Origin of the sequence: Lysinibacillus sp. NPDC094177 (assembly GCF_050279145.1) — a bacterium.
Lineage (GTDB): Bacteria > Bacillota > Bacilli > Bacillales_A > Planococcaceae > Lysinibacillus.
Window position 1 is genome coordinate 115,343 of record NZ_JBNNTW010000005.1, and the last position, 115,343, is coordinate 230,685.

The window sequence follows — 115,343 nt, forward strand, 5'->3', positions numbered from 1 at the left end:
TTTGGTAGCTGTATTAGGATTGATCTTTGAAAAAGAATTGATGCTATTATTTGGTGCGAGCAGTGAGTCTCTTCCTTATGCGATAGAATACAGCCGCCTATTATGGATTTCACTGCCATTAACGATATTAGCTGTTGTACTTAGTATTCTAACTACTATCGATGAAAAACCTATATTATCCATGAACAGTTGGTTAGTGGCTGCTGTTGTTGCCGTAGTTGTAGAATGGGTAATGGTTACGAAACTTGACATGGGAATGATGGGGTCATCGTGGGGCAACACAATTGCTCAATCAATTCCCGCCCTACTAATACTATATTTTTGGTTTGGTAAAACAAAACTAAAGCCAAAAATGAAAGATATTAAGATTCAACTCAAAAAAATCGGTGAAGTGGCTTGGACGGGATTTGCCTCTTTCTCGGGTCTAGTTATGATGTTTTTTGCCATAATATTCATGAATAATTTACTTCAAGAACACGGTGGTGGGTTGCACGTAGCCGCTTTCACTATTCAAAACGGCTATATTACAAACCTGCTTTCCTTAGCAGCACTCGGTGGAATGACAGGACTTCAACCAATCATTAGTTATAATTACGGTGCTGGTAATTATGATCGTGTTAAAGAAGCCATCAAGTTCGGTCTCATTTTTATGACAATATTCTTTGTAATTTCTACTACTATGCTTATCATTTTTGCGGATCCAATAGTGGCGTTTTTCGCCAGCGGAGATCCAGAATTACATCAACTAGGTGTTTGGACAACTATCGTCTTTAATTTATTGTTTACATTTAATGCGATTAATACGCTTATTTCTGGCTATTACGAAGCACAGGAGCGAAACTGGACGGCAACATTTATTGTAGCAAGTAAAATGATAGTGTTTATGATCCCGTTAATGTTTATACTTCCGAAATTCTGGGGCGTTGAAGGTGTTTGGTACTCAGCCCCTGTTGCAGAAATACCTGGTGTACTCATCGCCCTTTATTTTATAAGAAAAGAATTTAAATATTTAAATGGATTGAGTGCGAATAAAGAATTCAAATATTTAAATGAAATGAATACGAATAAGCTAAGTTTATAGAACTCTGCTAATCTATCTAACGAAAGAGGGATGTTAAAAATGTTTTTTGCGAAAGAAGTAACAGAGGAAGAAGCTAAACAACTACGTGTTGATACGTGGGAACCATGGGTAGGTGAAACGGATAAAGGAATGTGGCACTTAGAAGAACAAGAGGTTTTCTATGTAACAGATGGAGAAGTGTTCATTACCGTTGACGAAAAAAAATATCATCTTACAAAGGGATGGGTAGCTTCTTTAGCTAAAGATCTTGTCTGTGAATGGGATTGTCCTGTCCTTGTAAAAAAGAATTTTATATTAAACCAAGAAATTGATTTGAAATAAATATTGTAGGTGTACTATGGGAGTAACAAAAGTGGAAGCTGAAGTTGTATTTATTAATGGAGAAGTAATCACAGTAGATCAAAAGAATACAGTAACAGAGGCTGTAGCTGTTAAAGGTAATCGCATTATCTTTGTAGGTTTAAATAGTGAGGTTAATAGTTTTATGGGTGAAAAAACGAGTGTCATCGATTTGCAAGGAAAAACACTTCTTCCTGGATTTATAGATTCTCATATTCACTTAACGTATTATGGATTGAATCAGTTGGCGATAAATTGTAAAGCTGAGCATATCGATTCCATTGAGGTTTTATTAGATGATTTGAAAAAGAAATCCTTAGAGACGCCAAAGGGTGAATGGATACGGGCTTTTGGATTCAATGAAATCGCTGTAAAGGAAATGAGGTATCCAACAATCGATGAACTGAATGCGATTTCAGTAGAACATCCAATTATGATATCGCGTACTTGTAACCATATCAGTGTTTTAAATAGTAAAGCACTTGAACTAGCGCAAATAAACGAAAATACAACAGATCCTGACGGGGGAGTTATCGAAAGAGATCTTGATGGGAAATTGACAGGAAAATTAATTGAAGCAGCAAATATGGGAATGAGCGATGTTGCAAGACATACAGAAGATGAACAAAGACAGGCTGTAAAAATTGCATCAGATCATTTCATTGCTTCGGGCTTAACAAGTGTACATGATGCTGGAGGACAAGGACCTGATAGTTTCCGCATACTGCAACAGGCTGTGAAAAGCAGGGATATTCGCGTCAGAGTATACGCAATGATATGTCAGATAAATAACTCCCAAGAATTTGTCCGTAAAATGATGGAATCTAGTGTAGTAACTGGTACAGGAGATGAAAGATTTAAAGTAGGACCGGCAAAAATGTTTACAGATGGAAGTAGCACTGGGCCTACCATTGCGACCCGTAAGCCATACGACAGTGACCCAAACAATTATGGCATTCTATATCAAAGTGAGGAAGAAATTTACGAAGTTTTAGGAGAAGCACATAAAAAAGGATATCAACTCACTGTACATGCACAAGGTGATAAAGCCATTGAAATGTATTTAAATTGTGTGGAAAAGGCGATTGAGGAATCACCAAGAACAAACCATCGCCATCGAATTGAGCATGCGGGAATCTCATCGCCAGATTTACAAGAAAGAATGAAAAAACTTGAAATTATACCGATTCCAAATCCTCCATTTCCGTATGAATTCGGAGAGATTTATGTAAGGCATTACGGTGATCGCGTTCAACATATGTACGCTGCCCGTGATTATATTGATCAGGGGATCATAGCAGCAGGTGGATCAGATGCGCCAGTTACTGATATTAACCCTTTATTAGGAATTCATGTTGCTGTTAATAGAAAAAGCCAGTCGGGTATGGATATTGGTTCCAGTCAATGCATAAGTGTTATAGAGGCTATAAAACTATATACTTGGAATGGTGCTTATGCGAGTTTTGAAGAAGATATAAAAGGGAGCATCGAGGTTGGTAAGTTAGCCGATTTAGTAGTCCTTAATGACAGCATTTTAAATGTCAGCCCAGATCAAATTAAAGATTTAAAAGTAGAAAAAACTATGATCGATGGTGAAATTATCTATTCTAAAGAAAATTTTGTGGAACTAAATCGAGTATAGATTATTAAATGATAGTATGCTGAATACTCCTATACGCAAGTTTGTATGTATAAAAATCACGTGATTTATACCTATTAAATTATCACGGTGAACCTTACTATGAACGAATCCCCGAATAGTGGACCTATTCGGGGATTTTTGTGTTATTAAAAGGCAAAATCCCATTATACTTTCATTTGAGAATTTGTGGTTTGCGTCCTGATTTAGACCTTGTTTTTTTGATCTCCCATAGTTTTCAGTGACATTTTATTAAGGAGTGAAGATATATTTGATTCAGAAGGGCAAATGAAAAGTGGCATGACGTGAATCTTGTCATGCCACTTTTTTATTGGGTGGAATTGTATTTTACAAAGGTTTACATTTTATTAGTGGAAATTGAAGCCCATTTGATTCAGAATGTAGATTTATAAAAAAGTTTGATCATTTATAATAAAGATTGATAATTTGTAATAAAGTTTGATAAAAAAATCTCACCTCATTTAATTTTTTATCGTTGAATTCTGCAAAATCCATATCACCTAAAATTGTTTGGTATAGATCTAGTAATGCAATATCATTTTTGTCTAGTTTATAAATGTAATTGATGATATTCTCGTGTATTTTTGTAAATGTGTATCAACTAGTTGTCCTTGTACTTAGAAGCAACAAAGCAAACATTTTCACTAAATAATATGAAAACGATACCTAATTTACTATCAGAACAACATAAAGTTCGATAATAAAAACAGCCTGTATAGAAATCACAATGAAAAGCAGCAAGAGTTAAAAATAATTTTGCTGCTTTTCATTGTGATGTAGCAATTTAAAGACCTAAAGTTCTTGTAATGAATTCGAGATGTTTAGTACAAAAATAGGGTGACCCGAGGTTCATGTAATAATAGATCCGAAGTTCTCGTAAGTGTACAATATACATTATACATTATTTGGGTAGTTGACGAATCCAAGCCCTCCTTCACGCCAAATAATTTTAGTTTACATAATATAAATTATAGGAAGTTATGTTTCAATGAAAAGTATACTAATAATACTGAGACGAAACAGCTATTACTTGTAAAAAGTCAGATAGTTTTGGACTTCTTAAATTTTTAAAAATTTTAGGGACAATTAGTTTTAGACTACTTTTACTTATATAATTAAACTTTACTGTACAGCACTCTATATTATTTTGAAAGTAATAAAAGAAAAGCATGCTTTAAAACATGCTTTTCTTTTATTCTTATAATGCAGCCCCGATATCACTTAAAACTGCTAGCCATAGCGTAAGCCATCCAAGGAAAAACAACACTAAAGCAATAACCTTAAAGATAATGTTTAGTTTAATTAATAATCATTAAAGCTTAATTCGCATTTTACTACCTCAGGATACTGATATTACACGCTTTTTATTTATCCTACACTCTCATTTGCTAGTACTACTATTTTTTATTACCAAATTAGCCGTTTCACTCGGATGGTTAAGAGGAAAATGATGACCATATGGAACAAAATCAACCTTACCCAGATGCGAAGGAGCAGAATAGCCTCTGTCATAATCCCCCCAAATAATGTGAAGATTATACTTTGTTACTTCATTGAAATCACCTTGAACGTTTTTCAATAGTAAACTGTTAAGCTGAACCGTAGTATTTAAAATTCTAGGAGAAGTAAAACTGTTACTTATTTTTTCAATATAATGTTCAGGGATACTCTCCGTACTTTCAAATAAACCATTACTTAATAAATAACGCTCTATCAAATTAGTAGTTGCCAATTTCAATGTCCATTTGTTCATAAATTGAGGAACATTTATCGATTTAGCATTTTTTTTAGCAACAGGTGGCTGAAGTAAAGTAATTGTATACTTCTTATCTATGTACTTTTGTACTAATGCTTCCAAAAGAATATACGCACCAAATGAATGGCCAATTAGATGGGCACCGTTTGTAGCTTTCTCCAATAACTTTTTCAATACATTCAAATAGATATTTAAAAGATTTTTCTCTCGTTTAAAAGGAGAACGTCCCAAACCTGGAAGGTCCATGATCCATACAGGTCGACCCGTTTTTTCATGAAGCTCTTTTCCTAAAGGAAATAAATCCTCTCCATCACTTAATAAACCATGTAATAAAATAAACGGTTTACCCTCTCCTTGTGATTGGTAAATGGTAGTATTATTACATAATGTTCGTTTAAATAAATGACTGTGCTGGCCATTTTGATACATCATGCGATAATCCAGATCAGCTATTACGGCTGGGAAAAATTTCATTACATTTGTCTCCTTAAACCAATCTTCTCCCATAATCTTTTTCGCTGACCCATTTGAAAATGTTCGATTTGTAATAAAGTTCAGCCCATCAGCAGGAATTTGGGTTATTTTGCTTACGCCACTATTCATAAGTGCTTTCATAAATGGCAATGGGGCAGAAATTTTAGGTGCAGTCATATTCATACTTTCTGACATAGCATCTAATAATTCTGAAATATTCTGATCATGTTGTTTATCTTCAACAAGTGTATATGTTTGTATAGTTGGTTGCTCCAATCTGAAAACCTGCACAATAAACTTTGCTAGTTCATCGTTTGCAATAAGTGGTAATCTATATTTCTTACCTCCAGGGATCACTGGCAAGAGCCCTTTTCGCATACTCATCACAAGCAAGCCTAAGCCTCCTGTTTGCTCCGTACTCCCTGTTTTGCTACTACCAACTACAGTTGGTGGATTAATTACTGAAAGCGGATAACCTACTGTTGATGCCTGCTGACGGATATAAAGATCTGCTAAAAACTTTGTTCTCTCATATGGATTTTTTATTTTCAAAAAATTGTTTCCTTCTTTAAACACATCTATCGCAATCTTGCTATTTTTATCATCAAAGGGACTCATATAGCCTACAACATGAATAAATTGTTGCAATCCCTTCAATTGATGAATATTTTTAGCGAATTCACTAATATGTTGGGCACCATTCAAAAATACGGAAGCTGCCTCTTTGCTTGTCGCTTGAATATCCATGGGGCCACCTGCGTGAATAATCACATCCGTTTTCAATACCAACTCCTTATCTTCAGCACTTAGACCTAAGTCTATTTTCGTCAAATCACCTTCAATAAAGTGCATAATTGCCTCTTTTAAGATGCCTCTTTCTTGATAAATGCGTGTTGCTTTACTTTTCGATCTCACTAATAGAAGAATTGTAACATGCTCTTTGGCTAATTCCTTCACTAATTGCTTTCCAATAAAACCTGTTCCACCAGTTAAAAATACTGTTCTCATATAAATCCTCCTTTTAGTACTATACAGTACTAATTTGATGTAAAAAAAATGCTTCTTTTATCGAAGCAAGTTAAAAAAATGATCTGCTGTTTTCATGATAACAGTTGCATCCTTCAGTGTTTCTGAAATAAATAGCGCTCCTTCAAGATTTGTAATAAAAAGAGATGCAACCTCGTCAATATTAATTGTCTTTCTAAATTCACCATTCTCTACCCCTTGTTTAAGTAATAGAGAAACTTTCGTTTGTAATCCTACAAAAAAAAGACCTATTTTTTCTTTTACTTTTGTGGCATTTGTAGGGCTTTGAATATAAAGCGTAATAAATGGACAGCTCCCCTTATATTCTCTCGTCTGAACTCCTTGTGATAATTGCTTTAAAAACAGTTGGATACGATCTTCAACTAATAATTGGTTTTGAGATAGTAAGCCATCAATTGCAGATTGATACATTTCAATCCAATAATCAACGACTCCTTCCAACAATTCTTCTTTATTAGAGAAGTGATAATACACATTAGACTTTGAAACTTTGCTTACACGAACTAATTCATCCATACTTGTATAAGCAAAACCTTTTTCTAAAAATAATGTTGCAGCTACTTCAATCACACGTTTTTGATTCATTAGTTTTACCCTTGTCATAATTAGTACTGTACAGTACTATAATAGATGTTGCAAGTATTTTTGTTAATTTAATAAAAAAATTAATCAAAAAAGCTATACTTTAATTGATTTAAACCATTTTTTATTGTGAACGGACTACATTCACGTTTAAAACATTGGATAAATCGTTTTAAAGGCGTTGATTCTAAATACTTCGATAATTACTTAGCGTGGTTATTATTTGTAAATAGTCATAGCAATGAAAGCACAAAACATAATATTAAAGAATTTTTATTAACTTCATTTACTTTTGAAATGACAGAAACATATCGTAGTTTACGTCTGTCGAAGTTTTATTATTTAGTAGTTCAATGACTATTGAAGATACTTTTAATAAAAATTAGAGCCACAGTTTAGTGACTCTAATTTTTATGTCTATTCTTTACAAAAATCTACAAATTTTTTTGCCTGTATTAAGGACATATCTGTTTGTTCTCTCACAAACTTCACCGCTTTAATTTCACCAACGGACTTTATTTTCTCTTTTACTAAGGCAATCAGTTCCTCATTATAGATTTTAGTATAATCCATTTTTCCGACCTCCTCTAATCTATAATACCTTATACGACTACTTTAACCATTTAGTTTCAAATATATATTAATACCACAAAAAGACCTTTGTAAAAATAAGGAAAAATCGATTGTGAGGGTTCATATTATTAGAACCCTCCCACCTTCGCTTTTTAATTGATTCAATTTTAACATGATTTATTCCGTTAAATGGCCCGATTGTTGAACACAAGTTAAACAACACTCTTAAACTATCCTGCTCCATTAGTTAATATAAAAAAAAGAGCTGCATATGCAACTCTTTGATCTTCAAGTAAAGCCCTCGTTTAGTTAAGTAAGAGAGAGTTGCTTTTTCAATAATCGCGCCCTTTACTTGAATAAGAACTAAATTATAAGTCGTAATTTTTAATTAAGATTTGATTGTGTATATGGTGTTCCATATGCTCAAGATAATCTTGTATAAGCCACTCTAGTGTTTTATGTTGATTATTTCCAATGTCACAAAGGTTGGATAGCTTTTCGTTAGGAATATTCTTAACAATATTAACAATTTGCTTATTTAATGTCTGAAAAAGGTTTACTATTTCATCAAGTGGTCTATCTTGATAATTATGAACCATTACCCATTGGTCTTGATTATATGATTGAATAACATAAACGGGTTCTTCATATTGTATTTTTATAAACCTTTCAATATTATTTATAGCAGAGTCACATAGATGTCCTAAAATCTCTTTTTTAGACCATTTATTTGGTAATGGACGATTAGAACTTTCTTTTTCAGACATAGAGTTGTACTCTTCTGGTAATCTTTTTATCCAATGATTAATTCCCTCAATTACCTTTTGCATATTTCTACTCCCCCTAAATTACTTTATAAAACTAATATTCAGTTACAATTAGGAAATCCTCTCGTACGAAAACACAGTCTAGGTTGACTGGACGGTGTTTATTGTAACGGATCATTTATTCCACTAGTCTACTCGATTTATTTTTTCTTAAGAGACTAGATGAAAAAATGATTTTTATCGCACTTATCATTCCATGTACGATAAATACGATACAAAGAAAGAAGTAAGTAAATTGAAGTGTGTTTTTCCAATTAATATCTCTATAATTTGTTATCCTCAAAAAAAAGACACACTACTATAAGTTTAATCATTTTCTCAATTATGTTTTTGTATTTAAGAACCAGCAACGTACTTTTTGATTAATATCACAAGTTCTTCTTAGTTTGATATTGACCGTACAATTGGCCACAAGCAGCATCAATTTCAATACCAAATTGACTTCTAATTGTGACATGAATGCCTGCCGATTGAAGTTCTTTATAAAACATTTGAACTTTTTCTTCATCCGTTTCCCTATAGTGCTCAGGAGCATCAACGGTTGGATTGTACCGTATTAGGTTTACATGATACAAGTGTCCCCATTGACCTCGATTTTGAAGTAATTTAGCTACCGCCTTAGCATGTTCGATAGAATCATTTACTCCGCGTAACATAATATAAGCAATGTACACTTTTCTCCCCGTTACTTGAATATGCTCATCTAGCGTTGTCATTACTTCATCAAGAGGAAACTTATCGTTTATAGGCATCAATTTACTTCTTTGCTCATTAAATGGCGAATGTAAAGAGAAAGTGAGATTGACTTTTGGAAAATCGCTCGTCATTTTTTTGATATTAGGTATAATACCGACTGTAGAGACTGTGAGTTTTCGTGGACTTAAGCCAAACAAGCTAGAGTCAGTGAGTATTTTTAATGCACCGAATACCTGTGGATTTGCAAGTGCTTCACCCATCCCCATAAAAGCAACACTATCAAGTGAATGACCATTCAAGTAAAAATATAAAAGTTGATCTGTTATCTCGTCAGCAGTAAGGTTTCTTTTTAGCCCAATTGCCCCTGTTGCACAAAACTGACAGCCAAGTCCACACCCACATTGCGAGGAAATACAAAATGATTCCCATCCAGCTCGATATTTCAGTCCTACTGCCTCCACCTGATTATTACCAGATATTTTAAACAGAACTTTTCTAACTTGTTCAGATGATTGTTCAAATACCGGCTCAATACTGAGGACATTTTCTCCAAATTCCTTTATCAATTCGTTTCGTACTGTTTTTGGTAATACAGTCATTCGATCATATTCATTAATTCTTTGCTTAAATATGGCATCTGTAATTTGTTTGAACCTATAGTTTGGTTGTCCTAGATCTATTAAAAATTGTTGGATCCTCTCATATTTTGTCTTTGTATTCTTATACGTCATTTTATTATCCTCCAATTATTAGGCTAATAAGACCGATGATTTCTAATATAATTAGCCTTGACTTCAATAATGTTCTACTTCAGAGAGCCGCCTTATATAAACCGATTTAAAGTAATGAAAAAAGCAAACTCTAAAGCATATTCACCTCAATTTTCTTCCTTTAAAAAAACAAAAAGGCACCGAATAAAACCGGTGCCTAGTACTTACTGAGTATTTGATTAATATCCCAAAAAGGAGGATCCTCAAAGCTTCCGGTAGCTATTTTTGATATGAAATTTGCTTAAAAAAGGGCAGACTGGTCCCTTTACAAGCAATCTTCCAATTAGAAAATATGATTTTGTATCTTTTTCTAACTCTATGTTTACGAAAATAGCTGCCATCATCTTATCCTCCTTTCTTATTTGTTGTCTTATTTCATTCATAACTTTCTACAAACTATTCACTGCTTTTCTATTTTTGGTGATCTTTCCTCAATATAGTTATTATAGTTTTCTTTATTATCCATAGATTCCGATATATACCATTACCCTGGAATCCACAAAAAGATTTTCATCTCAACATTCTCCTTTAAAACACAAAAAGACACCGATTTTATCGGCGTCTAAAAATTTCTTAGATTATACTGTACATTTTGTAAAAATACACAAAAAGACGCCGAACAAAGCCGGCGCCTAGTAATTACATGTTTTTTGATCAAAATTTACAAAATCATCTCAGTATACTTTGCTAAAAAAGGATGCAAAAAGCTTCCGGTCACTGTTTTCCATATGAAGTTTGCTTAAAAAAGGACAGACTAGTCCCGTTACAAGCAATCCCCCAATTAGAAAATATGATTTCACTTCTATAGTTAACAATACATTTGTGAATACAGCTTCCATTACTTTTCGCCTCCTTCCATACTTAAGATAATTAATAATAAACACCTTACTATATGTTTATAAAAAAAGCAAACCTATTTCGGAGAATTGTAAAAAAATAAGCTGTCATAAAACTTCACAATATCCCCAATACTTTTTCCCTTTTTAAAAAAAATCTTATTTTGATTGAAAAATATCAAATTAAGATTTTATTCTATTTTCAAAAATTATTAAGATCAATTTAGCTCTATGCATCACATCGCTTTTTCCGTGCCTTAAAGTTAAAAATATATGGTATTAATCCGAAATCGTTCGTTGTTCCTCCCCCACTAGTATTAATTAATCCATCACTCAAAAAAGCAAAATGTTTCTTAGAAAACTCCTTTAAACATCCTTGAACAAATTTAACGGATTGCACTTCAGGAAAATCCTGTAATTACTTTTATTACTTTAATAAACTCACCTATTTCACCGTCAACCTGAAATTCCATCAACGTACGCCGCTCTATCCCCTTGTAACTTGGTTCCACCCACATCAGCTGGTGAGCGTTTAACTTCATCATTTATTAATCGCTTCTTTTTCTTTTCATCTTCAAATTCACGCTTTTTACAAGGTGCTACCCCATTGCTTTGCATAAAGCATGAAAAATAGTATAAGGATTCAACTCTCTTATATTGCACATAAATACTTTTATAATTTCTTTTTTTAGTGTCACACTTCCTCATGATTATTTGTCTTAGCTTTTAGAGATAATAATCTTGTATTTATGATAATTTGGAGGTTTATTTTATGAAGGTCTTACTTGCTGGTTCTACTGGTGTAATTGGAAAAATGGTGATTCCGATATTAATAGAAGAAGGGCATGAGGTAATCGGGATGATTCGATCAGAAAAACATGTTAAAACAATGCAAGGGATGGGAGTAAAACCAGTAGTTGCAGATGCTTTTAATAGAGATAGTGTTTATGCAGCCTTAATTGAAACTCAGCCTGATGTTGTAATGCATCAACTTACTGCACTAAATAGTGGCGATATAAACGATAATGCAAAAATAAGAATAGAAGGAACAAAAAACCTTGTTGATGCAGCTAATCACGTTGGTGTAAAAAAAATAGTTGCACAAAGTATTTCATGGGCTTATGAGCCTGGGAATACGCTAGCTACTGAAGAAACACCATTAGATATTTATGCCTCATTACCTCGCAAAACAACTATTGATGGCGTTATTTCATTAGAGGAAAAAGTAAAAGAAATGCCTGAGTTCATTATCCTTCGCTATGGTACATTGTATGGTCCAGGAACTTGGTATTCAGGTAATGGTAAAGTTGCTAAACAATTAAAGAATCAGGAACTATACGCAACGAATGGGATAACATCTTTTATCCATGTAAAAGACGCAGCAAAAGCAGCTGTATTAGCTTTAAATTGGCCGTCAGGTTCTGTAAACATTGTAGATGATGAACCTGCAAAAAGCTCTATTTGGATTCCCCGTTTTGCTGAAGTTATTGGGGCTCCCCTCCCTCCTATAAATGATATATATAATTCTTGGGAACGAGGAGCATCAAATGAAAAAGCAAAAAAACAATACGGCTGGGAACCTATTTATTCTTCTTGGTCAAAGGGATTTAAATTGTTGTAGAAAATATTGAACAATAATATAAGAAGTTAAATTTATGAAAATAAATAAAATTTATAAGTCTTTTATTTACACTGTTCTTACAGGACTTTTTACTTCTTGTTTCATATCATTTATCCTTGTTTCAATAAACTTAGGATATAGCCAGTCATTTTTAATTTATTGGCTACAAATGTGGGGAGAAGCATTTGTTTGTGGTATACTTTGTGCTTACATTTTTCCACAGATAATAAATAAACTTATGACAATTATTACTTTTGTAGAAAAATGATAAATAAAATATGAAATAAAAAAATATAGTAGAATATTCACGGTTTACGATATGCATAAAATTAGAGATGGAAGGGTTTATCATGTTAATCAATCATTTGAATATAGAAGACTTTTATAAAGAATATAAGAATTATTGTTTATCCATAGCATACTATTTACTTGGTTCAATTACAGATGCTGAAGATATTGTTCAAGATACTTTTTTGAAATTGAAAGAACATGAAAAGATTGAGAAAGAAATTACTAATTTTAAAGCTTATATAAATAAAATGATCGTTAACCGCTGTATGAATGAACTAAAATCAAGTAGAAAAAAGAAAGAAACTTATATAGGAACGTGGTTACCCGAACCTATACTACAGGCATTCAATAGTGAGCCTCTTGAGAATCTAATCCAGTCAGAACAATTAAGCTATTCATATATGGTTCTTATGGAAAACCTTTTACCTAAAGAGAGGGTAGCTTACGTATTAAGAAATGCTCTAGGGCTAAAGCATAGTGAGATTGCTGATATTCTTAAAACAACGACTGTTAATAGTCGTAAGATATTGAGTAGAGCACAAATTAAAATGGGAAGAAAAAGTGAAAAAGAATTGACTGTTAATCTTCAAAAAAAATATATAGAACAATTTATATTGGCATTATCCAACGGGGATATTCAAGGAGTGACCCACTTGTTATCTAATGATGTTCTATTTGCTGCTGATGGAGGAGGTAAGGTAAGAACGGCAATAAACATCATTGAAGGTAAAGAGCGAGTATTAGCACTTATTTCAGGAATTTCAAAAAAGTTTTTCTTTGGAAAAAGTGCTACTGCAGCTATAATAAATAATCAATATGGTGTAGTAATCACCGAAAATGAAAAAGTAACAGGCGTTTTTTGTTTTGACTGGAATTCTTCATCCCGAACAATTAACAAAATTTTCTATGTAGTAGATCCAAATAAGTTAAAAAATAATCCTAATTAGGGATGCGTTTGAATATGGAAAGTTCTTTTTAAAGGACTTACCATATTCATTTTCTTATTGAACTAATCTAACCCGTTAGCTATCTATGTCGTGTAAAATTAACACTACACCACAGAAAATGAAAGATTATTACGTTCTTTCATGGGAGTTTAAGTGAGAAATTTACAGTCTTAAACTTAATTAATCAGAGGAAACAAAGCGTGCTTAATGAAAAAAATCAAAGGAAAATTAATTATCTTTACTACTCTACACTTATCGGATAATATGGCAAAAAAGGAGTATCTCAAAGTCTAAATTTGAACTTTAAGATACTCCTATTTCACATTATAAATTGCTTTTTTGCAAAATCTCTAGCTCTTGTTTTAAACGAAGATTTCCCTCCTGGTGGCCGCTTCTGCAGCAGTTCCCCCCATTTCTTTCAATTAACTAATTATATTTATAATTTTCTGTTGCGCATCTTCCGCTTCAGGGATTGGCATAACAACAAACACATGATTCATTTTAGGATAAACAAAGGTTTTAATTTCAATTCCCTGTTCTGTTAGTTGTTCATCAAGTCTTATTGCATCTGGATATAAACATTCATGTGTTCCAATAAAATGAGTAATCTTCGCAAGTTCTTTAAAATCACCGTACAATGGACTAATCAATGAGTCTTTTAAATCTTTATCAGCTGCCCAAATCTTTGTAATGACTTCCATTCCTTCACTAGCTAACATCGGATCATTTTCTTCATATTCAGATATAAGAGGATTTTCAAAACTCATATCAACACATGCAGACAATAAAATAATATCTTTCGGTTGAGGTAAATGGTTCATTTTTAATAGATGAGCCAGCCCAAGTGCTATATTGCCGCCCGCAGAATCTCCCATGATGGTCAATTGATCATAACTTTCAACAGTTTCAAGAATTTCTTTATAAAGGTTTAGGATTTTTGGATAAGTATCTTTATAGTTAAAATGAGGCACTTTAGGATAAATGGGAGCAATTATTTTCGCATTCAAGGATTGCGCCATTTTATCCATGAACAACCAGTGAAAATCTAAAGGTTGATTCGTCCAAGCACCTCCATGTATATAAAGAATTACTTTTTGCTTCAAGAATTTTTGGTCATTTAATGTGAAAACCTGTATGCCTTCAAATGCCTCTTCCTTAACATCACTTGAAAATTGCACATTATCTTCAATAACATAGGGTTTAATGTTTTCAGTTCCCCTTAGCTCCAAAAACTGTTTGGTGTTTTCAATACTTCTAAATCTCTCTTTATTACTTTGGTAAGCTAACAATTTTTCAAATTGAATACTTTTTTCAGAACGTTCTCCGTTATAAATTTCTAGACTCATTTTTTATTTTCTCTCCTTTAAACATTTTTATTGTTCTTCTTGTTGTTTCATAACACAGTATGATTTGAAATAGCCATGTATCTCATTATCAAAAGTCTTTAACAAGTTGGATAGAAGGTCTTAATTGAACGGAGGCGTTTAATAAAAATACCCCATCAAATTAATATATTTTTAGTATAAAGGTTGAACTATTCGTCAAAATCAAAAATTTCACTTCACTTTTCCATCCTATAAAAAAGTGAACATGGGCCTCCATTTCAACCATTATATCAAGTGTATTCTCCAAATATTTCTGTTCAACACCTGATAGCCATGTTTCTTTTAATGATAGTTGCTCGCAATCTCTTTACGTTCCTATATGTAATCGATTTATTTCACCTTTTGCTAAAATTTGCACCAAACCAAACAAAGAACATTCGTTCCCATCCCGTAAAATTAGCATATTACTACATTTTTCTTGTTAAGCATTCATGTTTAGACAGCTTTTCGCATTGAAAGTATAATGCACACTCACCCAATCATACCTAGTCTTCAATGAGTGTGTTCCTAGGCCTATGCTTTGCCTCCAGCTTCCTTCTGATTCACGCCACCATAGACACCCTTGCTATTAGCAAACCACTACTTCTACCTTCCCGCTTCCGAACCATCCACACTATAGTTCCTACGTAAGCCGAGTGTACAATGAAAAAGAGACGAATTTCTTCACCTCTAACCATCCCCCCAAAAGCTGACTATCCTTTTTTAAAAGTAGCCCTCGATTTGTTGATTCTATTGTGGCCTAGCGTCTTTTCTTTCGCAATAAAACAAACTGAAAGATTCGTTTTAACTTTTAGAAGACATAATAAGATTATTTTATTTAAAAGTTGAATGATGAGTTATGAAGAACAGTGCTTAATTATGATCACTATTGATTTCTTTGCATTTTGAACTATGAGTATATATTTTTCAGTTAAATAATTTCGCCGTATTCATTCTGTATCGGTGATTTCTTTTATTTTACATAAGCATAGAAAAAGACACTTAAGCAAAATGCTTACAGTGTCCTTTGACTATTTTATGCGAATTGGTAATTGAATATTCGATTTTTCTTTCATCTTGTTGCCAAAAAAATAACTCAGAAGTCATTCCAACCACTGAGTTATTACATATTATTTAGATAACGCCTTCACATCTGCCACAATCGTCTCAACTGGTACATCTGTTGTAGCGGCATAATCCTTCACAACAATACCATCAGCATTGACTAAGTAATACCTTCCCATATGTATAACTTGGTCAGAATTTGGATCATTCTTAACTACTGAGTTAAATGATTTCAACGCAAACTGTTCAATATACTTTTGATCATAGCCAGTTAATAGCTGCCATTTGCTTGCATCAGGCACTGAATACGTTTTTAAATAGTTCGTTAAAACTTCTGGCTTATCAACCTCAGGATCGACACTAAAAGCTACAATTTGATAATTTTCAACACCTTCATCCTGAAGTGCCTTTTGCACCTCTGTCATGTTATACGTCATTGGCGGACAAATGGAATTACAATTAGTAAAGACGAACATCGCTAACCATGGTTTACCTTTAAGATCGTTAAGGCTAACCTTTTCATTTTTTTGATTTGTCACCGAAAAATCCTGTACTTCTATGTTCATTTCTGGTTCAAATTTATAACTTCCACAAGCCGCTAGTATGCTACTTAATGTTAGTATCAAAACGAGCACGACACTTTTCTTTTTCATATATTTGCTCACTTCCCTTCAATTTACCATCGTTATTTATTGTATAAATTATAGTTACTTAATACAAGATTATGAGCTTATCCAATCATTTTTTTATGTCAAATCAATGTATATTGTATGATTTTAGTATATTAATATCCTTTATATTCCAGATAATTCACACTTTTTCAAAAAAAATTTCTAAGCTGTTTTTTACTATTTCGGTTATTTCCCAAGACATCATACAATTGTTATATAACAAACTTTTTTCGTTTTTCAGGTTTCTCCATCATATGATGAGATAATAATAAATTCATAAAAATTCTCTCTCACGTCCGAATTTTCTGTCACATTCGAAATTATTATCATTAAACTATTTAAAGAATATTATTCTTATAGAAAAAACCATTCTCTTTCAAACGGATTATTTCTATAAAACCCTTAATATTTCTATGTTATTTCCACATTCTGAAAATGATTTAAAATTATAAAAACTCAAAATTTAGTATTGCATTATAAGAATCTTCCCCATAAAATAAGTGAATATAACGACGGTAGAAAAAGAAATATGTCGTTTAAAACAGAAATATATAACTTTAGGGGGAATAATAATGGCTAACATTTCTGGGAACAAAAATATAGAATCAATTGACTATAATGCAATTGAAGCTATGGAATCGTTCAACAAATTCGTAAAAAAGAAGAATACCTTCCTTTTCTCGATCACTGCAGTATTTTTAACACTCTATATTTTGCTACCAATCCTTGCTTTCCAACCTGTACTACAACAAAAATTCTTCGGAAATATTACAGGTGTTTGGGTTTATTCAGCAGGATTATTCATTATGACAGTCGTTCTTTGTACAGTATATGTGAAAAAAGCTGCTTCATTCGATAAAGCTGCGGCAGCAGTAATGGCAGAGTATCATGCGAAAGGTGGAAAATAAATGAACTTAGTATCCGTTGGTTTCTTTTTAGCAATCGTTAGTTTAACACTTGTAGTAACATATATCGCTGCGAAACGTACGTCTTCTGCGGCTGATTTCTATACAGCTGGTGGAGGTCTGAAAGGTTGGCAAAATGGCTTTGCAATCGCTGGTGACTATCTATCTGCTGCCGCATTTCTTGGGGTGTCCGGTGCGATTGCTTTAACTGGTTTTGATGGTTTCTTCTTCTCGGTAGGCTATGTAGTGGCTAACTTAGTTCTTCTATATGTAATAGCAGAGCCTATGCGTAACTTAGGTCGTTATACTTTAGCAGATATGCTTACTGCCCGTTTTAATGAAAAACGTATTCGTGGAGTTGCTGCGTCCGGAACAATTATCATCGTAATCCTTTATATGATTGCACAATTAGTAGGTGCGGGTGCTCTTATTAAACTATTATTTGGTATTGACTACTGGATTGCGGTTTTAATCGTAGGTGTTATGATGACTACTTATGTATTATTCGGTGGAATGACAGCTACTTCTTGGGTGCAAATTATTAAAGCAAGTCTGCTATTATTCGGGACAGGCGTTTTAGCTACATTAGTATTAATTAAATTCGATTTCTCACTAATGAAAATGTTTGATACGATTGCCACGGATCATGGCGAAAAATTCCTTGTGCCAGGGATGAAATATACAAGTTCAATTGATTCTGTTTCAATGATGATGGCGCTTGTTTTAGGTACATCCGGTTTACCTCATATTTTAATGCGCTTCTTTACAGTGAAAGATGCCAAAACTGCTCGTTCTTCTATTTCATGGACGACTTGGATTACTGCTATTTTCTTCTCATTAACTATTTTCTTAGGTTTTGGGGCATTAAATTTTGTAGGTATCGATAAAATTATTGCTGAAAGTAAAGCTGGTAACACTGCAGCTCCACTTCTTGCTAATTATTTGGGCGGAGATGTGTTAATGGCATTTATCGGTGCAGTAGCATTCGCAACAATTTTAGCTGTTGTTTCTGGCTTAGTTTTAACTGGTGCTTCTGCTATTTCACATGATATTTATGGTGAAATTATTAAAGGTGGTAAATTAACTGAAAAGCAACAAGTTGTAGCGGCTCGTACTGGCTCTATTTCTATTGCCATTGTTTCCATTATCCTAGCCTTATTTGCGCAAAACTTGAATGTATCGTTTTTAGTATCCTTTGCATTTTGTATTGGTGCTTCAGCAAACTTACCAGTTATTCTGTACACAATTTACTGGAAGAAATTCAATTCAACAGGTGCTATTACAGCGATGGTTACTGGTTTAGTATCATGCTTAGTTTTAGGTGCAATGGGGCCAAATGTATGGAGTCCTGTTGAAGGTGCAGCCATCTTTGTTGGTAATCCAATCGTACCTCTAGCAGTACCAGCAGTTATTACGATTCCACTTGGTTTTATCGCAGGTTACTTAGGTTCTGTTCTATCTTCTAGCAAAGTACCACAGGAAGAAGCAGATCGCATTTATAAGGAGATTCGCGTTAAAGCAAACACAGGTGTATCAGTTTCTGATGTTTCTCATTAATAGTTTTTATAATCCAAATTATTGAAAAAACATCTATCAATCATCCTATTCATCTTAATAAAAATATTAAGTTAAAAAACTCGATTTTTCATCGAGTTTTTTAGCTTTTTTTAATGAAACATTTACCATTTTACTTATTGAACAATACTATTCCCTTTCAAAAAAAGCAGAAAAAAAATGATTATCACTGAGTAAATAGTGTTTATTTTTTATAAAAAAACATTTCTTTTTTGAAATTTTAGCCTTATTTTTCGCTTAGAAATCTAGAATTGACCTAACTCCATTTACTTATCGGAATTTTCTAAAACCCTTTAATTTCTTGGCTTTGTTATGTATATTCTCTTTTAAGACTATTTTTCCGAAAATTATTTTTTCATAATTTTTCTGAAATGTATTGCAATTTTGTGAACTGTCTCATAAAATGAAGATGTGAATTCACTAAACTAGCAAAATTAAGTATTTAAGCAGTAAAAATAAACACAAAATGGGGAATGTTAATGGGGAACAATCAAACAAACAAGGGCGTCGTGATTGACTATGATGCTATAGCAAATCAAGAATCCTTTAAAGCTCTTGTGCGAAGAAAGAATTCATTTCTTTGGTCAATGACTGCGATCTTCTTAGCAGCTTACATGTTGCTACCAATTCTTACTTCGTTCACGAAAATACTACACCAAAAGGCAATTGGGGAAATTACTTGGGTGTGGGTATATTCAGCAGGATTATTCATCATGACTTGGTGCTTATGTCACTTATATGTAGCAAAAGCGAATAGTTTTGATAAAGAGGCAAAGGCGATTATCGCTGAATACGAAAATGGAGGTGGCCGCCGATGAGTTATACAGCCATATTCTTCTTCGTAGCCATTGTTGGTTTAACATTAGTTATTACTTGGTGGGCATCAAAACGAACTTCTTCTGCAAGCGATTTCTATACTGCAGGTGGTGGTTTAACAGGCTGGCAAAATGGACTAGCCATTGCTGGTGACTACTTATCAGCTGCATCTTTCTTAGGGATCGCCGGAGCAGTTGCATTATTTGGATTTGATGGATTCTTCTTCTCTATCGGTTATTTAGTAGCTTACTTAGTGGTTCTTTACATCGTTGCTGAGCCATTACGTAATCTTGGTAAATTTACATTAGCCGATATGATCACAGCGCGTTTTGACAGCGCTAAAGTTCGTGGTACTGCAGCTTTAAGCACTATTACAATTGTATTATTCTACATGATTGCACAACTAGTTGGTGCAGGAGCACTTATTCAATTACTTTTAGGAATCGATTATTGGGTTGCGGTTTTAATCGTAGGTTTTATGATGACAACTTACGTACTATTTGGTGGTATGACTGCAACATCTTGGGTACAAATTGTTAAAGCTTGTCTTTTAATGTTAGGTACAGTCATTATTTCATTCTTAGTATTAAAAGAATTCGGCTTTAGTATTGCAAATATGTTCAAAGAAATGGAAACTGCAACGGATAGCGGTGCAGCTTACTTGAATCCAGGTCTTAAATATTCAAATGGTATTGATACTATTTCAATGTTAATCGCTCTAGTATTAGGTACAGCTGGTCTTCCACATATCCTAATGCGCTTCTTTACAGTTAAAGATGCGAAAACTGCTCGTTCTTCAGTAATTTGGGCTACTTGGATTGTAGGTATCTTCTACATTCTAACAATCTTCTTAGGCTTCGGTGCAGCTAAATTCGTTGGTAAAGAAGCAATTATTAATGCAAACGCTGCTGGTAATATGGCTGCTCCACTTCTTGCGAAAGCACTTGGTGGTGACATTTTATTCTCATTCGTATGTGCGGTAGCTTTCGCAACAATCTTAGCGGTGGTAGCTGGTCTTGTGCTTTCTGGCGCATCTGCCCTATCACATGATATTTACGGTCAAATTATTAAAAAGGGTAAAGTTACAGAGAAAGAGCAAGTACTTGCAGCTCGTATCGGTTCCATTACAATCGCTGTTATTTCAATCCTTTTAGCACTAGGTGCTCAAACATTAAACGTAGCGTTCTTAGTATCACTTGCATTCTGTATTGCAGGTTCAGCTAACCTACCTGTAATCATTTATACAATCTACTGGAAACGCTTTAATACAGCTGGTGCTATTACAGCAATGTTAACAGGTTTAATCTCTGCTTTAATTCTTGTTGCAGTTTCACCAAACCTTTGGAATCCAGTTGAAGGAAAAGCAATTTTCGTTGGGAATCCGTTAATTTCGTTAACGAACCCGGCAATAATTTCTGTACCACTTGGCTTCCTTGGAGGTTTCATCGGAACATTGCTTTCTAAGGAATCAGATGCTAAGAAATATCGTGAAGTGGATGTTAAAGCAAACACAGGTATTTCTGTACAAGATGTATCTCACTAATAATATGACAACCACCTCGTAAGTTAATAATACTTACGAGGTTTTACTTTTTCTTCCGTATTCGGTACTATATTTACAAATGACAATTGGGGGTAAGATAACATGACACACTCAAAAGCAAAAAAGAAGCGTATGCATGTAAAGCGAACTAAAGGGAAAGACGTTGAAAAAAATCGTCAGTTCTCCCCTTTCAGTACACATGAACGTCTAACGAAAACTAAAAAAGAAAGCCTTGAACAAAATTTTACAAAGTATAGAAAACACAACCACTCTGACGATGATTAGTGGTTGTGTTTTGCTTTTAATGAGACATTATAGTGATTCTGATATTTTTATCAGCGATGTTTGATGCTTTATCAGCGATTCTAGCACTTTTATCAGCGATGTTTGAGCTTTATCAGCGATTCTAGTACTTTTAACAAAAAACACAGTTGCTCTTTAAAAGAACAGCTGTGTTTTTTGCTATAAATTATAAAATATTGTCGTATTCCTTGTGATGATGCGCGCCGCTTCCTGTGTTGTAAGCCCCTTTATCGAAGCAATAACCTCTATGGAATGATCCATCATCCAAGGAGATGTTCGTTTATTGTCAAATTGCCCTTCAAAAGGCCATGGTCCATCTGTTTCTACCATCATCAGCTCGATTGGATATTGTTTAATAAGCTGTTGAATCTCCGCTTCATACGTACAATCAGGCGTGACTGAAATGAAATACCCATTATGAATCATTCGTTCTATCACTTCCTCATCGCCTTTAAACCAATGAAAATGTGCTTTCGTTACATGATGTTTTTCTAGCAAATCACAAACAATCGCCGCATCCTCATAAACCGCATGTAACACAATTGGTTTATTTAATTCCTTTGCCAGTACTATAAACCGTTCTAACAATGACACATACGGACGAACCTCAATTGCCTTCTCCTGACTCAAATAATAAGGTAAACCTACCTCGCCAATTGCTACCATTTCATGAGCATGTTGGCGTATCCAATCGAATAAAGCGTCTTCCTCCGAATCATTAGATAACGGTTGTTCAGGATGATAGCCAAACGCTGCCTTCACCTTTACATAGGCTTGTGACAGCTTCAACGTCTTCTCGCACGAAGGAAGATTCATACTAACGGCAATGACATATTCTACTTCCTCTAGCAAAGTTGGTACTTCATTTTCCATATACTGATCTAAATGAATATGCGCATCAATCAACATTCGCGTCATCCTTTTCTTCTTTTAAATACGTGAACAACTGTTGCTTCAGGGCCGTAAATGTAGCGGAATGTCGAATTTCTTCTTGTCGTGGCCTCGCAAAAGGTACGATAATTTCCTTTTTCATCGTCGCTGGCCGTTTCGTGAGTACGATGATACGATCGGCTAAAAAGAGAGCTTCTTCGATACTATGTGTAACGAACAATATAGATTTTCGATATTCCTCCCATATTGATAAAAGCCACGCCTGCATTTCAAGCCTTGTAAACTCATCAAGTGCAGAGAACGGCTCATCTAAGCATAAAATGGGCTTGTCACTAATAATTGCACGAATAAATGACACTCGCTGTTGCATACCGCCAGACAACTCATTTGGATACGCATTTTCAAACGCTGCAAGCCCTACTTTGTCTAACCATTCCAAGGCGCGTTCAATATTTGGTTTTTGCTGAAGCTCCTCAACGATCGTCACATTTTCTACTATCGTACGCCAAGGCAGTAAACATGGTTGCTGAGGCATATAGCCAATCGTACCTCTTTTTTGCTGGATATCTGTACCGTTTAATAAGATAGCTCCCTTATCAATAGAAGTCACACCACCAATTAATTGAAAGAGTGTGCTTTTTCCACTTCCTGAAGGGCCTATAATCGCCACAAATTCCCCGTCCTTCACTTCAAAAGATAAATTACGAATGACTGGAAGGGAATCAAATGATTTATCAATGTTTTGAATGCTGAGCATGTAAGCCTCTTCCCTTCACAACAAGCTTTTCTAATAATCGAATAGCACTAAATAATAGTAAACTTAAAAATACAATAGCAAAAATCGCTACAAACACACGATCCGTTCGAAATGATGATTGTGCCAATGTCATATAGACACCAATCCCCTTTTTCGCACCTAGCCATTCCGCAATGACAGCCCCCATTACGCTATACGTTGCCGCAATCTTAATGCCTGAAAAAATCGCAGGGTACGCATAGGGCCATTCAAGCTTCCAAAAGGTTTGTGCTTTCGTTGCCCCAATCATTTCAAAATAATGCTTGAGTTCAGGCGAGGTTTGACGAAAGCCATCCATTGCCGAAATAACGATAGGGAAAAAGCACACAAGACAAATAATAATAAGCTTTGGCAATAAACCAAAGCCAAACCAAATAACTAATAACGGTGCTAGGACGAGCACAGGGACATTCTGCGACATAATGAGAATAGGATAAAATAGCTCCCGTACAAACGCAAAACGATGTAATAATACGGCAACTGTTAGCCCACATAATATCCCGATGGCAAGACCTAGAAGTGCTAATTGAACAGTTGCAAACGCATGCGGCAAGAACGTATCATACGATTGAAAGCCTTCTTTCAAAATGGCACTCGGTGCAGGCAATAGCCATTGTGGAACATCTGCAAATCGGACAATTAGTTCCCATATGAATAAGAGGAAGACGATAAAAATTATCGTCCTCCCTTGTTTGAAAGCCTGTTTCATCACTGGTATTTCTCCGTTAGCGTATCCATTGTAATACCTGATGGCTGATATAAAATTTTCACTTGCGTAATGACATTGATAGCGCCAATCTCAATCATCTTGTCATTCATTTTTTCAATGATTTGTAGCAAAGTTGATAACTCACCCTCCATTGTAGTTTCTAGTGGATGAACTTCGTATTTAACCCCTGAAGCGTCTATAACCGCAATCGCTGCATCAACAAATGGGATCACATCTTCATATTTTTCAGTTTTCGGGATAATTTGTACACTTATTAATGAGTTTGCCATACTACTTTGTCTCCTTTTTCGGTAAAAAGTCGTTTGTAAATGCTTGTTTTGCGTTAAATTCGCCTTCTAATACTTTGTTGTCTGTCATCCATTTCGCGTAGTTTTCCCAGACAGTTAATTTTTGCTCGCCCCATTGTGAAGCGTCATCTTGATACTTATCTGCTAGCCATTCCTGACTTTTATGCACAAGGTTTTTATCTAAATCAGGTACCGCTTCTAATAAAATATCAGCCGCTTCTTTTGGATGATTTATCGCGTATTCATAGCCCTTTGCTGCAGCAGCGACAAATGCTTTTACTGTCTCTGGGTCATTCTTAATCATTTTTTCGTTTGTAGCTAGTACAGGTGTGTAATAATCTAACTGATCACTATAATCTGTTAAATATAGCATGTTTAGTTTTTCGCCACGTAGTTCTGCTTCGATCCCTGTCCACGCATAATAAATCCACGCAAAATCAATATCTTTTTTCATCATTGTGAAGAAATCCATATCACCTGCATTGACAATATCTAACTTATTAATATCTGCATTATCTTTTTGCATAAGTGATTGTAACACTGCCTTTTCAACTGGTGCACCCCAACCACCGTATGTTTTACCTTCAAAATCCTTCGGAGACTTAATGCCTTTTGATGCAATAGATGCGAAGCCAGAAGTATTATGTTGAATAATCGCTGCAACGGATACTAAAGGTACGCCCTGCACACGTGCCTGTGTAATCCCTTCCTGGTAGCTTACACCAAACTGAGCCTTACCAGACGCCACTAGTTGATCTGCACCCGTTTCGCCAGGTAATAAAATATCAACATCTAGGCCCTGTTCTTTAAAGTAGCCAAGTTTTTTAGCTACATATAAACCTGTGTGATTTGTATTCGGCGTCCAATCTAGCACGACCGATACCTTTTTTAATGCATTCGCATCGTTTTTATCCTTTGTTTCCTGTTTTTCGCTACAGCCCACTAACGTTAAAAGTGTAGCCAACAGGATAAATAACCATTTTTTCATATTTAATCCTCCCAGAAAGTAATGTGAAAGTGTACATGAATGAATGTTTTCACCAGAAGAAAGCGTAATCACAATTAGTATGTACCCAAGGTTTGCACATACTACAAAAACATAAAAAAAACGCCTAGGATTCCACCCAGACGTTTTACAATCAGTATCAAAAACTTTCTTTTTTTGAATAGATGTTCCCTACGCTGGTACGAGCCAAATCAGGTTCAAAGGGTCAGCATCTATCGGACACAATCTCAGCTGGCAACACCAGCCCCCCTACATTCTTTCCATATGAACTTTTCGTGATTATTATACCCATATCAATCCGGAATTGACAAGGGGCTGTTTATCGTTAGCGCTGAATTATTATTTCACAGCCTCATTTGTAAATCGTTCCTTAAAGAAAGCAAGGTAAAAAATCACCACTGTAATTGAGGAGGACACTGAAAAACTCTAAAATAGGATGTTTTTACAGTATTTTTTTGCATGAGGATTATTTTACTTTGCAAGGATTTAGCGCGGCGGCGTGAGACTCCTGCGGGAAAGCGAGACAGACGAGAGCCCGCACGAAGCAAAGCGTAGGAGGAGGCTCGTCGCTCGCCCGCGGAAAGCGAACGCCAGAGCGCTAAATCCTAATGATAGATTTTTATTAGAGTTTTATTGAAAAAACCACTTTTTCAGTGGCCTCGTAATTGAGGCCTCATGCTTTTAACGTAATTAATAACTAAATATACAAAAAATTCTTTCGTTATATTGACAATGGTAACAAATTACAATAAAATTTGATTGATTAATCAATCATTTGTTATGAAAGGAATGTTTAAATGAAAACTATACTTACTAATGATGAAAAAAAGAAGAGAAAAAGATCTACTATCCTAAACGCCGCCATTAAATTATATAGTGTGAATGGATTTGCCGAGACAAAAGTTGCTGACATAGCAAAAGAAGCTGGTGTTAGCTTTGGTACCGTATTTACATATTTTGATTCAAAAGAAGTACTTTATGAAGTAGCTATTTTGGAGCCATTGGAAGAAATCAAACCTTATTTTATGGAGTTAGAAGAACATTTTAAAGGTGAGCCTCTTGAAGTTGTGAAGGAAATGATAGATTGCCATATACAACTTTTTTCAACGAGAAGTGAATACTTACGTCTTATTCAGCAGATTCTTGCAAGACCTGATCGTTTCCCAAAGCTTTTTAAGGAACTAGATGATTTCGTAAAAGTATTTATACACAGTATTTATTCGGTTATTAAAGAAGGTCAAAGGCTTGGGTACTTTTATGAAGAAACACCTTCATTAATTGCTGAGTCATACTTATCCATCTTAAACGGAATGCGTTTAACATTTATTGATGAATATACAAACGTCATGCAGAAGAATATCTCGAGACAAGCTCTGAGATTATTTGGGCCAATCTCAAATAAATAAGCCACCTCCCCCTTTGCCTGACCAACACCAGTAGACAATATATTATTAAATAGGAGTGATTATATGAAATTGAGAGATATCCATCCTAACATCAAACTTCGCCTAGCCATGCAATTTCTAGGCGGCCTTATTTCTATGGCTGTTACCCCTTTTCTGGCAATTTATTTTACTCAAAATATCGGAGCTACTAAAACGGCTATTATTCTTATAGTAATAGTGATTAGTGGTGTCATTGGAGGATTTATCGGAGGGCATATTTCAGATAAAATTGGGCGAAAAAAAATAATGATTTATGCTGAAATTGGAATTTTGCTTTCGTATCTGTTAATAGCACTTTGTAATTCACCTTGGTTTAACCTTCCTTATATTTCTGCAGCATTCTTCATCATCAATATGTTTTGTGGAGGAATGTTTCAGCCTGCCGCCCAAGCTATGATGATTGATGTTACTAATTCCGAATCGAGAAAGCTTGTATTTACAATTAGCTACTGGTTGGGGAATTTATCAACTGCAATTGGAGGAATTATTGGAGCATTTCTTTTTAAAAATTACTTATTTGAGCTATTTATCGGGATTTCACTAATTTCTTTGCTATCTGTATTCATGACCATATTCTTTATCACAGAAACCTACTTACCTGTACCTTCACCTAAGACTTCTTCTACTCATAAGAAAGAATTTTCACTAATAGAGATGTTTCAAACTTATTCAACCGTTTTAAAAGATATGCTGTTTATGTTTTATATTTTAGGAGCAATCTTGATCTTTACCTTGGAACAGTCTTTATCGAACTATATTGGGATTCGTCTTGATAAAGATATACCCCAGCAGTCAGCTTCATTGTTTGGCATTGATTTCATCGTAGACGGCACAAAAATGCTTGGTTTTCTCCGAACAGAGAATACTATTCTTGTAGTTCTCTTATCAACTGTTGTATTATTCATATTTAAAAAATGCAGTGAGCGATGGACTCTTGTTACAGGAATGATGATTTTTTCTATATGTTTTAGTGTTTTTGCTTCATCAAATAGCGTGTTGGTTCTTTTTATTGCCATGTTTATTGGAACAATTGGTGAGCTGATGTTTATTCCTATTAAACAGGCAATGATTGGAGAACTTGCCCCACCTAACGCTCGTAGCACCTATATGGCTTTTAATAGCTTGACTACCTACGGAGCAATGATTATATCCTCGTTATTAATCATAATTGGAGAGTGGATTCGCCCCATATATATGAGCGGACTACTCCTTATTCTCGGATTAACTGGTACATTTTTGTACTACATAATAACAAAATCGCTAGACGCTAAAGTTAGTGAACAGAATGAAAGAAAAGTACCTGTTTCTTCTTAAAGGTTGTTTGGAAAAAATCTAATTAGAAAACGCTTTTTCGCATTTGGTCGCTATTATGAAAAAAACCTAGATTATTAAACGACTTTATTTCTTTGGCTGTTTTCGAAAAGATTGTTGCTATTCAACTCCCATGAAAGAACTTAATCATCTTTCATTTTCTGTGATGAAGTACTAATTTTTGTGCTTCATGGATGGCTAACGGGGCAGTTTAGTTGAATAGTGGTGTTTACCTTGTTGTTCAACAATCGGGCCATATTATTGAATAACTTGTATTTAAATTATTTAGTTATTTATGTTATAAATAGATAAATATACAAGAAAAGTAGTTGAACAATTTCGCTAAATTTCTTAGTGTATACGAAGGATGAGGTTTATAATGAAATATTTTACTAAAGAATGGTTCGAGTTGAGTCAAAAAACAAGTTTCCACCTTAATTTAGTGGAAGATCAAAAGGCTGAATTATTTTCAGAAGAATACTTTCAACAGCTTTACAATAGCGAATTAATGGATTGGCTTACTTTACGAGAAGAAATGTATACAATTGATTTTAATAAAGAAGAGGCAACAGAAGAATTTCATAACGCCTTCATCGTAAATCAGATGATTTTAAAAAGGCAATTACCACAAATGATTTTAGAACAGATAGCTGATTTAAGAGTTTTCGCTTTATATACAGCATCCCATAAGGTCATAAATGCTGTAACTAAATTTTGTGAGGAAAATGAAAGGTCAGTAAATGCCATTGGTGAGAATTACAGAAGCTATTATAAAGAAGCCTCCACTTCATTTGATAAAGAAATTGTAGAGGATTTTCGATTCCACGATTGTAAGGTAATAAATTTAATTCAAAATGACACAAATTTAACATTAACCTTAGATAATTCAGGTGGTTTTACAGATGTAGATGAAGTAACCTTTGAAAATTTTCATCTAATAAAACAAGATGGTTTATTAGAAAATACATGGTGGTTGTATGAGGAAGTGTATAAAGTTAATAATCAATACGAATTTCATGCATTATTAGAAAATGGAGAGAACGAGTTAATTGACTTTATTATTTCAGCTGAACGAGTTTCCTTTACACGTAAGGACTTTTAGTCGAACAAAGTTCTTCAACAATCGGGCGCGATTGTTGAAGAAGCGTCGCTGTCCTTATTAAACTAACAGGGGCTTTAGTTGAAGAAGATAGCCAAACTAGAAGCAACAATCTTTGAGAAAACAGCCATTTCTTTAAACCGATGTTTTCGTAAACTTTGTTGCTTTTAGAGAAGGATTTATTCATAACATTTTTTCTCATAGGCACATGAAGCACTTTTTCTAACATATTCAATTTCATCAAGTAGAAATTGGTTAATAAGAGTTTGTATTTCTTGGTTATCCTCATCTATCACTCCAAGTCCATAAGCTATTTGCCACCTTGCATCGTGGTCTGGAAAGGAAACCGAGTATTTAGCAATTGATAATAGTTGTTTTGGATTGTCTATCAAATTCCCAATGATGATTTCACATTCATTGTCTCTGGCTAAAATATACAAAAATTCATTTAGAAGGTTTGAACTCCATTGTTCTAAAGGTATACCTTCTATTAGCTTGTTAGCATAGTGATATATTCTGTCCCAATGGAGATATTCAGTCTCCCATTCACCAAAAGATAAATCTGTTGTTTTAGTCCAATTTCTAAACATGTCTATCTCTAAAAGCAATTCACGCACATTGTCGCCCCCTTATTAGGCTATTCTAAGCATTTGAACGATTGTATTATTTGATTTTCGGTAAGTGGAAAGCAAAAATAAGCATTTGCTCTATTTGTATTTCATATGGTAAATGCTTATTTATTTTCTAAATAATTAAGGTATTTTGTAGCTACACCTTAGAATTTTCTTTTCCATATGAAAACAGCGTTTTAAAAAAGCCCAGCTCGTAAAGGAGCATGGGCTAGTATTGTTATTTCTCTTCTTTTTTGACCGTAAGTACGTGTGAAATGGCACCATCTGTCGCGATATCTACTTTAAAGGAGCCGTTTGAATGGCGATCTGCTCGAGTTAATGCTTGTACATCTAAGATCTCTTGCACACCTTTTTCGGTTTCGATGATTAACTGTTCCTCATCTGTAACCTTTACTACAGCAACGATACGATGTGGGTTCGCCTTTAATTCTGTCAACACTTTTAAGCCGCGTTTCGCACGACTCGTCATCTCTACCTCAGCAACATTCATTTTCTTCACTGCACCGCGTTGCGTCACAATCGCAACATATGCTGTGTCATTTGGCGGTAAAACATTGACGCCGACTAATGCTTCTCCGTCCTTCAGTGTAATCCCTTTGACGCCGCCTGTTTTTACACCCGTTACCGGTAATTCCTCCATTGGGAAACGAATAGCATAGGCAGTATCTGTCGTTAACATTAGTTCTGCCTCGTCCGTCACGATATCTGCAAAAATCATTTCATCGCCTGACTTGACATTCATCGTTTTGATTGGCTTAGAATAGCGTGTAACAGCGTAATCTGCTACAGGTGAGCGTTTAATTTGTCCATCTTTCGTAGCCGTTAAGATATACGTATTTGCCTGTTCAAATGTCTCAAAACCGTACACTGCAATAATAGATTCATCTTCTCCGGTCGGCACAATACTTGAAACATGCTGACCAAGATCCTTCCACCTAATATCAGGTAGTTCATGGACAGGTTGATAAATATAATTACCTCGATTTGTGAACAGCAGAAGATGATGCTGTGTATTTAAAGTTGCTTCATATAATAAATAATCGGAATCTTTCATAGCAAAATCCTGACCATTCGAAGCTGAATGTGAACGTGTAGATGTACGCTTAATATAGCCATCCTTTGTGACAGTCACTACGACCTCTTCACTTGGGACAAGGACATCTAACGTAATTTTGATTTCTTCAATTTCTTGTTCAATTTTAGAACGGCGTGGTTCTGTAAAGCGTTTTTTAATATCAAGCAATTCTTGTTTTATAACTCGTACAAGTTTTGTTTCACTATTAAGAATACCTTCAAGCTTGTCGATAAGTTTATTTAATTCATCTTGTTCATTGCGAAGCTCAGTAATATCCGTATTTGTTAAACGGTATAATTGCAAGCTAACGATTGCCTCTGATTGTACTTCTGTAAAGTCAAACTTCACTTGTAAATTTGTTTTCGCATCTCGTTTATCATTTGAGGAACGAATTGTTGCAATGACTTCATCTAAAATGGACAGTGCCTTGATTAAACCGTCAACAATATGCGAACGATCTTTAGCCTTTTGCAAATCATAAATGGAGCGGTTCGTCACAACTTCCTTTTGATGGGCAATATAAGAATCTAGTAACAATGGTAATGTCATCATTGTCGGACGACGATTATGGATTGCAATCATATTAAAATTATAAGCTACTTGTAAATCCGTTGTTTTGAACAAGTAATTTAAAATCCCTTGTCCAGGAACATCTTTTTTCAGTTCAATGACAACACGTAAGCCTGTACGATCCGATTCATCACGAATTTCCGCAATTCCTTCAAGTCGTTTATCCACGCGTTGCTCATCAATTTTCTTCACAAGATTTGCTTTATTGACATCATACGGTAATTCCGTAATAATGATTTGCTCTTTTCCACCTTTAATTGGCTCAACGACTGCTTGAGCACGGACCATGATTTTACCTCGTCCTGTTTCATACGCTTTTTTAATACCATCGACACCTTGAATGATACCACCCGTTGGGAAATCAGGCCCTTTAATAACGGTCATTAATTCATCTACAGTAGTGTTTGGGTTATCTAAGCGCATCAGAACACCGTCTAGTACCTCATCAAGTGCGTGAGGAGGGATGTCTGTGGCATAACCGGCCGAAATACCTGTTGAGCCGTTAACTAGTAGATTCGGGAAACGAGATGGTAAAACAGTTGGCTCCATATCCTGATCATCAAAGTTTGGCACAAATTCAACGGTTTTCTTGCCAATATCACGTAGCATCTCCGCTGCAATAGCAGAAAGTCTTGCCTCTGTATAACGCATCGCTGCCGGTGGGTCTCCATCAACAGAACCGTTATTCCCATGCATTTCAATAAGCATATGACGCGCCTTCCAATCCTGACTCATGCGCACCATTGCTTCATATACTGAGCTGTCACCGTGTGGGTGATAATTACCTATAACATTACCGACTGTTTTTGCAGATTTACGGAATGGTTTTTCGTTCGTATTCCCCTCTGTAAACATCGCATATAAAATACGTCGTTGAACAGGCTTAAGACCGTCACGTGCATCAGGCAACGCGCGGTCTTGAATAATATATTTACTATAGCGACCAAAACGGTCACCCATTACTTCTTCTAAAGGTAAATCTTGAAACTTTTCCGTACTACTCATGTTGGTCCTCCTCTTGTTGGATGAATTCATTTTCTAAAATATTTGAATCATCCTCCATACCGAAGTTTACATTGGCTTCGATCCATTTACGGCGTGGCTCTACTTTATCGCCCATTAATGTTGTTACACGTCTTTCAGCACGTGCACCATCCTCAATTGTTACACGAATTAATGTACGCGTTTCAGGGTTCATCGTCGTATCCCACAGCTGGTCTGCATTCATCTCACCAAGACCTTTATAGCGCTGTAAAATGTAACCCTTTCCAACTTTTTTAATGGCCTTTTGTAAATCATTTTCGGTCCAAGCATATTCAATCACTTCTTTTTTACCAGTACCTCTTGATATTTTATAAAGTGGTGGTAATGCGATAAATATCTTTCCAGCTTCGATCAATGGACGCATATATCGATAGAAGAACGTTAACAGTAGCACTTGAATATGCGCTCCGTCAGTATCAGCATCAGTCATAATAACGACTTTGTCATATGCTGAATCTTCGACAGAGAAATCTGTACCGACGCCAGCACCAATGGCATGGATAATCGTAGAAATCTCCTCATTTTTCATAATATCCTGAAGCTTTGCTTTTTCCGTATTAATAACTTTACCACGCAATGGTAAAATTGCTTGGAATGTACGATCTCGTCCTTGTTTGGCAGATCCTCCTGCAGAATCACCTTCGACTAAATACAGCTCGTTTTTCGCCGCATTTCGAGATTGTGCAGGTGTTAACTTTCCAGAAAGAATCGTACTGCCTTTTTTGCTTTTCTTGCCGTTTCGTGCATCTTCACGTGCTTTACGAGCCGCTTCACGTACTTGTTGAGCACGGATGGCTTTACGCACAAGAGATGCAGACAATTCAGCGTTTTCCTCAAGTACATACAAAATTTGCTCTGAGACAACGCTATCCACTGCCGAGCGTGCCTCACTCGTCCCAAGCTTACCCTTCGTTTGACCTTCGAACTGTAGTAAATGTTCTGGTATACGAACAGAAACAATCGCCGCTAAGCCCTCACGAATGTCAGTTCCTTCGAGATTTTTATCTTTATCTTTTAACAAACCAATTTTTCGTGCATATTCATTGAACACACGAGTTAACGCTGCCTTAGCACCCGTTTCATGTGTCCCACCATCTCGTGTACGTACATTGTTAACAAATGAAAGGATTGTTTCAGAGTAACCATCATTATATTGGAAGGCGAATTCTACTTCAATTTCGTCTTGAATCCCTTCAACATATTTTACAGGATGAAGTACATCTTTCTCTTCATTCAAATACGCAACGAAAGCTTCAATGCCGTTCTCATAAAAGAAAACATCACCCTTGCCTTCCTCGCGTTCATCGATTAATTCAATTTTTAAGCCTTTTAATAAAAATGCTGACTCACGTAAACGTTCTGCAAGCGTATCATAATTGTATTTTGTTACAGAGAAAATCGAATCATCCGGTAAAAAATGGACAAGTGTTCCTGTCTGTTTTGTTTGTCCAATTTCTTCTAATGTCGTCACAGGATGGCCACCGTTTTCAAAACGTTGACGATACTTTTTACCATCGCGGTGAATCGTTACTTCTAAATAAGTGGATAAAGCATTAACAACAGAAGAACCTACACCATGTAAACCACCACTTGTTTTATAGCCACCCTGTCCGAATTTACCACCAGCATGTAAAACAGTGAAAATAATCTCTGGAGTTGGTTTCCCCATTTTATGCATACCTGTTGGCATTCCACGGCCGAAGTCTCGAACGCTGATACTTTGATCTTTATGAATTTTGACAATGATATGAGAACCAAAGCCAGCCAGTGCTTCATCCACCGCATTATCGACGATTTCATATACAAGGTGATGAAGTCCACGGCCATCTGTAGAACCGATATACATGCCAGGTCGTTTTCGTACCGCTTCTAATCCTTCTAATACTTGAATGGCGTCATCATTATAGACGCTTGGTGACTGTTTATTCGCCAAAAATATTCCCCTCCAAAAAACAAACGCATGTTCTATTTATATTCTCTTCCTAATAATAATAGCATTTCCTATCAATATCTAGTGACAGGCCCAAAAAAATTTTAAAATTTCCTCACAGCTTCGTCGTTTTGATCTGTTTTACCTGAAGTAAAATTTGCAATAGCTGCTTTAATATGTATGACAAACTATCCTATTCCCTTGACGCAGGACAATAAACATTAGTTGCATAAATAAAACAACATATGGCTAACTTCTGGTCATTCAAAATGGTAACAATTGCTAAAGGCTTGAATCTTTCCATTCAGAAGCATTTGAATAATCTCTGAAAAATATACAGGTACAATAATAAATATAAAAATGGGTCTCTTCTGTCTAAAGAAGATTCATACTTGCTTACTCTAGAAATTAAAGATAGACTTCTATTCTACCAAAGGAAAGGGAGATTGACAAAATTGCCATTTTACCTATATTTTTAGAGAAGCATTCATGCAGGCTACGTGAATCGTGTCAAAAAGCCTAACCTAAATTCAATATACATATAGAAATCCCTGAAAAATAGTTATCTTTTGTAATGAATTCAAGATACACTAAGAAATCTCCTTCATGACATTGTAGATTATAGAGAAAAAGTGTAGAATATTTGTTACATATTATTAGTACCAAGTGATAATCAATGAATGAAAGGAGTCCAGCTATGCTAAATGGACTTATTATTTTATGTGCTTATCTAATCGGCTCTATACCTTCTGGGTTATGGATAGGCAAAATTTTTTATAAAACTGATATTCGTCAACATGGAAGTGGCAATTTAGGTGCGACAAATACTTTTCGTATTTTAGGAAAAAAAGCAGGAATAGTCGTAACGATTATGGATGTCTTAAAAGGTACAGCAGCAGTATTACTCTTAGCTCTTCCTGTATTCTCTGAAGTCTCCATTCACTCGCTAATTCTCGGAATAGTAGCGGTTATTGGTCATATGTTCCCGATCTTTGCAGGTTTCCGTGGAGGGAAAGCAGTGGCAACATCAGCAGGGGTTCTCTTAGGATATTCTTGGCCTCTATTTGTCTTACTATTTATAGCTTTTTTTGTAACATTAAAAATAACGAAGATTGTAAGTTTAACTTCCATGATTGCCGCTTTAGTAGCACTTATTTATTCAATCGTTTATTATTTTGTTACAGGTGATTTTGCATTAGGTATTTTAGTGGCATGTTTATTTACCTTTATCATTTATCGTCACCGAGCGAATATTGCCCGCATTAAAAATGGTACCGAGCCAAAGGTGAAATGGCTGTAACGAAGAGAGGAGCATTCCAGTGAATATCACACTAACAGATGAAGCCCTACAATGGTTTAAACAAGAGATGGAAGTAGAATCCGGATATACTATTCGTTTTTATGCTAGATATGGTGGTTCCAGTCCTTTTCACGAAGGCTTTTCTCTTGGTATGACACGTGAAGAACCTATCAACATTGGTGTAAAGACAGTTATTGACGATGTTACCTACTATATTGATGAAAAAGATTTATGGTTTTTCAATGATCACAATTTATATGTAGATGTGGATGCTACAAATGACGAATTAATATACGAGTATAAAAAATAAAGCAGTGTTTCCTTTCGTTTATACGAAGGGAACACTGCTTTTTTATATGAATACAATTTCAATCTTAGTTTATCTTCTCTCAAAATTGTACATTCTATAATTATGCATATCTTGAGGAGGAAAGAAAAATGTCTATTTCTAAAATTACTGATACCTCCCAAAACAATGACCAACTGTATAGTTCACTTTCTCAAAATTTGAAGATACTTAAAAACACTCTTGGGAATAGTAATGACCTTATCATACGAGAAATTACCATTGGAAAAGCTGAAAAATATGCGTTAGCGATTATCTATATAGATGGCTTATCCGATAAAGTAACCATATCAGATACTGTGATTGATAAACTAATGCTTGATATTGATGCAAATCAAGATACAGATACAGAAAAGATTATTCGATATTTAAGAGATTCTTGTTTAACAGCCGGCGATGTTAATGATATTTTCAACTTTTCAGTACTGTACAACTCTATTTTGAATGGTGATACGGTCATTTTATTAGATGAATCTTCAACCGGTATCGTGACAAACACAAAAGGTGCAAAAGATAGAGCCGTTATGGAGCCATCAACAGAGTCGGTCATTAGAGGTCCAAGGGAATCATTTACGGAGACATTACGAACAAACACTGCCCTTATCCGCCGAAAAATTAAAAGTCCGAATCTCTGGATCAAGTCCCGTATTGTCGGTGAAGTAACAAAAACGGATGTTGCTGTTATGTACTTAAATGACATTGCAAACGACAAAATAGTAGCAGAGGTTCTTGCTCGATTAGATCGTATTAATATTGATGGTATTTTGGAAGGTGGTTACATTGAAGATTTTATTCAAGATTCAAAATACTCGATATTCCCTACTGTTTATAATTCTGAACGACCTGATGTTATTGCTGGTGAAATATTAGACGGAAAAATTGCAATTCTAGTGGACGGTTCACCATTTGTCCTAGTTGTACCGGCTCTCTTTACATCCTTTTTACAATCTGCTGAAGATTATTATCAGCATTGGATGATTAGTTCTCTTGTACGCATACTGAGGTTTTTCGGAATTAGCCTAGCTTTGGTGGCACCATCGCTATATGTAGCTATCACCACCTTCCATCAAGAAATGCTACCAACCGCTATGCTGATAAGTATTGCATCTCAACGAGAAGGAGTCCCCTTCCCCGCTGTTGTAGAGGCTCTCATTATGGAGGTTGCATTCGAGGTGTTACGAGAAGCGGGTCTTCGAATGCCTAGAACGATTGGACCAGCGGTATCCATTGTTGGAACATTAGTGATTGGTCAAGCTGCCGTAGAAGCTGGAATTGTATCAGCCGTAATGGTTATTATTGTAGCATTAACAGCCATTTGTAGCTTTTTATTCCCCGCTTATGGCTTATCAAATACCGTTCGCGCTCTTCGTTTTCCATTAATGATTTTAGCAGCAATTGTTGGATTGTTTGGTGTAATGTTAGGCCTTATGATCATCGTCCTACACATGTGCAGCATACGAACTTTCGGTGTTCCATATTTAAGTCCATTCGGCCCATTAATTCTAAAAGATCAAAAAGACGCACTATTCTTGTTCCCGCGTAGAGCTTTATTGACTCGACCACGCTTAATTAGTCAAAAAAATACTGTCAGGGGTCATAAATATTTTGATACGAAAAAAAGGAATTAAACGAGGAATGAACTATGTCAAAATTTAAAACAATCTGTTTACTAATGATTGTTACTTTGCTTTTAGGTGGTTGCTGGAGTAAGCGTGAACTCAATGAATTAGCGATTGTCGCAGCATTAGGAATAGATAAAGTAGATAATGAATTTAAAATAACTGTTCAAGTTGTGGTTCCTGGTGAAATTTCCTCAAAACAGCCTTCTTCAGGACGATCACCCATTATTACCTATCATTCAACAGGGGCAACGGTCTTTGAGGCCATTAGAAAAATGACAACAGTAACAGCTCGAAAACTTTATTTTTCTCATCTTCAAATAGTTGTGCTTGGTGACGAATTAGCAAAAGAAGGAATTAACGAATCATTAGATTTGATTTCAAGAGATCATGAATTCAGAAATGATTTTGATGTCATAGTTGCTCAAGACGCAACTGCCGATGAAGTTTTAAATGTATTAACACCTATCGAAAAAGTACCAGCTAATAAAATACTAAATTCTCTTAAAACGTCAGAAAAAACTTGGGGTACTACCCAATCCATTAAAATTGATGATTTAATCAATACTTTAAATACTAAAGATACAAGTGTAGTCATGTCTGCTATTGAAGTACAGGGGGATAAAAATATTGGCAAAGAGCAAACGAATGTTAAAAGATCGAAATCTCCTGTGCTATTGAAGTATGCGGGCTTAGCTGTTTTTAAAGAGGGTAAACTCATTGGGCTTTTAACGGAAGATGAGAGTAGAAGCCTAGGTTTTTTAAGGGACAAAATAGACAGTACCATTGAAATTCTTGCTTGTCCTAAGGGAGGTACGTTAGCAACAGAGATTACGCACTCAAAGACGAAAATAAAAGGTAAATTTGAAAATGGAGCTCCCAAAATCAATGTTTCTATAGATGTTAATCAAAATGTTGGAGAAGTTCTATGTAATATAGACCTTACGAAAGAAAAATCAATTCACTCCATAAATAAAAAAACAGAAGAACTTATTAAAAAACGAATCGAGGAAACAATCCGTTCAGTTCAGCACAATTACCGGGTCGATATTTTTGGTTTTGGTGAAGAACTTCATCGCACAAACCCTAAAGAGTGGAAAAAAATTAAAAAAGACTGGCTAACAATATTTCAAGAGATACCAGTGAAAGTTAAAGTACATGTCAACACACAAGGAGTAGGAACGATGGAAAACTCATTAGTGAATAAGTCGAAGGGAGAATAAGCCATGATTATGACGATATTCATACTAATCATTTCTACTGTTATAGCCTTTGCCTTCATTCCAAAATTAATAAAAAATAAAGAAACGAAAACGATCGTTATTTTTTCGATTTTTTTATTAATCGGCGCTGCATTAAATATTGGCGTCTCATTAAGGATCAATATTCCAAGTCCACTTGATTGGATTACCTTTATTTTTTCACCTATTAAAGATTTAATCGTCTCCCTGACAAAATAATAAGGAACTTCATGTTAAGAGAAAGGGAGATCGTTCATATGGAAAAAGAAATAATTAGTTCAAGACAATTTATGATCATTACCTTTCTCTTTTCAGTTGGGACAGCCATTTTAATTATCCCTGCTAGTATAACAAGTGTAGCAAAACAAGATGCCTGGATTGCAGCGACCATTAGTGTCGTTTTAAATTTAGCCTTAGTAAAGCTTCTCGTTACTTTAGGAAATCGGACATCTACCCTTACATTTGTAGAGGCTAATGAAAAGATATTAGGTCGTTTTTTCGGAAAATTTACTTCGATTGGCTTTATTTTTCTATCCTTTCTTTCTGCAAGTGAATTATTATTTATGATTGGCATTTTCATGAAAACAGAAGTTATGCCAGAAACACCAACGATGGCCTTTGATTTTCTATTCAGTACTATCATTATTTATGCAGCGTTTCTAGGAATTGAAGTTTTTGCCCGTTCTGCAGAAATACTATTACCTATGTTTATTTTAATTTTTATTTTTTTTGTAGTTTGTATTTCACCATCCGTCCAAATAGAAAATTTACAGCCAATAATGGAAGCTCCAGCAAAATCATTATTCTTTAGTATTATTCGATTTATGAGTATTTTTTCATTCCCGCTCGTCATACTATTAATGATTTTCCCTTCTATTATTAATGTCCATCAATCAGCACAAAAAGCTTTTTACATTGGCACAATTTTTGGAGGGATTGTCTTAATTACAATCATTACACTGTGTATCCTTGTCCTAGGTCCGGCAAATACAGCTTCTAGGACATTTCCCAGCTACTCATTAGCTCAAAGAATTTCAATCGGGAATTTTTTGCAGCGTATTGAAGTAATTATGGCAACTATGTGGATAATATCAATTTATATAAAAACTTTTATGTATTTTTACGCCGGGGTCATAGGCACCGCACAAATATGTAAAATTAGCAATCATCGACCCCTTATTTTTCCATTTGGAATGATTATCCTTGGACTTTCACAAATTGTTCATCCTAGTATCATTCATTTGAATATATACGATAAAGATATATGGCCAATTTTTTCATTCATTTTCGGGGTTTTATTACCATTAGTTTTACTACTTGTCGCGAAGATTCGCAAAATTAACGGTAATCAAGGAAATAATACAAATAGTAATTGTAGTACACAGAATGAAAGTGGTAGTAATAACGGAAATGCTACACAAGGTGCCGGTAGCAATAATAACGGGAATTCTTCACAGAGTAATAGTAGTTGCAATGGTGGAAATGCTACACAAAGTGAAAGTAGCAGTAATAACGTTAATTCTACTCAAAGTGATAGCAGTAGCACTAGCAGTATTAATATAGAAAATGAAAGTAATAGCAATTACGAAGACAATTCTACTCAAAATGAAAGTAGCAACATTGCCGTAAATGCTGCACAAGGTGAAAGTAGCGGTAATAACGTTAATTCTATTCAAAGTGATAGTAGCAGCAATAGCGATAATTCTTCACCCAGCAAGAGTGATAACGCTTCAAGCAATACTACACAGAATAATAGCGATACCGGCAATACTCCAAACAGTGATAAAAATAAAGATTCTCCAGAAAGTTAACAGCATAGTGGCATAAAAAAATAATGACCCTGATCATTCATGGTCATCATTTTTTCTTTACATTTGCTATTGAAAATTAATCAATTATTCCTCGGCATAATTGCGTCCGGAAGAATTTATCTGAGATCCATTCCAACCTTGGTTTATCTTCTCTCAAAGTTGTACATTCTATAGTTATGTCAATCTTGAGGAGGAATGAACATGTCTATTTCTAAAATTGCTGATACCTCCCAAAACAACGACCAACTGTATATTTCTCAATCTCAAAATTTGAAGATAATTAAAAACACACTCGGGAATAGCAATGACCTTTTCATACAAGAATTGTCGTTGGAAAAGCTGAAATATATGCTTTCGTGAGCATCTATGTAGATGGCTTAACCGAAAAAATAAGCATTTCTGAATCTGTGATTAATAAACTAATGCTTGATATTGAGGCAAGTCATGAGACAGAAACAGATAAGATTATTCGCTATTTAAGAGATTATTGTTTAACAGTCGGCGATGTTAATTTTTGAATGGCGATACGGTCATTTTTTTAGATGTTTGTCCTAGTTGTACCGGCACTGCTAATAAGTGTTGCATTTCAACGAGAAGGAGTCCCCTTCCCTGCCATAGTTGAGGCTCCCAACATGGAGTTAGCCTTTTAGGTGTTGAAGGAAGCAGGTCTTCGAATGCCAAGAACCATTGGACTAGCCGTATCCATCGTTGGAACATTAGTAATCGGTCAAGCTGCCGTAGAGTATGATTTTAGCTTCAATACTTGGATTGTTTGTTTTAATGTTTGGCCTTATGATCATCGTTCTACACTTATGCAGCTTACTAACTTTTGATGTTCCATATATAATTCCATTCGGCCCATTAATTCTAAGGATCAAAAAGACTCACTAGTGTTGTTCCCTCGTAGAGCTTTATTAACTCGACTACGATTAATCAGTTAAAAAATACTGTCAGGGGTTATAAATATTTAATTCAAAAAAAAGAATCATACGAATGATTCCAAAATTTTACAAAGAAAAGAAAACGATTTTTATTTTTTCAATTTTTTTATTGATCGGCGTTGCATTATAAGAATCAAAATTCCGAGCCCTCTAGACTTGATTACCTTTATTTTTTCACCAATTAAAGATTTAATTGTCTCCCTGACAAAATAATATGGAACTTTATGTCTAGAAAGAAGGGGTATCGTTCATATGGAAAAAGAAATAATTAGTTCAAGACAATTTATGATCATTACCTTCCTCTTTTCAATTGGTACAACCATTTTAATTATCCCAGCAAGTTTAACAAGCGAAGCAAAGCAAGATGCATGGATTGCAGCGATCATTGGTGTCGTCTTAAGTTTGCCCGTAATAAAGCTTTTCGTTGCTTTTGGAAAAAGAACATCTACCCTTACTTTTGTAGAGGCTAATGAAAAGATATTAGGTCGTTTTTTCGGAAAATTAACTGCGATTGGCTTTATTATTATCTGCTTACTTTCTTCTGGTGAATTATTATACATCATTGGAATTTTCATGAAAACATCAATTATGCCTGAAACACCTACGATGGCCTTTGCTTTTCTGTTCAGTATTATCATTATTTATGCTGCATATCTAGGAATTGAAATTTTTGCCCGTTCTGCAGAAATACTATGTCCAATATTTATTTTAATTTTTATTTTCTTTGTAGCTTGTATTTCACCATCCATCCATATTGAAAATTTACAGCCAATAATGGAAACATCAAAAAAATCATTATTCTTTGGTATGATTCGATTTATAAGTCTTTTTTCATTCCCGCTTGCCGTATTATTAACGATTTTCCCTTCCGCAGTTAACGTCCAAAAATCTGCGCAAAAGGGTTTTTATATTGGCACAATTTTTGGAGGGATTGTCTTAATTACAATCATTACACTGTGTATCCTTGTCCTAGGTCCGGCAAATACTGCTTCTAGGACATTTCCAAGCTATTCATTAGCTCAAAGAATTTCAATCGGGAATTTTTTGCAGCGTATTGAAGTTATAATGGCAGCCATGTGGATTATATCAATTTATATTAGAACTTTTATGTATTTTTATGCTGCGGTTATCGGTATCGGACAAGTATTCAAAATTAAAAATCATCGACCGCTCATTTTTCCACTCGGCATGATTAGCCTTGGACTTTCACAAATTGTTCATCCTAATATCATTCATTCAGATATTTACAATAGAGAAACTTGGCCTATGTATTCCTTCGTTTTCATGATTTTATTACCATTAGTTTTATTACTTGTCGCGAAGATTCGCAAAATCAATGGGAGTCAAGGAAATGCTTCACAGAATGCAAGTAATAGTAATAACGATAATTCTTCACAGAATGCAAACAGCAGTAATAGTGAAAATGCTTCACAAAGTGCAAGTAACAGTAATAGCGAAAATGCTTCTCAGAATGCAAGTAATGGTAATAACGAAAATGCTTCACAAAGTGCAAGTAATGGTAATAATGAAAATGCTTTACAGAATGCCAGCAGCAATAATAGCGAAAATACCTCACAATGTGCAAGTAATAACAATAACGAAAATTCTACACAAAATGCAAGCAGCAGTAATAACGAAATTGCTTCACAGAATGTAAGTAATAGTAATAACGAAAATGCTTCTCAGAATGCAAGTAGCAGTAATAACGAAATTGCTTCACAAAGTCCAAGCAGAAACAATAACGAAAATGCTTCACAGAATGCTAGCAGCAATAATAGCGAAAATGCTTCACAGAATACAAACAGCAATAATGACGAAAATACTTCACAGTGTGCAAGTAGTAGTAATAACGCAAATATTTCACAGAATGCAAGTAGCAGTAATAACGAAAATATTTCACAGAATGCAAGTAGCAGTAATAGCGAAAATGCTTCACAGAATACAAACAGCAATAATAGCGAAAATGCCTCACAAAGTGCAAGTAATAACAATAACGAAAATACCTCACAGAGTGCAAGTAGTAGCAATAGCGAAAATACCACACAAAGTGAAGGTAACAGTTATAGTGAAAATACTTCACAGAATGATAGCGATACCGGCAATATTCCAAACAGTGATAAAAATAAAGATTCTCCAGAAAGTTAACAGCATAGCGAAAAAAAAATCAAACGAATGATTCTAAAATTTTTAATAATAAAGAAACGAAAACGATTGTTATTTTTTGGACTTTTTTATTGAGCGGCGTTGGATTATAAGAATCAACATTCCGATCCCTCTAGACTTGCTTACATTTATTTTTTCAACTATTAAAGACTTAATTGTCTCCCTGACAAAATAATAAGGAACTTTTAAGAAAAAGGGGTAGTGTTCATTTGGAGAAAGAAATAATTAGCTCAAGACAATTTATGATCATTACCCTTCTCTCTTCAATTGGGACAGCTATTTTAATTAGCCCTGCTAGTGTAACAAGTGAAGCAAAACAAGATGCCTGGATTGCAGCGATTATTAGTGTCGTTATAAGTTTACTCTTAATAAAGCTTTTCGTTACTCTAGGAAAACGGACACCTACCCTTACATTTGTAGAGGCTAATGAAAAGATATTAGGTCGCTTTTTTGGAAAAATAACTTCGATTGGCTTTATTATTCTATCCTTTATTTCTGCTGGTGAATTATTATATTTCATTGGCATTTTCATGAAAACAGCAATTATGCCAGAAACACCTATGATGGCCTTTGCTTTTCTATTCAGTATTATCATTATTTATGCAGCATTTCTAGGGATTGAAGTTTTTGCCCGTTCTGCAGAAATACTATTCGCAATGTTTATTTTAATTTTTATTTTATTTGTAGTTTGTATCTCACCATCCGTCCATATTGAAAATCTACAGCCAATAATGGAAGCACCAGTAAAATCTTTATTCTTTAGTATTATTCGATTAATAAGTATTTTTTCATTCCCACTTGTCATATTATTAATGATTTTTCCTTCTAATGTTAACATCCATGAATCAGCACAAAAAGGTTTTTACATTGGCACAATTCTTGGAGGGATTGTCTTAATTGCTATCATTACACTGGCAATCCTTGTCCTAGGTCCGGCAAATACTGCTTCTAGGACATTTCCCAGCTATTCATTAGCTCAAAGAATTTCAATCGGGAATTTTTTGCAGCGTATTGAAGTTATTATGGCAGCAATGTGGATAATATCAATTTATATTAAAACCTTTATGTTTTTTTACGCTGGGGTCATCGGCATCGCACAAATATGTAAAATTAACAATCATCGACCCCTTATTTTCCCATTTGGAATGATTATCCTTGGACTTTCACAAATTGTTCATCCTAGTATCATTCATTCAGATATTTACAATAGAGAAACCTGGCCTATTTTTTCCTTTATTTTCGCGATTTTATTACCATTAGTTTTACTACTCGTCGCGAAAATTCGCAAAATTAACGGTAATCAAGGAAATAACACACAAAGTAATTGTAGTACACAGAATGAAAATGGAAGTAATAACGGGAATTCTTCGCAGAGTGATAACAGTAGCAATGCCGGAAATGCTACACAAAGTGAAAATAATAACGGTGATTCTACACAGAGTGCTAATAGCAGTAATGCCGGAAGTGCCACTCAAAATGAAAGTACTAGTAATAACGATAATTCTACTCAAAGTGATAGTAATAGCAATCCCGGGAATGCTACACAAAAAAGTAATAGTAATACTGATAATTGTGCTCAAAATGAAAATAGTAGCAATGCCGGAAGTGCCACTCAAAATGAAAGTACTAGTAATAACGATAATTCTACTCAAAGTGATAGTAGCAACAATGACGGGAATACTACACAAAAAAGTAATAGTAATACCGATAATTGTGCTCAAAATGAAAGTAGTAGCAATGCCGGAAGTGCCACTCAAAATGAAAGTACTAGTAATTACGATAATTGTGCTCAAAATGAAAATAGCAGCAATGACGAAAATTCTATGCAGAATAATAGTAATAACAATGCTGGAAACACTACTCAAATTGCAAGTAGTAACAATATCGAAAATCTTCCGCAAAGTGATAGTAGCAGCAATACAACACAGAATTATAGCGATACTGGTAATACTCCAAGCAGTGATAGAAATAAAAATTCATCTGAAAATTAAACAGCATAATGTTAAAAATGATGACCCTGAAATATCAAGGTCATCATTTTTTTAATTGCTACAGTGTTAAATATGATATTCAATCTCATCAACGAAATCCCATTCGTATGGTGTTTCTTGGTATACATAGTAGTTCAACCAATTCGAGAATAATAAATGTGTATGGGCACGCCACGAATTAATCGGTTCATTTGCTGGATTATCATGTGGGAAGTAATTCACTGGTACTTCAATATCTAATCCTTTCGCAACGTCACGACTATATTCATCTGCTAAAGTTGTCGCATCGTATTCAAGATGGCCGGTAATCATAATGTTTTTATTGTCCTTAGATTGCACAATGAAAACACCAGCATCTTCTGAATAAGATAGTAATCGTAAATCAGGGTGGTTGCGTACTTCGTCGATTGATACAGATGTGTAACGTGAATGTGGGGCTGTAAATAAATCACTAAAGCCACGTACTAAATCCACTGTTAAATCCGTAATAACATGAGAATATACACCTGAGCATTTAGCAGAAAGCTCAATTTTCCCAATGCCGTAATGATGGTATAATGCTGCCTGTGCACCCCAACATATATGTAGAACCGATGTTACGTTTTGCTTAGACCAATCCATTATTTCTGAAATTTCCTGCCAGTAGTTCACATCTTCGAACGCCATTTTTTCAACTGGTGCACCTGTAATAATCATGCCATCATAGCGGCGATGACGGATTTGATTGAAGGTCGTGTAAAATAACTGTAAATGTGATTTACTGACATTTTTCGATTCATGCGTAGCTGTATTTAAAAACGTAATATTAACTTGTAACGGTGTGTTACCTAATAAACGAAGTAATTGTAGCTCTGTTTTTTCTTTTTCAGGCATCAAATTTAAAATTAATATATTTAACGGACGAATTTGTTGGGTTTTTGCTCTATCCTCTTCCATTACGAAGATTTTTTCCTCACGTAAATGTTCTCCAGCTGGTAAGTTTTTCGGAATATTAATTGGCATCTTGCATTCCCCTCTCAATAATTTTTCTCTGTTAGAATCAATTAGTGCCTTAAGATCAATGCACGGGCCCTGCGCAAAGCTCAAATATCAAACGATAAAATTAAAAAATCCCCCTCATTCCATATGAGATAGAATGAGAAGGATTTTTCCACGTTCACTCTTATCTCTCAAAGGACAAATCCTTTGCTGGAATTAGCACCTTTCTAACTTTTGTTAGAGGTTGCTGAAGCGTCATCGGGCCAAATCCCTCAACTTCTCATGATAAGATTATTTAATTAAATAGAATTGTAACATGAACAATTAAGAATATCAATAATACATAGAATATTTCGTTATTAATCATGCATGTCATTATGTTTTAAGAGGAATTACAGTTTAGTTATTTATCTTTACGCTTCTTATTAAGTCTATGTAATTTTCATTGTAACTCATACTTCTGAAAAAAAGAAGTGTATAGCATTTACAAATAAAAAAGAAGGCAAGTAGCCCTCTCTAGACACTTTTTAAGTGTCTATTTTTAAAATCTTTTATTTGCTTTAAGCATTAGAATTACTGTTAAACTTTATAGGAATAGCCCTTGCAATAATCGTAATGATGTAGGTGATAATCGTCCCTCCAAAATAAGCTATGACTGGGGACCCCACAATAACTAGTAATAATAAAATGTTTCCAATAAAACCGAAGTCGTATTCGGCTTGGTCAGGAATCATATATAAGAGAGCAGCAATCAAATAAATAACAAAGATTGGAGCAACTATAAAGTTAAGAAAGTAAGATAACTTGGTTGCTTCGTTGGATTTTTGAATTAGCTGTTGAATAAAATATAAAATAGAAGTAGCTATGAATACAATGCAAATTACACCACCATAGTCTTTGTAAATGGAATCTAAAAAGTGCGATATCAAAGCCCCCAAAACAAGAACAACAGCGCCCACACCCAAAATACCACCAATAAATGCTGAACCACCACGAATTAAATTAAACCCGCCTAGTCCGTTTGGAATAAGTTGCCAACCCCACATAAATTAAAATCTCCTTTTCATAGGTAATTATACACATTTTTATTATACAGAAAGTTATAATTTATGGAAGCTTTTACTGGGATAAATTTTCTAGTGATTTGTTCAAGTTGTCACTCTTGATTGTCTTTATTTTATAGTGATTCGTTTGAACACTACTTTTTTAATAAAAATACGCTACCCGATGTGAGTAGCGCTTACTGAACAATATGGAACCATTACACTATTAAAATTTATTTTTATTAAGTATCCACAAACTCCCCATTGAAAAAAGCATTACACATAAACTTCCGATTAGTGACTGATGCCACCAATTAGAATTAACTACCTCTGTATTTACTGTATATGGATAACCTACAGTTGTATTTCCGTTAGATAATGACTTTGTCACCATTGGAACCCATTCAAAAACAGAACCCCCTAAGTTCCGAAAGGAAATAATAAAAACAAGTAATGCAACAACTAGGACTATCAACAATACATAGTTAATTGTTTTTCTGATGTCAGGATATCGAGCATTTATATTCATTCTATAATCACCCCCTTTACTTTTCAGTTTCGGATTTAACAATATGGAACTATCACTCATTAGTCCTCATATGTTGTAAAATTGAAGAAAGATCAAAAATATCTGGAGCAACTTTATTTATATTGTTTAAATCTCCTTCGTCTAATTTAAACTCATTAAGATATGCATCTAAAAATAACTCAATATCTTGTTTACTCAACTCATGTTTTTCTACTAGATCAACTACTTTTAAATTTCGTTCATGTTCTATATCCAGCAAAATTCTATTCATATCCCAATATGTCATATTTTCAGTAAACATTTCTTTTCCTCCTAAAATAAAATTACCTTTACATACGCTTTGAGAGAATAAAAGTTTCACGAAAATAAAATATAATTAGATTTTGTAGGTGGATCATAATCTCCAGCTAAAAACTTTACACCACTGTAAGTCAAATACCCCTACACTCGAGGTTACAATGTACTTGTTTCAATATGGAACGATTATTTAATAAATACTCTTACTATATTACTAGCAACACGTTCCATAACACGCATATTTGTAGGCTCTTCTGATAAAGTTAACTCACCATCTAATTTGCCTACTTTAGCGAAGTTGTTAGAGAATAGTGTACCATCGTCACGTACTAACAATTGTCCTGTTATACCAACTGGTGACCACTCAGGACGTTCTTCACGTGGTTTATACGTTTCATCAGGATTATAGTTAGGATTGATTAACGGTACATAACAGTCTTTTATTTCCATTGTTGCACTATCTTCATCATCTACTGCAGGTATTTCTAATTTAACCCAGTCATATTTAATACGTCCCCACTCATCAGTGATATACTTACCTGCCCATTCATCTTGATGCGAGTTACCAATGATTGAAGGATTAGCAGAGACAATGCCTAGAAAATAGTTATCTTTTGCTGTGGCTTTACGTATTCCGCCCTTATCAAGAGTTACAACGTACCCTACTCTATCATGGTTACGTGGGTTACCATCTTTCCATTCAAAGTATTCTGCATAGTCCGCACCTGTTGAGTTAAATGCAGATAACCCATAAGCAGCACCATTAAACTTTACACGAAAAGCATTACTTCTACTAGTTGGGCTTGTACCATTACCAATAACAAAAGCATCATCTGCAGCATTTATTAAGTTTGGTGAACCTGTCATAACTTTGTTATACCTACCAATAGCTGTAGATGACATAACATCTGCAGTAGTAGAATCACCACTGGAATGAGAATATTCACCAATAGCCTTTGTTCTAGTACCCTCTGCATGTGAATAGTTACCAGTTGCTTCCGTAAAATAACCTTCTGCATGAGCTGAATTCCCTGATGCCTTACTATTTTGACCTTCTGCATGGGAATAGTGACCTTCTGCTACAGTAGTATATCCTTCTGCATGAGAAGCTTCACCAATAGTCTTTGTGGCTTGACCCTCTACATGTGAGTAGTTGCCATTTGCAACAGATATGTTACCTTCTGCATGTGATGCTTGACCTATAGCTTGCGTAGTATTACCTTCTGCATGAGATGATGACCCATTTGCTCTAGTGTCAACACCTTCTGCATGTGAGTAATTACCGTTTGCTTCTGTTCTTAATCCTTCTGCATGAGCTACTGATCCGATAGCTTTAGTACTTTGACCTTCTGCATGGGAGTTGTTCGATTCAGCAAGCGTACCTGCTCCTTCTGCGTGTGATGCATTACCTTTTGCTGTAGTGCCACTGCCCTCAGCATGTGCGTTAGTACCTAATAAATAGAGCGTGTCACAGCCGTAATTGAATGTTGAGAGTCAGCTACCGCAAATAGCTAACTCTCTTTTTTATTGCTTAAAAATCGAAATTGTTTAATGGATTGTACTTATCATTTTCTTGTTTTAAGTGACTTCCCCACAAATTTACATAACGTTGAGTTGTAACAATATTTTCATGTCGCATTAACTTCATTATCGTAAAACTGTTTACATTTGATTGGACAAGATTTCTGCAGAAAGTGTGCCTAAACGTATGGGGACTAACTCGCACATCTTTAAAGTTCATCTTTTGCTTCAGCTCTCTAAACACATAATCAATTGTATTGATTGTAAAAGGTTCATTTTTATTAGTAATAAAGACATCTCACATTCAGTTTTACAACTGCTTCTTGAAAACGCTCTAAATGCTAATATCTCTTTTGTTAATTTATCCGTTAAGAATACCGTTTTACATTTCCTACTCTTTCCGTGTACTTGTAACGTTTGATTTTTAAAATCTACATCATCCCATTTCAAAATTATCAGTTCCTTCCTACGAATGCCTGTCCCTAGCAGTACCAATACGATCAAAAGATTACGATAACTACTATAAGATTGATGCCGTTTCCTCTGTACACGATAAAACGCTAACATTTGATTAATTTGATTGTCTGTAAACGTATCAATTTTAATATCCACTTTTTGAACTTTAATCTTCTTTGCAATGTTTTCCTTTACGATACCCTCATCAACTAAATAGTTAAAAAAGGCTTTAGCACGTAAAATAATCGTATTTATCGTGTTAGGCTTTTTGTTTTGTTGTTGACACATCACAAGATAGTTTTTTAAGTGATTGCGATTTACATCTTCCACATTGATTGCGCCCTCATCAATGCAATACTCAATGAACGGCTTAATCATGTATTTGTAACTATTGATATTTGCTTGAGTCGTATTGTTGAATTTTCTGTCAGCAATAAAATCATCATAAGCAAACTTTAACAGCATAAAAAAATACACCTCTCCTCATCTAAATTAATAGACAATAAGAAGTGTATTATTGGTAACAAATAAACTGTAAACTACTCAACATCTTATCATGTGCTTCAAACCCTTGGTACGACTGGGTTTCTAAAACAAATCCCTCAACTTCTCATGATAAGATTATTTAATTAAATAGAATTGTAACATGAACAATTAAGAATATCAATAATACATAGAATATTTTGTTATTAATCATGCATGTCATTATGTAATTTGTTTAACACTAATGTTAAAGTTATGTCTACATATTTTATGGTAAACAAGCTGTAATTATGTTAACATATACCTTTAGTAACAGAGAGGAACGTGAATAGTTTGATTAAAATTGAATTTCCAAAACCAGATTTAGTTATTCGCCAACGCGAGCAAGATTTAAAACCAGGTGATGTGCCAATCACACCGTACTTTGGTTTTATTGATTTCCATAAAATCACACGTGAAAAAGGCGGCATTTTCTTATTCTACAATGAAGAGAATGAACTATTATTTGTCGGTAAAGCGCGTAAAATTCGTCAACGTATTAAAAAGCATTTTGAGGACAATGTGTCACCGGTGAAAAATCATCGTGATGAAATTTTCAAAATTGAAGTGTATGAAGTAGAAGATCCAATGGAACGTGAAATTTACGAAACGTACGCGATCAATTCATTCCGCTCTAAATACAATGTTGATAAAGTTTTTTATTAATATGAAAGTTATTGGTTAACAAAAAATAAGAATCAGCTCGCCGTCTGTAATGTACATGATGGCAAGCTGATTCTTTTTTATATTTTTACTCTATGAAAAAGGCTTTACGTTCTTTAGTAATCCATTCCTCAAGCGCTTTATCATCACGCTTTAATAGTCGATTAACAAGCACGTCATGCCATATATAATCCTCTAATAAATAGATATGAACTGGATCATTTGTAATAAAAGACATTTCTTGATTTGACGGTGAGTGACCATAAATCATCTCTTGACCATCTACAGACAGGATAAACCAATGTGGTGTTGAAGTTTTCCTAGTATATTGTGTAATGCGATGCTGGTCAATGGATGCAATATTTTCTTCTACATATAATGTAATGCCATGAACCGGTATATTTTGCGCAACCTCATGTAGATCTTCTCGCAATTCATCGTACATATCTTCCCACATCGATAATATGACTTTTTTCTCCGCTTTTTTTAATAACGACTGACAGTAATTGACGATTGCCTGCTTTCCTTTAAGCATTAGCACCTTATGCTCCGCTTCCTGCTCTTTTACCTCTAATTTTTCTAATTGATCACTAATCGACGTGAAATTCGATTGCCAGCGTTGCTGAATTTGTTGTAACAACACAGCGACAGGAATGGAAGAGTAAGTCGTTTGATCTGTAGTTTCTTCTTTTAGTACTAACCCTTTTTCAACAAGTACATCTAGTATGTCATATATTCTTGCACGTGGGATACCGGAGTTTTTACTTACTTGATAGGCACTTACATGACTATTTTGTACAAGCGCAGTATAAGCCTTTGCTTCATATTCTGTGAATCCTAGTTCTTTTAATTGGGCGATTAATAAATCCATCGAATCCCTCCATTTCCTCTATTATAAGTTAAGGCAATGAAGATAAGCCAATGAAAAAAATTAGTCTTTACAGCTACGTAAAAATTAGTTACTATTTCAGTAGTAACTATCCAAAGAGGTGCAAACATGCTATTTGAAGTAGATTTAAATGTAGTAATATTATTAATTTCTTTTGGTTTTTTAGCTGCGTTTGTGGATGCGGTTGTCGGTGGCGGTGGCTTAATTGCCTTACCTGCTTTAATGTTTGCAGGTTTAAATCCAGCTGCAGCTGTAGCTACCAACAAGCTTGCTGGTACCATGGGTTCTTTGACATCAACCATTTCCTTTTATCGTTCCGGTCAGCTAGAAATTCGTTCGGTTATCAAGTACCTTCCCCTAGCCTTTGTGGGATCACTCTTTGGTGCATGGACAGTGCATTTAATCAATCCTGAATTACTAAAACCACTTATGCTCATAATGCTTGCAGCTGTTGCAGTCTATACAATCTTAAAAAAAGACTGGGGTTCAGTAGCTACAGTCAAAAATTTAAAGTTTACACACTTAGTTTTATTCATGCTGTTGTTATTTAGCATCGGGTTTTATGACGGATTTCTTGGTCCAGGAACCGGCTCATTTTTAATTTTTAGCTTTTTATTAATCGGCTTCGATTTTTTAAAGGCAGCAGGAAATGCCAAATTTTTAAATTTAGCAAGTAATTTTGCTGGTCTTTTAATGTTCACTTACTTAGGTCAGATTCATTATGTATATGGTTTACTAATGGGTATAGCTCAAATTGCCGGTGCACTTGTCGGCTCACGTATGGCAATTAAAAAAGGTAGCGGCTTTGTTCGAATATTGTTTATTATTGTAACGATTACATTGTTAACTAAAAATGCATATGATTACATAAAAAACGCCGTAGATATCTAGCTCTACGGCGTTTTAGCTTTTCGACAAACTTTGGCTTACTATTCCTTTAATTCGGAGGGGCAATCTGTCGCTTCGGAGGGGCTATCCACGACTTTGATGAATCTTTCCATCATTTCAGAGGTTCTTTCCACGACTTTGGACGTTCTATCCGTCGCTTCGAGGGTTCTTTCCGTCGTTTCAGTGCTTCTATCCGTCACTTCAAGTTGGTTCTATCCGTCACTCTAATTGTCTACAATAGAGTTTTCTTAGTTAAATAAATAACTTTTCATCTTTAAATTTATGACTTGTTAATAAACTAACAATAACAAATATCAACAATGAAGCGGCAATCGGAATTGTCACGGTATGCATGCCAAAGACAGAAGGATAAAAACGATCAATGATAATATATAAGGTCATACCTGAAATCATTGACGCAATCGCACCATATTTGTTGGCCTTTTTCCAATAAAGTCCTAATACGACGGTCCAAATAAAGACTGCCTCAAGTCCACCAAATGCAAATAAATTAAGCCATACTAATAAATCGGGTGGATTTAGTGCAAAAATGATAACGACTAAACCAATCACAGTTGTAACAATAAAGCTTGCACGCTTAATTTCCGTATCATTAGCTGTTGGTTTTATATAATTTAAGTAAATATCTTTCACTACAGTGGAGCTTACAAGCATAAGTAGTGCATTAACTGTAGACATCGTTGCTGCCATTGGTGCTGCTAAGACAATACCAGCTAAAAATGGCGGCAAAACCTTTAATGTCAGCAACGGCATGACTTTATCACCAATCTCAATACCTGGGATCACTGGCCGTGCAAAAACACCAATTAGATGCATCCCAAACATAATTGTCCCGATGGCAATAGTGCCAATGATAATGGCTAAATGCATGCTTCTTGAATCTTTATAACTCATGGCACGAACTGCGATTTGTGGAAGTCCCACAACCCCAACACCTATCAAAATCCAAAATGTAGAAACGTATAATGGCGTTAATTCACCTTCTGCTCCGAATGGAGACACAAGATTCGGATTCTCAGCGACTAGTGAGGCCATAATATTATCGATTCCTCCACCAGCGATGATTGTCCCAATTAATAAAATAATTGTTCCAATGACCATAATCGACCCTTGCACCGTATCTGTCAATGCAACAGCACGGAAGCCCCCAATAATAACGTACACTAAGACGGAAATCGCAAAAATAAAGAGTGCGGTTGTGTAGTTTAAGCCAGTTAATGATTCTATTAATCGTGCACCACCTACCCATTGTGCCATCATTGCAGAAAATAAAAAGACAATGATACTAATGGCTGATAGGATGACAATGGCATGACTTTTATAGCGTTCTCGTAAAAAGTCAATTAACGTGATGGCTTGATAACGTCTTGCGATAATAGCAAATTTCTTCCCTAAAATCATTAAAACAAAATAACCTGCTGGAAGCTGAGCCATTGCCAGTAACACCCAGCCAAGCCCTTTCGTGTAAGCAACACCTGGACCACCAATAAAGCTACTTGCACTACCGTACGTAGCAATCATTGTCATCGCAAGGATGAAGCCTCCCATTTCACGACCACCGAGGAAGTATTCCTGTAAAAATGAATTGGAAGAGCGTATATGCTTATTTGACCAGACACCAATACCAAAGATGATGACTAAAAATAATAGCAGTGGAAAAATAACTTGCCAGTGCATTATTGATCCACCTCCTCATCGTCAAATGGTACCTCTTTGAAAAAGAGCTTCATGACGACCCATATTAAAATAATCATAAAGCCTGTCCCTGCAATACAGCTATAGAAAAACCATGCAGGGAAACCGAATACATACGTATAGCTTGTTGGATCACCTGAGCCTAGTCCATAGGCAAAGCCGAACCAAATCGCAAAGTTAACGATAACAAGCCCGATACCGATAAGCGCTTCTCGATGCGCAATTTTAAAACGTTGATCTTTCAAAATATAGTCCCCCTAACCTACTCTATTTTACTGATATGTTCGTATTATGGGAACCTTTGTGAAAAAAATAAATGTTTGATTGAAATAAGAATTAATTCGTTCCTTTTCTCTCGGGACATTATTTAGATTTTTTCGAATCGCCGTTACAAAAAAAATGAAGACAACATGAAAAGACATGAGTCCGATACAACAGAACTCATGCCCAAAGCGCTACTTAATTTCACAACGCCGGTAGATTTATAGTTATAGCTGATTAAACCTCATCTTCAATTAGTAAATTCGCAGTTTTCTATTTTACTTTTATAAACACACTTCCGATATCAGGCTTAGATAGAAATTGTCAAGATGAGTTTGCTTTGTCATTTTAAAAATCGATTAAATTCTTATTGGTTTTTTACTAAAAAGTGGACACGAAAAGAAGAGTATCATCAAATGGCACAATAATTATAGTTATCTACATATTTCTCATCTCATGGATTTTTTGCAAGGTATTAAGGTGCATTGATTTATCTTCCGGAGACGAAGCGAATTTATACCACTCCACAAGCCTGTATCCGAACATAGCAAGGATTAGTTCATAGATACAATGTTCGGATACATGGGACACATCCGCATATTCCGAAAAACCCTTGTAATATGCCGGAATGCATTTTTGGTAGTATTCAATCATGTGACAGACGTCCGCTTCATCAGTTATTAAACTCGCGATATCCTCGCCCATGTACCCCCATCCGGCGGTATCCCAATCGATAAGTACGATTTTACTGTCCGAATAGAATATGTTTGCCACCCAAAAATCTCTGTGGCACAGCACTATTGGTAGCTTTTCAATTCGACTGAATATTTCGTCCGCATTGTTATCTAAGTCTATGAGCATTTTACACAGGTGCTTCGGGATTTCACAGTCATCAGAGCGTATATAATCATATAAAACATTCCATGACCGATAACGCAGATAGTAGTTTTTCATATACTCAACCTTGCTTAAATTGGACAAATTCTGCAATGCTTTTGGCCGTTCAGTGTACAATTTCCCTTGAAATCGCCCCAATTCCTCGGCTATACGTTCATACATTTCCGAGGTAAGATTTAAACCTGACACACCATCAATATATTCCATCCACAATTGAATCTCATCGCCATTTATTTCAGCGTGATAACACTCCGGCCAACGGAACGAATCGGAAAAAACCTTTTTGAAATCCGATGCATAGAGGTCGTATTCCCTTCTCCATGAATCCGGATCACCATAACGTTCAAATTTTTTCTGTGTTTTCCAAACCATCTTATACGGCAGATTTTCACCATCAGAGGTTTCAACTATGCCTGTTACAAGCCGAACAACACCTATTGTCCCGCCTTGCAACTCTTTAAGTTGATAATCAGCGCTGATTATCGTCTTACCGAACATTTTACTCAAAACAAGCGCCAGTTTTTCCGGCTTTACAAATTTTTCATCATGGTTGTTCATTTCTTGTATCCTCCTTTGTTACCCTTATGTCGCATGGCAATCGACTTTTGCCGCGCCCGTTTATCCATGAGGTACCTCGACTTATCATCAACAAACTTGTTTTCCCGCTTCTGTACAAGATAACGCTCCCAATGCTCTGGTGCTAACGATCTATCGGCAAGGGCGGCAAGAACTGCACAGCCCGGCTCCGTCTGATGTCGGCAGTCATTAAAGCGACACTGTGTGAATAATTCCTCCACTTCGTTAAATCCCGCGCTGACCCCGTCGTCCGCACCGAACAGCCCAAGTTCACGCATACCAGGCGTATCAATAACCATCGCACCGGAAGGAAGCATGAAAAGCTGTCGATGCGTTGTTGTGTGCCGTCCCCGGCTGTCGACCTCGCGGATAGCCTTAACAGTCATCACTTCCTTATTTATCAAGGCGTTTAGCAACGAGGATTTTCCCACACCGGACATGCCTAGGAAAACCACGGTTTTTCCTGGTTGCAGATATTCGCTCAACCCGTCTAAACCAATCCCAGTGTGACTGGAAACTGCGTGTACCGGTACATCAGGAGCAATTTTCTTAACTTCAGCTAACGGTTCACTGAAATCCGGGGCCAAGTCAGCTTTTGTTAAGATAACGACAGGCTTGCCGCCACTCTGCCGTGCCTGTGTCAGGTAGCGCATGATACGGCTGACCTTGAAATCCCAATTTAGGGACGACACGATAAATACGTAATCAAAATTCGTTGCTACGACTTGCTCCAGTATGGTTTTGACATAGCCTGCAGCGTGTCCCGAATAGTCAGCGCGTGAAAATTTCGAGCGGCGAGGCAGCAATTTGGCTATGCAAGAAGTACCACGTTCGTTGTATTGCAGAAATACAAAATCGCCAACGCACGGAAAATCCTCCCGAGTACCCGCAGTGTAGTAGAAAGCGCCCTTCAATACAGCCGTCACTTCTCCTTGTTCGGTGATGATGGTATATTGCTCTCGCTGTTGTTCCGTAACTCTTCCAGGTATTAAACCTATCGGTGGAGTTTCGGTTTCGTTATAGCCGAATTGTTTCAAATCAATCATTGAACCGATCCACTCCTAAAAATTAAAATTGATTTTGGGCATAAAAATACCGCGAACAAGAAGCCTCCTAAGAAGCTGCTTGTTCGCGGTGAAAAGCCAAAAGTCGACTATAATCAAAAAGAAATACGACCTTCATCGTATCCCGTTAACAGCAGTAATCACGAAAGGTTACTGTTTACGGCATAACAAAAAACACGGGTAATATTCCCGGTTGTCTCATTCCAAGCTATAATGAAAGATTGAAATTTACTATGCCCGATATTCGGTTAAGTTAAAACCACCAATACCATAAAAGTAGTCATTAAAAACATCCCCTTTCGCAGGAAAAAGTTGGAATACAATTCCACTTCTATAGTGTGCCATAACCCCTTGTGAGAAATCAACAGAAAATTTTGATTATAAGCAATTTTCATCAGTCAGTACCTCTCCACTCAATCCCCCAACTATTGCATAAAACACGAGAAAGCCACCTTCGCCCAAACTAAGCCCTTATGCAACTAGACTGCTTCGTTAGCTCAATAAGAATGACCTACCTTTGCAACTCAATGGCCCCAATAGTTTAATTACAATGTTTTCATAAACTTAGTATCAGAAAGTAAGCAAATATATTTAGCTGTATTTAAAGATACTAACGAAATAGTTTTCTTCAGGAAAATCACCAATATATTCTAAATCATTCCTTGCATAAAACTGTTTTAACTTTTCATTTCCAGCCCAACAGTCTAAAAATAGGGTTTTATCTAATCCTTTTGCAAAAAAACAAGCAAATTTTGTTATAGCGGAACCAATGTTTCTTCCTTGAAACCTGGGTAAAATGGCAATTTGGGATAGATACTTACCTTTTTCCTCTAGGGAAAATTCATTTATATGATCTATATCATATATACAAAATGTTCCTATCATTTCTTCTTCTACTAATAAAACGTACAAAAAGTTATTCTTTAATTGGTTTATAACTTTGTTGTTATCCCAAGGGTATTCCCATTGGTGTATTCCTTTTTCTTGCAGATTTAAAGTAACCTCATTCAATATATACATCACTTGCGAGAAGTCATCGATTTTGGCTAATCTAATTTCCACTATGTAAGTCTCCTTTGGTGGTTTTAGTTTTCACCAATTCTACTCCGTTAGTTTATTTACGCCTTTTTGCGAGTTAAAGGTGTTTCTGGTCGGTTAGGGCAATATTTGCAATTAGGGTCACTACATTTTGATTCAGTCCAACTATTACATTTAGGGCAAAAATAAGCATCAAAATCATCGTAATATACTAAATTAAACTTGCATTTAGAACAATATTTTTCTTGTTCAATTTGACCATAAAATTCAAAGTCGTCTATCATAACTTTTCCATATTCTTCAATCATTTTCATAAATATACTCCTTTAAATCATTCATTCCATATTTATGTATCAATTAACTATATTAACATATGTTATCCATTTATTGAGCTATCCTGCATCGTTAGTTGAATAACAACATGAAAATAGCCTATATCTTTTATCACTTAGGGGGGAAGAAATAGGCTTTAATGTACAGTTAATAATTGATATAAGCTTCTTTTGAATTAGATTGATGAACTAGCAAAATAGATGTTGTAGTAAATAGGGTTATTTATGGTAAAAAAAGAGGATAGAAAGAGCGAATTTATGTAAGCTCTTCTATCCTTTAATAAAATTTTATTGAAGTGTTTGTTCACTTTGTGTACTTGTTTGTACCTCAAATCGTTAGGAAAACCCAGCGTTTATCAACATCTTTAATATTGGAATTTTTTTAGTAAGCGTTGAAGCTCGTCTGCCTGTTGAGCCATCTCTTTTGCTGAAGAAGCCATATTATCTATGAAAGCTAATTGCTCCTCTGCTGTTAACGTAACGTGATCCGTACTTTCAGTTGCTTTGCTTGCAATGCGTGACATTGCTTCTGTGGAGGCAGTAACTTCTTCAACACTTGCTGACATTTGCTCCGTCACAGCAGAAATGTCATGCAACTGTGTGCTAACTCCCTTAATCGACTGCATAATCTTGTGGAAGGCTAGCTTTGTATCATCAACAACATCCATACCTGCCGCAGCTTCCTTCGAGTTACTAGAAATAGCTGTAATAACATTGGCCGTATCATTTTGAATAGAATGAATAAGTGATGCTATTTGATCAGCAGATTTCTTTGATTGTTCTGCTAATTTACGAACCTCATCTGCAACAACAGCAAAGCCTTTTCCTTGCTCACCCGCACGAGCCGCTTCAATGGCAGCATTTAAGGCAAGCAAATTCGTTTGATCGGCGATGCTTGTAATAACATCAACTATATTGCCAATTTGATTTGACTGATCACCTAATATACGAACCTGAGCCTCTACATTGTCAGATGATTCATTAATAATTGTCATTTGTTTTAATACACGATTCAAAGAGTCATTTCCTTGAGCAGCCTCATCACTCATTAAATCAGCTGCATCTGAAACTGTTGAAGCGGTTTCAGCAACTTGTTGGATGCCAATCGCCATTTCCTGCATGGCAGTTAAGCTATCACTTGTGCTATGTAATGTTGTTCTTGAACCATCCGCTAAATCTTGTAGAGTTGATGTTAGCTGTCTTGTCATATCCGCCGTTTGCTGTGATTTAGATGTTAAGCCATCAGACGATACATCAACCTGTTTAGAGGACTGTGCAATTTGTTGCATTAATACTCTTAAACTTGTCAGCATTTTATTAAAGGATTGCGCAAGCTCACCTGCTTCATCTTTGGAATTTATTTGTAGCTGTTTTGTTAAATCTCCCTCTCCATCCGCGATGTCTCGTAGTTGATTATTGATTTCACGAAGCGGCTTCACAAATGCTCTTGTGAAAAGGAGGCTACCTAATACAGCAATAACAGCTCCAATGAACAATACCATAAGTAGCTTACCGATAAATGCAAAAATAATAGCATTAACCCCATCTATCGTTTCCCCGACAAACCACATCCCAATGATGTCTCCTTTTGTATCTTTAATGGGTGCATAGAGTGTTAAATATTTCGTTCCTACTACATCTGCTTCACCAATGAAGGTTTCCCCTTTTTTCATTACATTTTCAACGACTATTGGATCAGCATCTTTGCCAACTAAACGTTCTCCATTTAACTGTAGATTGGTGATAAGCCCTTTTGTGCCTTGGAAAATAGTAACGCCACCATCGATGCTTTCTCCTACCTCATCAACAAAGGCTTCCTGATCAACTATTTTTGTATCCCCTTTATAAAGTTCCCCATCTTTTATGGCCCAATCTCCCTTAAATCGTTCCTCTAGCAGCTTATAACCAACCTTTGAAATATGGGTGATGCTTTGCTCAAAATTGTTACGCATAATTTGTTTCACTTGTATATGGGAAACAAATCCAATCATAACGCTTAAAAATATGATGACTCCCACTAAAAGCAAATTAAATTTTGTACTAATTTTAAAAGTGCGCAAAAAATTCGTCTCTCCTTTCTCATAGTTATTAGGAATATTATGTATATAATGTAAGTCAAGTTTATTAAAACATTATTCTATGAATAGTTTCAAGACATTATCAAAAAATTAACAATTTTAATATAAATGAGCTGTCAGTTAGCGGTGGCTATGGGAAAGACAATGAATTCACAACGTAGGGGATATCCGTTAAGACTTGACGCTTTCCTGGGGGCTCGGGCTAACAGATATTTTTGTGAGACAGCGCAGTGTTAACGTAGCGACAGCGACACGATATTAGGCACAAGAGTCACTCAGTCTTCACTCCAATCAACTTATCCGCTTAACATATGTTTTAACTAAATGTTCCCAACTCTCAGTGGTGAACCATAATTCTTCATATATTAAGGGTAGTTTGAAATTTATGCTAATATATTCTAAAAAGGGAGAGAGAGATTATGAAACTTGTTTTAATATTTGGTCCTCAAGCAGTAGGGAAAATGACTGTTGGACAGGAATTAGCCAAAATATCAGATTTGAAACTTTTTCATAACCATATGACGATCGATTTGGTCGGCCATTTTTTTGGTTATGGTACGACTGAAGGAAAAAGATTAGTTAATTTGTTTCGCCAGGAAATATTTGAAGAGGTATCGAAAAGTAATTTGTATGGTTTAATTTTTACTTATGTCTGGGCTTTTAATATGCAGGAGGATTGGGATTATGTCGATGATCTTGTTAAGCTTTTCGAATCTAGAGGAGGTACTGTCTACTTTGTAGAACTTGAAGCTGATGTAGCAGAAAGACTGGAACGAAATAAAAGTGGTAATCGACTTGAACATAAACCTTCTAAAAGAAATATTGAATGGTCTGAAAATGATTTGAAAAGCTCGATGGAAAAATACAGATTAAATTCCTTAGAGGGCGAAATAAAATATGCAAACTACCTCAAGATCAACAATACAAACTTGAGTGCAGAAGAAGTTGCTTTGAGTATTAAGGAAGCATTTCTTATATAGAACTGAAAAACGCCTGGATATCCAAGCGTTTTTTATTTCGCAGCTTTCGCATATATTTGTAATGCTTTTTTATCAATTTTTCCGACACTTGTTTTTGGCAATTCATCAATGAAAATAATCCTTTTTGGAATTTTATAGCGACCTAGTTGCTTACTACAGATTTCTTTGATTTCCTCTATAATAGAATCTTCCTGAATCTTACATACAATAACCGCCGTCACGATTTCTCCCCAATAATCATCAGCTACGCCAATCACTGCGACCTCTTGAACTTGCTGATGGCGTAAAATACATTGCTCTACCTCCTGAGGATAAACATTTTCACCACCAGAAATAATCATCTCTTTACTACGACCGACAATATAAAAGTCACCATCCTCATCCTTCATCGCTAAATCGCCCGTTCTTAACCAACCATCATCAATGATTTTTTCTGTCTCCTGCTGGTTATTCCAGTAAAACCGAAACATATGCTTTCCTCTAACCAAAAGTTCTCCGACTTCGTTTGGCGCACAGCTTTCACCTGCACTATTCATAACTTTAGCCTCGTTAAATTGCATGCTCTTCCCCACGGCACCTTTTTTCAAATAGGCTGCCTCTCGAGAAATATAAAAATTATTTGGTCCCGCTTCTGTTAAACCATAGCCCTCTTTAAAAAATAGCCCTTTCTTAAAAAAAGCGTCATATATTGGATAAGGGCATGGTGCTCCACCTGATAAAAATACTTTCATCGAAGGGAAACTACTTCTCTCAAAATAATCCGTCTCAATCATCGCTTGATACATCGTTGGCACAAAAAGCGATATCGTTGTCTTATACTGATTAATCGCTTTAAGAGCGTTTTCTGCCTCGAACTTATCACCAATAACAACTGTACCGCCAGCCATTAGCAGCGGTATACAAAGGGCATTCAAACCTCCTGTATGAAACAACGGCATATAATTTAATGTACAATCACTATCACATAAGCCCCAGCTAATGATAGTATTAATAGCATTCCAATTTACAGAATTAAAGGATAATACAACACCCTTTGGCTTGCCAGTTGTACCCCCTGTATAAATCATTAGCCAAGGATCATTAAGGTCTACTTCACGAATGCTAAGAGTAGGCCCTTCAATAGTTAAACGAAGAGAATGCATGTTTTCGAAAGATAAAGGACAATTCATTTCTTCATCGTAAAGTAATAAAGAAGGCGTAGCATCCGTTAAAATATCATTTAATTCCTTCGTACTCATACGCCAATTTAATGGCACATAGATAAGTCCTCTTAATCCACAGGCGAATAAGACAGCAAAAAGCTGGATGTGATTTTTCGCAAATACAGCTACACGACTTCCTGCCTGTAAATTTCGGCTCTCAAAAAAATGACTCCATTTTGTGATTTCCTCTGTAATTTGCTGATAAGTCCACTGCTCCTGTGTTTCTAGATTCACCAATGCTATACGATTAGGTGTTAACGTTGCACGTTTTAAAATCCAGGATTGCTCTACAAACATCTTGAAAGCCTCCTTATCACATCATAATTGCTCCATCCACATGAAGCGTGTGACCGTGGACGTAGGAAGCCTCATCAGATGCTAAAAATAAATAGGCATTAGCGATATCTCTAGGTGTTCCTAGCCTTTGTAGTGGCACGATGGAGCGCATTTGTGCCAGCACATTTTCTGGCATTTTTTTCACCATGTCTGTTTCTGTAAAGCCAGGTGCCACCGCATTCACGTTGATAGCCTTGCGCCCCAATTCCTTTGCCCATGTTTTTGTCATGCCGACAATAGCCGCCTTTGTGGCAGCGTAATTCGTTTGACCAACATTTCCATAGACACCACTAACAGAAGATGTATTAATAATTTTGCCTCCACCGGCAGCAATCATATGTGGAATCACCTCTTGTGTACAATAAAAAACGCCAGTCAAATTAACATCAAGCACCTGGTGAAACTGATCCTCAGTCATTTTTGTTAACATTGCATCACGTGTAATTCCTGCATTATTCACTAAAATATCGACTCGTCCCGTTTGCTCTATGACCGTTGCCACTAGGTTCTTGACACTCTCTCTATCAGCAACGTTTACTTGCACAAATAATGCTTGATCCCCTAATTGCTGGGCAGCTGAAACACCAGCATCCTCATTAAAATCTGCAATGACAACGAATGCACCTTCTTCAATAAATCGTTCAGCAGCAGCATAACCAATCCCATTCGCAGCCCCTGTAATAATGGCAACTTTATTGTTTAATCGCATAATTTTTCCCTCCAATTTCTAAAAAAGCTTCAATTTCAGAAGTAAGCTGTGGTAAATCGTCAATTAATGGGGAGTGGCCACAGTCTTTTAAGTTGACGAACTGTGCATTATCACCTAAATCAAGCATTGTTTCGTCATTCATTCCTTCTGTTATGACGTAATCACGATCCCCTCTTAATACTAAAACTGGAATGGTGATCTGTTGTACCTCATGAGTGCCTTTTGCAACCTCATTATCAACAGCGCTAATATTAAAGACATTTAATGCATGATAAACTTCAGCTAAATTTCGTTGCGTCAGCATATCCTCCACATATGTCTGATAGTGTTCTGCGCTAGGCTGATTATGAGTGTAAATAAGTGCGTCCCAGACTGCCTGTAAGCCCTGCACATTTTTCGAATCGTAAAAGCCTTGTACTAATTTTGTTTTAGATGTATCCACGAGTACCTCTTCATAGGTAAATGCCCTCTTTAATGCTGTTTGATTGCCTGTACCTAAATCCGTGTAAAATGGATAGCCTCTCGTAGATGCCGAAGCTAGTAAAATAAGCTGCTGACAATAGCCTGGATACTGAGCGACAAACTGCATACATACAGCCCCGCCCGTTGACCAGCCAATCATGTCAAACTGTTTTAATTGAATAGCGTCCACAAAAAGCTTTACATCATCGCTAAAATCTTTAATCGCGGAAATTGGTTTATGATATGATGAACCACCAAAACCCCGTAAATCCATCGCATAAATTGTATATTTTTCATCCAACGCAGCAATTAGAACGTCCCAATGCTTGGAGGATGTCATATTGCCATGAATAAGTAATAAAACACGCTCTCCCCCTTGACGTTTACGATAAGCAATCGTTTCTCCATTTGATAGCTGAACAGTTTTTAACATTGCTATTCCCCCTTATCCCCATCGAATCGTAATAGCTCCCCAGACATAGCCAATTCCTGCACTAACAAGTGTAACGATATCTCCATCGTGGATACGGCCTTCTTCTAATGCCAGCTGCAATGATAATATTTGGTCAATCTGTCCGATATGACCATACTCTTGTAAGTAGATGGACTGCTCCTGCTCTAAGCCGAGTTCAGATAAAATATAATCATGAGCAGATCTTTTCATATGAAGCATCGCTAAATAGCTAATATTTTCCTCACTTAATCCACTTTTCGCTAGAGATGTTCGAATGACCTTCAAAAAATTGCTTAAGGATTTTTGCTCTAAGCGCTCCTTCATTCCAATCGGATCGATTACATCGAGCTGATACAAATTATTTTCTAAATCAGAAGACGTCAATGGTTTTTTTGTACCACCGACAGGCACAACTACATCTTCTGAGAACGAGCCATCCGTCATAATATCCGCCTCTAATAAATGATTTTTGTCATAGTTTTTTTGTAAAAGGATGGCACCACCACCAGCTGCTAAATTGTACATAAAGCGCGTTCGAGGATTGCTGTAATCGATAAAATCAACATTTCGATAGCCACCTGCTAGGAGTACAGTATGAATAGTATCATCCGAAGCCATTAAGCTTTTCGCTAGTTTTAGTGCCATAATGGTCGTGCCGCACCTTAATTGCACATCAAATGCCCATGCATTTACGGCCCCGAGCTCCTCCTGCATTTTTATCGAGGCAGTCCATAATGGATACTCCTTATGCTCCTCTCCCATATAAATCACAACATCAATGTCCTTTGGGTCAATATTAGCCTTGCGTATAGCGTCCTGTGCTGCCCATATACCCATTTGAACCGTATGGTCATGCTCACCAGGAATAGGCTTTTCATAGATGCCCATTTTTTGTCGAATAATTTCCTCTGGAATATTTGAAAGCGCCGCAATTTCTTTAGATGTCATTTTCGTTTGCGGAATATAGATTCCTGTACTTACGATGCCTACAGTCATTCAAATCGCTCCTTTTCCTGCGGCAAGGCAACCGATGATTGATCTTTTTCCTTGTGCTTTAATCGCCATTTCCAAAACATCATACGCAGTGACCCAATAATTCCTTTTGGGAAAAAGATAACAGCTAAAATATAAATAATCCCAAAGAAGATAATCCAGCGTTCAAATATTGGATAATCACGAGCTAACCCTGAAAGTGCATGCTGTGCATATTCAATAACAGCAGCTCCTAATAATGATCCAACTAATGTGCCGACACCGCCAATAATCGTCATTAATAATGCATCTAACGTAATGTCCATTGTCATCACACTCGTATTGACAAATCGTAGTGACACAGCATATAAGGAGCCTGCTAAGCTGGCAACAGTTCCTGCGACAATTGATGCAATCACTTTATAGTACAAAGTATTGTAGCCTAATGATTTTGTTCGTTGTTCATTTTCCCGAACAGCAATTAAAATTCGACCAGTCGGCGAGTTAACGAAGCGATATAGCGCAATAAAAATAACAACTAAGCATGTTAGCACAAAGAAATAAAACGTCATTCGATCTCTAAATATTTCTGGTGCTCTAAACGTAAAACCATCATTTCCGTATGTGACAGAACGCCATTTTTCTGCCACTACTAAAAATAGTCCCGAAAAGGCTAATGTCAACATCGCAAAAAAATGACTTTTTAATCGAAGTGTCAATAATCCTACTAAAAAGCTAATGAACCCTGCTAGTATCATGCCAAATACAATAGATAAGAAAAATGTCGAGAGTGTTGGCTCCATTTGTTTCAGCATGACAGCCGTTGTATAAGCACCTATACCAAAAAACATCGCATGCCCGAACGACACAATACCTGTATAGCCAAGGAGAATGTCATAGCTCATCGCTAAAATACCGAAAATAAAGATTTGAGTTAATAAAATAATGAGCGTCCTTGAATTATTGACGAAAGGGAGAATCACTAAAATAGCTAACATTAGTAAAAAGCATAAATGCTGCAAAGAAAGCTTCATTTTCATGTTGATCTCTCCTTTCTCATAGCAAATAAACCTTGTGGTCGGAATATTAAGACAACGGCCATTAAAATCATATTGACCGCGAGCGATAGCACCGGCACATAATAAGCCATAAAGCTACCTGCTAAACCGACTAATATAGCTGCCAGTAGCGAGCCCGAAAAACTGCCCATGCCTCCGATTACGACAACGATAAAACCTAAAATCGCATACTCCATGCCCATTTCCGCATAGATAACACCTGAATACGGAGCCATTAACATACCACTTAGCGCTGCTAATGCCGCACCAACCATAAAAACATATAAAAATACCCGCTTTATATGAATGCCAAGAGCCTGTGCCATTTCTTTATCCTGTACACCAGCTCGAACGATTAGCCCTATCTTCGTCTTCTTTAACATGTATTGGAAAATACCGAAAATGATAAAACCTACTACAATAATAAATAATCGATATTTAATGATAATAACGTCTCCAATTTCCCAGCTGCCTGATAAGTAACTCGGCGTTTTCACCGCTACACCATTTGGACCAAAAACAACTTTAATCATCTCTTGCAGCACGAGCATCAGCCCTAATGTAATTAAAATTTGCTGAATATGATTGCCATACACAGGTGTAATAATTAATTTTTCTGTAATAAGTCCTAATAAAGCACCTGTTACGACGGCACCTACAATGCCAATTAGAAAGCTCTCTGTAAACATATACGTAAAGATCCCAGCATAAGCCCCCCAAACAAATAAACCACCATGTGCAAAGTTCAAAACATCCATTAATCCAAAAATTAGCGTCAGACCGGCCGCCAGTAAAAAAATTAACATACCAGTTGCAAGGCCATTAATGACTAAATTGACGAATAGCTCCAATAAAGTACACCACCTTTATCCGATTCCAAGATATTTTCTTTTTAGTTCTTCATGATGGATAAGATCCTGCATTTTACCTGAATGAACTGTTCTACCATCATCAATCAATGTATACGTATCGCCAATTCGGCTCGCCATCATAAAATTTTGCTCTACAAGTACGATGGACGTTTGCTTTTTCATTTCAACGATGGCCTCCATTACTTTCTCTACCACTATGGGCGCCAGTCCTTTAGAAGGCTCATCAATCAACATTAACTTACTATCATTGATAAATGCCCTTGCCATGGACAGCATTTGTTTTTGACCACCCGAAAGATGTCCACCAGCCTTCTTCCAAAATTTCTTTAAATCAGGAAACAGCTCCAGCACATAATTTTGTCGCTCTAAAGTAGCAGTATCTTCTTTCCGCATGGCCACTTTCATATTTTCCTCTACGGTTAAATCTGCAAAAATACCTTGATTTTCAGGTACATAGCCTATACCTAATTTTGCAACTTTATAGGTTGGGTTTTTCTTAATAGAATGTGAGCGAAATTCTACCTCTCCCTTTGAGGCAGGCGTTAACCCCATAATCGTTTTTAAAGTGGTCGTTTTTCCTGCTCCATTTCTGCCAAGCAGGACACTTACTTGCCCCTCCATAGCCTCAAAATTGACCCCCTGCAAAATATGGTATTGACCGATAAATGTGTGGACATCATTTAATTTCAGTAAGGTGTTCATCGTACAGACCTCCTAAATATGCATTTTGTACGGTTTCGTTTTTCATGATGTCCCCTGGTGTTCCATCTGCAAGAAGCTGGCCATTAAACAGCACCATAATCGAATCCGACAAATCTAAAATCATATCCATTTTGTGCTCAATGAGGAGAATGGTTTTATCACCCTGTTTTTTTATGGTGCGAATAACATCTAAAATTGTCGGCACCTCCTCTAAGGACATGCCTGCCGTTGGTTCATCAAGTAAAAGAATTTCTGTATCAAGCGCTAACAGCATTGCTATCTCAAGCTTTCTCTTTTCCCCATGGGACAGCATTGTCGTCAGGGCATCTCTTTTGTTGTCCAGCAATACTAGTGTTAATAGCTCTTCCGCTTGTTCTGTAATCGCCTTATAGTTTTTATAATGGCGAAATAATTGGTAACGAACTTTCTCCTTGGATTGCACAGCCAAACGGACATTTTCTAAAACTGTTAAGTTCGGAAAAACATTCGTAATTTGAAAAGATCGCCCTAGCCCCATTCGGGTTCTTTCAACTGATGATTTTTGCGCAAGTGATTGTCCCTTGAAATAGACATCCCCGGCAGTCGGCTTTAACTCTCCACTAAGCAAATTAAAAAAGGTTGTTTTTCCGGCTCCATTTGGTCCGATAATTGACTTTAAATGCTTTTCCGGCATATTAAAATTCACATGGTCGACAGCTGTGTGTCCACCAAAACGAATGGTTAAGTTTTCTGTTCGCAAAATGGGTTCCATCGTATTCTCCTTTCTAGTACTTCTATCTCTCTTCACCCATTTTCATATGAAAGTGGGTGAAGAGAGACAGAAGAATATCTGTCTCGTAATTTCACTTATTCATGATCGGAGGTGCTGTTTCTTCAGGGCTAAGCTCACGAATTAGTACTGGTACTGGATAATCTACACCATCTTGTTTTTCAAGACGGATCGAATACATCGACTGTAATGCTTGATGATCTTCTTTTCGGAAAGTCATCTTTCCTTTTGGCGTTTCAAATGACATTCCTTCCATAATGCCGATAAGTTTTTCCGCATCTGTATCGCCATTTGATTTTTTCAGAGCATCTACAATTGAGATTGCTGCAGACATGCCTCCTGGCGTAAATAAATCCGGAACTTCATTAAAGCGTTTTTTATGTTCCTCTACTAACCATTTATTCACATCATTTTGTGGTAACGTATGATAATAAACTGAGAACCCTTCCATACCAATTAACGGATTCATAAATTTCAATGCAATAATATCTGGTGCACCCGTAGAAATTTTAATGCCCTTTTCTTGAATTTTTAAATCTGCAATTTGATTCCACGGTGAGTTTGCTCCAGCCCAAACAACAAATAAATAATCTGGTTTTGCATCAATTACTTTTTGCAAATTGGACGTAAAATCAGTTGCTGCCGGATCAGCATATTCCTCTAAAACAATTTCTGCTCCTAGTTTTTCCGCAGCAGTTTTAAAGGCCTTTACCCCATCCAAGCCAAAAGAATAATCCGGCGCAAATGTTGCGATCTTAACACCTTTTCCTGCGATCGCTGCCGCTGCAGCATAAGCATCCTGAGAAGAATTTCGACCTGTTCGGAAAATATATTTATTAAATTCTGAGCCCGTAATACTATCCGCTACCGCAGGCTCCACCACCATAATCTTTTGGTATTCTTCCGCAAGTGGTAGAACAGCAAGCGTATCACCTGAGCTAGAAGAACCTACTAAGAAATCAACCTTGTCATTTTCTAATAGCTTTGTCGCTTTTTGTACTGCAACCTCAGGCTTTGTTTCTGTGTCTTCATAGACAATTTCTATTTTCTTACCATTAACCTCCATCGTACCGCCTGTAGCATAATCAATCCCTAATTCAAAACCACGCTGTGTTTGTTTCCCATACGACTCAAGAGCACCAGTCAATGACGCAAGCACGCCAATTTTAATAGTACCCCCTTCCTCAGTAGTCCCCTTCGTCTCATCCTTTGAAGCCTTACCACCTGTTGAACTATCCTTCGACCCCTCTGAATTACAAGCCACCATCAACATTGTCAGCATCAATAAAAACAAAAATAGCCAATGCTTCTTCATCCCATATCCCCTTTCATAATGAGTTAAATAGAAAGCGCTTTCGTTGTAATATCATCACTATATAAAATACCAGTTACAAATTAGTTACAAGAAAGTTGGGGCAGTTTACTGAGCCAACTTATCTCTGTCACGAAAGTGAAGCGAAGCGTAGCGTAACGGCAGCGACAAAAAATCTTTAATGAGCTGCCCTGTAGGGGAGCTCATTTTTTTGCTACGAAAGTGTGTTTTTTTCAGGGGATGAAGGTTTATCGAAACAGTTTTGAGATTTATCGAGAACTTTTGATTGTTTATCGACCAACTTTATCGATTTATCCACCAACTTTATTGATTTATCCACCAACTTTATTAATTTATCACCCAACTTTCGAAAAATATCGACATTTACCTTCATGCACGCTATCTGACCGCACTAATATCAAAAAAAACGCGAGAAATCAATGTTTCTAAATTGATTTCTCGCGCTTTTAAGATTTTGACCAGTTTTGTCCTAGCCTCTATTCATTTACCCTATGCATATCTATACTTCTTAGCAATCGACTTATTTCAAGTAAAAGTATATTCAAACCTAACCAAACTCCTCCAAAAACAAAACCAGCAGTAATGTCGCTTGGAAGTTCATCGTTAAAATACAAATGACTGATTGCGATTAGTATTAATACAACTAGTCCAGTAACTGGAACGAAAGTGTGAATCCATCGACTTTCAACAAATCGAACAACAATAAAAATTGCGAAACCATAGATGATAAAATTCATTAAGGTTTGTTCGTTTGGAAAATGGTTTTGGAAAATTCTTCTTAAACCTTCTTCATACAGCTCTCCACCAACAAGAACTATCAAAAAAGAGCTTATTTCCATTAATTTATTTTGCCCCTTCAATAAAATCAAAAATAGAGTAAAAATAATCACAATACAAAGAACTAGTCTCGAACCCATTAATGAGAATATGTGCATAGCCTCTGACCAATTCTGGTTGAAAATTAACGGCATTAACATACTCACAACCTGGTTAAAAGCGGTAAATTCATTACTAAGGAAGTCTTCTATCATTCCAATCATTAAAATGATTAGCCCTAAAGTCAGTATTAAAGTCAGTGCTAATAGAAATGCAACTTTCCTTTTCGTATGGAATATTGTCAAAGTTACGTTTAATAGTTCGGTGGCCGACTCTATAATGAGGGCTTTGTTTTTTTTGAATAGGAAATAAACGATAATAATAATTGCAATAGCTATTCCACCAATAATGAGGTATTTTTTAATTGAACTGTGAAACATTTCCCATTGTGGCCCCAATATTTTACCGAGTGAAATAAATACTGTCACCCAAAGGAATGCCCCAGTATAGGCAAAAATAGCATAGGTTCTATAGGGAAGTCTGGTAATCCCAGAAAAGTATCCTGTAATATGTCTAATTCCAGGAATAAAAAAGGCGATAATCAATAGTTTATTGCCGTATTTGCTGAACCACAAAGATGTACTTTCTAATCGTTTTGGCCCTAAATGAACTCGATAACCGTATTTTTCAAAGAAAGGTTTTCCTAATTTATAACCTATCCAGTAGGAAATAGTCATCCCTAAACAAGATCCAAAGCCAGCTATTAATATGCTTAATATCCAATTTAAATCTCCTTTGTAAACAAGAAATCCAGTATAACTCATTAGCACTTCTCCAGGTAATGGGAGTGCGAGTAATTCTAGTAAAAGTGCTATAAATAATACAATATATCCAAATTGATCGATATATGCTGTAACATCGCCCATGGATCGTCGTCCTTTATTATTTTTTAAAAAGTCTTATCCGCCAGAAGCTTTAACTTTCAGATGATTATTTGTTTTGCTATAGATAAGTTAAGACCAGTTCCTCCTGTTTCCCGATTTCTTGCTTTATCCCCTCGAAAAAACGTTCAAAAATATGATTCATTTCATGTCGAAGGATTACTATACTATAATCTTTTACACGTATAATGGCAATTTTTATCTATATAAATCCGTATCTTATCATGATTTCACCATCTATTTCACTTGTAACAGCACAGATTACATCAAACGATATTAGTAAAGAAAATGGTTGGAATTAAATCTCCTAACCATCTTCTTTTTAGATTTACAGGAGAAAGAACAACATTTAACCTCTTTCTCCACCAACATCATGTGGTGGTTTTCTACCCTAGGGCCCAAGCGCATTGTCTAGCTGCTTATCGCTATTAGTTAAAAATCATAACTATATAAAAATACGTTAAGTTTTTCCTTCATTGAATCAAATTCAATTTCTTTTACATCTATACGATCGAAGTTTTGACTATCATAATATCCATAGTTACATCTAGTATCTGTATACAAATATAAAGATTTTACATCCATACTTTCCATATAATCAAACAAATGATTCATGAGAGCCTTTCCAACCCCAAGTCCTCTGGATTCCCCCGAGACAATGAATAATTCTATACAACCTTGAAAGTCATTTTCTTTTGCGTGTATCAGTTCTTTATATGCATCTTGAACCTTTCCAAATTCTTTCATGAATTTTTTATTTTCCTTATTAGTCATGAGTACTTTAAGTATAGAATAGGTAAGACTGAAAATATTATGAGCTTTCTTTAAACGGTTTTTGTCTTTTTTTGAATTGCCCAAAATAATACCAATAACCTTATTGTCTTTTTCTGCTACTTCGCTAAATGAGCTCTCTAAAATACAGCCGTGTAGATAGATGTTTAATACTGAATCTAAAAATTTCTTATCCTTAATAAACTCATTGAAACCAAATGCTTCACCAATCAATTCTTTAACGGATTCATAATCTTCTTTAACTAGACTTCTGTATATTACTTTTTCCATGTTTAAAAACTCCCTGTTATATAAGTAAATTTATTTAGTATTTCAGTGTAAATACCTTATTATGATATTAAGGTCTCCCCTAAGAGGAGAGTCAACGATTCTGTAAGGAAAAACATAAAGGAAGTGATTTAGGTGCAACATTTATTTCCTATTGGGGAAGTTTCGAAAATGAAAGACATTACAATAAAAGCCTTAAGATATTATCATAAAATGGGGATTCTTATTCCAAAACAAATTGATGAAACAACAGGTTATAGATATTATTCTATAGATCAACTTATTCATATAGATATTATAAAAAGCTGTAGAGAGTTAAACACAAGCATAGTCGAACTTCAAGAAATTTTTAAGAAATGTGATACTGATGAATTACTAGCATTTTTACAAATAAAAAAATATGAAGCAGAAGTAAAAATAAAGAAAATGCAGGAAGTCATCAAAACCATTGATAACTTAAATAGGAAGGTAGAAACTTCTAAGGATATCTTAATAAACGATGAAATAACCATTCAGTTCTTTGAACAGCGTTATGTAGTTGTAGCGCCTTGTAACGAAGTGGGAAGTTTACAGGAGTTACTTTACTATTCTGCCTTAGAGAAAATCATTCAAGACAAAGGTGGAAAAATGTCCATGGAAAGAGGGATCCTATATAGCGTTAATGCAGACTGGAATGTAGTACCCAGATATGTTTTTAGTAAACTTCAAGGCAACGTCACTAAAGAAGATGAACAAAATATAAAAATATTACCCAAAGGAAAATATTTAACTCTAGCTTATAGTAAAGAAAATGAAGAGGAATATATAAGTAAAATCATTAAATGTGTAAAAGAGAATAATTTAAACGTTAAAAGCTTCATTGAAGTGGAGTTATATAACGATTTCTTTAATACAGAATCTTATAGTTGTCAAATTCAAATATATATTGAAAATAATGAGGCAGTTAAATGTTAGGATTATGGTGAACCGTATCTTTAATAAGACCAAAACAAACTGGGTTCATCACCAAAAGTTAGTGATGAGCCATTATTAATCTAGTATACCGGCATCAATCCTATTGGTATTAGTGAATTTACTGTCCAAGATTATGTTCGATCTGACATTCGCAAACTTGATGCATTCAATCGGTACAAGGAGTAGCTGAAGCATTACGTAGAAGTCTTGTTCAATAAAATCATTTTGCACAAAAGCAATAATGAAGTACTTACGCTAGATTAATAGCTTTCAATTGGTTCATAGTTAAAAAATGTACCCTAAAATTAGATAACACCGCTCTGGTTTTTAGGGTCTCTTCCAGCGTAGTGACTTTTATTTGTGGGATATCTATAAATAGACAGAAAAAAATCCATTAAATATTGATTATTCATGGATATTATTCTGTCTATATTTGTTTGATTCATAAAAAAGAAAAGCATTTCAATCGATAAATGCCTTTACTCTACCCTATCCAACCATTCATGCATAAGACTATTAAACAAATTCGCTTGTTCAATTTGCAAGTTATGCCCAGCCTTATCTAAAATAGTGAAGGTTGCTCTTGGGAATTTATCTAAAATGGCAAAAGCGTCCTTATAGCCAACCATAGAATCCTGTTTGCCTAACAAAAATAAGCAAGGCTTATCAAATGAAATCTCATCTACAGGAAAAGAAAAACTATAGCTTTCTTGGATTTTTTCTAAAAATTCCACATCCGCATTTTCTATAGCTGCTAACACTTCATTTGTATAACGATGACAATTATATTCATCTAAAACAACTAGATGTGAGCTAAAATCTTCAAGTTCCTGTTTCGTTAATGTCGATAAAAACTCTTTATCCGCAGAGACAATACATTGTTCTGGCACAGTTCGACTTTGTTTATCTGGAATAATCAACGGACAAATAAACGTAGCCCCTAACATTTGTTCATGATACTCTCTCATAATTCCACGAACTAAATATCCACCATAAGATTCTCCTACCAATAAATAACGTTCATTTGGTAGTAAGGTATGAATTAATTCTATTACGGCCTCGAGCATTTCATCTGAGTTATTGATCTTTTCGTAGTCTGTCGTCTTGCCCATTCCTGGAAGATCAATATAAATTCGTTTCCAGCCCTCCCTTTCTGCAAAAACGGGCTCCATACATCCCTTCATTAGTCTATGATCAGGCGAATATCCATGGAGCATGACGATTGGTGTTCCAGTCCCAATAACTTCATAGTAAATATTCGCCTTACTTACTTTACAAAATGACATAGTAGTTCCTCCAATTTTTATTAGAAAAAATTATTGATTAATATATTGTTCATCAAAAGTTGCCATGGCTTTTTTCTTATAAGAGCCGGTTGATTGGAGTGGAGACTGGGCGACTCCTTGGGGATTAGCGATAGAGGAACGAAGGCTAAGAGCATCACATCCTGTGATAACGCCTTCGTGACCAACATCGGTGCTGCTGACGCTGCGTTAGCACTACGCTTTCGCGCAAAAAACATCTGTTGGCCCGAGACACTGGAACGAGCATCGCGAGTGAAGCGGCTCATCGGACGCCCCCAGGAAGCTCTGCTCTGCGCGAAAGCGAAGCGTCAGCGGCAAATGTTTTATCTGTGCGAAAGCGAAGCGACAGCAACAAATGTTTTATCTGTGCGAAAGCGAAGCGACAGCAACAAATGTTTTAACTGCGCGAAAGCGAAGCGGCAGCGATAAAAGCGCCCAGTCGGAACGGAAACCAACCCCACGTTATGGTAATGCCCCAAAAATAACCAATCACAAAATATACACTATCCCATTATTAAATCATAAACAACCATCGTCGATTCCATCGGTGTTGTATTTAGTTCTCTTTTTAATTGCTGCACACATTTTTCATACCATTTTAACGCAAGGGAGCGGTTTTGTAATTGATAGTAACTATACATCAATAACCGATAGCCTTCTTCCCATAATGCATCCTCACGAATTATTCTTTCCGCATAAAAAATAGCTTGCTTATAATTTTGTTGTCTCGTTGCATTTTGTGCTAATCTTTCCAGTACTTCAATATACATTGATTGTAGCTTTTCTCGATCCTGTATGAGCCAATCTAACTGCTTCTTTTCAGCATAAAGCACATCCGTATAGCTCGTTTCGGCAAGATGTAGCCATTTGTTTGACAATTGTGGGTCGATCTCCACCATCCCTAATTCATAAAAATAGAGAAAGCGTTCGACATCGATATGCAGGAAATGAATATGCTGTAATTGGTACATATTATTTTTGCGCTGAATGAAAAAGCTTTCTTGACGCGCATTTCTATTTGGCTCAAGAACCTTTAATAACGTATTCAACACAACTTTAAAATCCCGATCTAGTGAATCAACATTCCGCTCTGGCCATAATGCCTGTGCAATCTCTTCCTTTGGCGTAAAGCGGTTACGATGACAATATAAATAGACGAAGAGCTCCTTCGATTTATCGCGCTGCCATTCTTTATCCTCAAGCTTGCGATGCTTTCTTATTAAATCTAGACTTCCTAAAAAATTCACCTGCACTTCCTCATGCGGATAAACCATATTGTCCTCAACTTGAAAATAGCTGCGCATCGTCAAAATAGCAGCATTTTCCCCAGCACACTTTCTACTAAATTGTAAAAGCTCAAAAAAAATCATCCTATTTGGTGGACCGAGAATGGTTTTCCTCTGTAAAAAGTAGTCGTAGCCATTTGTGATGCATAACTGTGCAAACTGCTGAAAATAATGATTGAATTGTAGAGTATTATTTTCTTTGAAGGCGATCACAGATTGAAAGAATAGTACATGCATTTCACCATTTTGATCGCCACAGTCGTGGAATAGTCGCTGAGCCTTCATTAATAATTGGCGTGCTCGTTCAAATTCATGTTGAGAAAGAATTATTTTCACTTCAGCAATTAAAATAAGGGCAGTCATCCAAGCATCTTGTACTTGCTCCGTTTCCTGTAAGCCAAGTGCTACATACTTTTTTGCTGAGATTATATCTCCTTGCGCATGTTTGACAATCGCTAGTCCCATGTATGGCTCGGCCTTCACACGAGAGATATTAATAGTATTCATTAAAGAAAGTGCTTTCTCATAAGCATTACAGGCCCCATGATAGTCAGGGAAATCTATTAATAGTAGAGCATGTGCCTTGCGAATATAGCCAACAGCCTCAATAAAAACCGATTTTTCACGTAACCCTCTACGAATCCCATGCTGAGCGGCATACCAAGCATCCTTCCCTAACCCTAATAGCGCATAGACAAATGATGCTAACAGCTCACTCTCTCTATGAGTCGCTACAAGCTGTGGTGGTAATTCCAATCTCTTCGTTAGCAGTTCCTTTGCTTCTAGTAGCTGCCCTGTTCTTAACAATATTCGAACATCGACATTTGCTCTTTGTAGCACTTCCTCCGTTAAAGCAACCTCATCAGTAAAAATTTGTGCTCCTTTCGCCTTTCCTAAATTCACTAAATTTTCTGCATACTGACGTTGTAATTCAAGTAGCTCCTCTCCGTTTAACGGTGTATGATTCGCTAACTCTAATGCCCTTTTTAAATGTGGCTCTGCCAATGCTGGCTGAATGGTATCAAGATAAATATGCGCTAAACCTGCCTGCGCTTTCGTCATAAAGAGAAAATCATTCTTACATTTAGCGATGTTTGCACATTTTTCATAGGACTGTTTCGCTCTTTCATAAAAAGCACGATAGCGGTGGCACTCACCTTCAAAATAACACAATTTGTAATATTCTGTTTTTTTACCCGCTGTAAATCGATTTATTTTTTCTAATAACCACTCAAATTGCCCAGCACGTATTAGATTTTCAGCATGATTTTGTAATAGCTCACCACAAAAATCCTGATCATTCGTTTTAAATGCATGATGAAGAACAGCTTGTATATTGTTTTGTTTTACATAATACAATGCTGCTTGTTTATGCAATGCAATATACTGTGAAGCATTTTGTTGCCATTTTAACTCTAAAAATCGACAGAACAAGGCATGAAAACGATATAACCCATCCTTTGTGATAGGTTGAATAAATAAATGCCGCTGTACAAACAGTTTTAACGCCTCTACTATTTCTGTACCATAAAATTGTGTAATAAACTCCTCTGAGAAAGTGGGGAAAATCGCCAGCTTTAATAATGCCTCTTGCTCGAATGTAGACAACTTAAGGTAAACTTCCTCCGATAAATAGGTGAAAAGATCATTAGTAGAGATATTTAGCCAATGAGTTAATGTCTCATTGTTCCATTGCTCCGCTAATAAAGAGATGCTAATTGCCCAGCCCTCTGTAATTTCCAAAACCTTAGATATTTCATCTTCTGTTAAATGTACAGATACATAATCCTCGAAAAAGACAGCGATTTCCTCTGATGAAAATGCTAATTCTCCTTCTGAAATAACGAGTAATTTCTTTTGTAGCTTTAATCTTCTCGTAATATCCCAATTTGGTAACGTTCTAGAGGCGATAATAAAATGAACATTCGGTGGTGCAAACTCAATTATTTTTTCCATCACATAATTAATATGAAATTCATGATCAACAAGATGGTAGTCATCAATGACAATTAAAATCGACTCTTCGATTTCACATAAACTATTGACAAACAGCTTAAACCAACGATTAAGTTCCTCTATTTTCGGAAAACGAGATAATCGATTCCATGCATCAAATTCTTGACCGAAGCTTGGAACAATTCGTGTGATACTAAAAAATAAATGCCTTAAAAACGGCAATATATTATCATCTTCCTCGGACACACTATACCAGGAAAATTTGCTTGATTGAGCATGTAGAAATTGTGTAAGGATTGTTGTTTTACCATATCCTGCTCCACTATGAATAAGAGTACAAGTATGGTCTAGGTTTTTTTTAAAAGTTCTCATTAATGTAGCTCTACTAATACAGTGATTGGACGGACTCGGTGGAATACATTTTGATTGAATAATAATGTCTGTGGTCATTTGGTGAACCTCCCCCATTCAACTGGTTATGTAAGGTTACTAAATTTGAAGCTTATAAAAATATCAGGAGCTGTGATTAACCATTATTATCTACTTATGCTTTGAAGGCGCTGATTTCAACTTAAGGATGCTATTTGCTAAAAATGGGCATAAAAAAGCAACATAAAAACACCTTTAGAATAGTCAAATTATCAATAGTTTACCATATATTATATGTTAATTTATAGAATTCAATGTAGGTTATAAATAGTGTTTGATTTACACATCCGATAATAAAGCTTGATCATGCAAACAATTCAGACTCAACATAAAAAACTATTAGTTTAATAAAGGTTGTCACTATTAGGTATAGGGTAGATACTTCCTCCAATACTTCCAGGCTCCCATACAACAGCTGGTTTCTTCAATATTAAAGTGCGACCTAAGTTACCAATTTTTAAAACAAGCATTCATAGAAAAATGTCAACAAAGCTTTTCGGAGACTTTGTTGACATTTTAAGATACATCTCTTGCTATGACCACTTTATTTTTAGCTATTTATCTTGCGCATCATTAAATTTAATTCATCTGCCATTGTTTGTAGTTCATTCACGACTTGATTTAATGATTGCGTTGACAGGTGTTGGTTTTGTGCAGCATTTGCAATAACGGATACACTCTCTAAAGAGGCTTGATTAGATTTTAAAATGCTTTTAAAGATGCTATTTGTGTCACTAGCATGACTAGCAACGAGTTGTGTAGCATCTGAAATTAGCTCTATTTCATCCTCCACTTCTTGCATAGAACTTAAAATGACATGAAATAAATCCGCATTGCTGATGATGGTAGTATTTCCAATATGAATCTCGTCCAATCCTGACTCCATTTTCTCTGCAATTTGTTGTACCTGTAAGTCAATGTTTTGTAACACATTTTGAATTTCTATAGTTGATGTCGTAGAATGTGTGGCAAGTTTTCTTATTTCATCTGCTACAACAGCAAAACCCTTACCATGCTCACCTGCACGAGCTGCTTCAATGGAGGCATTTAAAGCAAGAAGCTTTGTTTGCTCTGAAATTTCTTCGATTTCATGTAAGGATTGATTAATTCGATGCGATTGATTTGCTAACTCTACAACTAAATCATTAATCGACTCAATTGATTCTGTTATGACTTTCATCTGTGTCGAAACTTTATAGATCGATTTTTCGCCTGCTGAAGCTTGCTGTAAACTATGCTTTGCCCTTGTTGCCACTTGGTTGGCACTTTCTTGAATATGCCTAAATTTAGCAAGAAGTTCCTCGTTTTTAATAACACCTTTTTGCAGCTCGGAGGATGTCAGTTTTAAATCATCTTCATTACCTCTAATAGCAGCAGTAATATTATGGCTAGCAGTCGTCATTAACTTTGAGTCCTTCGCTAGCGCATTCGAATGCTCGTTTACAACTAAGCCAACATGCTGCAACTCCTTTAATAATTTTTGCAATTCTGCAGCAGATTCCTCTTGATGCATACGCAAATAATGTTCATTCTTTTGTGTTTTCCGGATAATAATAATCGTTGCAGCGCTAGTTAAAATTAAAAATACTGCATGAATCATTAGCAATGTAAACAAATAAGAATCCGTTCCACAAATGAGCTCAGGGAAAATAAAATAACCAGCTAAATGCTGAATGGCAAAAAGAGTTGTACTCACTAAAACTAAGCGAACATTTTGGAATGTACCGATAAAAGCCAGTACCATAAAGATTGAGAAGTGATACTCGACTAATCCGTTACCCGATGCAATTATGGCAATACTTCCAAATGTCAATGTTAACATTAGTAAAAAAGGTAAGTGGACACTTTTTTTGTTTTTTACATATAATATCCAAGAGGCTAGACATAAAAAAATGGGAAATAGAAGTAATATTAATAAAGAAATTGTATAAGAAGCTGATGTATCTATGTAGCCATTTAATGAGATTGTATGCTCCTCTAAAAAATTATAACTTTGATGTATTACATATACAATAATCGCAAGGACAACCACAGCAGTTGTAATTTTTAAAATAAGGCTATTTCTTTCCAACAAAACTTTTTCTTCGTTCAATTATAACACCCTTTATATTTTAATAATTAGAATTATTTTCATACAAAAGCTATTATCGGCTATCTGCACTAGATATTTTATAATAATTATTAAATAGAAACAATTAAACTAAAGAGATATTCATTTAATGTAATTCCCTAAATACCTATTTAGGATAAAAGAAAAGTACTTTTTCAAATATAAAAATGACTTATTTACAAAAAAAAACCGATTATCATTAATTAGATAATCGGGCTTTTGAACAATCAATTATAAAAGTTCTTTACGTAATTCAGCAGCTGATTTTGGTGATAACAGACCGAATGGGATATCGAATACTGTTTTTGCACCTTTGTCTCCAGCTTGGTTTAAGCGATGTGCTGCACGAGCAAATGCTACTAGAACACTAGACGTGAAGTTTGGATTACTTTCAAGCTTTAATGAGAATTCAAGAATTTGTTTATCACTAGCGCCGCTTTCACCGCTGCGAATAACGAATCCACCGTGTGGCATACCTGTGTGGTTTGCTTTAAATTCCTCTTCAGAAATAAAGTTTACTGTAGTGTCATACTCATCAAAATAGTTTGGCATCGTCACGATTTCTTGCTCAACTTTTGCTGCATCTGTACCTTCTGCAAGAACTACCCAACATTCACGTGCATGTTTTTCACGCGTTGTCAGCTCAGGATTTTCACCGTTGCGAACACGATCTACAGCCTCTTTAATAGGTAATGTGTATTGTACAGCATTTTTAACACCCTCAATACGACGTATAGCATCTGAGTGACCTTGACTTAAACCGTCTCCCCAGAAAGTATAAGTTGTGCCTACTGGTAGAACCGACTCCCCGAGTAAACGATTTAATGAAAATAAACCTGGATCCCAGCCAACTGAAATGACTGATACTTTACCGGATTTTTGTGCCGCTTCATCTACAGCTTCGAAAAACTCAGGGATTTTCGCATGTGTATCAAAGCTATCAATTGTATTAAACCATTGTGCAAAGTGTGGTCCTTGCTCAGGTAAATCTGTTGCTGAACCACCACATAAAATCATCACATCAATGTCATTTTGGAATTTTTCAGCATCATCCACTAAATATACGCTTGCATTACTTGCAATGTTTACAGTTGAAGGATCTCGACGTGTGAATACCGCTACTAATTCCATATCTGGATTTTGTGAAATAGCATACTCTACACCGCGCCCTAAATTTCCATAACCTACAATACCTACTCGAATTGCACTCATTAAAAATTCCTCCTCACGATTACGTGACAATGTGAAGTCCTTCACGTTAAATCTACTACTATAATACGTTGTGTTGGGAAAATTCACAATAGTTCGAGTACGTGTTTTTCTCTTTAAATTATACAAATTTTCTATGATTTCTATTCGTTAATGGTATGAATACGGTTACATTTTACTAATCTAACATCTTTCAGTGGGTGTACAAACATCCGCTGAAATAGAGGAACGCAGTCTAAAAACGCCACGTCCTGCGGCAATTCATCTGTTGCTGTCGCTTCGCTTTCGCACAAGGCCAAAGCACAAAGCCGATTCCGGACGCAATTAAGCCGAGGCATAATTGATTGACTAACTTTTAAGTTTTCGTTAAAGCCTTGTAAATGAATACTTTTCCGATTGCATGTCTTGTACAATAAAACTAACGACAAAGGGGGCATGTTGAATGAAAGGTATTTGTTATTCACCTAGCACAACATTAGAACAAGGAGAATTACTTGCTCGTCCATTCCAAAATGCACAAAAATCTGCTGAAGCTCGTAAAAACATTGAAGCTAAGGCAAAGAACAAAAGATTTTTACCCGACAAACACCAACGTATTGGGGTTATACCTTTTGGCGTTATAGAAGAAACCCTGAATATTTCCTCACAAAACCAAAGTGTCCATCAGATTAACTTCTATCATAGCGGCAAGGAGATTGCACGCTGGTTAGTTAAAAAAAGTGAATACAATAAGCTGTAGTATTCCCTACAGTATCTCGTGTGCCAATTCGGAAAGACGCTTTTCATCCATAATGTGATAGCCATTCTTTCTCTTCTCTAAAATCTTTTCGTCACAAAATTGTGCAAGTACATATAATAAATGTCGATATGAAACCCCTAAATATTCACAGATTTCCGTATGTTTTTCTTTATAGATTCCTTGATCTGACGATAATTGGATAAATGCAGCAAGTCGATTTTCAAGTGGATAAGCTTGATTCTGAGTATATTTTGACGTCATTTTGGTCGCCTTTTCGCCTAAAAACACACAAAGTTTACGTAAAAATAGTACATCCGTGAGTAACTTTTCTTTGCAAGACTGTGTAATCGAAAAACAAATTGTCTCGGTTACTGTCTGAACTCCCTTCGTATATCTCGCCTCATTAAGCAACTCAATTTCACCCATAAAACGCGGTGCCTCTGGGTATTCGATAAGCGAGACCTTCCCGTTTTTATGCGTCATATATATTTTTGCTTTTCCTTCAATCATGTAGTATAACGTATCTGGAAATGATCCTTCTTGAAAAATCCATTCCCCTTTGTCAAACTTACATACTTCCAGAAATGGATCAATATCAAAAGAAAAAAAATCATCTATTGGATATTTATCGAGATAGTATGAACGTTCCTCAGCTGTCAGTATATGCATTTTTTACTCTCTCCTCCGAAAAAATGTGAGATATCTCACATTATTGTATCGATGAACGTGCTATTATTCAACATAGTTAATGGAGGTACGTAATTTTATGAACAATCAACGATGGCTTTCTCAAAATTTCTTTGCATTTTTTTTTACATGGGGTATTTTCTTACCTTATTGGACAGGTTGGCTTGTAGATGCCAAACATCTTACTGTTTCACAGGCTAGCGTCGTAATGGGCTGCGGTCTTTTAGCACGAGCAACTTCAAATCTATTTTTCTTCCCGACGCTTGCAAAATATGTGCATAATAAACGACTCACTACTATTCTGGCAATAGGTGCCCTGATCACAGCTTTACTTTACATACCAAGCACGAGCTTCATCTCGCTTTTAATTGTTACTCTTGTATTTAACGTTTTTTATCCAGCTCTTCTCCCTGCAGTTGAAAGTAGTGCAGCAACACTCGTACAACATGGACATGTACACTATGGTAAAAGCCGCTCCTTTGGTTCCGTTGGCTTTGTTATTGCAGTATTAATCATTAGTATGCTGACAGGTGCATTTGGTAATGAGGTTATCTTTTGGAGTATGGTGATCGGCTTAATCGGTATGCTGTTAATGCAACAAATGACTACACCAAAAGAGTTACTCGTTGTACCGACGAAAGAACAACGTGCAAAATCATTGTCGATGAAAACATTATGGACTATTAAAGGCTTCCCTATTGTTTTATTAGTCGTTATTCTGTTGCAAGGCGCACATGCTTCTTATTACAGCTATGGCTATATATATTTAGGTGATTTACATGTAGATCCATTCTATATGGGGATGATTATAAACATCGCCGTTATTTGCGAAATTTTATATTTTATGAAGGCTGATACACTATTTAAAAAATGGCGCTCGTCTTCTTTATTACTTTTAGCAGCAAGTGGTTCTTCACTACGTTGGCTTCTAATTTACCTATTCCCGAATGTCTGGGTATTTATCGCTTCTCAAACATTGCATGCATTATCTTTTGCTCTCGCGCATTTCGCTTTTATCAGCTATTTAACAAAAACATTGCCGAAGGAGCAAATTCCGAATGCACAAGGCCTTTACTCTGCATTAGCAATGGGCTTAAGTACAGCTATCCTTACATTTTTAGGCGGCTATTTATACGAGATTTCACCTGGACTATCATTTGCAGCAATGCTAATTTGTACTGTACCAGCAATCGGTATTCTACTTGCTACTAGAAATAAATATCAATATTAAAATAAGCAGGTGAGAAAAATCTCATCTGCTTTTCTATATGTTCACCTTGGATAATAAGAAAATCCAGGATATTTTACAACCGGCCACTTTTCCTTTCTCAATACGTTAAGAAGTTCAGGACCAATATTTAAATTACTTTGTACAAGTTCAGTTGGAGTAAGGGCCATCCATTGATCTAACGAAACATCCTGGAATCTATCACTTTTAAACATTTCAAGGAACCATAATGTCTCAGTACCGGTATTTTGAATGTAGTGACCATTTGCAAACGGTACGTATCCTACATCTCCTGCACGATAATCGAATGTTCTAGCCACACCATTTGCTGCAAATACGGTCATACGTCCTTGACCTTGAAGGTAATATTTCCATTCGTCATTATTCGGGTGCCAATGTAGCTCTCTCATTGCCCCAGGCTTAATCTCGACAAGCGCTGCGGCGATATTTTTAGAAATAGGAAAGATTGTCGAATCCACAATTCTAACACTACCACCAGGAGTTTTAATAGGAGTTTGTGCAAGCAGGCGATGCTTGAAGGTTTGGGGAACTGTACCGTAGGGTGATTGTACTTTTTGTGTGTCTATAGGTCCTGGAACTTTATCTTGAAAAATATAGACCTGTTCTTTTGGAATATGATTAAAAGCGCTCATCGGAACACCAAAATTAGCGGACAGCACATCTTTAGGAGTATGAGCAAACCAATCAGATATTGAAAATGTACTTAGATCTGAGAAATGTCCATCGTCAAACACCAGTAAAAATTCACAGCCATCTTCAAGACCCTGTATAGAATGTGGAATTCCTGGTGGGAAATACCATAAATCCCCCGGTCCTACATCAGCAATAAAATTACGCCCATTTTGATCGACCGCCGTAATGCGTGCATGACCAAGAAGCATATACGACCATTCTGCTTGTTGATGCCAATGCAGTTCACGAACTCCACCAGGTGTCAAACTCATATTGACACCTGCCAATGTAGTGGCAATTGGCAAATCACGAGCGGTAACTTCTCGAGACCAACCGCCATTTTTTAAAACCATATGCGTATCAGAAAAAGAAAATTTTAAATTTGGTACAAGTCCAGCATCTGTTTTTGGAGGGACAAGCATATCAGGATTTTCCAGATCCCTCATAATATCTCTCGGCCCTTTATCCAGCCAACCCGCCCCATCTTTCCGAATAGGCTGTGGTACATAAGAATAGCCATCTGTCTTCTGGAAAATGTTCTTCAGGCGTAAAATCGTCCATCACTAACATACCTCCAACAGCTAATGCCTCTAATAGTTGTACACATTCAATCGTTTTAGCAGCAGCTACATCAGCAAAAATAAATTGAAAAGGACCTTTTGCTACCGCTTCTTTCCAGTCACCTACTAAAAATTCTGCCTGCTGATGACGAATTGTTTGAGCAGTAGCATCGATTTTTTCCTTTGCATGATCCACTGAAACAAACTGTACATCTGGTGCAATGGTAGAAAGAATCCAAGCACTGCCTACCCCGTAGCCAGTCCCGACTTCAAGGATTGTTCCATGCATGATTTGACCAACAAGCACTGGCAACAATCTTCCGGCCTCATCTGAGCATGAATACTCGAAATTATGTCTTTGGGCTAACATTTTACTAGCCTTCACCAATTCCGGAATATATGTATTGGAGCGATATTTCGTTAACATAAAAACTAACCACCTTTAGGATTTTAAATTACATATTTGCTTTTTCTAGGCTGATTTTTTCGCGAATCGAAAATTGGGTAATTTCCTTATATAGATCTTGTTTCATTGCCTTAACTAGTTGATCTGCACTTTGTAATTCTCCGACTTCTTCTTAAACAATCAGTATTTTCAGAGCAACAATCTATACGAAAGCAGCTTTAATCAAAGAGTTTTTGTTATTATATCTGACATAGCGATCTTCAGTAATAGCTTATTACTTCGGCTACGTATAGAAACAGATCGCCGATTTTGTCACCCCAAATTTTTGTCGATGAATATTTTTTGAACTTATCAATTTTTGTTCTATTTATGACAAAAATTGATAAAAAGCAAAGAAGGCGGAAAACATGATTTAAATTGGGAACTATTTTCATGTAGATATGAACACAAAATACAGATTAAGTGAAAGATAGTAACTTATTACACTATAAAAACAAGCAAAATTAAAACAAATTTCTCGGAAGCAATAGCTAATTTACTGACTTTTCTCAATTTTTGTTCAATTATCAACAAAAATTGATTTCTTAATATTCATAACTAATGATATGTTATTAACATACCCGGGGAAAAGTAAAAAAAAAGAGGAACATGAAAAGGAGATTGATAGCAATGAACAAAAAAATGTTCGGAAAAATTTTTCTATCTTTTTTACTAATCGCCACTTTATTTGTTACTACATCAATTACTCCTTTAACTCTAGCACAGACATCAATACCCGAAGAATACAATGGTTTAGCTGAAACTTTTAAGGATTTTAATAAAAATTATTCAGAAATGCCTGAAGAAAAAACAAACGATTTAAAGAAAGAATTACTTACATTAATAAAACAAGGAACTATTAAATTACAGTCAAATGGTGAACTAGATTTCAAAGACATACAATCAAAGCAAAATGGCGAGAATAATGTGCTATATATGCCTATAGAATACAAAAACATAGAATCTACGCTAAACATTTCGGCCCTTACAGTTATCTTTGATAACAAAGGAGAACTTGTTAATTATGACGAAAGAAAAATTGTAGCAGATGATAAAAATTATACTTCTCAAATAGAAATCTATACTGATGGAGTATTAACTAAATCAGAAAATGTACAATTAACAAAAGAAGATTTTATGATTACACCAGAAAAAGAAAAAAATTCAGATTCAATCTTATCAATTTTAAAACTTGATACTGCAGAAGCTGCAGGTTGGGCATCCAAATTTTTTAATTGTTTAGATGATCAAGGTGTTCCAGGTTGGGTTTATAAAACACTATCAGTAGTTTGTGGAATTGCCTGTGCTACAGCAGTACTTTGTGTCCCATGTGCTGTAGGAGCTGCATTAGTATTTGAAGCAGATATTATGTATTGCGTAGGTAAAGCAAACGGAAACTACTAACGAAAGGAACGATAAATTATGCTTAAGAAAATAAGACTAATGTTATCAGGAGTTTTAGGCATAATGGCTTTTTTTTCGCTTCTAACCTTTTTAAAAATAATTGATATCCCTGATTTTATTTCAAATATCCCTTATTCTATTCCCTTTGTTTTTATTATCGTTTTATTATTAATTGTTTCATTATTGGAAAAAAAAAATCTTAATAAAAATATGTAATTCTAAAAAGAGTAAAGGGATTAAGTACAGCTATCCTTACATTTTTAGGCGGCTATTTATACGAGATTTCGCCTGGACTATCATTTGCAGCAATGCTTATTTGTACTGTTCCGGCAATCGGTATTCTGCTTGCTACTAGAAATAAATATCAATATTAAAAACAAGCAGGTGAAAAAAATCTCATCTGCTTTTCTATATGTTCATATGTTCACCTTGGATAATAAGAAAATCCAGGATATTTTACAACCGGCCACTTTTCCTTTCTTAATACATTAAGAAGTTCAGGACCAATATTTAAATTGCTTTGTACTAGCTCAGATGGAGTAAGAGCCATCCATTGATTTAATGAAACATCCTGAAATCTATCACTTTTAAACATTTCAAGGAACCATAATGTCTCAGTACCGGTATTCTCAATGTAGTGACCACTTGCAAACGGCACGTATCCAACATCTCCTGCACGATAATCGAATGTTCTAGCTACACCATTGGCAGTAAACACTGTCATACGTCCTTTTCCTTGAAGGTAATATTGCCATTCGTCATTATTCGGATGCCAATGCAGCTCTCTCATTGCACCAGGTTTAATCTCGACAAGTGCTGCTGCAATATTTTTAGAAATAGGGAAATTAGTGGAATCTACAATTCTGACACTACCACCAGGTGTATTAATGGGAGTTTGGGCAAGTAGACTATATTTGAATGTTTGAGGAACTGTACCATATGGGGATTGTACTTTTTGTGTATCTAATGGTCCTGGAACCTTATCTTGATAAATATAGACCTGTTCTTTAGGGATATGTTTAAAAGCGCTCATTGGAACACCAAAATTAGAGGATAGTACATCTTTAGGAGTATGGGCAAACCAATCAGATATTGAAAATGTACTAAGATCTGAGAAATGCCCATCGTCAAACACCAGTAAAAATTCACAGCCATCTTCAAGACCCTGTATGGAATGGGGAATTCCTGGTGGAAAATACCATAAATCCCCCGGTCCTACATCGGCAATAAAGTTACGCCCATTTTGATCGACCGCTGTAATGCGTGCATGACCAAGAAGCATATACGACCATTCTGCTTGTCGGTGCCAATGGAGCTCACGTACTCCACCCGGTGTCAAACTCATATTGACACCTGCTAATGTAGTGGCGATTGGCAGATCACGAGCAGTAATTTCTCGAGACCAGCCGCCATTTTTTAAAACCATATACGTATCAGAAAAAGAAAATTTTAAATTTGGTACAAGTCCAGCATCTGTTTTTGGAGGGACAAGCATATCAGGATTTTCCAGATCCCTCATAATATCTCTCGGCCCTTTATCCACCCAACCCGCCCCATCTTTCCGAATAGGCTGTGGAACATAAGAATAGCCCTCTGGCATGTTCTCCAATTATTCACCTCTTCATAAAGAAATCGTTACTTAAATATGTATGGATTCTTTATTATGATTATTCTTTTCCATTTAGCTTGGTTGCAATGATAGCAAAGGATGTTGGTGTTAAATAAAATCTCTGTAGCTCTCAATTCTTTTTGATTTAACCAAAAATCTCTGACTTTATCAGGCTTTCCTCTCCATTCTTCTGGAAAATGTTCTTCTGGCGTAAAATCGTCCATCACTAACATACCTCCAACAGCTAACACCTCTAATAGTAGTAGTCCTTCAATCGTTTTAGCTGCTGCTGCATCAGCTAAAATAAACTGAAACATCGCACCCCAAAATAGAGGCTTGCATCTATAAAAAAAATAAATATGAAACATCTTAATTTATTGTATAATAATACTTATAATTAAATAAAAATACAAAGGAGAGATGGTTTATGGAATTTATATTTGAATCAGAGGTTTTAGAAGATTACTTACTTGAATTAGATGTGGTTGATTACTCTAACCCCATTATTAAAGAGAAAATTGAAGAACTATTTATCTCAACTCAAACAGATATTGAAAAAGCAAAAATTGCTTTTGAATTTGTTCGTGATGAGATATCACATTCTTGGGATATTCAAGGAGAAAAAGTTACTTGTCATGCATCAGATGTATTGAAGTATAAACAAGGTATTTGCTATGCAAAATCAAACCTTTTAGCAGCATTATTACGTTCACAAGGTATTCCAACAGGTTTCTGTTATCAACGTTTAATGTTGTTTGATACACCAGAAAAAGGATATTCGATTCACGCAATGAATGCCGTATATCTTAAATCCCATAATAAGTGGATACGATTAGATGCTCGTGGAAACAAAACTGGTGTTAATGCTCAATTTTCAATAGATGAAGAAAAATTAGCTTTTCCAATTAACATGGAATTTGGTGAAAAAGATTATCCTGTTATTTTTATAAAGCCAAACCACAAAACCATTGCTGTATTAAAGAAGCATACAGATGCATTGGAAATGTATAAGTATTATTTACCTGAAAGTATATAAGGGAGCTCGAGTCCCTTATGCTCTTTTCCATTGTCGTAATGTTATTTTGAAGCATGGGCGTTAATTGTTATCATAGAATTCTCTGGAGTAAGAAAGGAACCATTAGCGACAGTAAGCACTGACTGATGCCTACCAATTTCAAAATATTGAACGACTGCACGCTTAACTTCACTTAGAGCATTTAATTCTCCTTCTAAATTTGTTCCTCTTTTTAATCGCGAAAATGTTGGTCATATGGCTGGTGCAAATAAAACCACAGAACTTGTTTATCAAGTGATTGCGAGCATCCATGCCAAATTGAATGATGTAAAACTGTTTCATACTGACCGAGAAAAAGAGTCAGCCATCTGATGATGTTTAGTAACTAAATCACGATACCATTCTTTCGTAAGATGCTCATATCCTTATCTTATTCAATCACCTCATCTAGAAATACTGTCTATTCTTATTAAGTATATTCGATATAAAGAATTTCTCTAAAAAGCAAACATCAATTTAACATTAATACCCATTAATTGTATACTTCTATTTCCTCAATCCAAGGGAGCTTCTACAAATGCAAGTGTGACAAATCATGTTCTAATCTTGTTAGAAAAACCTTTTCCGGCTAGTGTTGTGGAGGTGAAATTTTTACTTTATCCTAACTTTTGTTTCATCACATATATTTCATTAATTAATTGTAAGTTATGCGGATAAAAAATCATCTTTCACTCACACTAATAGTGGAGGTGAGATGATAATGGGTAATAATAAACATAAAAATAATAAAACTCAAGACAACAAAAAACAGCAGAATCAAAATCAAAATGCTAACAGAGAACGTAAAAATGAAAACAGAGAAGAGTTCGGTGAGGAAGTAGACTTCAGCCAAATTCAAAATGCAAATAAACGTTAGTATAAAAACTAGCCCCCAATATTCACTTTAGAAAAAGGTGTGTATTGGGGCTTTTCTTATTCTGCAACATTACCTTGATCCATCTCTTTCGATTTCTTAAAGTACAAAAAACCCGGAAATAATTCCGGGCTGATTAACACTTACTTTTTTTCCTCCATGACACACTGTCTCGCTTTCGCATTCAATCTTAAGAATAACCTAAGACAACCGCTTTAGCTTTCAGTTGATGGTTATTCAGAGTAAACGATCAATCGTACTCATCGGGTTAACCCTCCAGTCATATTGGTTGAAGTGAAATCTTTAATAGTATTGATTAATTATTATTTTTTATACGCTTTTTTGAAAAGTTTTTGTTTGTTTAGTAATAACCTTTATTTTAAAAATCTCTTTTCAAACATTTTTACAGCTGGAATGTTATTAAGCCCTTTTACATATATTTACTTTGGGATAGCTTACCCTATGCATCGCCCCAAAACGTCATTGTAGTTTGCTATCCCACTATTATTTTAAATTTTCCTCAAAGTGTGCAGTTATTCCGTATATAATTCACTGTACCAACAACACCGACATTTATAATTTCAACAATTTAGTGCCTGACACACCGCTAACTTATAAAAGTTTACCTGTTAATACCGAATATCTCTTTCTACTAACTCCTCGCAACAATGATTAGTTGTTTATTTCCAAAGTTAGGGCATTTTTCGGTTTCCATTTTATCAACTCCAAATTACGCATTTATTCCTGTTAGCACTCTCTAAAGCATGAGCGCTGTTTTGTCTTTCTACGAAGCATGAACTATAAATATGTAAAACGGAGAAAAGACTATTCCATTACACATTCAGTTTCGGTTATCTAAAAATAAACATAAAGGTAGGTAATATCATTCTTTTTACTGACAACTGATGTTGTCAGTTTTTTTATTAGTGTTCAGGCTACACTTACGAAATTTCCTCTCCAACTTTCGCTAGTGCTGTCATAATTTATGTATTCTTCTTATTATATTAAGAATGAAAAATCCCCATCGTCATTACACAATGGAGATTTCTTTTAGAATCTACCTAAAAACCTCATTTTTTCTTTCTTGCAATTTCAAATAGGATATTTAATCCTTTTTCCAACTCTTCATCTGTTGCATAGGCATATGATAATCGAATATGCTGGGTATCTTGAGGATCGTAAATATAGCCAGGATTAATGAGGACTTGTCGATGCAAAAGCTTAGTAAATAACTCTTTATCAACGATTGGATCATGAAACTTTAGCCAAATATAAAAGCCACCTTTTGGCTTATTCCATTCAGCAATATTATAGAATTTTTCTTGTAAAATAGCTTCTACATAATCTGCCCTTTGCTGTAATTTTTGGCGTAAGCTGACGATATGCTCTTCATACTTCCCTGATTGCAGCCAATGCAGCACAATTTCCTGTGAAATGGAGCTTGAACCGTAATCTGTTTGCATTTTTATATCTGCTAACCGCTCAATTACTGTTGTTGGACCGATTAACCAGCCTATACGAAGTCCAGGGCTTAATGTTTTCGAGACACTCCCAATATAAAGGACTTGACCGCTATCATCCATTGATTTAATTGGAGGCGTTGCCGCTTCAAAGAGCAATTCGTGATAGACATCATCTTCAATGATAGGAATGCGAGACGCTTTACAGGCTTGATAAAGTTGCCTTTTTTCAAGCGATGTCCATACCCCACCGGTCGGATTGTTTAATGTAGGAACAGCATAAAATACAGCCTGCCTTTTTCTTTTCCGCTGAGCCAATGTTTGTGCAAGCTGTTCATCACGATCGATAGCTATCATTTGCATACCAACAGACTGGAAAGGATGGACTGAATTTAAATAAGACATCTGTTCCTGGAATACGATAGAACCCTGCTCAAGCAGTCCAACAGCAATGAGTTGCAATGCCTGTAGTGCACCTGAGACAATACAAACATTATGTGGCTTTGCATGGATCCCCCTTTTTTTCACGTATTCGCAAATCGCTTCTCGAAGTTTATCACTACCTTGTGGTGATGAATAGCCTAAAGCTTTCGGCTGTAAAGTGAGTTCTTTCAATGATGCTTCAATTTCAGCAGTTGGCAATAAACTTGGTGCTAGCTCCCCAGTTCCTAATCGAATGACATCATCACGCTGCTCGTATTCATTAATTAATTGAATGGTATGATAATTCGGCTTATGAAGGCTTGTGTCAATATAGGTTTGCCAATTTGGTTGCGTTTGTGTAATTAATGAATTCCAGGAATTATGAGCTACAAATATACCTGAGCCTACCTTCGATTCCAATATTCCTGCCGCTTTTAACTCCTCTAACGCCTGCTGAACAGTACTTCGGTTTACCCCAAACTGCATGGCAAGCTGTCTTTGTGTTGGCAGTTTTGTTCCTGCCACCCAATCTCCTCGCTCAATATGTTGCGTAATCCACTGAATAATTTGCTGCTGTAATGTCATCTCACCCTGTCTACTTGGCTGGCAGCTCATCCTTATCACCTCAAACACTCGAAATTGGGTGGCTAAAAAACCATCCAATTGGTCGTTTTCTTTTAGTTATAACATAACTAGAATATTTAGTGAAAGGAGGGATTTTCAATTGGAAGCATTTCTTCATGGCATGATTTTAGCATTTGGACTTATTTTGCCCTTAGGCGTACAAAATGTCTTTGTTTTTTCTCAAGGTGCAACACAGCCACATCTATTTCGAGCCTTACCCGCCAGCATCACTGCCTCAATTTGTGATACGCTTTTGATACTTCTTGCGGTATTTGGTTTATCTATAGTCGTGTTACAATTTGAGTGGTTACGTATCGCCTTGATGAGTGTTGGGATACTTTTCTTACTTTATATGGGCTATTCAATTTGGCGCTCAAATCCGGCATCTACCGATAATAACGAAGCACTTCCTGTTAAAAAACAAATTTTATTTGCGGTTTCTGTCTCTCTTTTAAACCCACATGCTATTTTAGATACGATAGGTGTTATCGGGACGAGCGCTTTAAAATATAGTGGGACGGAGCAAATGTTGTTCACTGCAGCATGTGTTTTGATTTCTTGGTTGTGGTTTTTCGGTCTTATCATTGCTGGAGCATCATTGAAAAGACTTGATAGCTCTGGGAAACTTATGAATATTTTTAATAAATGTTCCGCTATATTCATATGGGCAACCGCTATTTATCTTTTAACAGGCTTACTGTAAATTTTGTTTTCATAAAAACGCTCAGGATACCCAAATCTTCGGGATACCTGAGCGTTTCCTCCGTCTACCGAGCGTTTGCAGAGCTTAGCGGAACACATCTTCTGCTGACCTAAGCAGTTCCCGAGCCATATAGTTTTTACAGCTTAAAATAAACAGTAACTTTTTCATCAAACACGACCGTCTCCATATATCGTTCACCTTGATCGACATTCACATAATGAATATCATTTAACAACACATTTGCCTTTAATAGTGCTTCGTGCTGCTGGATGATCATTATTGCTTTGGCACTTCCAGCAATCGAAATTGAAATATATTGCTCAACAGGAAGTTTCCATTTTTTGCGTGTATCTTGAATTGCGCGAATTAGTTCCCTAATTTGCCCTTCCTCAAGTAAATTAGTCGTCAAATGAACATTCATAAGGACTCGACATGAAGCATCTTCAGCTAAAATGTACTGATCCTTTACAATGGACTCTGTTAACACGTGTTCTTTTAACAATGTTATCCGTTCCCCATCAATCGTGAACGCAACTGAACCTTTACGTTGTAATATAATTTTTTCCTCTTCATTTAAATTCACTACGTAATCTTTTACTTTATTGATTTTTGGTCCAAATGCTACACCAGACGTTTTAAAATTAAGCTTATAATGAACGGTTTCGTAAGCTGAAAAATCATTTGTCCAAACGCATTCTTTTATATTTAATTCATCTTTCACGAGCTCGCTATATAGTTGATAATCTGTTAGCTCACCGTCAACAGAGACAATCATTTCACTTAAAGGTTGCTTAACTTTGATGCCTTGACTATTACGGATGCTGCGGCCTAGCTCCACAACTGTTAAAATATTTGCCATCTCTTTTTCAAGTTTTGGATTCATTAGTTGTTCATTGTAAGTTGGGTAGTTTTGTAAATGAACACTTTTCCCTGATAATTGTCGATATAAATCCTCTGAGATAAATGGCGTGAAAGGTGCTAGTAATTGACAAATCGTCGTTAGTAGCTCATACAGTGTACTATAGGCACCTCGTTTATCCTCTGACAATCCGTTAGCCCAAAATCTTGCACGTGAGCGACGGATATACCAGTTACTTAGCTCCTCTACAAGCTTGCCAATTTCACGTGTTGCTTGTGTAAATTGATAATCATTCATAGATTTTGTCACAAGCTGAATTGTATGGTGTAATCGAGATAGTATCCAATGATCTAGTTTTGTACGTGTACCAGTCTTATCTGCATCGTACTGGAAGCCATCTATTTCTGCATATAGTTGATAAAATTTGAACGTATTATCTAGTGTATCGACTAGCTTTGATTTCGCATCCATCACTATTTTTTTTGAAAACCGTTTAGGATTCCAAGGTGAACTGTCGACTAAAAATGCCCATCTTAAAGCATCCGCTCCGTACTGCTCTATCAGTTCAACTGGTTCTAATGCATTTCCCTTACTTTTCGACATTTTCTGTCCATGCTCATCTAAAACATGCCCTAGAGATAGTACATTTTTATAAGGTGCCTTGCCTGTAAATAATGTTGATACAGCTAATAAACTATAGAAAAAGCCTCGTGTCTGGTCGATGCCTTCGATGACAACATCTGCAGGAAATTGATTGTTAAACGTATCAAGATTTCCAAAAGGATAATGCTGCTGAGCAAATGGCATTGAACCACTATCAAACCATACATCAATCACTTCCGGTGTGCGTTCCATGTCGCCATTACATGTTGGGCAAGTACACATAACCTCATCAATATATGGCTTATGAAGTTCGATGTCAGATAAAGTACCCTTCGCTAACTCTTTTAAGGCAGCAATACTATTTGGTGCCTCTTCATGACCACAATCCTTACAAACCCAGACATTGAGTGGTGTACCCCAATAACGATTTCGGCTAATATTCCAGTCCACTAGGTTTTCTAAGAAATTACCAAATCTACCGTGTTTAATGTGCTCAGGATACCATGTTACTTGATCATTATTTTGTAAAAGCTTATCTTTCAGTGCTGACATATTGATAAACCAGCTGTCAGTTGCGTAATAAAGCAAAGGTGAGTCACAGCGCCAGCAATGCGGATAGCTATGCTCATATTTTTCCTTATCAAACAATAGCGCATCTTTAGCGAGCATTTTAATAATATCGACATCGCAATCTTTCACAAATTTACCGGCAAGCGCTGGAACCTCTTCTGTATAGCAACCCTTTAAATCAACAACATTTACAAAGGATAGCCCATTTTGCTGAACCGTTTTATAATCGTCCTCCCCGTATGCAGGTGCGATATGGACAATTCCAGTTCCACTATGCTCTGTAACATAATCCGCTAGTACAACGACATGCCCCTTATCAACTGTGACATAAGAAAATGGTGGAGTGTACGACACACCTTCAAATTCATGCCCCTTATGTTCACTTAATACTTCAACAGAATCAACAAAAACTTTATTCACTAGTGATTTTGCTAAGATATAGACTTTATCGTGCTGCTTCACTCGAACATACATGAGCTTAGGATTCATGGCTAATGCAACATTGGCAGGTAATGTCCATGGAGTCGTTGTCCAGCCAAGAAAATATTCATCTTTATCCTTTAGCTTAAACATTGCCGTGACAGATAAATCTTTTACATCCTTATAGCCCTGTGCAACTTCATGTGAGCTTAATGATGTTTGGCAGCTAGGGCAATATGGTGAAACGCGGTGCCCCTTATATAAAAGCTTTTCCTTGTGCACATGACTTAAAATATTCCAAACGGACTCAATGTAATCATTACTTAATGTTAAATATGGGTCATCCATGTCAATCCAATAGCCAAGCTGCTCTGTAAAGGAGCGCCACTTCTTTTCGTAAGTAAAGACACTTCCCTTACATTCCTGAATAAATTGTTCCACACCATATTTCTCAATTTCTTGCTTGCCAGAGATGCCTAGCTTTTTTTCTACGCCTAACTCTACAGGCAAACCATGTGTATCCCAGCCAGCTTTACGTTCAACCAAATAACCTTGCATCGTTTTATAACGAGCCACGACATCTTTAATCGTTCTGCCAAATGCGTGACCTACGTGTGGTAAACCATTTGCTGTTGGCGGTCCTTCGTAAAATACAAAAGGCTGCTGTCCAACACGATTCGTCACGGATGTTGCAAATGTGTCTTCTTGCTCCCACAATGCGCGAATCCGTTTTTCTCGTTCAACCGTTGTTTCCTTTTTTTGTTCTGCTAGCATATTAGTTCCTCCTATACAATCAGTTTGTATAAAAGGCATACAAAAAACCCCGTCCCAAGTAAGGGACGGGGTTAACCGCGAATACCACCCTAATTCTATTGAATCAACGTTCAATAGCTCTCAGCAACGTACAATCATACGTGTTCTTTTTAACGGTAGACACCCGGATTAGCTTACTATATTCAGCCAATCTTCTCAGAGAGGATTTTCATGTAACACCTGCACACCGACTTCCACCAATATGTCGGCTCTCTGTAGAACAAAATGAAACACTACTCTTTCTCATCAACGAATTTGTATGCTTTTATTGACACTCATCTTAACAAACAAATTTTTGTCTGTCAATAATTTCAAAGCACTAATATTGGTAGTGATTTCCTATAATTCATCAAGACATGCTTCGATGCTTTTATGAAGAGTTGCGAACTTAGGCTTCCCATTTGTTTTAATATAAAAGCTTTTTACAAAGGATTTACAGTTAAAAAGTAAAATTCTGTGATGCTGTACATCGAGCTGTTCCCTTTTTCCTCTTAAAAAAGCAGGTAATTCTTGCAGTAATTTTATGATCACTTGCTCCTCTAAACCATGCTCAAGCATTGTGAAAATAGGTACTAAAATCCGTTCATCTTCATTATGTATAAAAGCATAATTTTCTTGTGAAATGGCGTTCCATAATGCAATTACAATTTCACTATAAGAAGCTTTATTTAATTTCGGATTTTTCACCAATTCATCGATTGCATCAGCCATATGGGCAACACTATGAGCCCATCCTTTCACCGGCACGTAGCCTCTTACATCCTTTTCTGCCGCTAAATAAGCTAGTACTTTATCTTTACAATCAGCGATTTTCTGTTGGGATAAAAAATCGTCTGTGTTATCTCTAAATAATATTAGGGCAATCAATAGCGACGTAAATGTACGGGTAAAAACTAAATCTGATTCACTTTCTTCAATACCCTTACATAATAAATTATTCAAACATTCCTCTAAAAGCTCCGTTAAAAGTGAATGCTCTAGTAAGTTTTTTTCACGGATTAATTCATAAAACGATCCATAAATTAAGTTATCTCGTAGTTCACTATTTAGTGAGCCGATATGTAGCATCATTGATTGTATGAGATGTGTTTGGTCTTCTTGTTGCCACGTTTTATTTCCACTGCTTATGTTTGTTAGTATTTCTTTTAATTCAATTTCCTTAAGTAGGTTTTTATCTAATATCATAGCCAATCTTTCTCCCTTTATCTTTTATGAATTTGCATAATCATCATTTACTACACCCTTGACCATACAAATACTTACAATAATTGTACACTAATCCAAATATAAAAACAGCTTAAAAAAAGCTACTCTACTCTTCTCATTATCCGAACACAACTCCGAAATGACTTTTCTAATTTTTATCAGAAAAAGGAGCAATGACCGCTTTTTCATTTGAAGAAAGCACAATATTTGTTGATGGCGTTCCGTAAGGCATGGCTTCATCTATAAACTGCTCCAATGTTTCCACTGAATAGGTTGCGATTTTGACAATATAACTGATCTCACCCGCCACACGATAGCATTCTAGAACATCGGGATGTTCGTTACAAAAATTTGAAAGACTTTTACAATCAATTGATTTAAATAAAATAATGGCTTGAATTTCGCGATTCAACTTTTTTAAATTTACTTTTGCACTATATGCTTCAATTATCCCCTGTTCTTCTAACTTTTTGACACGCTCAATAACTGCTGGGGATGATAAATGAACTGTAGCCGCTAATTCTTTCATCGACATTTTTGCATTTCGCTGCAATTGCTGTAATATTTCTGTATCTATTTGATCCATATGTGTATCCACCTTTTTTAATAAATTATATTTAATAAAATCCCTTTTATTATAAAGCAATTCTTCTAAATTACATTATACAGATTCTGTCGTTGAATAGCCTTTTTCATTACAATTAAACATATAAAGGAGGCATTAACAACATGAAAAAAATATTATTACTATTAGCAAATGGATTTGAAGCTGTTGAAGCGAGTGTTTTTACAGATGTTCTTGGGTGGAATAAATGGGAGGGCGATGGGACAACAGAAGTCGTGACCGTAGGATTACTTCATCAATTGAAATGTACATGGAACTTTAACGTTACCCCAGAAAAATTACTTCATGAAATTTCATTAGAGGATTTTGATGCACTAGCAATTCCTGGAGGCTTTGAGGAAGCTGGTTTTTATGATGATGCCTTTAGCGAGGAATTTCAGGCAGTTGTTCGTCATTTTGATGAACACAAAAAACCTATTGCGACGATTTGTGTAGCTTCCCTAATTTTAGGTCATAGCGGAATACTACATAATCGAAAAGCTACAACTTATAATCATCCAACTAGTAAACGATTAACTCAGCTACAATCCTATGGTGCAAACATTGTTAACGAGCGGATTGTTCGAACTGAACATATTATTACATCTTCAAATCCTGGCACTGCATTCGACGTTGCATTCAGCTTACTGGAAATGCTGACCTCTGAAGAAAATACAAAAAAGGTAAAAGACCTAATGGGGTTTAAATAATTAAATGAAGCTGTCTTAGCGTTAAGTTGAGACAGCTTCATTACGTTTAATTTGATAATAAATGATGTAACTTCGATGGACCTTCCGTCATTGGGGGTTCTTTCCGTCGCTTCAATAGTCCTATTCGTCGCTCTGATGATTCTTTCCGTCGCTCTGATGATTCTTTCCGTCGCTTTGGCCGGTCTTTCCGTCGTTGGAGATTCTTTCCATCACTTCGATAGTTCCATCCGTCGCTCTGACGATTCTTTCCGTCACTTCGCCGGGACCTTCCGTCGTTGGAGATTCTTTCCGTCGCTTTGGCCGGTCTTTCCGTCGCTCTGATGATTCTTTCCGTCACTTCGGTGGGAGTTTCCGTCGTTGAAGATTCTTTCCGTCGCTTTGGCCGGTCTTTCCGTCGCTCTGACGATTCTTTCCGTCACTTCGGCGGGACCTTCCGTCGTTGGAGATTCTTTCCGTCGCTTCGATTCGATTAATTTCTTAAAAGACCATTTCACTTTGACAGAAGTAGATAAAAAAACCGACTTCCCAGGAAATCGGTTTTATATTTTATATGATTACTCATCAGCCAACAAAAAAACAATCCACCGAAAAAAGTTAAACATTACTGACAATAATTTCGCCAGTAGTCGCGTCAATATACCGGATAGGTGATCTAGTATGTCGATCACAAGCTTGATAGACAAGTTGATAAGACTCTAATTCGTCATCATAATTTTTATCCCATACCAATTGAAAATCGACATTTTCTAGAAATAGACGATACGCTTTTTCCATAGAAATAGCTGGAACTGTAGGAATTTGGCTAAGTTCATCCAAATCAAAATTCGGTCCACTATAGTAATCAATGTGACCTGTTGTACGATTAACAACGATGATAACCATATCAAGAATAGCTATACCTTGATTATGGGCATGGAATATAAATGATTTTGATTTTCTTTCATCCTCTTCCTCATCTTCTTGAATTAATCGTTGAAGATAAGGATAGTAATCAGGAATTATTTTCAGTAAAAAGTCTATTGCTATTTGATAACATGCTTCTTGACTAAGCTGTAGATTTCCTAAACGTTCATGCATCCACCCAAAGCTTCGTATTTTACCAGTTTTCTTTGAAATCATAGCTTTTACTGTATCTTCTGACTGCATTTTAAAAAAGCTGTTCACCGATAAATCTTTATCACTCATCTTCCAATCCCGCTTACGCCACACAATCCCTATTTCTGGTCCCATGTCTACTTCTCGAATCAGCTCTAGTTCATCTGTTATGCCAATGATTTCTTCATTCGTAAATTCATTAGCAAATAAGTTAGCCGGTAAAGGCGGAAGAGCAGCATAGCTTTCAGGCTCATTTTCATCACGAATAATCGTTAATGTTGGTTCTAGCGAATCTGCATGATACTTAAAAATTGAATTTACTTCATAAACTAGATGAAGTCCGTCTTTCTTCACATTGTAAACATCATGACTTAGATTTGTAATTACTAGTTGTAGCACTAATGTATTTCGTACATGCTCCATTAAAGCTTCCTTAGAAACTAGCTTTGAAGGGATTTCAGGACTCGTTTTCACTCCGTTGTATTTAAATCTGACAATATTACCCACTGCATCAACATCTATAAAACAACCAGCATGTTCTAACGGTAAATCCATAACAATCTGTTCAAAATAAAAACGTTCCACTCCAGATAGTTCTTTAGCTTTTGAAAACGTTAAATCTTCCAGTGCAAGTGGATAATGACTAAATAAAAATTGTTCGGCACATCTTCTTTTTTCATCAATAGATAAAGAATCTGCCTCAGAAACAGAATCCTTTTTTTCAATTGATAAGTATATGAGGTTTCCATTGCAGTCTAACTCAACAGTCACACTTTCATCTTGTTGTTCATTCGCCCATGAGAACAGTACTCTTCCGTCTTCAGAATACTCTGCTATGATTAGTTTATAGTTACTTGGCAATGGAACAATTGATAAAACTCGTTCTTTTAGTTTATCTTTTTGCAAACAAAGCGCCCCAATACAATTATTTTCTATGTATAGACAAAAACCGACCTCCTAAGAGATCGGTTTTTATATTTTAATGATTACTCAGCAGCTTTTGCGCGAAGAACCATTTGTAGGATACCACCGTGACGGTAGTAGTCTACTTCTACTTCTGAGTCGAAACGAGCTAAAGCTTGGAAAGTTTTAACTGATCCGTCTTCAGATTTCGCAGTAACTGTTAAGATTTCACGTGGTTTTACGCTGTCAGTAATGTTAACAGAGATTTCTTCTTTACCAGTTAAGCCTAAAGTTTCAGCTGATTCACCTGGCATGAATTGAAGTGGAAGAACACCCATCATTACTAAGTTAGAACGGTGGATACGCTCGTAAGATTGTGCGATAACAGTTTTCACGCCAAGTAGGAATGTACCTTTCGCAGCCCAGTCACGAGAAGAACCCATACCGTAGTCGTTACCAGCAAGTACTACTAAGCCAGTACCTTGCTCTTGGTATTTCATACATGCGTCATAGATGTACTCTACTTCACCTGTTGGCCAGTAAGTAGTGAAACCACCTTCTGTACCAGGAGCAACTTGGTTACGGATACGGATGTTTGCAAATGTACCACGCATCATAACTTCGTGGTTACCACGACGAGAACCGTATGAGTTGAAGTCACGGATTGCAACACCGTTTTCGATTAAATATTTACCTGCAGGTGTATCTTTACCGATTGCACCAGCTGGTGAAATATGGTCAGTTGTGATTGAATCACCGAACTTCGCCATAATGCGTAAGCCGTCTAAGCCTTTAATAGCTTCTGGCTCTTTTGCAAGACCTTGGAAGAATGGTGGGTTTTGGATGTAAGTTGATTTGTCATCAAATGTGTATAGAGACTCAGTTGATGTTTCAATTGCATTCCATTTTTCGTTCGCTGTGAATACAGTTTCGTATTCTTTTTGGAATAATTCACGGTTAACTACAGTACCTAATACTGCGTTAACTTCTTCAGTTGTAGGCCAGATATCAGCGAAGAATACTTCGTTGCCATCTTTGTCTTTACCGAATGAATCTTTTTGTAGGTCAACATCCACAGTACCAGCAAGTGCATAAGCAACAACAAGTGGTGGTGAAGCTAAGTAGTTAGCTTTTACAAGTGGGTGTACGCGACCTTCGAAGTTACGGTTACCAGAAAGAACTGATGTTACGAATAAATCGTTCTCTTTGATAGCGTCTTCGATTTCAGGAAGTAATGGACCTGAGTTACCGATACATGTTGTACAACCGTAACCTACAGTGTTGAAACCGATTTGGTCAAGGTAAGTTTGTAAACCTGAATCTTCAAGGTAACCAGTTACTACTTTAGAACCTGGTGCTAAAGAAGTTTTTACCCATTTAGGCACAGTTAAACCTTTTTCTACAGCTTTTTTCGCAACTAAGCCCGCAGCGATTAATACGTATGGGTTAGATGTATTTGTACAAGAAGTGATTGCAGCGATTGCTACAGCACCTGTTGGGATTTCTACATCACCTTCAGCGAATTTAGCTACAGAAGTTTTTGCGAATTCATCTTCAGTTAAACCGAAACCTTGTGTACCTTGTGGTGCCACTACTGCTTCTTTGTAACGAGTACGCATTTGAGATAGTGGAATTAAGTCTTGTGGACGTTTTGGACCAGAAAGGTTTGGTTCGATTTCAGCTAAGTTTACTTCTAATACGTCAGTGTAAACTGGCTCTAAAGTTGGATCGAAGAACATGTGGTTAGACTTTAAGTAAGATTCTACAACCGCGATGTGCTCTTCGTCACGACCAGTTAAACGCATGTAGTTTAATGATTCTTCGTCAATTGCGAAGAAACCACATGTAGCACCATATTCAGGAGCCATGTTAGAGATTGTCGCACGGTCAGCTAGTGGTAATTTTGTTACGCCAGGTCCGAAGAACTCAACGAATTTACCAACTACGCCACGTTGACGTAATACTTGAGTTACTTTTAATGCTAAGTCAGTAGCAGTAGTTCCGTTTGGAAGATCGCCAACTAATTTAACACCGATAACTTCTGGGATTGGGAAGTATGAAGGTTGACCAAGCATACCTGCTTCAGCTTCGATACCACCAACGCCCCACCCAAGAACGCCGATACCGTTGATCATTGTTGTATGTGAGTCAGTACCTACTACTGAGTCTGGGAATGTTTCGAAAGTACCGTCAGCATTTTCGTTTACGTGTACAACTGGAGCTAAATACTCTAAGTTTACTTGGTGAACGATACCAGTTGCTGGTGGTACAGCACGGAAGTTATTGTAAGCAGTTTGAGCCCATTTTAAGAAGTTATAACGCTCAGCGTTACGTTCGAATTCAAGGTCCATGTTTGCTGCTAATGCAGATGCATTACCGTATTTGTCAACTTGTACTGAGTGGTCAATTACAAGGTCAACTGGAATAGCAGGGTTGATTTTGCTTGGGTCTCCGCCCATTTCTTTCATAGCAGAACGTAGAGAAGCAAGGTCAACTACTACTGGTACACCAGTAAAGTCTTGTAATACTACGCGAGAAGGTTTGAATGGTACTTCAGCTTCTGGATCTGCACCGTTACCCCATTTTGCTAATTCGTTTACGTGCTCTTCTTTGATAACATATGCATCATATTGACGTAAAACAGATTCTAATAATACTTTGATTGAGTAAGGAAGGTTTGAAACTTTTGCAACGCCAGCTTTTTCAATCGCAGCTAAGTCATAGTAATTATAAGTTTTACCATTAACTTCGAATGATGCGCGGCTGTTGTGTAAATTACCTTGTGCCATTTGCGGATCCCCCTAAATATCTTTTTGAAAAGGCCTATATAAAAAATTTAAAGCATCTTTTCTCCAACACCCATGATAGCTCATTTATATTCATAAGTAAATTACATTAATATTATCTTTTTCAATAAGTAATCCTTATGACCTTGGTTTGTATCATAATGCTTTCAATTTTTTGATGTGCATAATATGAAGGGTTCGCTGAAAGGACATTTTTATACCTTTTAATTTAAGTGTATATAAATGTCATTAACTGGGGTACTTTCTGGGGCACTCGTAGTTTTTAAATGTGCCCGAGTTTATTTTTAATCGTTTGGGACAGGTACATAATTATAATAGAAATCGTAACAAAGTTAGTAATTTACAACAACTAATATTTTTGTAAGTTACTTATTAATAAAAATGAGTGTTTTTTCTAAATATCCAACTCACTACATTTAATAATAATTTTTATAACCCACCGAAATTGAATACATTTATTCTACATAACAGTCCTTTAAAATATCCCAAATTTGTGTCTTAGTCTAAGCCATTTCAATGATTGAACATAGCCTATACTATATCAATTGAAGGGAGTTAAAAAAATGGTAAATCCAATGCGTTTTCCAATGCGTTTCGATGTAGGACGTCGATTTTTCCCAGGTATGAGCCCGTTTCTCCCAGTCGGAAGACCATTTTTTCCAGGCATGAGCCCGTTTTTCCCAGTCGGAAGACCATTTTTTCCAGGCATGAGCCCGTTTTTCCCAATCGGTAGGCCATTTTTTCCAGGCATGAGCCCGTTTTTCCCAGTCGGCAGGCCATTTTTTCCAGGCAGACCATTCTTTCCAGGTAGGCCATTTTTTCCAGGTATGAGCCCGTTTTTCCGTAGATTTTGACCAAACATCCTTTAGTTTCCCTAAAATTACCGATTTATTAAACGCAAAATTTACAACTGAAGTATTGGTTAAGAAATGTTTATATCTTCAACGTTGTTCAAAAAGATATTAATTTAATAGCGAGGTAACGATTTACGTTCGTTTTGGACTTCCCCTATATCTCACGAGCTATATCATGGCCTTGTTTAAAGGAGGTAAATATCATGGGATACTACGGTAATATGGGTAATTACAATTACAATTGTTATTACAACGGTGGCTATTACGGCGGCGGTTATGGTGGATCAACATTCGCTCTAATTGTCGTTCTATTTATTCTTTTAATTATTGTCGGCACCACTTTCATGTATTAATCTAAAGAGCCCTTGTTAATGCCAATCACACATAACGAGAATAATATGTAAAGCATATTGAGCTTTACATCACCATATTACACTTTTAGAAGAATGACCTTTTTCATTAAATCTCTTGAGGTATAACTAGGATATTTATTTTATTAATTCAATTTATTAAGTAGATAAATATCGCGGTTCCTTTTAACAACAATTCATATTATGGATTATAGGAAGGAGGTAAATTACTATGTCCGAATATTATGGAAGTGGGACTGGTTCAGCATTTGCGCTAATTGTTGTTCTATTCATTCTTTTGATTATTGTCGGCGCTGCTTTCCTGCATAGAGGTTATTAATACCCAATACCACCTATAATGCTCATAACTTTTTAGGATATTATTATCCATTCCCGTCTTAGCTTTACAAAGGGTCACATTCCTCCGGTGACCCTTTGTATAGTTTATTTTCTCATATTGTTCATTAGTTTACGGAAGCGTGTGATGACGGAATATAAACTGTTTTGGATAATTCTTGTCATCTGTATTTTCTTTAAAAAAATCTCGAACTAAATAATCCTTGAAGTTTGGTAGGTATATTCCCACCAAATTTTTTTCTTTCCTCATAAAATACATAACGAGATAATTTAATTGTGCATATTTTCTGGTTTACCATTACTTTCAACTTCTTGAATTTTTTATCATTCTATTGCGTATCAATTTATTAAACCAACGATTGGAGCAAATAAAAATGAGTTTAGTTTTATGGATTACTGTTTTTTCAGGTACTTTTATCGCAATTTTCGCCTCTAATCGCAAAAGTAAAAAGAAAAAATGAAAATCCTTGGTGTTGAATGAACAGTGTGTAGTAAGTTAATTTCCGGCAGCCTCTTTATATCTTATGTCCCCCCCTGATTAGGGGGTTTTTTTTACTCATTTTCATTTTTTGTTGGTAATTCTTATATATCTTTTGATTTTTGTAGACTTTCTAATAAGGAGATTCCTATATTTTCATCATCATTTCTACCTAATTGATAATTGGCCAAAACTACTGAGGCAACTTTCTTTTCTTTATCTATCCCTAAAAATGAACTAAAGCATCCTGTTCCACCGCCATGCAACATAACATTATTGTTTTCCTTTAAAAGGTACCACCCAAGACCCATATCATACTTCTTTGTTCCATTTCCATGTTTTTTATGACAAAGTGACAAATAAGGTTTATCTTCGTAAATATTTATTTTTGCATATTTAAGTAAATCAGCAGCAGTTGAACTTATTGCACCCGCCGGTGATATAAGATTTTCTTTGTTCCATTTCCAGTTGCCGCAATCATTATTTTTTCTGCTATAACCATGTAAATTATTATTTAATGTACCTAAATAAGTATCGCTTAGACCGAGCTCATTATGAAGAAAGTCATTCATAGTGTCCCAATATCCCCTGCCTGATACAATTCCCAATCCGTACCCAATAAGTGACATACCAAAATTTGAATATTTACATGAATAATCCATTTCTTTCACTTTATTTTTTTCAATTAGCATTTTCATTTTGTTAAAGTCCATATTTAATGGATTATTCCTATTAAAATCATCACCACCACTAATCATACCTAAAATTAGGTTAAAATATTCCCGTTTATTTAATGGTAGTCTTTCTGAATATCCAGAAGAGTGCGTAGCAAGACGGAGCAATGTAGGATAATACTCGTCTTCTTTAAGTTCTTCTATATATTTTTGTATTGAATCGTTTATAGACAACTTGTTTTCAAAGACATATTTTGATAGCAAAGATACAGTAAAAGTCTTTGTAATAGAACCAATTTCATAATGAAATTTTTTTGATGAATCGAGTTCACCATCTTCATTATAAATTTTTATAACTGTATTGTTGTCTGTTAAATAGCCTACAGTTAATTTTATATCTTTTTTTCCTTTACAGGTCTTTTTAATTAATCTTAGCGTTTCATCACTTATTTCAAACATAATGATCGCTCTCCTCTATATTGATACTTATTTTCTTCAAGATAATTGACCTATCCGAATTTTAATTTCCATTATTAATTGATTGAATTCTTCGTCTCTCAAATTCCTTCATTACTCTCGATTGTAATTCATTGGTATCTTCATCCATTTTTAAGTTACCTTCTTCTTCAAATCCATCTTGTTCTTCACCGTCAAAACTATAAAGTTTCTTTAAAAGGTCCCACATTGTTTCCAATTCCTCAGTTGAGAATTTTTTAAAAAGATCTTCCAATAAGTAGATTCCTTTTTCCGCAACAACAAGTAATACCTCTTTTCCATTTTTAGTGATTATTACGTTAACCGCACGTTTATCTTTTTTACTAGGAACTACGTTAACGTAACCCTTATTTTCCATGATTGTAATCAACTGTTTCGTACTCTGTTTTGTGGTACCTAATTTTCTAGCAATATTATTCAAAGTAGTTTCATCTTCAGGTAAATGCGCAATTGCCACCATTGCCATATACTGTCTTGATGTTAAAAGTTCAAGGAATTTATCACCTTTTACCTGAATTTTATTTGCAAGAGAAAATAAAGTAGCGTAAGTTTGCTGCATTAAAAAAATTTCTTTGTAAATATCCATATTTATCCTCCATTTTAGACAGTTTACTGTCTAAATTAAGCGTATCATATTTTTTAATTTAGTCAATATACTGTCTATTTTTTCGAAATAAGTCCTTAGTTCAATAAGAAAAGACTGCCGTTCTTCTTGACAGTCCATTTAAGGTAATTTCTGATGTTCTAAAATCAACCGTTTTACCGGGATAATAAAAAAAGTCCAATTTCTCAATTTTATACTGAGAAAATGGGCTTTTTAATATTGTTATTTCCTTAAGTTGTAAATACCATTGCTTTATATTGTTCTCACAATGATTTGAATTGTATGTGTAATAATAACTAAAAAGCCAAAAACAATACAACATATCGCTAGCGTACTCTTTTTATGTTTTCTTTGCTTTATAAGTCCAAAAATGATCAGACATAATCCAATTGCAATAGATACTATTGATATAATATTAAAAAATGGTGTGCTTGATGTTATAGAAAAAAAATTTGCTAATTGCATGTAAATTTCTCCCTTATTCTGATTCTAGATTTAAATATAGTTCTTTACCAAAATATGTACTTTCCTGCATATTTCACTTCGAAAGGACGGTTTGCGTGAGCGTTGCCTAAAGCACCTCGTCCCTCATACTTCACTTTAGCTATCCTGCCGAGTCACCAAACCCAGCTTCATATGCTTTTCATACCACCATTAACAGGTAATTGCTACATGAGTCGTTTAATATTCCCTTTCATTTTCTACTTTAAATTATACGAATCGATTTTCTCTTTTTTCTTACTCATTTCTTACGAATTTATTAATTTTGAAAAAATGCATTCAGTGAAAAATTTAAAGTAAAATCGGAACATGTTAATAGTTCAGTTTTATCAATGCTATTACTTTCATTGATATGAACTCGTGAGATGTTGAAATCCCGAATGTATAAGTATCGTAAAATGCAAATAAGCGGATTTTCAAAAATTTTTTCTATTTCACCTACTCAATATTATCTTAATATAGCCAATACCCAAATATCACCATGACGACCCCAAATTTAAATTCGCATGAAACTGACATTAGGAGCAAATGCTTTAGTTATATCAACAATTCTAGAGGTGACGATTAATGAAAGAAGGTGCTTTATATTTCCTCAAATACGACAAAAAAATTTTTAATTGAACGATTCATGCATAATGAATTCATTAAAACAAACATTATAGGATAGCATCATTGTTATTTCATTTTTACTGAAAAAGTAAAAATAACTCCATCACCTTCTCTAGGAGGAAAAAATGAATATAAAATTACGGCTTAAAATTATGATTTTTCTTCAGTTTTTTATTTGGGGATCATGGCTTGTTACATTTGGTTCTTATATGATCAATACATTGCATTTTACTGGCGCCGAAGTTGGAATCGTGTATAGTTCTAACGGTCTTGCAGCCATTATTATGCCGAGTCTTATAGGCATAATTTCAGATCGTTGGGTAAAAGCAAATGTTTTATACGGAATATTGCATTTCCTCGGTGCAATTACCCTATTTACAGCTGCTCAAATTTCAGACCCTACCACAATGTTCTGGGTAATGCTCTTTAACTCAATCGTCTATATGCCGACACTTGCTTTATCGAATACAATTTCTTATTTTTACCTGGAGAACAAGGGTTTTGATATTGTAAAGGATTTCCCCCCTATTCGTGTCTTTGGGACAATTGGTTTTATTCTTGCGATGTGGATTATTAGTCTTGCCAAAATTGAATTAAGTAATATTCAGCTATTGATAGCGAGTGGCTCTTCGTTGTTACTTGCACTTTACACAATTACTCTTCCTGCCTGCCCAACTTCTAATGCAGTAAAGGACAAGTCGTTGGTCAGCCTTTTGGGACTTGATGCTTTTGTTCTTTTTAAAGATAAAAAAATGGCTTTGTTTTTCCTTTTTGCAATGCTATTAGGTGTTGCACTTCAAATTACGAATACATTTGGAGATCCGTTTTTACATGACTTCGCGTTGAACCCTGATTATAAAAATAGCTTTGCTGTTAAATATCCAGCTATTTTATTATCAGTGTCACAAATTTCAGAGGTATTCTTTATTCTGACCATTCCATTTTTTTTAAGTAAGTATGGCATTAAAAAAGTAATACTGATCAGTATGGTGGGATGGACATTACGTTTTGTTTTCTTTGGGTATGGAAGCCCGATTGGCGGAGGATTATTACTATTGTTGTTATCAATGATTGTTTACGGTTGCGCATTTGATTTCTTTAATATTTCGGGAGCCATTTTTGTAGAAAAAGAAGTCGATCACCGTATTCGCGGAAGCGCTCAAGGATTATTTAGTACAATGGTCAATGGAATAGGCGCCTATTTAGGAGCTATCATTAGTGGAAAAGTAGTTGATTATTTTACAGTTGAAGGTGTGAGGAATTGGCAAAACATTTGGTTGGTTTTCGGGGCGTATACTCTCATTTTGGCCATCATTTTTGCAATAACTTTTAAATATAAGCATGACAGTAATGAAATGAAAAATGTAACAATGAAACAGTAAAATATACTTTTTAGTAACAGAAAGAGCCTTGCCGTTCATGGTATAAGGCTCTTTTACTGTAATAGGAATATTTACGAATGGATGTCCAAAAGAATTACGCAAAATCCGCTAAAAGGTTAAACGGAATAACGTTTTCTCCACTCTTCAAGAGACATCTCATCAAAACTTTCAATATTATCTAGTCTCAACGGCGCAATTAATTCTAATGAATTTCCATCTGGGTCTGAGAAATAGATTGCAGCATGCGCATGAGGATGGTTTGATAGTACTAGAGGTTGATGTTCGGAAGTAAGGCCAAATTCAGTTCGAACTTCAATTCCAAGTGAAGACAACCACTCTTTTGCATGCTCAAGATCTTCTTCGTCAATTTTAAACGCCAAATGTCGGATAGAAGGATGGTAGTTTACATGAACACTATCACTTTCCCATAAACCTAACCAGCTTTCTCCTTTAATGATCCAAAAGAAAGCAACTTTTCCTTTATTATAGGCGAGTTCTAACCCTAACTTCTGATAAAATACAATCGAGTTTTCTAAATTACTTACTGGTAAATGGGCTTCATATAAACCTTTTATCATGTCAATATTCTCCTGTTTCATCATTATTTATGAAATAATATATAAAAAACTCAACCTATTTACATCAATCCTTAGTCTGAAAATTAATAATTTCTAAATTGACGAAGAGATAGGAGCCTATATGTTGAAAGAATGCTTCCATGCTTGGGAATATTGATAATTACCAAAGCCTTGATGTAGGCTTCTCGATTATTAAAAGGATCCCCTTTCCTTTTTCATAACAAGTGTCTTTAATGTATCGCTTATTTCCTGAATAAGACTAGTTGTGTTCTTCATCATTTCTAGCATATTATGTTCATCCTCTACCGAGTGCACAATTTCTCCTGTGGAAGTTGCATTTTGTTCGGTCATGTCATTAAGTTTTTCAATCTGGAATTGGATTGTTTCAAACTGGGAAATAGCGCTGCTTAATTCATTCATCCCTCTAGTTAAATCTATATTGGCTTTATTAAATGAATCTTTTAAAACAGTGAAGAAGTTGCTCACATCCTGTAAAAGTATTTCCCCTTGTTGTAACGCTTTTTCTCCGTCGTCAGAGCGTTGATGTGCTTCTGTTGATTTTTCGAACAAGGTTCTCGTTACATTCGTAATGCTTAACGTAATAGCGGCACTTTCTTCCGCTAATTTCCGCACTTCATCTGCAACGATGGCAAAACCTTTACCATGTTCCCCTGCTCTTGCCGCTTCAATTGCAGCATTAAGGGCAAGTAGATTCGTCTGTTCTGCAATATGCTGTATGCCCTTTAATAAGCTGTCTACGGTTTGCAAACTAGTCTGTAGCTCATTTACAGTTTCAGCTGTAGAACTCATCGCTTGATTCATAACTCCCATCTGCAGCATCGCATCCTGCATTTTCTCCCACCCTACTAAAATCTCCTGTTGCAGATCAGTAGATTTAAAAACAGTATCCTTTGAAATAGCGAATGTTTCGGTAACAAAATGCACAGATTCCTTCATCGTGCCATGAATCATTTGTAGACTAGATGACTCCTGCTGAATACTTGCGGAAATATCCTCAGTAGCTAAAAGAATTTGTTTACTCGTCCCTGTTATACTCTGCATAGTTTGTTGGAATTGTGTAACGTGTTCATCCAATGCTTGACTACTTTTTTCAATTTCCTGAAACGTATTCTCTAGCTGATGTAATGACGACTTCACTTCGTTTTGCTGAATAGTAGCATGCTCAATTAGTTCATTGCCCCATTTTGCTATTAAATAAAGTGCAAGAATAACACCATTCATAATCGCAACAAGCGTAATGAATACGGTCATATCATCTAATGGACCTAATAATGATTTAGGATTAGCAATATAAAGAATCAGGAAGCTGATGTTTGTTAGCATGCCAAAAAATAATAGTAATTCTTTTTTAAAATAAAGAGCGATAATGGCTACCGAACAAAGTAAAATATAATGTTTAGTTAATGAAAAGCTATCGACTAAAAATAACGTAAAGACAACACTCGAAGGAATCATTCCAAAAATAAAGCCTTTAACATACGTGTTAATTGGTAAGAAGTAATTACAAACAGCTAATGCAATAACGGCAAGTCCAACAAATAAGAACATAATGCCCTTTGAAATTATCATAGGTCCACAAATTAGGACAGCCAAAATTGAAATGATGGCTAAATTAACACGATGGACTTTGCGTGTATCGTAACGAATTTTTTTCTCCATAAATAGTTCCCCCTTAAAAATGAATGGACATTCAGTGTGTTTTTCTATTATTATAAA

At 35.7% G+C, this 115,343-nt stretch carries 100 protein-coding genes, 4 pseudogenes, 2 riboswitches and 1 other annotated feature (1 of these 107 cut by a window edge); of the genes and pseudogenes, 42 read left to right on the forward strand and 62 right to left on the reverse strand.

Features of this window, described 5'->3' with window-relative positions:
* The 3 genes in view from ACQKNC_RS10385 to ACQKNC_RS10395 are tightly spaced (at most 39 nt apart) and all read left to right on the forward strand, a layout consistent with a single transcriptional unit that may run on beyond the window.
* On the forward strand, positions 1-1,081 hold the 3' portion of the coding sequence (locus ACQKNC_RS10385; protein ID WP_427424770.1) for an MATE family efflux transporter. It extends 374 nt beyond the left edge of the window; 1,081 of the gene's 1,455 nt are visible here — the last part of the coding sequence; its start codon lies beyond the left edge, outside the window; its stop codon occupies positions 1,079-1,081.
* Positions 1,082-1,120: 39 nt separating this feature from the next.
* A complete protein-coding gene (locus ACQKNC_RS10390) occupies positions 1,121-1,402 on the forward strand; it encodes a cupin domain-containing protein (RefSeq protein WP_427424771.1) in 282 nt (93 codons plus the stop codon).
* A 31-nt stretch (positions 1,403-1,433) separates the two neighbouring features.
* On the forward strand, positions 1,434-3,062 hold the full coding sequence (locus ACQKNC_RS10395; RefSeq protein ID WP_427424772.1) for an amidohydrolase: 1,629 nt from the start codon (positions 1,434-1,436) through the stop codon (positions 3,060-3,062).
* A gap of 1,399 nt (positions 3,063-4,461) precedes the next feature.
* Here ACQKNC_RS10395 and ACQKNC_RS10400 read toward each other — a convergent pair.
* A complete protein-coding gene (locus tag ACQKNC_RS10400) occupies positions 4,462-6,318 on the reverse strand; it encodes an alpha/beta fold hydrolase (protein ID WP_427424773.1) in 1,857 nt (618 codons plus the stop codon).
* 57 nt (positions 6,319-6,375) lie between these two features.
* On the reverse strand, positions 6,376-6,942 hold the full coding sequence (locus ACQKNC_RS10405) for a TetR/AcrR family transcriptional regulator (protein ID WP_427424774.1): 567 nt from the start codon (positions 6,940-6,942) through the stop codon (positions 6,376-6,378).
* 126 nt (positions 6,943-7,068) lie between these two features.
* Between ACQKNC_RS10405 and ACQKNC_RS10410 the strand changes: the two are divergent.
* Positions 7,069-7,296: pseudogene (locus ACQKNC_RS10410) on the forward strand (IS1595 family transposase); the annotation flags it as partial.
* Positions 7,297-7,356: 60 nt separating this feature from the next.
* Here the strand turns inward: ACQKNC_RS10410 and ACQKNC_RS10415 are convergent.
* The 3 genes from ACQKNC_RS10415 to ACQKNC_RS10425 form a co-directional block, all read right to left on the reverse strand.
* The gene (locus ACQKNC_RS10415; RefSeq protein WP_162832712.1) at positions 7,357-7,512 is read right to left on the reverse strand and encodes a hypothetical protein; all 156 of its coding nucleotides are present in this window, start codon (positions 7,510-7,512) and stop codon (positions 7,357-7,359) included.
* 368 nt (positions 7,513-7,880) lie between these two features.
* The gene (locus tag ACQKNC_RS10420) at positions 7,881-8,342 is read right to left on the reverse strand and encodes a DinB family protein (RefSeq protein WP_427424775.1); all 462 of its coding nucleotides are present in this window, start codon (positions 8,340-8,342) and stop codon (positions 7,881-7,883) included.
* Between the two features lie 365 nt (positions 8,343-8,707).
* On the reverse strand, positions 8,708-9,766 hold the full coding sequence (locus ACQKNC_RS10425) for a Cfr family 23S rRNA (adenine(2503)-C(8))-methyltransferase (RefSeq protein WP_427424776.1): 1,059 nt from the start codon (positions 9,764-9,766) through the stop codon (positions 8,708-8,710).
* Between the two features lie 1,647 nt (positions 9,767-11,413).
* Here ACQKNC_RS10425 and ACQKNC_RS10430 point away from each other — a divergent pair.
* The 3 genes from ACQKNC_RS10430 (at position 11,414) to ACQKNC_RS10440 (ending at position 13,500) form a co-directional block, all read left to right on the forward strand.
* Positions 11,414-12,262, forward strand: coding sequence for an NAD-dependent epimerase/dehydratase family protein (locus ACQKNC_RS10430; RefSeq protein ID WP_427424777.1), 849 nt, complete (start codon positions 11,414-11,416; stop codon positions 12,260-12,262).
* Between the two features lie 34 nt (positions 12,263-12,296).
* Positions 12,297-12,530 carry a DUF2798 domain-containing protein gene (locus ACQKNC_RS10435; protein WP_427424778.1) on the forward strand — a complete coding sequence of 78 codons (234 nt, stop codon included), beginning with the start codon at positions 12,297-12,299 and terminating at the stop codon, positions 12,528-12,530.
* 82 nt (positions 12,531-12,612) lie between these two features.
* Complete coding sequence (locus tag ACQKNC_RS10440; protein ID WP_427424779.1) at positions 12,613-13,500, forward strand: sigma-70 family RNA polymerase sigma factor; 888 nt, start codon at positions 12,613-12,615, stop codon at positions 13,498-13,500.
* A gap of 422 nt (positions 13,501-13,922) precedes the next feature.
* Here ACQKNC_RS10440 and ACQKNC_RS10445 read toward each other — a convergent pair whose 3' ends face one another.
* Together ACQKNC_RS10445 and ACQKNC_RS10450 are read right to left on the reverse strand one after the other, a co-directional pair.
* Positions 13,923-14,846: an alpha/beta hydrolase fold domain-containing protein gene (locus ACQKNC_RS10445; RefSeq protein ID WP_427424780.1), complete on the reverse strand. Its 924-nt coding sequence runs from the start codon at positions 14,844-14,846 to the stop codon at positions 13,923-13,925.
* Positions 14,847-15,994: 1,148 nt separating this feature from the next.
* On the reverse strand, positions 15,995-16,582 hold the full coding sequence (locus tag ACQKNC_RS10450; protein WP_427424781.1) for an SCO family protein: 588 nt from the start codon (positions 16,580-16,582) through the stop codon (positions 15,995-15,997).
* 590 nt (positions 16,583-17,172) lie between these two features.
* Between ACQKNC_RS10450 and ACQKNC_RS10455 the strand changes: the two genes are divergently transcribed.
* The 5 genes from ACQKNC_RS10455 (at position 17,173) to ACQKNC_RS10475 (ending at position 21,724) form a co-directional block, all read left to right on the forward strand.
* Entirely contained in the window at positions 17,173-17,508 is a 336-nt protein-coding gene (locus ACQKNC_RS10455) for a DUF485 domain-containing protein (RefSeq protein WP_427424782.1), read from the forward strand.
* Positions 17,509-19,062, forward strand: coding sequence for a solute symporter family protein (locus ACQKNC_RS10460; RefSeq protein ID WP_427424783.1), 1,554 nt, complete (start codon positions 17,509-17,511; stop codon positions 19,060-19,062).
* Between the two features lie 497 nt (positions 19,063-19,559).
* The gene (locus tag ACQKNC_RS10465; protein WP_427424784.1) at positions 19,560-19,898 is read left to right on the forward strand and encodes a DUF485 domain-containing protein; all 339 of its coding nucleotides are present in this window, start codon (positions 19,560-19,562) and stop codon (positions 19,896-19,898) included.
* Positions 19,895-21,439: a solute symporter family protein gene (locus tag ACQKNC_RS10470; RefSeq protein ID WP_427424785.1), complete on the forward strand. Its 1,545-nt coding sequence runs from the start codon at positions 19,895-19,897 to the stop codon at positions 21,437-21,439. Before ACQKNC_RS10465 ends, ACQKNC_RS10470 begins: the two co-directional genes overlap by 4 nt.
* 102 nt (positions 21,440-21,541) lie before the next feature.
* Positions 21,542-21,724 carry a hypothetical protein gene (locus tag ACQKNC_RS10475; RefSeq protein WP_427424786.1) on the forward strand — a complete coding sequence of 61 codons (183 nt, stop codon included), beginning with the start codon at positions 21,542-21,544 and terminating at the stop codon, positions 21,722-21,724.
* Between the two features lie 177 nt (positions 21,725-21,901).
* Here the strand turns inward: ACQKNC_RS10475 and ACQKNC_RS10480 are convergent, their stop codons facing one another.
* The 5 genes from ACQKNC_RS10480 to ACQKNC_RS10500 are packed head-to-tail and all read right to left on the reverse strand — an operon-like array spanning position 21,902 to position 25,434.
* The gene (locus tag ACQKNC_RS10480) at positions 21,902-22,651 is read right to left on the reverse strand and encodes a TatD family hydrolase (protein ID WP_427424787.1); all 750 of its coding nucleotides are present in this window, start codon (positions 22,649-22,651) and stop codon (positions 21,902-21,904) included.
* Positions 22,641-23,390, reverse strand: a complete 750-nt coding sequence (locus tag ACQKNC_RS10485) for an ABC transporter ATP-binding protein (RefSeq protein ID WP_427424788.1) — start codon at positions 23,388-23,390, stop codon at positions 22,641-22,643. The genes ACQKNC_RS10480 and ACQKNC_RS10485 overlap by 11 nt, the downstream gene beginning before the upstream one ends.
* Positions 23,368-24,138 (reverse strand): ABC transporter permease, encoded by a 771-nt coding sequence (locus tag ACQKNC_RS10490; protein WP_427425008.1) that lies wholly within the window; start codon positions 24,136-24,138, stop codon positions 23,368-23,370. Before ACQKNC_RS10490 ends, ACQKNC_RS10485 begins: the two co-directional genes overlap by 23 nt.
* Positions 24,138-24,428, reverse strand: a complete 291-nt coding sequence (locus tag ACQKNC_RS10495; RefSeq protein WP_427424789.1) for a thiamine-binding protein — start codon at positions 24,426-24,428, stop codon at positions 24,138-24,140. The genes ACQKNC_RS10490 and ACQKNC_RS10495 overlap by 1 nt, the downstream gene beginning before the upstream one ends.
* Before the next feature lies 1 nt (position 24,429).
* On the reverse strand, positions 24,430-25,434 hold the full coding sequence (locus tag ACQKNC_RS10500) for an ABC transporter substrate-binding protein (RefSeq protein WP_427424790.1): 1,005 nt from the start codon (positions 25,432-25,434) through the stop codon (positions 24,430-24,432).
* Positions 25,435-25,603: 169 nt separating this feature from the next.
* A riboswitch (TPP riboswitch) is annotated at positions 25,604-25,713 on the reverse strand.
* Between the two features lie 536 nt (positions 25,714-26,249).
* Here ACQKNC_RS10500 and ACQKNC_RS10505 point away from each other — a divergent pair.
* From ACQKNC_RS10505 to ACQKNC_RS10515, 3 genes are all read left to right on the forward strand, one after another.
* Positions 26,250-26,858: a TetR/AcrR family transcriptional regulator gene (locus ACQKNC_RS10505; protein ID WP_427424791.1), complete on the forward strand. Its 609-nt coding sequence runs from the start codon at positions 26,250-26,252 to the stop codon at positions 26,856-26,858.
* A 63-nt stretch (positions 26,859-26,921) separates the two neighbouring features.
* A complete protein-coding gene (locus ACQKNC_RS10510; protein ID WP_427424792.1) occupies positions 26,922-28,211 on the forward strand; it encodes an MFS transporter in 1,290 nt (429 codons plus the stop codon).
* Between the two features lie 376 nt (positions 28,212-28,587).
* Positions 28,588-29,310: a DUF4085 family protein gene (locus ACQKNC_RS10515; RefSeq protein ID WP_427424793.1), complete on the forward strand. Its 723-nt coding sequence runs from the start codon at positions 28,588-28,590 to the stop codon at positions 29,308-29,310.
* Positions 29,311-29,486: 176 nt separating this feature from the next.
* Here the strand turns inward: ACQKNC_RS10515 and ACQKNC_RS10520 are convergent, their stop codons facing one another.
* From ACQKNC_RS10520 to parE, 3 genes are all read right to left on the reverse strand, one after another.
* On the reverse strand, positions 29,487-29,924 hold the full coding sequence (locus ACQKNC_RS10520) for a hypothetical protein (RefSeq protein ID WP_427424794.1): 438 nt from the start codon (positions 29,922-29,924) through the stop codon (positions 29,487-29,489).
* A 232-nt stretch (positions 29,925-30,156) separates the two neighbouring features.
* Complete coding sequence (parC, locus tag ACQKNC_RS10525) at positions 30,157-32,589, reverse strand: DNA topoisomerase IV subunit A (RefSeq protein WP_427424795.1); 2,433 nt, start codon at positions 32,587-32,589, stop codon at positions 30,157-30,159.
* Positions 32,582-34,561, reverse strand: a complete 1,980-nt coding sequence (gene parE / locus ACQKNC_RS10530; protein WP_427424796.1) for a DNA topoisomerase IV subunit B — start codon at positions 34,559-34,561, stop codon at positions 32,582-32,584. Before parE ends, parC begins: the two co-directional genes overlap by 8 nt.
* Positions 34,562-35,255: 694 nt before the next feature.
* Between parE and plsY the strand changes: the two genes are divergently transcribed.
* From plsY to ACQKNC_RS10580, 10 genes and pseudogenes are all read left to right on the forward strand, one after another.
* Positions 35,256-35,858, forward strand: a complete 603-nt coding sequence (gene plsY / locus ACQKNC_RS10535) for a glycerol-3-phosphate 1-O-acyltransferase PlsY (RefSeq protein ID WP_427424797.1) — start codon at positions 35,256-35,258, stop codon at positions 35,856-35,858.
* A gap of 19 nt (positions 35,859-35,877) precedes the next feature.
* Entirely contained in the window at positions 35,878-36,168 is a 291-nt protein-coding gene (locus ACQKNC_RS10540) for a HesB/YadR/YfhF family protein (RefSeq protein WP_427424798.1), read from the forward strand.
* Positions 36,169-36,296: 128 nt separating this feature from the next.
* Positions 36,297-37,832 (forward strand): spore germination protein, encoded by a 1,536-nt coding sequence (locus ACQKNC_RS10545; protein ID WP_427424799.1) that lies wholly within the window; start codon positions 36,297-36,299, stop codon positions 37,830-37,832.
* A gap of 14 nt (positions 37,833-37,846) precedes the next feature.
* On the forward strand, positions 37,847-39,046 hold the full coding sequence (locus ACQKNC_RS10550) for a Ger(x)C family spore germination protein (protein WP_427424800.1): 1,200 nt from the start codon (positions 37,847-37,849) through the stop codon (positions 39,044-39,046).
* 3 nt (positions 39,047-39,049) lie between these two features.
* Entirely contained in the window at positions 39,050-39,283 is a 234-nt protein-coding gene (locus ACQKNC_RS10555; RefSeq protein ID WP_427424801.1) for a hypothetical protein, read from the forward strand.
* 38 nt (positions 39,284-39,321) lie between these two features.
* On the forward strand, positions 39,322-40,875 hold the full coding sequence (locus ACQKNC_RS10560; protein WP_427424802.1) for a GerAB/ArcD/ProY family transporter: 1,554 nt from the start codon (positions 39,322-39,324) through the stop codon (positions 40,873-40,875).
* 201 nt (positions 40,876-41,076) lie between these two features.
* Positions 41,077-41,235, forward strand: a complete 159-nt coding sequence (locus tag ACQKNC_RS10565) for a hypothetical protein (RefSeq protein ID WP_427424803.1) — start codon at positions 41,077-41,079, stop codon at positions 41,233-41,235.
* A gap of 206 nt (positions 41,236-41,441) precedes the next feature.
* Positions 41,442-41,872 (forward strand): annotated as a pseudogene (locus tag ACQKNC_RS10570) (spore germination protein); the annotation flags it as partial.
* A gap of 196 nt (positions 41,873-42,068) precedes the next feature.
* Positions 42,069-43,961, forward strand: coding sequence for an endospore germination permease (locus ACQKNC_RS10575; RefSeq protein ID WP_427424804.1), 1,893 nt, complete (start codon positions 42,069-42,071; stop codon positions 43,959-43,961).
* Positions 43,962-44,188: 227 nt separating this feature from the next.
* A complete protein-coding gene (locus tag ACQKNC_RS10580; protein WP_427424805.1) occupies positions 44,189-45,970 on the forward strand; it encodes an endospore germination permease in 1,782 nt (593 codons plus the stop codon).
* A 66-nt stretch (positions 45,971-46,036) separates the two neighbouring features.
* On the opposite strand, the gene metA is transcribed toward ACQKNC_RS10580, so the two are convergent.
* The 7 genes from metA to ACQKNC_RS10615 form a co-directional block, all read right to left on the reverse strand.
* The gene (metA, locus tag ACQKNC_RS10585; RefSeq protein WP_427424806.1) at positions 46,037-46,972 is read right to left on the reverse strand and encodes a homoserine O-acetyltransferase MetA; all 936 of its coding nucleotides are present in this window, start codon (positions 46,970-46,972) and stop codon (positions 46,037-46,039) included.
* A 157-nt stretch (positions 46,973-47,129) separates the two neighbouring features.
* A riboswitch (SAM riboswitch) is annotated at positions 47,130-47,240 on the reverse strand.
* A gap of 268 nt (positions 47,241-47,508) precedes the next feature.
* Positions 47,509-47,994 (reverse strand): hypothetical protein, encoded by a 486-nt coding sequence (locus tag ACQKNC_RS10590; RefSeq protein WP_427424807.1) that lies wholly within the window; start codon positions 47,992-47,994, stop codon positions 47,509-47,511.
* Between the two features lie 223 nt (positions 47,995-48,217).
* On the reverse strand, positions 48,218-48,520 hold the full coding sequence (locus ACQKNC_RS10595) for a hypothetical protein (protein ID WP_427424808.1): 303 nt from the start codon (positions 48,518-48,520) through the stop codon (positions 48,218-48,220).
* A gap of 52 nt (positions 48,521-48,572) precedes the next feature.
* Positions 48,573-48,821: a hypothetical protein gene (locus ACQKNC_RS10600; RefSeq protein WP_427424809.1), complete on the reverse strand. Its 249-nt coding sequence runs from the start codon at positions 48,819-48,821 to the stop codon at positions 48,573-48,575.
* A gap of 182 nt (positions 48,822-49,003) precedes the next feature.
* Complete coding sequence (locus ACQKNC_RS10605) at positions 49,004-49,684, reverse strand: peptidase G2 autoproteolytic cleavage domain-containing protein (protein WP_427424810.1); 681 nt, start codon at positions 49,682-49,684, stop codon at positions 49,004-49,006.
* A gap of 664 nt (positions 49,685-50,348) precedes the next feature.
* Positions 50,349-50,582 carry a tyrosine-type recombinase/integrase gene (locus tag ACQKNC_RS10610; protein WP_427424811.1) on the reverse strand — a complete coding sequence of 78 codons (234 nt, stop codon included), beginning with the start codon at positions 50,580-50,582 and terminating at the stop codon, positions 50,349-50,351.
* Entirely contained in the window at positions 50,567-51,259 is a 693-nt protein-coding gene (locus ACQKNC_RS10615) for a tyrosine-type recombinase/integrase (RefSeq protein ID WP_427424812.1), read from the reverse strand. Before ACQKNC_RS10615 ends, ACQKNC_RS10610 begins: the two co-directional genes overlap by 16 nt.
* Before the next feature lie 351 nt (positions 51,260-51,610).
* On the opposite strand from ACQKNC_RS10615, the gene ACQKNC_RS10620 reads away from it, so the two are divergent.
* Complete coding sequence (locus ACQKNC_RS10620) at positions 51,611-51,982, forward strand: nucleotide excision repair endonuclease (RefSeq protein WP_427424813.1); 372 nt, start codon at positions 51,611-51,613, stop codon at positions 51,980-51,982.
* Positions 51,983-52,067: 85 nt separating this feature from the next.
* Here ACQKNC_RS10620 and ACQKNC_RS10625 read toward each other — a convergent pair whose 3' ends face one another.
* The gene (locus ACQKNC_RS10625; RefSeq protein WP_427424814.1) at positions 52,068-52,850 is read right to left on the reverse strand and encodes a TrmB family transcriptional regulator; all 783 of its coding nucleotides are present in this window, start codon (positions 52,848-52,850) and stop codon (positions 52,068-52,070) included.
* 126 nt (positions 52,851-52,976) lie between these two features.
* On the opposite strand from ACQKNC_RS10625, the gene ACQKNC_RS10630 reads away from it, so the two are divergent.
* Positions 52,977-53,759 (forward strand): TSUP family transporter, encoded by a 783-nt coding sequence (locus tag ACQKNC_RS10630; protein WP_427424815.1) that lies wholly within the window; start codon positions 52,977-52,979, stop codon positions 53,757-53,759.
* Between the two features lie 249 nt (positions 53,760-54,008).
* Here ACQKNC_RS10630 and panF read toward each other — a convergent pair whose 3' ends face one another.
* The 7 genes and pseudogenes from panF to ACQKNC_RS10665 all read right to left on the reverse strand — a co-directional run.
* Positions 54,009-55,454: a sodium/pantothenate symporter gene (gene panF, locus ACQKNC_RS10635; protein WP_427424816.1), complete on the reverse strand. Its 1,446-nt coding sequence runs from the start codon at positions 55,452-55,454 to the stop codon at positions 54,009-54,011.
* Positions 55,454-55,717: a YhdT family protein gene (locus ACQKNC_RS10640; protein WP_132360692.1), complete on the reverse strand. Its 264-nt coding sequence runs from the start codon at positions 55,715-55,717 to the stop codon at positions 55,454-55,456. Before ACQKNC_RS10640 ends, panF begins: the two co-directional genes overlap by 1 nt.
* 454 nt (positions 55,718-56,171) lie before the next feature.
* Complete coding sequence (locus ACQKNC_RS10645; protein WP_427424817.1) at positions 56,172-57,188, reverse strand: aminoglycoside phosphotransferase family protein; 1,017 nt, start codon at positions 57,186-57,188, stop codon at positions 56,172-56,174.
* Positions 57,185-58,252: a ribosome small subunit-dependent GTPase A gene (rsgA, locus tag ACQKNC_RS10650; protein ID WP_427424818.1), complete on the reverse strand. Its 1,068-nt coding sequence runs from the start codon at positions 58,250-58,252 to the stop codon at positions 57,185-57,187. The genes ACQKNC_RS10645 and rsgA overlap by 4 nt, the downstream gene beginning before the upstream one ends.
* Before the next feature lie 609 nt (positions 58,253-58,861).
* Positions 58,862-59,332 (reverse strand): GNAT family N-acetyltransferase, encoded by a 471-nt coding sequence (locus ACQKNC_RS10655; RefSeq protein ID WP_427424819.1) that lies wholly within the window; start codon positions 59,330-59,332, stop codon positions 58,862-58,864.
* A gap of 56 nt (positions 59,333-59,388) precedes the next feature.
* Positions 59,389-59,622, reverse strand: coding sequence for a hypothetical protein (locus ACQKNC_RS10660; RefSeq protein ID WP_427424820.1), 234 nt, complete (start codon positions 59,620-59,622; stop codon positions 59,389-59,391).
* Between the two features lie 383 nt (positions 59,623-60,005).
* A pseudogene (locus ACQKNC_RS10665) lies at positions 60,006-61,493 on the reverse strand (methyl-accepting chemotaxis protein); the annotation flags it as partial.
* Between the two features lie 644 nt (positions 61,494-62,137).
* Here ACQKNC_RS10665 and ACQKNC_RS10670 point away from each other — a divergent pair.
* Complete coding sequence (locus ACQKNC_RS10670; protein WP_427424821.1) at positions 62,138-62,698, forward strand: AAA family ATPase; 561 nt, start codon at positions 62,138-62,140, stop codon at positions 62,696-62,698.
* 32 nt (positions 62,699-62,730) lie between these two features.
* On the opposite strand, the gene ACQKNC_RS10675 is transcribed toward ACQKNC_RS10670, so the two are convergent.
* The 12 genes and pseudogenes from ACQKNC_RS10675 to ACQKNC_RS10730 all read right to left on the reverse strand — a co-directional run bounded on the left by ACQKNC_RS10675 (position 62,731) and on the right by ACQKNC_RS10730 (position 74,386).
* Positions 62,731-64,197: a class I adenylate-forming enzyme family protein gene (locus tag ACQKNC_RS10675; protein ID WP_427424822.1), complete on the reverse strand. Its 1,467-nt coding sequence runs from the start codon at positions 64,195-64,197 to the stop codon at positions 62,731-62,733.
* A 16-nt stretch (positions 64,198-64,213) separates the two neighbouring features.
* Complete coding sequence (gene fabG, locus ACQKNC_RS10680) at positions 64,214-64,945, reverse strand: 3-oxoacyl-ACP reductase FabG (protein WP_427424823.1); 732 nt, start codon at positions 64,943-64,945, stop codon at positions 64,214-64,216.
* The gene (locus tag ACQKNC_RS10685; RefSeq protein ID WP_427424824.1) at positions 64,929-65,840 is read right to left on the reverse strand and encodes an alpha/beta fold hydrolase; all 912 of its coding nucleotides are present in this window, start codon (positions 65,838-65,840) and stop codon (positions 64,929-64,931) included. Before ACQKNC_RS10685 ends, fabG begins: the two co-directional genes overlap by 17 nt.
* Before the next feature lie 12 nt (positions 65,841-65,852).
* Positions 65,853-66,857: a 3-oxoacyl-ACP synthase gene (locus tag ACQKNC_RS10690; RefSeq protein ID WP_427424825.1), complete on the reverse strand. Its 1,005-nt coding sequence runs from the start codon at positions 66,855-66,857 to the stop codon at positions 65,853-65,855.
* The gene (locus tag ACQKNC_RS10695; protein WP_427424826.1) at positions 66,854-67,873 is read right to left on the reverse strand and encodes a branched-chain amino acid ABC transporter permease; all 1,020 of its coding nucleotides are present in this window, start codon (positions 67,871-67,873) and stop codon (positions 66,854-66,856) included. The genes ACQKNC_RS10690 and ACQKNC_RS10695 overlap by 4 nt, the downstream gene beginning before the upstream one ends.
* Positions 67,870-68,742, reverse strand: coding sequence for a branched-chain amino acid ABC transporter permease (locus ACQKNC_RS10700; protein ID WP_427424827.1), 873 nt, complete (start codon positions 68,740-68,742; stop codon positions 67,870-67,872). Before ACQKNC_RS10700 ends, ACQKNC_RS10695 begins: the two co-directional genes overlap by 4 nt.
* Before the next feature lie 15 nt (positions 68,743-68,757).
* On the reverse strand, positions 68,758-69,465 hold the full coding sequence (locus ACQKNC_RS10705; RefSeq protein ID WP_427424828.1) for an ABC transporter ATP-binding protein: 708 nt from the start codon (positions 69,463-69,465) through the stop codon (positions 68,758-68,760).
* A complete protein-coding gene (locus ACQKNC_RS10710; protein WP_427424829.1) occupies positions 69,440-70,216 on the reverse strand; it encodes an ABC transporter ATP-binding protein in 777 nt (258 codons plus the stop codon). The genes ACQKNC_RS10705 and ACQKNC_RS10710 overlap by 26 nt, the downstream gene beginning before the upstream one ends.
* A 91-nt stretch (positions 70,217-70,307) precedes the next feature.
* The gene (locus tag ACQKNC_RS10715; protein WP_427424830.1) at positions 70,308-71,549 is read right to left on the reverse strand and encodes a substrate-binding domain-containing protein; all 1,242 of its coding nucleotides are present in this window, start codon (positions 71,547-71,549) and stop codon (positions 70,308-70,310) included.
* A 494-nt stretch (positions 71,550-72,043) separates the two neighbouring features.
* Complete coding sequence (locus tag ACQKNC_RS10720; RefSeq protein WP_427424831.1) at positions 72,044-73,309, reverse strand: VTT domain-containing protein; 1,266 nt, start codon at positions 73,307-73,309, stop codon at positions 72,044-72,046.
* A gap of 65 nt (positions 73,310-73,374) precedes the next feature.
* Positions 73,375-73,463, reverse strand: a pseudogene (locus ACQKNC_RS10725) (hypothetical protein); the annotation flags it as partial.
* Positions 73,464-73,756: 293 nt separating this feature from the next.
* A complete protein-coding gene (locus tag ACQKNC_RS10730) occupies positions 73,757-74,386 on the reverse strand; it encodes a GNAT family N-acetyltransferase (RefSeq protein ID WP_427424832.1) in 630 nt (209 codons plus the stop codon).
* Between the two features lie 132 nt (positions 74,387-74,518).
* On the opposite strand from ACQKNC_RS10730, the gene ACQKNC_RS10735 reads away from it, so the two are divergent.
* Entirely contained in the window at positions 74,519-75,337 is an 819-nt protein-coding gene (locus ACQKNC_RS10735) for a MerR family transcriptional regulator (RefSeq protein ID WP_427424833.1), read from the forward strand.
* Between the two features lie 479 nt (positions 75,338-75,816).
* Here the strand turns inward: ACQKNC_RS10735 and ACQKNC_RS10740 are convergent, their stop codons facing one another.
* The 4 genes from ACQKNC_RS10740 to ACQKNC_RS10755 all read right to left on the reverse strand — a co-directional run bounded on the left by ACQKNC_RS10740 (position 75,817) and on the right by ACQKNC_RS10755 (position 83,634).
* Positions 75,817-76,623, reverse strand: coding sequence for an alpha/beta fold hydrolase (locus ACQKNC_RS10740; protein ID WP_427424834.1), 807 nt, complete (start codon positions 76,621-76,623; stop codon positions 75,817-75,819).
* 521 nt (positions 76,624-77,144) lie between these two features.
* On the reverse strand, positions 77,145-80,333 hold the full coding sequence (locus tag ACQKNC_RS10745; protein WP_427424835.1) for a BTAD domain-containing putative transcriptional regulator: 3,189 nt from the start codon (positions 80,331-80,333) through the stop codon (positions 77,145-77,147).
* A 529-nt stretch (positions 80,334-80,862) separates the two neighbouring features.
* Positions 80,863-82,404 (reverse strand): methyl-accepting chemotaxis protein, encoded by a 1,542-nt coding sequence (locus tag ACQKNC_RS10750; RefSeq protein WP_427424836.1) that lies wholly within the window; start codon positions 82,402-82,404, stop codon positions 80,863-80,865.
* Between the two features lie 249 nt (positions 82,405-82,653).
* Complete coding sequence (locus ACQKNC_RS10755; protein WP_427424837.1) at positions 82,654-83,634, reverse strand: diaminopimelate dehydrogenase; 981 nt, start codon at positions 83,632-83,634, stop codon at positions 82,654-82,656.
* 439 nt (positions 83,635-84,073) lie between these two features.
* Here ACQKNC_RS10755 and ACQKNC_RS10760 point away from each other — a divergent pair, with 439 nt between their 5' ends.
* Positions 84,074-84,370 carry a hypothetical protein gene (locus ACQKNC_RS10760; protein ID WP_427424838.1) on the forward strand — a complete coding sequence of 99 codons (297 nt, stop codon included), beginning with the start codon at positions 84,074-84,076 and terminating at the stop codon, positions 84,368-84,370.
* A gap of 6 nt (positions 84,371-84,376) precedes the next feature.
* Here the strand turns inward: ACQKNC_RS10760 and yeiL are convergent, their stop codons facing one another.
* Complete coding sequence (gene yeiL / locus ACQKNC_RS10765; RefSeq protein WP_427424839.1) at positions 84,377-85,039, reverse strand: transcriptional regulator YeiL; 663 nt, start codon at positions 85,037-85,039, stop codon at positions 84,377-84,379.
* Between the two features lie 97 nt (positions 85,040-85,136).
* Here yeiL and ACQKNC_RS10770 point away from each other — a divergent pair, with 97 nt between their 5' ends.
* On the forward strand, positions 85,137-86,288 hold the full coding sequence (locus tag ACQKNC_RS10770; RefSeq protein WP_427424840.1) for an MFS transporter: 1,152 nt from the start codon (positions 85,137-85,139) through the stop codon (positions 86,286-86,288).
* Positions 86,289-86,329: 41 nt separating this feature from the next.
* Here ACQKNC_RS10770 and ACQKNC_RS10775 read toward each other — a convergent pair whose 3' ends face one another.
* Together ACQKNC_RS10775 and ACQKNC_RS10780 are read right to left on the reverse strand one after the other, a co-directional pair.
* A complete protein-coding gene (locus ACQKNC_RS10775) occupies positions 86,330-87,424 on the reverse strand; it encodes an oxalate decarboxylase family bicupin (protein WP_427424841.1) in 1,095 nt (364 codons plus the stop codon).
* 16 nt (positions 87,425-87,440) lie between these two features.
* The gene (locus ACQKNC_RS10780; RefSeq protein ID WP_427424842.1) at positions 87,441-87,965 is read right to left on the reverse strand and encodes an O-methyltransferase; all 525 of its coding nucleotides are present in this window, start codon (positions 87,963-87,965) and stop codon (positions 87,441-87,443) included.
* Positions 87,966-88,613: 648 nt separating this feature from the next.
* On the opposite strand from ACQKNC_RS10780, the gene ACQKNC_RS10785 reads away from it, so the two are divergent.
* Positions 88,614-89,387 carry a hypothetical protein gene (locus ACQKNC_RS10785; RefSeq protein ID WP_427424843.1) on the forward strand — a complete coding sequence of 258 codons (774 nt, stop codon included), beginning with the start codon at positions 88,614-88,616 and terminating at the stop codon, positions 89,385-89,387.
* 18 nt (positions 89,388-89,405) lie between these two features.
* Complete coding sequence (locus tag ACQKNC_RS10790; protein ID WP_368638742.1) at positions 89,406-89,603, forward strand: hypothetical protein; 198 nt, start codon at positions 89,406-89,408, stop codon at positions 89,601-89,603.
* A gap of 208 nt (positions 89,604-89,811) precedes the next feature.
* Here ACQKNC_RS10790 and ACQKNC_RS10795 read toward each other — a convergent pair whose 3' ends face one another.
* On the reverse strand, positions 89,812-90,987 hold the full coding sequence (locus ACQKNC_RS10795; RefSeq protein WP_427425009.1) for an oxalate decarboxylase family bicupin: 1,176 nt from the start codon (positions 90,985-90,987) through the stop codon (positions 89,812-89,814).
* 35 nt (positions 90,988-91,022) lie between these two features.
* Positions 91,023-91,313, reverse strand: a complete 291-nt coding sequence (locus ACQKNC_RS10800; protein WP_427424844.1) for a hypothetical protein — start codon at positions 91,311-91,313, stop codon at positions 91,023-91,025.
* A gap of 110 nt (positions 91,314-91,423) precedes the next feature.
* Here ACQKNC_RS10800 and ACQKNC_RS10805 point away from each other — a divergent pair, with 110 nt between their 5' ends.
* Together ACQKNC_RS10805 and ACQKNC_RS10810 are read left to right on the forward strand one after the other, a co-directional pair.
* A complete protein-coding gene (locus ACQKNC_RS10805) occupies positions 91,424-92,032 on the forward strand; it encodes a transglutaminase-like domain-containing protein (protein WP_427424845.1) in 609 nt (202 codons plus the stop codon).
* A 739-nt stretch (positions 92,033-92,771) separates the two neighbouring features.
* On the forward strand, positions 92,772-92,927 hold the full coding sequence (locus tag ACQKNC_RS10810) for a hypothetical protein (protein WP_427424846.1): 156 nt from the start codon (positions 92,772-92,774) through the stop codon (positions 92,925-92,927).
* A gap of 1,067 nt (positions 92,928-93,994) precedes the next feature.
* On the opposite strand, the gene ACQKNC_RS10815 is transcribed toward ACQKNC_RS10810, so the two are convergent.
* Complete coding sequence (locus ACQKNC_RS10815; protein WP_427424847.1) at positions 93,995-95,422, reverse strand: PLP-dependent aminotransferase family protein; 1,428 nt, start codon at positions 95,420-95,422, stop codon at positions 93,995-93,997.
* A 109-nt stretch (positions 95,423-95,531) separates the two neighbouring features.
* Between ACQKNC_RS10815 and ACQKNC_RS10820 the strand changes: the two genes are divergently transcribed.
* Complete coding sequence (locus tag ACQKNC_RS10820; protein ID WP_427424848.1) at positions 95,532-96,134, forward strand: LysE/ArgO family amino acid transporter; 603 nt, start codon at positions 95,532-95,534, stop codon at positions 96,132-96,134.
* Positions 96,135-96,270: 136 nt separating this feature from the next.
* Here the strand turns inward: ACQKNC_RS10820 and ileS are convergent, their stop codons facing one another.
* The 3 genes from ileS to ACQKNC_RS10835 all read right to left on the reverse strand — a co-directional run bounded on the left by ileS (position 96,271) and on the right by ACQKNC_RS10835 (position 101,191).
* Entirely contained in the window at positions 96,271-99,360 is a 3,090-nt protein-coding gene (gene ileS / locus ACQKNC_RS10825) for an isoleucine--tRNA ligase (protein WP_427424849.1), read from the reverse strand.
* A 58-nt stretch (positions 99,361-99,418) separates the two neighbouring features.
* Positions 99,419-99,658 (reverse strand) — a binding site (T-box leader).
* An 80-nt stretch (positions 99,659-99,738) separates the two neighbouring features.
* The gene (locus ACQKNC_RS10830; RefSeq protein WP_427424850.1) at positions 99,739-100,584 is read right to left on the reverse strand and encodes a DUF2785 domain-containing protein; all 846 of its coding nucleotides are present in this window, start codon (positions 100,582-100,584) and stop codon (positions 99,739-99,741) included.
* A gap of 169 nt (positions 100,585-100,753) precedes the next feature.
* The gene (locus tag ACQKNC_RS10835) at positions 100,754-101,191 is read right to left on the reverse strand and encodes an Lrp/AsnC family transcriptional regulator (protein ID WP_427424851.1); all 438 of its coding nucleotides are present in this window, start codon (positions 101,189-101,191) and stop codon (positions 100,754-100,756) included.
* Positions 101,192-101,334: 143 nt separating this feature from the next.
* Here ACQKNC_RS10835 and ACQKNC_RS10840 point away from each other — a divergent pair, with 143 nt between their 5' ends.
* The 3 genes from ACQKNC_RS10840 to ACQKNC_RS10850 all read left to right on the forward strand — a co-directional run bounded on the left by ACQKNC_RS10840 (position 101,335) and on the right by ACQKNC_RS10850 (position 102,392).
* On the forward strand, positions 101,335-101,919 hold the full coding sequence (locus ACQKNC_RS10840; protein WP_427424852.1) for a DJ-1/PfpI family protein: 585 nt from the start codon (positions 101,335-101,337) through the stop codon (positions 101,917-101,919).
* Between the two features lie 75 nt (positions 101,920-101,994).
* Positions 101,995-102,240, forward strand: coding sequence for a hypothetical protein (locus tag ACQKNC_RS10845; protein ID WP_427424853.1), 246 nt, complete (start codon positions 101,995-101,997; stop codon positions 102,238-102,240).
* Positions 102,216-102,392, forward strand: coding sequence for a hypothetical protein (locus ACQKNC_RS10850; RefSeq protein WP_427424854.1), 177 nt, complete (start codon positions 102,216-102,218; stop codon positions 102,390-102,392). Before ACQKNC_RS10845 ends, ACQKNC_RS10850 begins: the two co-directional genes overlap by 25 nt.
* 121 nt (positions 102,393-102,513) lie before the next feature.
* Here the strand turns inward: ACQKNC_RS10850 and ACQKNC_RS10855 are convergent, their stop codons facing one another.
* The 3 genes from ACQKNC_RS10855 to ACQKNC_RS10865 all read right to left on the reverse strand — a co-directional run bounded on the left by ACQKNC_RS10855 (position 102,514) and on the right by ACQKNC_RS10865 (position 107,586).
* A complete protein-coding gene (locus ACQKNC_RS10855) occupies positions 102,514-103,920 on the reverse strand; it encodes a YcdB/YcdC domain-containing protein (protein ID WP_427424855.1) in 1,407 nt (468 codons plus the stop codon).
* An 80-nt stretch (positions 103,921-104,000) separates the two neighbouring features.
* The gene (gene acnA, locus ACQKNC_RS10860) at positions 104,001-106,706 is read right to left on the reverse strand and encodes an aconitate hydratase AcnA (protein WP_427424856.1); all 2,706 of its coding nucleotides are present in this window, start codon (positions 106,704-106,706) and stop codon (positions 104,001-104,003) included.
* Between the two features lie 559 nt (positions 106,707-107,265).
* A complete protein-coding gene (locus ACQKNC_RS10865; protein ID WP_427424857.1) occupies positions 107,266-107,586 on the reverse strand; it encodes a hypothetical protein in 321 nt (106 codons plus the stop codon).
* A gap of 195 nt (positions 107,587-107,781) precedes the next feature.
* Between ACQKNC_RS10865 and ACQKNC_RS10870 the strand changes: the two genes are divergently transcribed.
* Both ACQKNC_RS10870 and ACQKNC_RS10875 read left to right on the forward strand, forming a co-directional pair.
* Positions 107,782-107,931, forward strand: a complete 150-nt coding sequence (locus tag ACQKNC_RS10870; protein ID WP_427424858.1) for a YjcZ family sporulation protein — start codon at positions 107,782-107,784, stop codon at positions 107,929-107,931.
* 229 nt (positions 107,932-108,160) lie between these two features.
* Complete coding sequence (locus tag ACQKNC_RS10875) at positions 108,161-108,268, forward strand: YjcZ family sporulation protein (RefSeq protein ID WP_427424859.1); 108 nt, start codon at positions 108,161-108,163, stop codon at positions 108,266-108,268.
* A 599-nt stretch (positions 108,269-108,867) separates the two neighbouring features.
* On the opposite strand, the gene ACQKNC_RS10880 is transcribed toward ACQKNC_RS10875, so the two are convergent.
* Positions 108,868-109,896: a serine hydrolase domain-containing protein gene (locus ACQKNC_RS10880; RefSeq protein WP_427424860.1), complete on the reverse strand. Its 1,029-nt coding sequence runs from the start codon at positions 109,894-109,896 to the stop codon at positions 108,868-108,870.
* 61 nt (positions 109,897-109,957) lie between these two features.
* Positions 109,958-110,518, reverse strand: coding sequence for a MarR family winged helix-turn-helix transcriptional regulator (locus ACQKNC_RS10885; protein WP_427424861.1), 561 nt, complete (start codon positions 110,516-110,518; stop codon positions 109,958-109,960).
* A 1,253-nt stretch (positions 110,519-111,771) separates the two neighbouring features.
* Between ACQKNC_RS10885 and ACQKNC_RS10890 the strand changes: the two genes are divergently transcribed.
* Positions 111,772-113,028 carry a nucleoside permease gene (locus tag ACQKNC_RS10890; RefSeq protein ID WP_427424862.1) on the forward strand — a complete coding sequence of 419 codons (1,257 nt, stop codon included), beginning with the start codon at positions 111,772-111,774 and terminating at the stop codon, positions 113,026-113,028.
* A 116-nt stretch (positions 113,029-113,144) separates the two neighbouring features.
* Here the strand turns inward: ACQKNC_RS10890 and ACQKNC_RS10895 are convergent, their stop codons facing one another.
* A complete protein-coding gene (locus ACQKNC_RS10895; protein ID WP_427424863.1) occupies positions 113,145-113,606 on the reverse strand; it encodes a VOC family protein in 462 nt (153 codons plus the stop codon).
* A gap of 192 nt (positions 113,607-113,798) precedes the next feature.
* On the reverse strand, positions 113,799-115,286 hold the full coding sequence (locus ACQKNC_RS10900; protein ID WP_427424864.1) for a methyl-accepting chemotaxis protein: 1,488 nt from the start codon (positions 115,284-115,286) through the stop codon (positions 113,799-113,801).
* Between the last annotated feature and the right edge of the window lie 57 nt (positions 115,287-115,343).

Excerpts from the sequence above, each read along its gene's own strand:
- ACQKNC_RS10555 (WP_427424801.1), top strand. The coding sequence starts at position 39,050 with ATGATTATGACGATATTCATACTAATCATTTCTACTGTTATAGCCTTT.
- ACQKNC_RS10425 (WP_427424776.1), bottom strand. The coding sequence starts at position 9,766 with ATGACGTATAAGAATACAAAGACAAAATATGAGAGGATCCAACAATTT.
- ACQKNC_RS10795 (WP_427425009.1), bottom strand. The coding sequence starts at position 90,987 with ATGCCAGAGGGCTATTCTTATGTTCCACAGCCTATTCGGAAAGATGGG.
- panF (WP_427424816.1), bottom strand. The coding sequence starts at position 55,454 with ATGCACTGGCAAGTTATTTTTCCACTGCTATTATTTTTAGTCATCATC.
- ACQKNC_RS10780 (WP_427424842.1), bottom strand. The coding sequence starts at position 87,965 with ATGTTAACGAAATATCGCTCCAATACATATATTCCGGAATTGGTGAAG.
- ACQKNC_RS10675 (WP_427424822.1), bottom strand. The coding sequence starts at position 64,197 with ATGTTTGTAGAGCAATCCTGGATTTTAAAACGTGCAACGTTAACACCT.
- acnA (WP_427424856.1), bottom strand. The coding sequence starts at position 106,706 with ATGGCACAAGGTAATTTACACAACAGCCGCGCATCATTCGAAGTTAAT.
- ACQKNC_RS10465 (WP_427424784.1), top strand. The coding sequence starts at position 19,560 with ATGGGGAACAATCAAACAAACAAGGGCGTCGTGATTGACTATGATGCT.
- ACQKNC_RS10485 (WP_427424788.1), bottom strand. The coding sequence starts at position 23,390 with ATGCTCAGCATTCAAAACATTGATAAATCATTTGATTCCCTTCCAGTC.
- ACQKNC_RS10440 (WP_427424779.1), top strand. The coding sequence starts at position 12,613 with ATGTTAATCAATCATTTGAATATAGAAGACTTTTATAAAGAATATAAG.
- fabG (WP_427424823.1), bottom strand. The coding sequence starts at position 64,945 with ATGCGATTAAACAATAAAGTTGCCATTATTACAGGGGCTGCGAATGGG.
- ACQKNC_RS10755 (WP_427424837.1), bottom strand. The coding sequence starts at position 83,634 with ATGAGTGCAATTCGAGTAGGTATTGTAGGTTATGGAAATTTAGGGCGC.
- ACQKNC_RS10685 (WP_427424824.1), bottom strand. The coding sequence starts at position 65,840 with ATGTTAAAAACTGTTCAGCTATCAAATGGAGAAACGATTGCTTATCGT.
- ACQKNC_RS10600 (WP_427424809.1), bottom strand. The coding sequence starts at position 48,821 with ATGTTTACTGAAAATATGACATATTGGGATATGAATAGAATTTTGCTG.
- ACQKNC_RS10460 (WP_427424783.1), top strand. The coding sequence starts at position 17,509 with ATGAACTTAGTATCCGTTGGTTTCTTTTTAGCAATCGTTAGTTTAACA.
- ACQKNC_RS10775 (WP_427424841.1), bottom strand. The coding sequence starts at position 87,424 with ATGAGGGATCTGGAAAATCCTGATATGCTTGTCCCTCCAAAAACAGAT.
- ileS (WP_427424849.1), bottom strand. The coding sequence starts at position 99,360 with ATGCTAGCAGAACAAAAAAAGGAAACAACGGTTGAACGAGAAAAACGG.
- ACQKNC_RS10400 (WP_427424773.1), bottom strand. The coding sequence starts at position 6,318 with ATGAGAACAGTATTTTTAACTGGTGGAACAGGTTTTATTGGAAAGCAA.
- ACQKNC_RS10810 (WP_427424846.1), top strand. The coding sequence starts at position 92,772 with ATGGGTAATAATAAACATAAAAATAATAAAACTCAAGACAACAAAAAA.
- ACQKNC_RS10840 (WP_427424852.1), top strand. The coding sequence starts at position 101,335 with ATGAAAAAAATATTATTACTATTAGCAAATGGATTTGAAGCTGTTGAA.
- ACQKNC_RS10510 (WP_427424792.1), top strand. The coding sequence starts at position 26,922 with ATGAAATTGAGAGATATCCATCCTAACATCAAACTTCGCCTAGCCATG.
- ACQKNC_RS10900 (WP_427424864.1), bottom strand. The coding sequence starts at position 115,286 with ATGGAGAAAAAAATTCGTTACGATACACGCAAAGTCCATCGTGTTAAT.
- ACQKNC_RS10805 (WP_427424845.1), top strand. The coding sequence starts at position 91,424 with ATGGAATTTATATTTGAATCAGAGGTTTTAGAAGATTACTTACTTGAA.
- ACQKNC_RS10505 (WP_427424791.1), top strand. The coding sequence starts at position 26,250 with ATGAAAACTATACTTACTAATGATGAAAAAAAGAAGAGAAAAAGATCT.
- ACQKNC_RS10720 (WP_427424831.1), bottom strand. The coding sequence starts at position 73,309 with ATGGGCGATGTTACAGCATATATCGATCAATTTGGATATATTGTATTA.
- ACQKNC_RS10575 (WP_427424804.1), top strand. The coding sequence starts at position 42,069 with ATGGAAAAAGAAATAATTAGTTCAAGACAATTTATGATCATTACCTTC.
- ACQKNC_RS10480 (WP_427424787.1), bottom strand. The coding sequence starts at position 22,651 with ATGTTGATTGATGCGCATATTCATTTAGATCAGTATATGGAAAATGAA.
- ACQKNC_RS10845 (WP_427424853.1), top strand. The coding sequence starts at position 101,995 with ATGGACCTTCCGTCATTGGGGGTTCTTTCCGTCGCTTCAATAGTCCTA.
- ACQKNC_RS10405 (WP_427424774.1), bottom strand. The coding sequence starts at position 6,942 with ATGAATCAAAAACGTGTGATTGAAGTAGCTGCAACATTATTTTTAGAA.
- ACQKNC_RS10760 (WP_427424838.1), top strand. The coding sequence starts at position 84,074 with ATGAAAGGTATTTGTTATTCACCTAGCACAACATTAGAACAAGGAGAA.
- ACQKNC_RS10880 (WP_427424860.1), bottom strand. The coding sequence starts at position 109,896 with ATGTTTGAAATAAGTGATGAAACGCTAAGATTAATTAAAAAGACCTGT.
- ACQKNC_RS10415 (WP_162832712.1), bottom strand. The coding sequence starts at position 7,512 with ATGGATTATACTAAAATCTATAATGAGGAACTGATTGCCTTAGTAAAA.
- ACQKNC_RS10890 (WP_427424862.1), top strand. The coding sequence starts at position 111,772 with ATGAATATAAAATTACGGCTTAAAATTATGATTTTTCTTCAGTTTTTT.
- ACQKNC_RS10515 (WP_427424793.1), top strand. The coding sequence starts at position 28,588 with ATGAAATATTTTACTAAAGAATGGTTCGAGTTGAGTCAAAAAACAAGT.
- ACQKNC_RS10390 (WP_427424771.1), top strand. The coding sequence starts at position 1,121 with ATGTTTTTTGCGAAAGAAGTAACAGAGGAAGAAGCTAAACAACTACGT.
- ACQKNC_RS10670 (WP_427424821.1), top strand. The coding sequence starts at position 62,138 with ATGAAACTTGTTTTAATATTTGGTCCTCAAGCAGTAGGGAAAATGACT.
- ACQKNC_RS10800 (WP_427424844.1), bottom strand. The coding sequence starts at position 91,313 with ATGTTTCAGTTTATTTTAGCTGATGCAGCAGCAGCTAAAACGATTGAA.
- ACQKNC_RS10705 (WP_427424828.1), bottom strand. The coding sequence starts at position 69,465 with ATGAACACCTTACTGAAATTAAATGATGTCCACACATTTATCGGTCAA.
- ACQKNC_RS10500 (WP_427424790.1), bottom strand. The coding sequence starts at position 25,434 with ATGAAAAAATGGTTATTTATCCTGTTGGCTACACTTTTAACGTTAGTG.
- ACQKNC_RS10475 (WP_427424786.1), top strand. The coding sequence starts at position 21,542 with ATGACACACTCAAAAGCAAAAAAGAAGCGTATGCATGTAAAGCGAACT.
- ACQKNC_RS10710 (WP_427424829.1), bottom strand. The coding sequence starts at position 70,216 with ATGGAACCCATTTTGCGAACAGAAAACTTAACCATTCGTTTTGGTGGA.
- ACQKNC_RS10815 (WP_427424847.1), bottom strand. The coding sequence starts at position 95,422 with ATGAGCTGCCAGCCAAGTAGACAGGGTGAGATGACATTACAGCAGCAA.
- metA (WP_427424806.1), bottom strand. The coding sequence starts at position 46,972 with ATGCCAATTAATATTCCGAAAAACTTACCAGCTGGAGAACATTTACGT.
- ACQKNC_RS10565 (WP_427424803.1), top strand. The coding sequence starts at position 41,077 with ATGTCTATTTCTAAAATTGCTGATACCTCCCAAAACAACGACCAACTG.
- ACQKNC_RS10630 (WP_427424815.1), top strand. The coding sequence starts at position 52,977 with ATGCTATTTGAAGTAGATTTAAATGTAGTAATATTATTAATTTCTTTT.
- ACQKNC_RS10625 (WP_427424814.1), bottom strand. The coding sequence starts at position 52,850 with ATGGATTTATTAATCGCCCAATTAAAAGAACTAGGATTCACAGAATAT.
- ACQKNC_RS10420 (WP_427424775.1), bottom strand. The coding sequence starts at position 8,342 with ATGCAAAAGGTAATTGAGGGAATTAATCATTGGATAAAAAGATTACCA.
- ACQKNC_RS10835 (WP_427424851.1), bottom strand. The coding sequence starts at position 101,191 with ATGGATCAAATAGATACAGAAATATTACAGCAATTGCAGCGAAATGCA.
- ACQKNC_RS10690 (WP_427424825.1), bottom strand. The coding sequence starts at position 66,857 with ATGACTGTAGGCATCGTAAGTACAGGAATCTATATTCCGCAAACGAAA.
- ACQKNC_RS10615 (WP_427424812.1), bottom strand. The coding sequence starts at position 51,259 with ATGCTGTTAAAGTTTGCTTATGATGATTTTATTGCTGACAGAAAATTC.
- ACQKNC_RS10430 (WP_427424777.1), top strand. The coding sequence starts at position 11,414 with ATGAAGGTCTTACTTGCTGGTTCTACTGGTGTAATTGGAAAAATGGTG.
- yeiL (WP_427424839.1), bottom strand. The coding sequence starts at position 85,039 with ATGCATATACTGACAGCTGAGGAACGTTCATACTATCTCGATAAATAT.
- ACQKNC_RS10590 (WP_427424807.1), bottom strand. The coding sequence starts at position 47,994 with ATGTGGGGTTGGCAACTTATTCCAAACGGACTAGGCGGGTTTAATTTA.
- ACQKNC_RS10770 (WP_427424840.1), top strand. The coding sequence starts at position 85,137 with ATGAACAATCAACGATGGCTTTCTCAAAATTTCTTTGCATTTTTTTTT.
- ACQKNC_RS10895 (WP_427424863.1), bottom strand. The coding sequence starts at position 113,606 with ATGATAAAAGGTTTATATGAAGCCCATTTACCAGTAAGTAATTTAGAA.
- ACQKNC_RS10450 (WP_427424781.1), bottom strand. The coding sequence starts at position 16,582 with ATGAAAAAGAAAAGTGTCGTGCTCGTTTTGATACTAACATTAAGTAGC.
- ACQKNC_RS10595 (WP_427424808.1), bottom strand. The coding sequence starts at position 48,520 with ATGAATATAAATGCTCGATATCCTGACATCAGAAAAACAATTAACTAT.
- ACQKNC_RS10875 (WP_427424859.1), top strand. The coding sequence starts at position 108,161 with ATGTCCGAATATTATGGAAGTGGGACTGGTTCAGCATTTGCGCTAATT.
- ACQKNC_RS10560 (WP_427424802.1), top strand. The coding sequence starts at position 39,322 with ATGGAAAAAGAAATAATTAGTTCAAGACAATTTATGATCATTACCTTT.
- ACQKNC_RS10715 (WP_427424830.1), bottom strand. The coding sequence starts at position 71,549 with ATGAAGAAGCATTGGCTATTTTTGTTTTTATTGATGCTGACAATGTTG.
- ACQKNC_RS10550 (WP_427424800.1), top strand. The coding sequence starts at position 37,847 with ATGTCAAAATTTAAAACAATCTGTTTACTAATGATTGTTACTTTGCTT.
- ACQKNC_RS10870 (WP_427424858.1), top strand. The coding sequence starts at position 107,782 with ATGGGATACTACGGTAATATGGGTAATTACAATTACAATTGTTATTAC.
- ACQKNC_RS10660 (WP_427424820.1), bottom strand. The coding sequence starts at position 59,622 with ATGAAAATGATTGAAGAATATGGAAAAGTTATGATAGACGACTTTGAA.
- ACQKNC_RS10865 (WP_427424857.1), bottom strand. The coding sequence starts at position 107,586 with ATGTTTGGTCAAAATCTACGGAAAAACGGGCTCATACCTGGAAAAAAT.
- ACQKNC_RS10730 (WP_427424832.1), bottom strand. The coding sequence starts at position 74,386 with ATGGAAAAAGTAATATACAGAAGTCTAGTTAAAGAAGATTATGAATCC.
- ACQKNC_RS10740 (WP_427424834.1), bottom strand. The coding sequence starts at position 76,623 with ATGTCATTTTGTAAAGTAAGTAAGGCGAATATTTACTATGAAGTTATT.
- ACQKNC_RS10490 (WP_427425008.1), bottom strand. The coding sequence starts at position 24,138 with ATGAAACAGGCTTTCAAACAAGGGAGGACGATAATTTTTATCGTCTTC.
- rsgA (WP_427424818.1), bottom strand. The coding sequence starts at position 58,252 with ATGATTGATTTGAAACAATTCGGCTATAACGAAACCGAAACTCCACCG.
- ACQKNC_RS10445 (WP_427424780.1), bottom strand. The coding sequence starts at position 14,846 with ATGAGTCTAGAAATTTATAACGGAGAACGTTCTGAAAAAAGTATTCAA.
- ACQKNC_RS10785 (WP_427424843.1), top strand. The coding sequence starts at position 88,614 with ATGAACAAAAAAATGTTCGGAAAAATTTTTCTATCTTTTTTACTAATC.
- ACQKNC_RS10435 (WP_427424778.1), top strand. The coding sequence starts at position 12,297 with ATGAAAATAAATAAAATTTATAAGTCTTTTATTTACACTGTTCTTACA.
- ACQKNC_RS10745 (WP_427424835.1), bottom strand. The coding sequence starts at position 80,333 with ATGACCACAGACATTATTATTCAATCAAAATGTATTCCACCGAGTCCG.
- ACQKNC_RS10885 (WP_427424861.1), bottom strand. The coding sequence starts at position 110,518 with ATGGATATTTACAAAGAAATTTTTTTAATGCAGCAAACTTACGCTACT.
- ACQKNC_RS10695 (WP_427424826.1), bottom strand. The coding sequence starts at position 67,873 with ATGAAAATGAAGCTTTCTTTGCAGCATTTATGCTTTTTACTAATGTTA.
- ACQKNC_RS10830 (WP_427424850.1), bottom strand. The coding sequence starts at position 100,584 with ATGATATTAGATAAAAACCTACTTAAGGAAATTGAATTAAAAGAAATA.
- ACQKNC_RS10470 (WP_427424785.1), top strand. The coding sequence starts at position 19,895 with ATGAGTTATACAGCCATATTCTTCTTCGTAGCCATTGTTGGTTTAACA.
- ACQKNC_RS10605 (WP_427424810.1), bottom strand. The coding sequence starts at position 49,684 with ATGACAGGTTCACCAAACTTAATAAATGCTGCAGATGATGCTTTTGTT.
- ACQKNC_RS10645 (WP_427424817.1), bottom strand. The coding sequence starts at position 57,188 with ATGAACAACCATGATGAAAAATTTGTAAAGCCGGAAAAACTGGCGCTT.
- plsY (WP_427424797.1), top strand. The coding sequence starts at position 35,256 with ATGCTAAATGGACTTATTATTTTATGTGCTTATCTAATCGGCTCTATA.
- ACQKNC_RS10545 (WP_427424799.1), top strand. The coding sequence starts at position 36,297 with ATGTCTATTTCTAAAATTACTGATACCTCCCAAAACAATGACCAACTG.
- ACQKNC_RS10495 (WP_427424789.1), bottom strand. The coding sequence starts at position 24,428 with ATGGCAAACTCATTAATAAGTGTACAAATTATCCCGAAAACTGAAAAA.
- parC (WP_427424795.1), bottom strand. The coding sequence starts at position 32,589 with ATGAGTAGTACGGAAAAGTTTCAAGATTTACCTTTAGAAGAAGTAATG.
- ACQKNC_RS10455 (WP_427424782.1), top strand. The coding sequence starts at position 17,173 with ATGGCTAACATTTCTGGGAACAAAAATATAGAATCAATTGACTATAAT.
- ACQKNC_RS10790 (WP_368638742.1), top strand. The coding sequence starts at position 89,406 with ATGCTTAAGAAAATAAGACTAATGTTATCAGGAGTTTTAGGCATAATG.